Here is a 115,343-nt window from a genome sequence, read left to right as displayed (position 1 = left end):
TTTTCCCTGCATCCGAACTTGGTTTACTCGCGAGTCCGTTTGTGACGTTGATGGAAATCGCAGGTGTTCCGTACGCGGCGGGCATTATGAACTTTGTTATCTTGACGGCAATCTTGTCAGTCGGAAACTCGTGTCTATATGCGTCAACGCGTCTTCTATGGGCAATGTCAAACGAAGGGATGGCACCTAAGGTGTTCGGGCGTCTGTCGAAAAGGAAAGTACCGCTCAATGCACTTATCTTCACAATGACGTTCTCTCTATTGTCATTATTAACAAGTGTAATGGAAGCAGAAGCAGTGTTCGTATTACTTATGTCGATTGCAGGAATATCCGTTACCATTTCATGGATGGGAATTGCGACATCCCAATTGATGTTCCGTCGTCACTACTTGAAAGCGGGCGGGAAATTGGAAGATCTGAAGTATAAAGTTCCTTTCTATCCATATGTTCCGTTGTTTTGTATCGCCTTTTGTCTTCTCATTCTCGTCTTTTTGGCATTCGATCCAACACAGCGAATTGGTCTATACTACGGTGTAGGATTCTTGGTTGCTTGTATGCTATTTTATAAATTTAGGTTGGAGAAAAAGAACAAGATCATTGTTGAAACTAAAGTCGAACCTGTAAATTAAAGGAGAATTATTATGAGCCAATTACTATGGGGCACACCCTCTACACTTCGGTCACTGTTATGTGAACTTGTTAGCTGGGATAGCCGTACGTTAACAGATGGCGAGCGTGCATTTGCTCCTAAGTTAGAGACGAAGTTGAAAGAACTAGCTTACTTTAAAGACAATCCGGACCGGTTGGAACTGCACGATGCTGGACTTGGTCGTCACGCGGTCACCGCTTTATACAAGCATCCGGAGGCGATGGAAACAATCGTGCTTATGAGTCATTTTGATACGGTTTGGACAGAAGAATATGGTGTATTAGAACCTCTTGCTTTTCATCCAGAAGAGCTGACGAGAATATTGTCTGAGCCCAAGCACAATGCTGATCTGCCTGAAGCTGCACGTATTGACCTTGAGACAGGAAATTACTTGTTTGGTCGCGGTACGATGGATATGAAAATGGGGCTTGCGCTTCATATGCAGCTCATCGAAAAAGCGAGCATCGAAAAATGGCCGATTAATCTTATCTTGACGACGGTTCCTGACGAAGAGGTGAACTCGGCAGGTATGCGTGCAGCGGTGACTGAGCTTGTCCGTATTCGTGAGGAGCAAGGGTTAACGTATAAACTATTTTTAAATAGCGAGCCATCGTTTTCTCAAAACCCAACGGATATTGCTGAGTATGTTTACTCGGGTACTATCGGGAAAATCATGCCTGCTGCATTGTTCTATGGCAAAGAAACACATGTCGGCGAGCCGATGAAAGGTATGACTGCAAACTATATTGCTTCATATCTGACGCAACGTATGGAGTGGAACGAATTGTTCCGCGAGACAGATCTCGGAGAAACTACGCCGTTACCGGTTTCATTGCAACAAAAAGATTTGAAACTTCAATACTCGACGCAAACGCCGTACCGTGCAGTTGCATTATATAACGTTTTCCTAATGAAGCGTACTGCATCCGAAGTGATGGATTTGTTTGAGCAAGTGGCAATTGACGCGATGTCAGCGTGTAACGATAGCTACAAGGTCATTTGTGAGCGAGAGCAAGTAACAGGCGTAGGGGAAGTAAGAGTGTTGCGCTATGAGCAGCTCCTTGAACATGCCTTGCTAAAATTAGGGGCGAAGGAAGTTGAAAGCTTGAAACAAGAGGCGCTTACTAATGAGGAATGGGATGATCGTGAAAAGTCGCTTCGCATCGTCGACAATTTGATGATTCAGTGCCAGGAACTTGCGCCTGCAACTGTACTTCTATACGCACCGCCGTACTATCCGGCCATTAACTCGTCGGATAACCCACTTGTAATCGAGTCGATTGAGTTGATGAAGAAAGCCGCGAAAAAATTCAATAATACAGTCGAGCAGATCCATTACTTCAATGGTATCTGCGACCTAAGTTATGTTAACTATGAAGATGACGCAAATGGCTGGGCTGCATTCGAAAGCAACACGCCGGTCTGGGGCGATACATATAGCATCCCCTTTGCTGAGATGGCGCAGTTGAAAGCACCGGTGCTTAATGTAGGTCCATTTGGGAAGGATGCTCATCAACGAACGGAGCGTTTGCACGTCGACAGCGCTTTTGTTGAAATGCCTGTCATGCTGGAAACGCTCGTGAAGAGCATGTATATCACGAATGAAAGTCTGGAAACATGCACAGTCTAATGTAACTGAAAAGTGGGGACCTTCACAAATAGTGAAGGTCTCTATTTTTTGTCTGAATCTGTTAAAATGAAAGGAAAAGTGGCAGGTGACTCGAATGAAAGAGCAAATCTTAATTATCGAAGACGAAGAAAATATCGCACGTGTTCTTCAGCTTGAACTTGAGTTTGAGGGATATGGAACGGGTATTGCCCACACAGGGCCTGATGGGCTTATTAAATATCGTGAACAACAATGGGATCTTGTTCTGTTAGATCTTATGTTACCTGGTTTGAATGGGTTAGACGTATTACGACGGATTCGAGCAACAGAAGCAGACACGCCTGTCATTTTATTGACAGCGAAAAGCGATGTTGAAGATAAGGTAGCGGGGCTTGACCTCGGGGCGAACGATTATGTGACGAAACCTTTTGAAATCGATGAATTACTCGCAAGGATTCGTTCGGCGCTCAGATTCTCGAAGCCTGCGGAGCCTGTAGAAACTAAGGATGAATACCTTCTCGAGTTCGCTGGATTGTCACTTCACGAACAAACACGTGAAGTGACGAGAAATGGTCGTTCCATTGAATTAACACCGCGGGAGCACGATCTTTTACTTCATCTGCTGAAACACCCAAACCAAGTGTTGTCACGTGAACAGTTGCTAGACGCCGTTTGGGGATTCGATTATTACGGAGATACAAACGTCGTGGATGTGTATATCCGATATGTCCGGAAGAAAATCGAACAAGGGGAAAAAAGTACGCTTATTCAGACGGTAAGAGGTGTTGGTTATGTTTTAAAGGAGCAGACTAATGAAGCTTAAAACGAAAATTCACTTGTTTTCTACGCTTTTGATGCTCGTTATCTTAACGTTGACGAATACTGGAATCTATTTTGTGTACAAAAAATTGGCGTTTGACACAGAGTACCACCAACTGAATACGCAATCGCAAGATCTTATTGCTTCGCTCAGCCGAATGACCGGACAAACCGATCCAGCGACAGTGCTCCGCGCCTACATTCCGCCGCAAGGTGTAGTCCGTATTGTCGATCCAACTGGCAAGGTGAAAGTTGCAGTCCAATCGGCGGAAGGAATCGAGAACTACAGTCCTGAAATACTGCCAGGCGATCAATACTTTATTGGCCACTATTTAGGGACACCGGTGCTAATAATGCAGGTGCCAGTCATATGGACAGACGGAAAAGTGGTAGAGCTACAAATGATTCAACTACTGAGCGATGTAAAACATACCTTAGGCTTGCTTATGCTCATCCTATTAGGGGTGACTCTAATTGCCATGATTCCAATAGCGGCTTCTAGTATTGCGCTTGGTCGAATTGTAATTCAACCAATCGACAATCTCATTAAAACGATGTCCCAAAGTCGACAAACAGGCAAGTATGAAAAAATCGATGTCTTGGCTGAAGGGAAAGACGAAATGACACAGATGGGGCGCGAGTTCAATGATATGATGGGGCAACTTGAAAGTAACTATAACAAACAAGAACAGTTCGTTTCCAACGCCTCGCATGAATTAAAAACACCGCTCACTGTCGTAGAAAGCTACGCCCGCCTTCTAACACGCCGCGGGTTTGATGATCGTTCGGTAGCGGAAGAGGCAGTTGGGGCGATTCTGGGTGAATCCATTCGGATGAAGGATATGATCGAGCAAATGCTCCATCTAGCAAGAAACCAGGAACAGGCCGCATTTAACTTTGTGGAAACCGATATCAATGCCTTAGTCGAAAAGACCTTGCAGCCAATGCGCCAAGCATATACAAGAAATTTCATTCATGAAGGGAATGGTTCTGCGGTCGCAATGACAGATACGGACAAGCTTAGGCAACTTCTATTTATTCTTCTCGATAATGCACGAAAATACAGCGAGCGGGAAATTAGAACAACAATATCCAAAACTGAAACCGCAATTTCCATCGCCGTCACCGATTACGGAAATGGTATCCCAGAAGAAGCCCTCCCACATCTTTTCGATCGTTTCTACCGAGTCCATGAAGACCGAAACCGTAAAACAGGCGGAACAGGACTCGGACTTGCAATTGCAAAGGAACTTGCAGACGGTCTTGGGGCTGAATTGAAAATAGAAAGTATCGTTGGAATGGGGACAACCTTCCGGATTATCATTCCGAAAAGCCAGCTTCTCATCGATTTTTAATGTTTCCATCGTATGATGAACGAAAGGAGGCAACTACAATGCATTTTTTAAAAAAGTCATGGTTCATCCAGACCCTTTTTACTTTAATCATTCTAACGGTGGGTGGATTTTTTATAGGAAGTTTAATCAACAAGAAAGAGCCAATTGAGGCTGATGATATCCGGTCTCGGCTTGAAAGCATGTACGGCGGGACCGTTGACCGAATTTCACTAGCGGGGGGCGTATATAAAGCTGAAATGACGCGAGGTGGAGCGGATTATTCTGCTGAAATCGACGCGACGACGGGGAGCGTACTATCACTGTTTCAAACTGGTGAAGTTAAGAAAGAGATCCCAAATATACTTTCTGAAGCAAAGGTAAAGGAAATTATTGCAGGGAAATATAGTGGCATAGCTGAACGTATTTCATTGAATACAAGTGGGAAGACCCCTGTTTACGAAGTGAAAATGAAGAAAGACCCGAAATTCACAAATCTAACCATTGATGCAATCGGCGGAATAATAATTTCTGAAACTGTGAAGGAAACAACGGGTGAAAATGCACTTATTACGCAAGAACAGGCAATTAAAATTGCGCTTGGGCAAATTAAAAGTGAAATAGTAGATGAAGTAGACGACTTCTCTTACGTAAAGACGGATGATGGAGGCTATTACCTAATCGAAATAGATACAAAAGATAATCGCGAGGCAACCTTTCAAATCCATGCCATTTCAGGGAAAATAATGACTGTCTCCTGGGCCGAAGATTAATCTCTCATCAAATTCTAATAATCTTCACAATGTCCTCTCATGTTCGCCGAGTAATATGAAGGTAACAACAAAAGGAGGAGATACAAGATGAAGAAATGGATGATGATTCCAGCATTAGCTGGCGTACTTATAATAGGTGGAGTTGCAGTGGCTGGGAACGCAGGACATAGTTTCGCGGCGACGTCAAAAGGTTTAGTGACGATGGAAGAAGCAAAAGCAATTGCTGTAAAATCAGTAGGTGGAACAGTGACTGGCATTGAATTGGATCGTGAAGCGTCAGGTGACATTTATGAGGTTGAAGTTAAATCAAAGGGATTTGAATATGATCTCGATATTGATGGGAAAACAGGTAAAATATTGCGCACGGATAAAGACGATAATGACGATGACGACTTTGATAACGATGATTCAGACGATAAAGTGATTGTTGCTGATGGTAAATTTATCACAGAAAAAGCTGCTGTCAAAATTGCACTAAAACAAGTAAAAGGTACAGTGACGGAAGTGAAATTGGATGAAGATGATGGACGTATAGTCTATGAAATCGAAATTCAAGACGGCAAATATGAATACGATTTCGACATCGACGCGATTTCAGGTAAAGTGCTGAAGTTTGAAAAAGAACTCGATGATAACGATAACGATTAAAGTACCAAGAAAATGGACTGTTCCGAAGAAGTATCGGACAGTCCATTTTCTTATGAAAGAACGAGTGTGGAGGCTAGAAACAGGTTCTACCTATTAAAAAGTTTCATATACTTTTCCTACTTTGGCGATTTCTACGGGGCCGTTATAGTTCTGCACAGCCGCTTCAAGAATTTCTTCAATATTTCCGTGCAACGGCAAGTGGGTCAACACAAGCTGTCTCGCTCCCGCTAGTTGGGCCAGTCTTCCAGCTTCACTGCCGCCCATATGTCCTGGCGCTTTGCCAACATGTTCTTCATATAAATTCGCCTCGCTAATTAAAAGATCCGCCCCGCTTGCGAAATCAATCAGTTCATCCCGCCATTCTGTATCTGCGGTGAGTACGATGGAATGGCCACCAACACTAAATTTCATTGCCAGGCAATAGACGGGATGTACCGTCCTGCAAAAAGTCACATTAAATGGACCGATTTGAACGACATCATCTTCTGAAATTGCAATGCCCACTGTTTGATCTTTATACGAGAGTTTCTCAAAATTCTCTTGATCCTTCGTATGTCCGTAAATTGGTAATGGACGAGCTTGATTGCCTAAATAAAAATTAATAATCCTGCTAAATTGTAGACTTCCGACATCAGCAATATGGTCCGCATGATAATGGCTAATAACAACGGCATCTAGTTTTTCTAAAGGTAAATAGTTTTGCAATGAGGAGAGCACGCCACTGCCACAATCAATGAGGCAATGAAAGCCATCATGTTCGATTAAAAAGGATGATGTGGCACTATTTGCTTTTGGGTATCCACCCCAAATACCGATTGGTGTTATTTTCATTTAGATTTCCTCCATTACTACTCGGCACCGATTTCGTTCTGAGAAATGGGCACCGTTACTTTATTTACTTTTTCAAGAAAAGCAAATTCAATATTTTCACGGATCATTTCTATCTTATATTGTTCATAGCCAAGGGACTTATACAGACGAATATTACCTGTGCTTAATGCGCCAGTATACAGGTCAAAGCGGTCACAGGTGGGGAAGTATTCTTCGAGTTCCAGCATTAAGCTTTTGCCGATACCCTTTTTTTGATGATCGGGGTGAACCATTAATCTTTGGACATAACAGGTACCCTTTTCTTCATATCCCCTGACAGAACCAACTATTTTACCGTTTAAGACAGCTTTTAAAACGGTCTTTTCCCCAAAATCTTTTCTTGTCTCATCAAGTGTTTCCAAGAGCGGGGCGATTTGATAGTTATTATACGCTTCAGCTTCGCTCAAATAAGCTACTTTTTGAATGTCTAAAATCGATTGTGCATCTTCTAGAATTGCTTTTAATACTTTCATGAAAATTCATATCCCCCTATAGATAACTATTTTATGTTGTTAACTATCTTTACGCCAAAACATACTATTAAGATTAACATATTTTAAGGAATTGGCTCCTATAAAGGGACGTGATTTTTCGGAACACACTACCGATTCTGGAAAAACCATTAATTTGCACGCGAAGTGTCGGTAGATGTGACTCGAAAGTAAGGTCCTAATGAAATCATAAACAAAAAATGCACCTCTTTACCAACAAGAGGTGCGTTTCCATATTTATTTTTTTCAATTAACCCTGATTCGATAAGGAAGTCTTCCGCTACTTTTTCAACCATCATACCGTCATTGTCGACTTTCGCGTTCATCTTCTGCATCGCTTCTTCATTAATCATTCCTTCTAACATAATGAGTACCTCTTCAATTTCAGGGTACTCCACTAGTGTTTCTTTCCGGACAATCGGAAGTGCGTGGTACGGTGGGAAATAGGACTTATCATCCTCTAGCACACGCAAATCGTAATCTTGCAACTGACCGTCTGTCGTATATGAGTTGATAACATCCACTTCTTTGGCACCAATGGAACGGTACATGATACCGTGGTCCATCCCTTTAACGTCTTTGAATTTCAGTCCGTATTCTTTCTGGAAGCCTGGCAATCCATCCGGACGGTCGATGAATTCGAAGACGGCACCTAGTATGAAGTCCTCCGAAACTTTGGCGAAGTCACTGAATGTCACAACACCGAGTTCTTCGGCTCTTGATTCATCCAGAGCAAGTGTATACGTATTGTTGAAACCAAACGTATTGAACGCAATCATGCCGTCAGCATCAACGAGTCGTTTCGTAGCTTCCAATGTTTCTTCGGCTGTGCCGGGATCTTCATGGTAATAGTTGACGACGATTGTTCCAGTATAGTCGGGTATAACGTCAATCAGGCCATTTAACATTGCGTTCCAAACGACGTTTGAGCCACCAAGATTTTCTTTGTAAATGACTTCAATACCCGTTTTATCTTCTATCAATTGCCCCATGACGTGCGACAATATTATACTTTCCGTATTGTTCCGTGAGCCAAGTATTAGTGAATCTTTTTCGATGAAAATACAGCCCGATAACATACTCGCGACAAGTACTGTCGAGATAAGAACGAGTAATTTCTTTTTCATGCTTACTTCAATCCTTTCGGCGTTGTCCAGCGTTCAATCCCACTGAAGAGTGTTTCTAGGATAATCGCAAGGATTGCTGCCGGAATTGCCCCAAGTAAAATCAAACCATCAATTCCACGAGTAATTCCTAGGAAGATGAAATCGCCGAGCCCACCTGCCCCGATAAAGGCCGCAAGTGTTGCTGTACCGACGTTAATAACTGCCGCTGTACGGATACCGGCCATAATGACGGGAATCGCAAGCGGTAGCTCTACTTTAAACAGGACCTGCATGCTCGTCATACCCATACCTTTTGCTGCCTCGGTCGTTGCTTTGTCTACGTCTTTAATACCTGTGTACGTGTTTCGAATAATTGGTAGCAAAGAATAGAGGAATAGCGCAGCAATTGCTGTTTTTACACCGATTCCGAAAATCGGGATCATGAAACCGAGCAATGCAAGACTTGGAATTGTCTGCATGACGCCCGCGCCGCCAAGCACGATTGTCGTGAGCTTCGGAACGCGTGTAATAAGAATACCAAGACCAATGCCAAGAACAATCGCGATAAGCATTGAGAAAAAGACAAGTTGAATATGGACGGATGTCGCTTCAAGAACTTCTTTCCATCGCATTTGAAATTGTTGAGCAAGTTGTTGCCAAATCGTTAAGTTATTCATTAGATTTCCTCCGTTTCTGTCCACTGGCTGGACATGGCGGATAACAGTGAACCTCGTGTAACTACGCCTAATAATTTCTGAGTTTTATCAACAATTGGGATAATGCCGTAAGGTGCTTCATCCATCATGACAATAGCGTCTTTAGCTGTTGCAGTATCGTAAAGGAATGGCTCTCGGGACATCATAATTTCTTCAATTGTTTTAATAGTATCCAGTTTCTTAATCAAATCATATGCAGAAACGATTCCAATCAATTTTTTGTCGTCGTCGACAACAATCAAGTTCGTAATTTTTCGTTGGCGGATAAGCGTGAGCGCTTTCTCCGGAGACCATTTAGGGGTAGTGGTAATAACCGATTCTGACATAATATCGATAACGGGCATAAGTTCAGGGTTTTGGATAATCCGATGTTTCCCTATGAACTCCTCTACAAAGCCGTGGGCTGGTTCGTGAAGTAATTTTTCTGGGGTGTCCAACTGTAGTAGTTTGCCGTCTTTCATGATGGCGATGCGATCGCCCATTTTTAGCGCTTCATCCATATCATGTGTAACGAAAACAATCGTCTTTTCTAACTTTTTGTGTAATGAAAGCAGTTCGTTTTGCAGTTGTTCTCGTGTAAGTGGATCGAGTGCGCTGAAAGGTTCATCCATCAAAATAACATCTGGATCTGCTGCGAGTGCTCTTGCGATACCGACACGCTGTTGTTGGCCACCCGAAAGTTCCTTTGGATAACGAGTTGCATAAACTTCAGGATCAAGACCGACCAATTCGAGAAGTTCATTGACGCGAGCCTTAATTTCTTTGTCATTCCAACCCTTAAGTTGGGGTACAATCGCAATGTTTTTTTCGATTGTATAGTGGGGGAAAAGTCCAATTTGTTGAATGACATACCCGATATTCCGGCGTAATTCAGAGGCGTTGTAAGAGTTGGTGTCCTTACCATTAATTGTTATTTTCCCGCTTGTGTGGGGTTCCATCCTGTTAATCATTTTCATTGTTGTCGATTTACCTGAACCACTTGGTCCGATGAGCACAAGAAACTCACCTTTTGGAATATCGAAACTGACAGATTTCACTGCTTGGAATCCGCCATCAAACACTTTGCTAACATTTTCAAATTTAAGCATGTGTACCTCCTATGTTTTTTTTACAACGAATTTCCTTTTAAATAATAGATAAAAAAATGAATAATGGTTAAAAAAAAGAAGACCCATCGTGCTCCTAACGACGTCTGGAGCAATGTCTTGCTCACTTAGTATAGCACATTCAGAGTTGATTTGTAGAAAGCTAGGTGTATGAAGTTATGAGTTATATGAATTACCTGTCCGTTTTTGCGAATTCAATCAGACTCTATATGTCTATTTATTTAGGTATCAAATTGATAACTATCTGCAGGTATTGCACTTTATTACCAATTATTCTATAATAGATAAGATTTCAGAAAACTGAATAGTATATATTTTGGTTCTTTGCTTGAAGGCAAAGATTAATAAGGAATCAGGTGAGAATCCTGAACGGTCCGGCCACTGTAATTGGGAAGTGACTTCTATATAGCCACTGGTGTAAAAACTGGGAAGGTGGAAGAAACGATTCAACCCCATAAGTCAGGAGACTTGCCAAAGTATACATGCGTTACACCTTCCGGGAAAAAGGTAGCATTGTGTATCGTTGGATTTATACATTTATTTTTAATAGATACATAGGCTCTCACCTCTTTTTCTGGAGGTGGGGGCTTTTTTGTTTGGTGGAATAAAGGAGGACTTTGTGAAGGGATTCAAGTGTACAAACCAGCCGATTTATAAATGCGGTTGTTAATGAGCAATGGTGGCTACTAATAGTTTAACAAGGGGGAAAATCAGTTGAGTGAAGTACGAAATAAGATGAAAAAAGGCTTTGCAACCATTATGAGTTTGTTACTGGTGTTGTCAATGTTCACGCCGATTGTAGGGGCGGTTGGTGTTGACGGTGACAAGGAACAATTTGAAAATCAACCGTTATTTATCGCAAATGAGACTAGTGGGACGGAAAATGAAAACACGTCCATAGACCAAGAAGGAAATTTATTGGAGGAACAAGATAAAAATCAAGCACCACCCGCTGAAGTAACAGAGGATGTTACAAGTCAAATTGAAATATCAGCGGATACTGCTACAAACACTGTAACAAAGATGGTGCAGAAGACTTCGGATTACTATAAGTCTAGTGTAACTAAAATTGGTTGGACATCAATCGTAGCCCTTTGGGGGGCTGGTGAAAATGTCGAAAAAGGAACATGGAATTACTTTGATTGGAGTGCCGTAGATCCTGGATTGAATCCTAAAGAAACGGGAACTGAACATATTCGCCATATATTTAGTTCTTTGGCTATGGGTCAGGATCCTTCGAACCTTTGGGAAACAAAACGGAATCTTTTCGGGGAACTAGCTGCACAACAAGGTGAAAATGGTGCAATTGGTGCAGTAAATAAACATATGTGGGCAATCCTAGCTCTAGATACAGGTGAAAAACTGGATCTAGATGTAGGTCAATGGAACAAAGAAGCAAAGGAAAAGGCTTTACGTTATTTGCTTAGTCAACAGAAGACGGATGGTGGATTTGCGTTCGGTGGAAGTACTATGGACCCCGACATGACAGGAATGGCATTGCTTGCATTATCAAATTACCAAGACGAAAGTGCTGTAGCTACAGCAATTGAGCGTGCAAAAGCGGTATTGAAAGAAAAGCAGCTCGACCAAGGTGGATGGGCTTCATATGGGTCGGAAAACTCAAACAGCATTGCGACGGTCATTTCTGGACTTGTTGCAATCGGCGAAGATCCGCTTTCTGGGGAATGGACGAAAAATGGTCAAACTCCGTTAGACGCATTGCAACGTTTTCAACTTGAGAACGGTTCGTTTACCTATCTAGGTAAGAACCCGGCGCCAAATCTTATGGCAACGGAGCAATCGCTCATCGCATTAACAGATATCCAAACAGGGAAATCGGTTTGGCAACGGATTGCAAAAATAGAAATATCTGACCAGGACCAAACTGGGGAATCGGATATCACAGTACAAGTACATGTAATTGGAAAAAATAGTGAAATTCATTCGAACAATAAAGTCAAAGCAATAGAGAAACAAACCGCTCTAGATGCTTTGAAGCAAGCGCTGGATACAGCAACTATTGATTACGAACTAGAAATTAGTCAATGGGGCATGTACGTTAAAAGTATCAATGGTGAATCGGCCGGAAGCCTTGGCGGATGGGATGGATGGATGTATTCCGTTAATGATGAAATCCTTGAGATAGGGGCGGATGCTTACGAACTTAGAGAAGGCGATAATCTTAAGTTCTACTACAGCCGTTGGGCAAGTATTGCCTCTGATTCAAAAATTGAAGGCGGTGCAGTAAACCCGACCGCTACCGTGAGGCTTGTTGGCGACACATTTGGTGCAGATGTTACGAACAAGGCAAATTGGGCTTTCAAAGGAAACGACACGGGTCTGGAAATCGTTTCGATTAAGAAAGAAACTGACCAAGAAGTGACAATCACTTTCAAGGGGACTGCAAAAACGGGCGTGATTTCCGTTGTTGCGTTGGTTAAAGCGCTGGATGGCAACCAGGACAGTGACGAAATTTCAATTCAAGTCACGAAAGAAGCGGTAGTTCCCGCGACAGAAGAAACACTAAGGGAAATGATAAGTAACACAGTCCAGTTTTATAAAACAAGGGATACAGAACTTTCTTCATGGTGGGGAATCATGGCCCTATGGGGAGCTGGCGAAAATCTGACGGATGGTACGTGGAAACTACCGTCTTGGAAATCGATAGATCCAAAGTTAAATGAAAATACTTACGATACAGAACATATCCGGTACATTTTCGGATTGTTGGCAATGGGGGAAGACCCTTCCGATGCGTGGGAAACGAACAGAAATTTATATGCTGAATTAGCTAAACAGCAAGCAGCAAACGGTGCAATCGGAGGTATTAACAAGCATGTATGGGCGATGCTTGCCTTGGATGCTGGTGAAAAACAGGGGCATGACGTCGGATTGTGGAAAGAAGAGAAAAAACAACAGGCGTTAAAGTATGTATTGGATTCACAAAAAATCGATGGTGGATTTGCACTTTTTGGTAATGAATCTGATACAGACGTAACTGGAATGGTTTTGCTTGCCCTAGCAAACTATCAAGGAGATAGCGCCGTTGATGCAGCAATTGAACGTGCAAAAAAAGTATTAAAAGAAAGACAACTGGATACAGCCGGGTTTAACTCATCGGGTACATGGGGAACAGGGGACAATTCTAATAGTCTTTCTACCTCGGTTTCAGGACTTACGGCAATTGGCGAAAATCTACTTTCAAAAGAATGGATCGTAGGCGAGAAAACAGTTGTTGATTCATATAAGCGTTTTGAGCATGTAGACGGGTCCTTTAAATTTAAATTAACAGATAAAGCTGGAAATATGATGGCAACGGAGCAAGCGCTCATTGCCCTACTAGATATCCAAACAGGTAAATCGGTGTGGCAACGGATTGCTGAACCAAAGCAGTCTGAGCCAGATACCGGAGTTATACAAATAACGTCAAGTGATTCATTCGTTTTAGATAAAAAGTGGAAGGAAAACACTTCTGAACCTGTTGTATTGGACTTTGGAAAACTGGACGCTCAAGAGTTGCCAGAAATTACTGCTGAACGAGGTCATACAGTATTAGAAATTCCGAAAAGTACGGGTGTCCTAACGAATACATGGGACAAAAAAATTCAAATGCCAACTGTTCAAATTACGAGCGATGATGATAAAGCAAAAATTGAGTCGAAACTGAAAGATAAAAAAGTATCAAATGTTGGTGTCCACATCAAAGTGGGCGGAGATGAAAGAATTGAGTTCAATCAATATGTAACTATGACACTTAAAAATCAAGGGGAAAACGAAGCCGGTTTCATTGATTCTGACGGGGTCTTTGAATTAATCAAAAAGTATTCGGCTGCCGAGGTAGAAAATGCTACAGATGAGGTGTATTCATACAAAGTTGGCAATGACCTCGTCATTAAAACGAAGCATTTTACACAGTTCCTAACATTCCAAGCAGAAGACAGTAAGACTGAAAACCCGGGTACTGGCGGTGGTGGTGTTCCACCATCAGAAATAGCAGTTACTCTATCCGTTGAAAAGCGCTCTATGGGTCAGGGCGATATCATCACATCAATGAAAGAAACGCTCCAGAGCGGGGATACAGCGTTTACTTTATTGAAGAGAGTGGCGGATCAAAAAGGAGTTAGCATTAAATCTATTGGTTCAGGGGCGGAACTTTATGTACAAGCGATAGACGGTTTGGCAGAGTTTGATGGTGGTCCTTTAAGTGGATGGATGTATTCGGTTAACGGTGTCTTCCCGAATCATAGTGCTGGAACCTATTTCTTGAAAGATGGTGATACTCTCCGTTGGCAGTATACAAAAAATCTTGGTGAAGATATCGGAGACAGTTATGTTCCTGGTGGAGGACAAGGTTCGGATGGAAATCAAGATACAGGCCAGGTCATAACGAAAAAATCAATTAGTGATGCAGCAAATTGGATCAACAAAAACCGGAATTTTTCAAACTATGATCATTTTATTGATTGGGATGTACTCGGATTAGCAAGGTCAAACCAAGAAGTTCCGAGCACTTACTACAAAGCATTCGAGAACTATGTGAAAGAAGAGAAAGGAAACTTTAGGAAAGTCACAGACTATGAACGTATGGCGTTAGCAGTAACGGCAATTGGGAAAGACCCAAGAAATGTTGCAGGTTATAACTTCATAGAGAAAATCTATAACAATGAACGCATGACAACCCAAGGTACAAACGGTGTGATTTTCGCCTTGTTAGCTATGGACGCGAATAATTATGAAGTTCCTAACAATGCACTCTGGACAAGAGAAAAGCTATTGACATGGCTTCTTGAACAGCAAAAAAGTGATGGTGGCTTCCCGTTGGCTGAAGGGGCCGCTAGTGATATTGATATGACTGCTATGGCACTTCAAGCGTTAGCAAATCCAAATTATCAAAAGATAAAAGAAGCCAAAACGGCAACGGATAAGGCTGTAACATGGCTATCCGAACAACAGCAGACAAATGGCGGGTTCCAATCGGCAGGCTCGGAGAACAGTGAAAGTATTTCACAAGTGATCATCGCTCTGTCAAGTCTTGGAATCGATTCGAATGACAAACGGTTTAAAAAGGAAAAAGGCGATTTACTTACAGCCCTTCTATCATTTATCAATACAGATGGCGGTATCTCGCATACAAAAGGTGGTAAAAGCGACTACATGGCGACTCAACAGGGATTAATGGCTTTTAGTGCCTACAATCGCTTCGAAAACCGTATAAACAGCCTTTACGATATGACAGATGCTATCGACAAAAAACCAGCAATTTCTTTTTCAGATGTAACGAAACACTCATTTGGGCAAGAAGAAATTTACAAACTGGTTGAAGCAGGGGTAATAAATGGCTATCCGGATGGCACATTCAAGCCTAACCAAAAATTAATTCGTGGACAAGCGGCCATCCTATTTACTAGAGCACTTAAGTTAGATATTCCAAAATCTCCTGTTGGTTTTAAAGACGTATCTAAATCTAGTTCTTACTTTGAAGCTGCGCATGCTACAAAAGCAGCAGGTATCTTCAAAGGTAATGGAACGACTTTTGGTGCTGCAGACGAATTGACACGTGAACAAATGGCATCCGTTCTTGTTCGTGCCTTTGATTTAAAAGGGACAAACGCGGAAGTGAAATTAACAGATCTAGGCCGTGTATCAAACGCTCATCGAAAAGATGTAGAAATTTTATATCAAAATGGAATTACCTTGGGTAATGGGAATGGACAGTTTGATCCAAAAGGGTCCGTTTCACGTGCGCATTTTGCCGTATTTTTATCCCGAGCAATGAACACTGTAGCTAAATAATAATAACAAGTATGGGTTAGTGAAATAGGAAATAGAATAGCTATATTAACGGAGCGAAGGTGCCTTAAAAGGGGTAGCCGAAGCCCTAAGACTGGTGGCGAAGCTACCTGGCATAGGGCGGGAGGCACCCCTTAGCGCCGTAGCGAATTCAATGGGGTTCTTGATATCAACATATATAGCTAGTCCATTTCAACCTTATAAAGCAATTCCGTATCAAATATTAAAGTGAAAGGGGGACTATATTTGAAATCTACTATCAAGTCGTTTGTTTCCCTATTAGTAGCTTTCGTTATGATGTTCGTTTTAAGTGCGTGCGGAACGTCATTGCAGAAGCCAACGGGGTTGGAGAAAAAGGTAATTGAGCAGGAAGAGGTAACAGATGAAGGACAGTTAGACGACAAGGAAGAACCATCCGAATTGGCAGTAGTAGATTCGACTGAAGACGAACTAGACAACAAACTGGAAGACATACAAGTTGAACCCATAAAACCGGTTGCAACAGTCGAGAAAGAGACGCAGCCTACTACGAATAAAAATGAGCAGAAACAAGATAAAATAACGCCAAATGACAACGCAAAAAATAAACCGACGGAATCCGGCGGCGATGCGGGAGAAAAGCAACTCTCTAAACCAGTTGTGGACAATAAGAAGGAACCGGTCGTAACTAAACCGGTACCTTCTCAACCGACGCCTTCCAAGCCTGTTGAAACGCCAACAAAAAAACCTGCTGAAAAAGAAGAACAACCGGAAACACAGGCGAGCACGATTACCTACTCAATTGTAATCTCGTCCAGCGAAGCTCCGTTACCAGCAACAGAGATGAAAATCATTGATGGTGACACGGTTCTTAAGGCTTTAATAGCCATTACAAAAGAAAAGAAGATTCAAATGGATTACAGGGGTGGCCAAGGTGCCACTGCCTACGTAGAAGGCATGGGCAATGTATACGAATTTGACCGTGGTCAAGGGAGCGGCTGGATGTACCGCGTCAACGGAATCTTTCCTGACCGAGGTGCTGGGGCTGTATCGCTACTAGCTGGTGATCGGGTTGAATGGCTTTATACAACGAATCTTGGTGTAGACTTAAATGCTGATTTGAAGCCGTTCCGTCGATAACTTTGCTTAAGGAAAGCCGACCCAATGTGTTCATCAAACACATTGGGTCGGCTTTACGCTTAATATATTACAATCGTTTAACTACATGAAAGACGGTGTACATGCATGGAAAATGGCTTTCGTGGCTACCACCCATTCGTACTATTTTTCTACTACGTTTGTGTCGGGGTTTTAGCGATGTATTTCAATCATCCACTGTTTTTACTTGTCGCCTGTTTAGTGTTAATAGGCGTTAACAGTACGCATGACAAGGGAAAGGCGCTTAAAAAATGGATTCCAATGCTCATTGGGATGAGCACCATCATTATTTTAGTAAATCCATTTTTGAATTCAAGAGGAACTACTATTTTTTTCTATTTTCGTGGAAAGCAAGTAACGCTTGAGGCGACGATGTACGGTATCGTTATGGCGTTGTCATTAGTTATTATATTGCTGATGTTCATATCATTTAACCTTATTTTAAATGGCAATAAATTTTTATTTGTGTTTTCTAAATTTTTGCCGAAGACCGCTTTTTTAACAATGTTGGTCATTCGTTTTGTACCGCTATTAAAAAGAAGATTCGATGAAATAAACGATGTGCAGCGAATCAGAGGGATGACGATTGCATCTGGGACAATCCGGGAAAGAGCAAAAAGTGCAATGGTGATGTTGCAAATTCTGTTGACCTGGTCGTTGGAAGAAGCAATTGAAACAGCGGATTCAATGAAAGCAAGGGGATATGGAATCGGGAAAAGAAGCCCCTATGTACCGTATAAAATGGATAAGCGCGATAAGGGATGGCTACTAACGTTAATGTTACTTTTTAGTGTTTGTATCGCGGGTGGAATATTCGGGTACGGAAAAATCATTATTTATCCTGAACTTGGTACGCTTCAATTCTATTTATTCGACTGGGTTATGCTTGTCTGCATGACTTTATTAATGTCATTTCCATTGCTCGTTGAAGGGAGAGAACAAGTGAAGTGGAAGTTTTCAATGTGAAGAATATGTCTTTTGGATTCCCGGATACGACTTGGAAAGTGCTGAAAAATATAAACCTTACTGTGACAGAAGGTGAATTTATCGTATTATGTGGACCAACCGGTTGTGGAAAAACAACTTTATTGCGCTTGTTAAAGAAAGAGCTTGCTCCTGTTGGGAATAGGACTGGAGATATATTTTATGTGGGTAAACGCTTAGAAGAATGCGATGAACGGACGTTAATTGAACAAATTGGCCTCGTTTTTCAAGATCCCGATAACCAAATTATTATGGATGAAGTAATGCAGGAAATTGTTTTTGGGTTGGAAAATCTGGGTTATTCGAACTTTGAAATGCGGAAACGAGTTGCTGAGATGGTCCACTTTTTCGGGATGGAAGGATTATTACGATTAAAACCGTCTGAACTATCCGGTGGACAAAAACAAATGTTGAATCTACTATCCGTCCTATTGATGAAACCCAAAGTGCTTCTACTAGATGAACCGACTTCTCAACTCGATCCAATTGCCGCGAAAGATTTGATTAGTATGCTCGAAAGGTTAAACAAAGAAATGGGTATTACGATTATTCTTGTCGAGCACCGTCTGGAAGAACTGTTTGGAGTTGCAGACAGAATAATTATGATGGACAGTGGTGAAATTAATTATACGGGAAGTAGTAAAGAGGTCATTAATGACCTTTATCTGCAGAAAGATGAGCGATTTATTCCTTTTATACCGTCACTATCAAGGCTTTACATGGAACTTGAAACTTCCCTTGAATGCAAGGACATTCCTTTGTCCGTGAAGGAGAGTAAAGGTTGGATTGCGAAGATGCCGAAATTAGTTAGCGAAGACCCTGTTGTAAGACCGGCGGTGGAGTCCTTACCAAACGCTCAGTTAGTAGCCGTAAAGGATGTCTATTTTCAGTATGAAAAAAAGGGGCCGATGATTTTAAAAAGCCTATCCTTACATATTAGCAAGGGAGAATTTTTTGCGTTAGTTGGTGGAAATGGCTCGGGAAAAACGACTGCACTAAAAGCTTGTATCGGGAGCATTAAACCTCAGAGGGGAACAGCCCGCTACGAAGGAAAAGACACCAGCAAGTTGAAAGGAAAAGAACTCTATGAAAAAATAGCTTATTTGCCGCAAAATCCCCGAACCTACTTTTTGCATGACACGATAGAAAAAGAAATGCAAGAAGCTGTGACTCGTCATAGGATTGACAGTGGGAAAGCTATAATTACGGAACTATTACATGTATTTGATATCGCTCATTTGCGCGACCGCCATCCGTATGATTGCTCGGGTGGGGAAGTACAAAAAGCAGCACTTGCGTGTATGTTAATTGGAAAACCTGACATGTTGTTCATCGACGAACCAACGAAAGGGCTAGATCCCATCTCAAAAGAACGATTTTCAGAAGTATTGTCGAGGCTTCACAAAGAAGGTTTGACAATTATGATGGTTACGCATGATATTGAATTCGCCGCTCAAAATGCGCAAAGATGCGCGATGATGTTCGACGGGGAAATAACAGTCGATGGGACGCCGGAACAATTATTTAAAGGAAACTACTTTTATACGACAGCAATTAATCGTGCGACACGATTGAGTAATGTACGTGAAGTACTTACGTTAGAGGAGGCGCTGGCGACATGGCCCGTTCCCGTAGTTACTTAACAGTCGTTTCAATTATCATCCTTGTCTTGTTAGTCGTATCCATCGCATTTTTTAAATATAATGCCTATCTACTAGTAAGCTTTGTCATCATTGGGTGCATTATGCTTCCGTTCTTTGCCCGTTTTGAAATCAGGGAAATAGCGGTGCGAGAAATCGTACTATTAGCGATGTTGGCGGCGATTGCTGCTGTAAGTCGTGTTCCTTTTGCAGGCTTACCAAGTGTTCAGCCAACGTCGTTCGTCATTATTATGGTAGGTCTTGTTTTTGGAGCAGAATCGGGCTTCATCGTTGGGGCGGTCGCTGCAGTCGTCTCCAATATTTTTCTCGGACAAGGTCCATGGACGCCATGGCAAATGTATGCGTGGGGCATGATGGGTATGAGTGCAGGCTTGCTGCGCAATACATGGTGGATGGGGAAAATATGGGGTAAGTGTTTGTTCGGTTTCCTATGGGGCTATTTATTTGGCTGGTTCATGAATATATGGATGATCGTGAGTAACCTCGAGAATTTCACATGGGACTTATTTGTTGGGATTTATGTTGCTAGCATTTATTTCGACCTCGCACATGGATTATCGAACGTATTCTTCCTTGTTGTATTTGGCGCAAGTTGGATAAAAATATTACAACGCTTCAAAAAAAAATACGGATTGTTGGATGCTGTCATATAACGTTGATTGGGAATTGGCACCGTACAATGTTGCGGCTCTTTAAACTTTCATATAAAAAAACAAACGTGAATAAGTAGATTCATGTTTGTTTTTTGTTGGTTAGTATTTCGTCACTAGACAAGACTAATGAGATGATAAAAAGTAAAGAGTGTATATCGTTTTCTCGAGGAATTGAAAAGGGACGTTTCATTTCAAATAAAATAATGGATTGGAGAGAGATAGATGGCAGCACGAAGACAACTAAAGCTAGGAACGATGATCCATGGTGTTGGAGAAAAGATTTCGGACTGGAGGCATCCTGATATTCCATCTAATGCCAGTGTGAGTTTTGATTTTTATAAACAGCAGGCACAAGTATCTGAACAAGGGAAATTTGATTTTGTGTTCATCGCTGATGCTTTATTCATTACTGAAAAATCCAATCCACATTATTTGAACCGATTTGAGCCGCTGACGGTTCTTTCTGCACTTGCCGCGATTACATCGAAAATAGGATTGGTTAGCACATTGTCGACGACTTATAGCGAACCGTTTTCAGCAGCGCGTCAAATTGCTTCACTCGACCTGATCAGTGGGGGACGGGCAGGGTGGAATGCTGTGACGACTGGGCTTGAAAAAACGGCTTTAAATTTCAGCAAAAGCATTGAAGAACATCCGGAGCATCTAAATCGGTATCGGATGGCGTCGGAGTTCGTAGAAGTGATGAAAGGGCTATGGGATTCATGGGAAGATGATGCTTTTATTCGTGATAAAGAGAAGGGTTCGTTTTTTGACCCCAATAAATTACATCGTCTGAACCATCAAGGTGAATTTTTTTCTGTGCAAGGACCATTGAACATTAGTCGGTCAAAACAAGGTCAACCCGTTATTTTTCAGGCAGGTTCTTCAGAGGATGGGAAAGCATTTTCAGCGAAGGAGGCGGATGCTGTTTTTGCGATTATGACGTCGCTGGAAGAGGCGCAGGATTACTACCGTGATGTGAAAAGTAGGGCAGCTAGGCTTGGTCGAAATCCAGATGATCTTATCGTTTTGCAAGGAATCAGTCCGATTATTGGCGATACAAGCGAAGAGGCTGAAAGCAAATACGAAGAGCTGGCTAATTTAGTGACGATTGACCAAGCACTTGCTTTTTTAGGCAGGCTTTTTGAACATCATGATTTCTCGCACTATCCACTCGATCAGCCGTTTCCAAATCTAGACGGTTTAGGGGAAAATAGTTTTCAAAGTGATACAGATCGTATTAAAAGAGAGGCGTGCGAACAAAACTTGACGCTTCGCCAAGTTGCACTTCGGGAAGCTACACCGCGTACGCCGTTCATCGGGACGCCGGAGAACGTGGCAAACCTTATTCAAGAATGGTACGACAAGCGGGGAGTAGATGGTTTCATGCTCATTGCCAATTTGCCTAGCGGATTGACCGATTTTGTAGAGAAAGTCGTACCGATTCTTCAAGAAAGAGGGATTTTCCGTTTGGAATATGAAGCTGATACGTTACGGGGCCACTTAGGGCTACCATTTATGAAGAACCGCTATGCCCTAGAACAATCATCAGTCGAGAACTGAAAACAGGGCAACATCAAAGCGCGAACCTATACATGAACATGTTGCTATTCGACAAAATTTGTAAGACATTGTTTTTCATTGCCCCGCATAAAAAAGGCCCTCGTCTTAAATGAATAAGATGAGGGCTTCATTTTTGTGGCATTGTTTCTTCAGTGCTTCGGAAATTAATTGTTGTAAGTTTTTTTATGCGCTGAAAATAACACCAATTACATCTCCTCAGGTGCCTTCATACCTAATAATCTCAGAGCCTCTTTCAAGACAATCGCGGTACTTGTGATCAGCGCAATTCTGTACGACAGGTGATCTGCATCTGAAAGCACTTTGACATTACCATAAAATGAGCTGAATGTTTGAGCAAGGTCGATTGCGTACTTTGCTATAACGGAAGGGTCTAAGTCATCCGCAGCGCGCTTGACTGTCTGTGGGAACTCTTCCAATGCTCGGATGATTTCCCATTCGAAATCATTTACTTCATCCACGCTATACGGCTGTATGTCGCCAGCTTTCCTTAACACTGATTTGGCCCGTGCGTGAGCATATTGGACGTAAGGACCGGTTTACCCTTCAGTCTGGAGCATTGTTTCTAAGTTGAATTCGATGTCGTGTTTGCGGTGCTGCTTCAGATCACCGAAAATGATGGCTCCAACACCGATTGCTTCAGCAACCTCTGCTTTATTAGTCAAGTTTGGATTCTTCGTTTCGATTGTTGTCTGTGCAAGCGAAATCGCCTCATTCAGAACTTGTTCCAATAAGACGATTTTTCCTTTGCGGGTCGACATCTTTTTTCCAGCTTTCAATATAAGACCGAAAGGAATGTGTTGGATATCGTCTGCCCATTCGTAGCCCATTTTACTGAGTACTCGCTTGAATTGCGTGAAGTGGAGACTTTGTTCATTCCCAACGACGTAGAGGGATTTCACGAAATCATAGGTTTCTTTTCTATTGATTGCAGCGGTTAAATCGCGTGTGGCATATAATGTTGCTCCATCTGACTTCATAATCAAACAAGGCGGCATATCTTCATCGAGTTCAACGACAAGTGCGCCATTCGATTCTTTTAAAAGTCCTTTATCCGCCAACTCTTTAACGATTGGTTCCATCTTGTCATTGTAGTAGGCCTCGCCGTTATAGGAATCAAAGGTAATACCCAGCAAATCATAAATGCGTTGAAATTCCTTGAGGGATTCGGTTTTGAACCACTTCCATAATGCTAGCGCTTCAGTATCACCGTCTTCCAGGGCTTTGAATGCCGCTCTGCCTTCGTCGTTCAGGAAGTCGTTATGCTCCGCTTCTTCGTGGAAACGGATGTACAGCTTTAACAGCGTCTGGATTGGTGCTTGCTGCACTTCTTGTTCGTCGCCCCATTTCTGGTAGGCTGTCAGCAACTTGCCGAACTGCGTACCCCAATCGCCGATGTAATTGATTTTCACTGTCTTGAAACCATTCTTTTCAAGTAATAGTGCAATTGAATTCCCGATGACAGTGGAGCGTAGATGCCCCATGGAAAACGGTTTTGCAATATTGGGGGAAGACAAATCGATGGTGACAATCCCGTTATTACCTTCATTTGATGAACCATAGGATGCGGATTGATCTAGAATTTTTTGCAGTAGGGCACTGGTAATCGTAGAACGGTTCAGAAAGATATTCACATACCCGTTGACGGCTTCTGCTTTATGGATCAGCGGGTGATTGATTGCCAGGGCAATTTCATCGGCAATAACAACAGGTGATTTTCTAAGTTCTTTTGCGAACGGGAAGCATGGTAGAGCCAAATCGCCTAAATGAGCATGGACAGGCCTTTCAAGCATGTTTTCATTCAATGGAATCGAACTAAATTGTTGCAGTACTTGCAAGATATCCATTTTCATTGTCAACTCTCCTTTTGGTTGATGGCATAAAAAAACGTAAAAAAAGCCCTCATCTCAAATTAATGAGACGAAAGCTTACTTCCGCGGTACCACTCAAATTGCCCGTATAGGGGCCACTTCCTCATAACGGCGAGACACCGGCTTTTCCTAAAACTTTCAGAAAAGCATCTCCGAAGTGCGGTTCACAAGCATTCTTCACTGGGCTCCCACCGCCCCCAGTTCGCTGAAATAGAATCGATTGCTACTCTCTTCATCACAGATATTGTAATTGAATGTAACAAATGAAGGGTTAAGTGTCAACTAAAAGACAGATATTACTAATGGTTTAGAATAGTTTGGAAGTGTGTTCCTGTTTCTGTGTAGAACATATTATATAGTATTAAACGACATGGGAGATCTGCTTGATCTATCAGAGAGGCATTATGCAAAAAAAAAATAGATTTTAAAAAACTGTTCATAACTTTCACGTCATCTGCAACAATGACGATGATGGCGGTCAAAGCGACTAGGGAGAATGACTGTGGATATGTGGATAAGCTGTTGATTGTCGAACAAGCGGATTTTCTACCTATTTACGTCTAGAACACAACATGTTAGGGTATACAGAGAGAAACAGACACAACATATAGTATTGAACGATAGAATGGTACCGATATTGGTTTAAAAGGGAATCCGGAAAAACCGGAGCTGCCCCCGCAACTGTAAGCGCCGACGACCGCCGTATGAGCCACTGTGGAAAACTCCATGGGAAGGCTAGGTGGGTAGATTGAAGCGCTAGCCAGGAGACCTGCCTTTCATCGTCAAGCAACACTTTCTTCGGGGGTTGAGAGTGGAAGCGAACGGGATACCGTCTACCTTCTTTACTCGAAGATTACCCGCGGCCCCATTTTGTTTCCGACAACTAACCCATGAGTGATGGCTCTACCGAAACAGGTGAAGCTATCACTCATTTATATTGAAAAACGTAAAATAGCGAGCGTCTGCACATGATTCATCTACATATGGGAGGAGACAATAATTATGACAACTACAACTATAAAGACTGGCATTGATCAGTTACTAGATAAACTACAAAGTGAATTTGGAGCAAAGGAAATAATGCCCCTTATTACTGCAAGTGATCGCTGGCAACAGAAACACGCTGAGGGGACTGAGTCGGAGTGGGCGAAGGCGATGACATTAGAATCGCTTAGCAATCTAGATGAGGCGACAACGTATTGGACGTTTGTTGCTGCACGTATCCACCTCTGGGACGTTTACAATCGTCAAGAAAAGCTTCGTGGCGCAAAGGTTTATACAGACTTCGCGGAAAACGTTGCGCTTCTTGTTAATGAAGGTTTATATACACCTGTCCTAACGGAGAAATATTCAAAGGAAGATCTTGTCACTCTTGGCAATCTAATAGAACCAGAACGGGACAAGCTATTCACATATATTGGACTAAAAACACTTATGGACCGTTATGTCGCTGTTGACTTTAGCAAACAATCGGTTGAACTTCCGCAAGAGCGCTGGCTTGTCATCGCGATGACATTGATGCAAGACGAGACAACTAACCGGCTTGAAAAAGTGGCGGAATCATACTGGGCGATGAGCAGCCTCTATATGACGGTTGCAACACCGACGTTGTCGAATGCTGGAAAACCACATGGCCAGTTGTCAAGTTGCTTTATCGACACGGTCGACGATTCTTTGCAAGGCATTTATGACAGCAATACGGATATCGCTAACTTGTCGAAGTACGGTGGCGGCATTGGTGTTTACATGGGGAAAGTCCGCAGTCGTGGCTCGTCCATTCGTGGATTTAAAGGCGCTTCAAGTGGCGTACTTCCATGGATTAAACAGTTGAACAACACGGCAGTAAGCGTTGACCAACTTGGTCAGCGACAAGGTGCAATCGCCGTTTATCTCGATGTTTGGCACAAAGATATTTTCACGTTCCTTGACCTAAAATTGAACAACGGAGACGACCGCTTGCGCGCACATGATATTTTCACGGGCGTCTGTCTTCCTGATATTTATATGGAACAAGTGGATGCACGTGGAGATTGGCATTTGTTCGATCCGCATGAAGTTCGGACAATCATGGGCTATTCACTAGAGGACTTTTACGATGAGACAAAAGGTGCGGGTTCGTTCCGTGAGAAATACGAAGAGTGTGTCAATAATCCGGAGCTTAGCCGTGAAATTGTTCCTGCAATCGATCTTATGAAACGGATTATGCGCAGTCAATTGGAAACGGGAACACCGTACATGTTTTATCGTGATGAAGTAAACCGTGCGAATGCCAATAAACATGAAGGCATGATTTATTCGTCGAATCTTTGTACAGAAATCACTCAAAATATGAGCGCGACTGAATTCGAGTCTGTTACGCTCGAAGACGATATCGTTGTCACGCGTTCAAAACCAGGCGATTTCGTTGTCTGTAACTTATCATCTATCAACCTTGGACGGGCAGTTCCAGCAAGCGTTTTAGAAAGACTCATTACAATTCAAGTGCGCATGCTTGATAACGTTATCGATCTTAATAAAATACCGGTTGTTCAAGCGCAGCGTACTAACGCCCGTTACCGCGGAATCGGTCTAGGGACATTTGGCTGGCACCATTTGCTTGCCCTGCAAAACATTCAATGGGAATCAAATGAAGCAGTGGATTATGCTGATAAATTATATGAGAAGATCGCTTATTTGACGATTAAAGCTTCAATGGAACTAGCTGCTGAAAAAGGATCGTACCCATTATATGAAGGATCCGAATGGCAGTCTGGCGTTTATTTCGAAAACAAGAACTATGATTCGAAGGAATGGCGCGAACTCCGCATTGATGTTGCAACAAACGGTATGCGTAATGGCTATTTGATGGCAATTGCACCAAATAGCTCGACGTCTATTATCGCAGGATCAACTGCATCAATCGATCCGGTTTTCAAACCGTTTTATCATGAAGAAAAGAAAGATTATAAGCTTCCGGTAGTTGCACCTGATCTTAATCACAACACGTACGACGTTTACCGTCGTTCCGCTTATATCGTCGATCAACGTTGGTCAATCAAACAAAACGCAGCAAGACAGCGCCATATTGACCAAGCAATTTCATTCAACATCTATGTTCCGAATTCAATTCGCGCATCGGTTCTGCTTGAACTTCATTTGCAAGCGTGGAAGTCTGGCATGAAAACAACGTACTATACACGTTCAACTGCGACGGATATTGAAGAGTGTGAATGGTGTCATTCTTAATCGTCTACGCATCGTGGAGCGGAAACACGCAGGAAGTTGCGGAAATGATTGAAGAAACGTTAGTTGTAGAAAATATAGCTGTTACAACGTATCGAATCGGTGGGGGTGTCATTCCGAACCCCCGCGATTTTGATGCGATGATCTTCGGGTCATTCACGTGGGAGCAAGGCTCAACGCCTGACGAAGTAAAAGACTTTGTAGCGGATGTGGGGTATAAACCGGATAATGTATACGTCTTCGGAACGGGTGATACCCAATTTGGCGGCGATGCATTATTCTGCCACGCAGCGGTGAAGTTAGCGCGGTTTTACGCATCCCCTTATGAGCCGCTTAAAATCGAACAAAGCCCACGTGGCATACAGCAAGAAAAAGTAATTGAATGGTCGAAGGGAGTCATCAGACATTGGAAAAACTTAAACGAGTGAAGGTCTTAGAACCTGCACATCCAAACAAATCAACGGCTATTTTCGGTGGGGAAGCGAGTGGTATCCTCAACTGGAACGACATCGCACATCCGCATTTCTATACACTACGTCAACAAATTCGTTCACTATTCTGGACGGCGAATGAAGTCGATATGACACAAGACGTCAAGCAATTCTCGTCGCTGACAAAGCCAGAACAAGACGCATTTCTTAAAATCATTGGCTTGCTCGCGACACTTGACGGACCACAGACGACAATCGCTTTGAAAATGGCAGATTACACAACCGATCCTTCTGTTAAATCAATTATGGCTACAATCGCCGATCAGGAAAGTGAACATAATCACAGTTACGCTTATGTACTTTCATCGGTTACCACACTTAATAAGCAAATGGCTTCCTTTGAAATGGGCCGCTCAGACGAAGTGCTGTTAAAACGGAATGAGCGCATTGTAGAAGTCTACAACGACTTCGCCGAGCGTCCGACAATTGAATCAGCATTGAAAGCGATGGTCTATACGACGCTGCTTGAAGGGCTATTTTTCTATAGTGGGTTTGCATTCTTCTACAATCTCGCGCGCAATCAGAAAATGGTCGGTACTTCGACAATGATTTCGTATATTAATCGTGATGAATTGCAACATGGTAAAGCAATTAGTGACATATTCCGTGCAGCACTTGCAGAAAATCCTAATTATAATACAGATGAATTCACGGAATGGATTTACGATCAGTTCAAACATTCGGTTGAACAGGAAGTCATCTGGAGCCGTTATGTACTTGCAGATATTGAAGGTATCGACCTTGCCGAAATGGAAGGGTATGTGAAATATCGCGCGAACAAAATGCTTCGCATGCTCGGACTTAGTGAAATTTATCCCGAGTACACTGACAATCCAATGAAGTGGATCCGCGCATATGTCGACAGTTTCGACGATACAAAAACCGACTTCTTCGAACAATCTTCACGGCAGTATGTTAAAACAAGCGATCTTAATGGCTTTGATGATTTGTGAATGAAAAAAGCACACAACATGAGTTGTGTGCTTTTTTACGATTAAATAGTTTGAAATGAAGATTCCCTTCAAATCCTTGGTAGTATGGCGGAAAATACATTGTACCAGTTACTGAAACAATTTGTGCCCTTCGAATTGTGGCAGCAGCTGGTACCACATACCGATATAAAAAGGACATACTAAACACTCTCCAGGGGAGTATAGGTACTAAAAAAATAATCCCATCACAAGCGTGTTGTAATAAACACCATCAATTAATGTATCTTTTAAAACGAGGCCTTCTTTTTCAAATCCAAGTTTTTCATACAATTCAATAGCTAGATTATTATCTTCTCTAGTGACGAGACTAATTTTGTTAGTGACTCCGTTTGAGGCTGCCCACTGGATTAGTTGTTCCATCATTTTCCGGCCTAATCCTTGCCCGGTAAACTGTTCGCTAATAACAATACCTAACGTTCCGACATGCTTAATTCTATTCTTCTGGCTAGAGTTAATAGATGCAATGCTTATAATTTTATCATTTACGGTTGCTAGTAAAATAATGGAGTTTTGTTCCAGTCGTGTAGATTCTAGAAACTCTTTATATGTTTCTGCTTTTTGATTAAATTCATTTTTTCCGAATGAAAGAAAGTCTGTTTCTCCGCCTACGACATTATAGAAATCAACCATATGTTGGGCATGTTCTGTAGTCGCCTCTGTTATCATTACTTCATCGCCGTCTTTTAAATGGAATTTCATCATTACCCTCAGCTACTTTCTAGTTTGAATGGCTACCAAAGTTTGATAGTACCTCAAGTGGAACAATGGAGTCTACTTATTGAAAAAATCCATCTCTATATATTCGGCACTACTTATTTGGAGTTAACTGGGTCGCACGTATAGCGAACAAATCTAGCGAAGGAGCGACACTAATGAAAGGCAGCCCAATGTCGCCGCGTCCTGAGGCAAAGGCTGCACACCCGCATCCTGCAGGCGCCGAGGCAATTAGACTGACAGTGTTCTTCTGGCGGGCTTATTGCGTAAGGCCATCACCAAGCGACTAAGCGGCATTGGAAGAACATTCTAGTCGTTAAGTGCCGACTATATAGTTTATCCAAAGACAGCTTTTCCCCCGAAATAGGGCAAACCCTACTACATTCATTAATTCCTGTCTTGTATACTTTTACTGGGAATAGTTCCCGGTAAAATGGAGATTAGGAGGAAACTATAATGAGTCAATTAACACTTGATACACAAGTTTGCGATATCGTCACGGTGCTCCCTAAAAGTGCAGATTTATTTAGATGTCTGCGCATCGACTTTTGCTGTGGAGGGAAAATAGCTTTAAAAGATGCTGCAGAAGAACGAAAACTTAACCCAGAAGATGTTTTAAATAGCATCAAGGAAATGGAAAAGACATGGGGGAAACAGGGTGGAATGGACCCGATATCATTCAATTCAAAAACACTTGTTGCCTATATTCAAAGAAGGTATCACGATGGACTGCGGGATGAGTTTTTACTCCTTGCACCGTACATTACGAAAGTTTCCCGTGTTCACGGGGAAAATCAACCGCATCTCCTTCGTGTTCAAGAAATCTTCAAAGAATTACGTAGCGAACTCCTTGACCATACGGCAGATGAAGATGAGAATGTCTTCCCACTCATTCTAAAGTTTTTAGAAAAGCCTACACCTGAACTAAAAGAGAAAGTTAAACCATATATATTGGAACTCGAGAGAGAGCATGAGAATGCAGGGGAATTATTAGCTGAATTACGCGATCTTACAAATAACTTCATGCCTCCAGATGGTGCGTGCGGAACATATAGACTCGTATACGCACGTCTTGCACAACTCGAAAAAGACACGTTTGATCATGTTCATCTCGAAAATAACAATTTATTTGACCGTGTGCGGGCCGCACTTTGATTTACTAAAGAAAACGCTTTAAAAAACCACCTCATGGGGTGGTTTTTTAGCGTGGAACCATTCCACTATGTCCGTTATGATAGAAGAAAAGGGGTTTGGGATAAAATGAGACGACTCTTATTAGTTATTTCCATCCTGCTTATCCTTGCGTCATGCACAAAATCAGAGGCTGACGAAAAAACAGAAATCCTTGTGGCGGCAGCTTCAAGTATGACGCCGGCGCTAACTGAAATTGCAACCGAATTTGAAAAAGTCAACAAAGGTATTCAGGTCACGTTCACTTTCGGTTCGTCTGGTAAGCTTGCACAACAAATCAAAAATGGTGCACCCGTCGATGTTTTCATTTCCGCAAGTAGTTCGGATATGGACAAACTTGAAAAGAACAGTAAAATTGAATCGGATACGCGAATAGACATCACAAGCAATACGTTAGTTGTTATTCGCCAAAAAGATGGAGATAATTCGCTGTTGAATGAAGAGAATCCGTTTACGTCCCAAATCGACCACTTTGCCATCGGTAACCCGGACACTGTACCTGCGGGTGTTTACGCAAAAGAAGCGCTCACAAAACTTGGCGAATGGGAGGTACTCGAACCTAAATTCGTCTTCGGCAAGGATGTCCGCCAAGTATTAACCTTTGTGGAGACAGGTAATGCCGAGATGGGCATTGTTTTCACAAGTGATGCCCACTCGTCTAATAAAGTAGAAGTCATTTCGGAAATTGATCCAACATTGCATTCATCAGCTGTCTATCCCGGTGCACTAATCTCTGCGACAAAACAGCCGAAAGCAGCTAGCACATTTCTTGATTATATGAAGACACCAGAAGTACAAAAAATACTAGTAGATTTCGGATTTACAAACTAAAAGGAGGAACACTGCCAATGGGAGAAATCAGTTACGGGCCGCTCATGCTCTCTATCAAAGTCGCGGCCATTGCGACAATTATCGTTTTTCTCACTGGCACGTTCCTCGCACGCATATTTGCACGGAAAAACTTCTTAGGGAAGACAATCATTGAAGCGTTTTTCCTGTTACCACTTGTATTACCGCCGACGGTCGTTGGATTCGGACTGCTTATCCTATTTGGAAAAGATCAGTTTCTTGGAAAATGGCTGTATGATTACGCACATCTTCAAATCGTTTTCTCCTGGATTGGAGCCGTTATCGCTTCGACAGTAGTCGCTTTTCCACTCATGTATCAAAGTGCGTCAGCTGCATTCAAACAAGTCGACGGAAAATTGGAGGCCGCGGCTCATACACTAGGTGCTTCAAAATGGCGCGTCTTCCGCACAATCACATTACCGCTAGCCTGGCCGGGTTTACTTGCGGGCTTCGTCCTTACATTCGCCCGCGCACTCGGCGAGTTTGGTTCGACACTGATGATTGCAGGCTATATCCCTGGTCGAACGGACACCATTCCCATGGCCATCTACTTTGCGGTTGAAGCCGGTGATATGCAAACAGCAACATTTTGGGTGATTATTATCGTCGCACTTGGATTTTCCACAATTCTCTGGCTAAGTTGGTGGTCGAATCAGAATTTGCGGCGTTTCACTGTGAAAAGGAAAGGGGGAGCCCCTCGTAATGTTTGACGCACATCTCATTAAAGATTTGCCGGATTTTAAAATCGATGTGGCGATTAAAGCGGCTAAAGGAGAAGTGAGCGTCTTATTTGGACCATCCGGTTCTGGAAAGACGACATGTCTAGATATGATTGCTGGTCTTACTCTACCAAACTTAGGCCATATCCATATGGGGGAAAACACTTACTTTTCATCCAACCAAAAACCATGTCCAACTGAAAAACGAAGTGTTGGATATGTCATGCAGGACTATGCGTTATTCCCTCATATGACTACAGAAAAAAATGTTCAGTATGGTATGAAGTCTGCACAGAAATCCGAAAAAGCACTTGCGCTGCTCGATCAATTCGGAATAAGTCATCTGCGAAATGCCTATCCCCATGAAATGTCTGGTGGGGAAAAACAGCGAACTGCAATTGCACGTGCGCTTGCGACGGAACCTGATATTCTTCTTCTTGATGAACCCCTATCGGCATTGGACGATAAAGCACGGCATGACGCGCTTACAGTCATTACGGATATTCAGCGTAATTTGAATATCCCCATTATCATGGTGACTCACAATTGGACAGAAGCGGAAAAAGTTGCAACACGTATATATAAAATTGAACAAGGCCGCTTTATCTAGTCCGCTTTGGATAGATAAAGCAGCTATTTATATTGCTCGGTCGTGCATTGTTTATGAGTGGTTGCGTGTTCCCCTGTTTACTAGGAACATCCCTACTAGGAAGACTCCTTAACTGAACGTACAATTAGAAGTATGTGAATGAACAAATTTTTGATTCCCGTCAATCCAAAGAGTAAGGGGGCTGTGCCGTTGAATTATGTTTGAGGAAGCCGTATTCTTTATGAATGCTCCCCCATCTAAAATGCTAACGCATTTTTGAGGAAGGGGTTTCTGTCGTGTCGATGTATTCTCCTAAAATCTAAGCGAACCTGAACGATTAACGAGCAGTGGGGCTGTCACTTTGGCGGTCTACTAACGCCCAGACCCTCTATCCCATTGGTCTTGCCGTTGGGACTTCTTTTATATAACAATTGATTTTGGGTTCCAAACATTCACTGTTTCAATATTGAAATCAGTTTCTTTTGTTAACCTATACAATGCTTTCTTCAAAATATTTGCAGCACCATTCACATCAGCGTTGATTAACCAATTTCGACCCGAGCAATACAGACCTCTTTTAATACGCTTACCAGAGAACGGTTTCTTCGTATCACTTTCGGCATAAGTGGGAATATCGTCACCATCAAGAAAACTAGCTTTGGAGGTGTAGGATTCCTCGGTTAAAACAACATTAATTCCATATTGGGCAGCTTTATAGTCAATCATGTTGATAAGCAAGTTATGTGGAATACTAACAAATGATTGATTATTTTGTTTCCCTATATTGATTTGTTGTTTCCAATCTTTGTTTTTACCGATTATGATCGTGTTTGTTTTCTCTTCCAGTGCGATTTTAACGATAGTGGTGCTTGCTTTGTGAAAAATATCTTTGATTTTCAACTGTCTTTTTTGATGTAACCTTTCCAATTGTTTAGAAGTGTAAAAGCCTTGTTTTGGTTGTTTTCCTTGTCTTAAAACGCCAAGGAAATGTGCTTTTTGTTTATTGAAATATTGATTGACAGATTTGACGTTTTTGCCCTTGACTAATACAGGTCTACGACCTGTGTTAGTCACAATGGTTGCAAGATTATCAATGCCTAAATCAATACTCGTGAATCTACCGTTATCTTCTAATTGAAGCGCTTCGGAAGGAACTTCCATTACTAATTCAACAACATATTGGTTGTATTTTGGAATCACACGGACTTGTTTCAATCTACCATCAGCACAACCCAATTTTCCAATGTTCAATTGTTCCTTTGTCTTTGGGAACTTTAAAAACCGATTGTTTTTTATGGCACAATTTTGGTTTGTGAAAGTGATTTCTTTCTTGGACGCACGACTGTAAGTAGGTATTTTAGGAACTGCTTTGTATTTGGATGGATTTAGTTTGTAATCTTTTAAACTAGCGTAAAATGATTTCCAATTTTGGAACACAGTCTTCATAACAGATTGGCTCGACTGTGCAGGTAGTGAACGATAATCCTTTTGACCAATTAATTTAAATAAAGCATCCAAAAAGTTGTAATTAACATAGGGTTGCTCTTGTGAAGGCTTTTCAAATAAATTACACTTCACTTCTTTTCGTTTTTCTTCAGGTTTTGATTGTTCCTTTTCATTTTTCTTGTAAAAAGTAGCCGTCTGAACTTCATTTATTTTAAACAAATTATCTTCAATCGTGCTCAAAACTTCAATTTGTAAAGGTTGGAGTGGTTTATCTTGGGTTAATCCAGTGTAAACCTGCCTTATATAAAAGTTCGTTGTGTTGTGCATGTTTTTAGCGTTTTGAGTCATTTCTTGAAAGTAAGGAAACAACCGATGTCCTTTTTTAATCCAAATTTGACGAGTCTTATAATTTTTAGGAGAATCTTTTTCCAAAGTCATAATAGTTCAGCTCCTTATATCTAGTATATCGAACATATGTTCAAAGAGCTATTTTTACGATTCACAATGCAAACAAAAAGCATCAATTCACCCCCTCCTTAATTTCTATCGAAATTTGAAGAAGGGGTACTCTTGACAAAACTGATAGAAAGAACAGTTTGAATTAAATAGTAGGAAAGGGGCAACCGCCTTTTTTCTATATAAGGAGTAAAAAGGGATGAATGGACAGAACGATTTTAATTACCAACAGGAAATGGGACGTCTGCGGGACCATTTCGCCTTTGACTTTGTCGGGTTGGCACTTGTCCAATCGGTAGAGTTCCGGTTCGAGCTGAAATGGGTATTTACTATAGGAAATCGAAGTAACCGTTATCGAAGAATCGTTTTACAAACTGGTAAAGGTATTGTAGGTCATGTTTTTAAGACAGGCAAACCGCTCCTTGTAGAAGATGCGGAAAAAATGATTGGAAGAAAAGACCTGTATAATTATCCGATTATCGTAGCAGAAGGGTTGAAAAGTTTTGGTGCAATCGCGCTTTATGAATATAATCGAGTAAAAGGTGTGTTACTTGTAGGTTACCGTACCGAAGAGAAATTGACGCTAGAATGTTTTACGGAATTTAAACAGGTGGTTGGTCCGACGTTTGGCCAATTTTTTAATAAGGAGATGGTTGGAAATTGAAGAGTATGAGTGAATTTCAATTGACGGATCTGTTGATGAAGATGTATGGCAATTCTGCAGAGGCCATCTTCTTTTTTGACCGTACTGGAAAGGTACTCACAATGAATAGCGCTGCCGAACTCATTTTGAATGCGGAAGTACTCGATAGCATGGCGGCAGGCGATGCAGAGGCGATATGCATGTCCTGTAAAGGTTATACGAATGAACAAGAGCTTCAGACATGCATATCGTGTTATTTGAAGAGCCCAGATGAAGATTTCAGTTCGTTCCAAGTGTACTTGGACACCAAGGGCAAAGGGGTTATTCCTTACACGGCTAGTTATCAAACGATTGACGTGGAAAACGGGATCCGTGTATTCATGCTCCGTGATTTGACGAAACAATATAAAACACAGGAAATGCTTAATCAGAAAATGATTACGAAAAATATCATCAAAGCCCAGGAAGACGAGCGAAAACGGATTTCGAGGGAGTTGCATGATGGGGTGGCGCAGGAAGTGCTTAGTTCACTAGTTGAACTTCGTGTATTGAAATATATGAATGTCGATGCAGAAGTGTTAAAAAAAGTGCAGCAGACAGAAGGCTCACTCATGCGGTTATTGGACGATATCCGTCATCTATCCGTCGAACTAAGACCAGCGACACTTGATGATTTAGGGATGGAAGCTGCATTTAGAACACATTTTAAATGGATGGAAAAAAACTACGGACTTGTCGTCCATTTTACAGCGGAGCTGGACTCGAAAAGATACGAAGGTGAAATTGAAACAGTCGTTTACCGGGTTTGCCAGGAAGCGGTGTTTAATGCACTAAAATACGCAGGCACTGAGGATCTTACTGTTAGGCTATTTGAAGATGATGGGTATTTGAAGTTACATGTTATCGACGAAGGAATCGGATTTAATTTGAACGCGATTCATCCAAAAGGTACAGGTCTTGGTCTATATGGGATGAGGGAACGGGCAGAGTTGGTTGAAGGGCGAACGACTGTCCTTACTGAACCTGGAAAAGGGACGAGTGTACGACTGGAAATACCATTGTATGAAGGGGGGAAATACGCTTGAAAATTATAATTGCGGATGATCACGCGGTCGTTCGTAGCGGGTTCATGCATATTTTGAACTTCCAACACGATATGGAGGTGATTGGGACCGCTGCTGATGGACTTGAGGCGTATGATCTGGTTGCGAAACTCCGTCCAGATCTTTTGCTTATGGATTTGAGCATGCCACCGGGAGAAAGCGGACTAATTGCGACAGGGAAAGTATCAGAAGACTTTCCCGAAACGAAAATCCTTATTCTGACGATGCATGATGACGAGGAGTATTTATTCCACGTTTTAAAGAATGGAGCATCTGGCTATGTGTTGAAAAATTCACCGGATGAGGAATTGCTCGCCGCGATTCGTATTGTTTACGAGGGAGGGACATATATTCATCCTTCAATGACGACTTCGCTCGTTCGAGAATTCATCAAAAAAGACACGGATAGTATTGAAACGGATCCATTTAAGATTTTATCGAAACGTGAAATTGAAGTTCTCCCACTTGTCGCAAAGGGATATGGCAATAAAGAAATTGCAGAGAAATTATATATCTCTGTCAAAACGGTGGAGGCACATAAATCGAAAATCATGGAAAAGCTCCAATTGAAGGGCAGACCTGAACTTGTCGAGTATGCGCTGAGGAAAAAGTTTTTGAATTTTTAACATTGGGATCTCTGTACGATGACAGGGGGGCGGAAATATGGAACACCGTTATTCAAGGCAAATAGTGTTCAAACCTGTAGGCGAAATGGGACAAGGTAAGTTAAGTTCATCTCATGTGGTAATTGTTGGTTGTGGAGCATTAGGTTCAGCTGTTTCAGAGATGCTTGTCCGTGCGGGAGTAAGAAAGCTGACGATTGCGGATCGGGATTATGTTGAGCCTTCGAATCTGCAAAGACAACAGCTTTTTACTGAACAAGATGCGCGGGATGGTGTACCGAAAGTGGTTGCTGCTGAAGCGCGATTAAGGATGATCCGCGAAGATATTGACATTGTAACTGTGCTAGATCATGTAGATGGTCCGCTTATGGAGCAGATTACTGAAGACGTTGATTTAATCATGGATGCGACGGATAATTTTGAAACGCGTCTGTTGATAAATGATTGCGCATGGAAAAAGAATACTCCATGGATCTATGGCGCATGTGTGGGCAGTTCGGGTACAGTTTTTCCATTTGTGCCAGGCGAGTCAGCCTGTTTCCGCTGCTTGCTGCCGGTTTTACCATCGGTTAATGAAACCTGCGATACGTCAGGAATTATTGCGCCTGCAGTTCAAATTACGGCGGCGCATCAAAGTGCTGAAGCGCTGAAGTGGTTAACGGGGAATAAGGATGCTATGCGCAAGAAGCTATTCCATTTTGACGTTTGGAACAATACGCATGTAGAAGCAGGTATTTCACGTCTGCGGAACGAAGTATGTGAGACATGCGGAAATGCGCCGACATATCCTGCACTGCACCGTGTAGAGGGGGCTGGATATGCGGTGCTATGCGGTCGGGATACCGTACAAATTATCCCGGGTGTAAGTCGTTTATTGACGATTGCGGATGGAGAAGCAGTCGCCAAAAGGTTGGGGGAGCCCTATAAGGTGACGCCGTTTTTCATGGAATTTCATGCGGAAGGGTATCGCTGTATTTTATTCGGCAATGGTCGTTTATTGATTCATGGATTAAAGGATCTAAAAATAGGCCGTAAATTGTACCATCAGTTTTTTGGGTGAATTGGAGGAATAGGCTTGTCGCACATGAATGAAACGGATAAAGGGGAAAAACTCATTTTTTGCGTGTTGACGACGAGTGATACGCGTACTGTATCGAATGACAAAAGTGGCTCGATAATCCGGCAAAAACTCGAATCGATGGGGCACGATGTTTTTGAATCACGGATATGTCGAGATGACAAGATGGAAATTGAGTCGATCATCGAAGAATGGTTACGGAATAAGGCCGTTAATGCCATCATTTCAACGGGTGGGACTGGCATCGGCTTCCGTGACGTCACGATTGAAACTGTAGTGCCTTTTTTCACAAAAAGGATAGATGGATTTGGTGAATTGTTTCGTTATTTGAGCTACACAGAAGATGTTGGATCGAAGGCATTATTAAGCAGAGCGGCAGCGGGTGTAATTGAAGAGAAGGCGTTTTTCGCACTCCCGGGATCTGTGAAAGCCGTTGAACTAGCGATGGACAAGCTGATTTTACCTGAAATCCATCATATTGTTCATGAGCTGACAAAGCACTTGAAGGGATGAAAAACGCAAAGATGCGTTAAGCGTCTCTGCGTTGAAAATCACCGTTTTTCCCACCGGTTTTCCGAAGGAGCATTGTCGGACCGATAACAATTTCTTTACCGGCTGATTTGCACATATCGTAAATGGTGAGTGCAGCAACGGAAGCGGCAGTAAGTGCCTCCATTTCAACGCCAGTCACGCCTTTCGTCTTCACTTCAGCTTCGATTACTACTTCATAATGGGCAGCGGATTCATCGATGTTCCATTCAAACCGAATATTGACACCTGTTAGTGGAATTTGGTGGCACATGGGAATGATGGACGATGTGCTTTTTGCTGCCATAATAGCCGCGACTTGGGCAACTGCGAATACATCGCCTTTTTTATTGGACCCTTCTGTTACTTGTGAATGAATTAGTTCATTGACGATGATGGATGACGTTGCGATTGCTGTCCGAACTGTTTCTGCTTTATGGGAAACGTCGACCATTTTCGCACGGCCCTGTTCGTTGAAATGTGTGAGCTCTGACAATGGAGTCATTCCTTTCATACCGTACATAATAATTTCAGTATAGCAGAATGGGGGGATTAACATGGTAGAAATGAGAACGCCTATCTTGGTATCTGAGGCCGTCGGACTGGTTATGGAGCATGTCCATGTAACCGGAATGGAAACGATTCCGCTCGAACATACATATGGCAGAATTCTTGCCGAACCGATTAACGCAAAACATGATGTACCGTCTTTTGACAGATCACCCTACGATGGGTTCGCAGTTCGTGCAGAAGACACAGTGGGGGCATCAGGAGATAATCGCATTTCGTTCACTGTAATTGGTGAAATTGGCGCGGGGCATGTAGCAGACCGCGGCGTCGGACGAGGGGAAGCGTACCGGATTATGACGGGTGCACCGATTCCGAGAAACGCTGACGCAGTTGTTATGCTGGAGCAGACGACAGAAGGAAAAGGCAGTTTCACAGTACGAAAAACATTTAGCCAAGGTGAGAATATTTCTTTCAAAGGAGAAGACGCAAAAGAGGGTGAACGTCTGACTGAGGCAGGAGCATTTATCCATCCAGGCACAATTGCGCTCCTTGCAACGTTTGGTTATGCGGAAGTTAACGTCGCGAAACGACCTGTTGTAGGCATTCTATCAACGGGTACGGAATTGCTAGAGGTAGCAGACGAACTTGTTCCAGGAAAGATTCGGAACTCAAACGGGCCGATGATTGCTGCGCAATTAACCCGAATGGGAATCGACTATAAATCATACGGGGTGCAGGTAGATGATCTCGATGCATGTACGGAAATCGTTGAAAAAGCACTTGCTGAAACGGACTTGCTTATTACAACAGGCGGTGTTTCTGTCGGTGATTATGATTATTTACCCGCAATCTATGAGCAACTGGGTGCCAAGGTTTTATTCAACAAAGTTGCGATGCGTCCGGGAAGTGTGACGACGGTCGCGGTGCTTGGAGAAAAGCTTTTGTTTGGATTATCGGGCAATCCGTCTGCCTGTTTTACCGGTTTCGAATTGTTCACAAGACCTGCAATTCTTGGCATGCAGGGTGCAATTACGCCGTATATACCGCGCATGCAAGCGGAGCTCGGGGAAGATTTTACGAAGCCAAACCCTTTCACCCGCTTCATCCGAGCCTTCTGGGAAATGACGTCTGACGGGATTATTGCGGTGCCAGCAGGTTTTAATAAATCCAATGCGGTTTCTTCGATTGCACGGGGGAACTGCCTGATTGTCTTGCCAAGCGGAACGCGCGGTTACGCGGCTGGTATGAATGTCGATATGCTGTTACTTGGAGCTGAGCAAGGCGTAGGTGAATGGGTATTATGAAGACGCTCCATGTCGTAGGCTATAAAAATAGCGGCAAGACGACACTTATTACGAGATGGGTACGTTTATTGAAAAATAGAGGTTTTTCGGTTGCTGTACTAAAGCATCATGGGCATGGGGGACAGCCAGCCATGCCGGATTCAAAGACAGATACGATGCAGTTTTTGGGTAGTGGTGCTGACGTTTCGATTGTTGCGGGCGGCGGCGCGGTTCAATTACTGTTGAATGAAGAGCCGGAATTCACAGGGCTCAAGCTACTAGCGACAATAGGTAAGCCGGATTTTTTACTTATTGAAGGGTATAAGAATGAACAAGGTGAGAAAATTGTCCTCCTTAGGGATGCTGAAGATTGGGAGTCGCTGAGTAAATTGGATAGCATTATGCTCATCGTCGGGGTTACAGAAACTCCAACTGGTATGTCACATATAAAATCTAGATTGGATGTTGAACAGCTAGATTCGTGGCTGCTTGACTGGGTTGAAAAGGAGGATGGCGATGAAACCATTTGAAATTGTTGAAACACCGATTGAACCAGGAAAATACACGGAGTACGTTCTCCATGCTGGTGCCGGCGCTGTCACTGTATTCACAGGGCATGTCCGAGAGTGGACGCATGGAATTCGCACACTATATCTGGCTTATGAAGCCTACGTCCCGATGGCGGAAAAGAAACTAGCACAAATTGGCGCGGAAATGGAAGGACAATGGCCAGGCGTCAAAGTGGCAATCGCTCATCGAATCGGAGAAATGCATATTTCAGATATCGCCGTAATCATTGCGGTTTCATCACCCCATCGTAAAGCTGCATATGAGGCGAATGAATATGCCATTGAGCGCATTAAGGAAATCGTGCCGATATGGAAAAAAGAAGTCTGGGAAGATGGCGAAGAATGGCTCGGCGGTCAGAAAAAGTATCCTGAAAAGGGGATTGAGCAGAAGTGATCAAAGTAAGCTATTTTGCAAGGTTGCGTGAACTGACAGGTAAGTCGGACGAGACGATTGAACAACAATCGATGACTGTACGCGAATTGCTAGAGTGGGCAGAAACGACGTATCCGGGTTTTGGAAAAGATACCGTACACGTCGCGGTAAATGAAGAATACGCCTTAAAGGAAGATGTTATCCAATCGGGTGATAGCTGTGCTTTTATCCCACCAGTGAGTGGCGGATGACAAGGACGGTTGGCATCATTTTAGCGGGTGGATTATCGCGACGCTTCGGTTCCCCGAAAGCGTTTACGAAACTAGGCGCGCAGTACTTTTATGAACGGGCAATGGATGCTTTGGTTCCATGCTGTGCCGAAGTTTTTGTGGTAACACGGCTGGAACATATGCAGTGCTTTCCCGGTAGCGTGAACGTGATGACCGATTCAATTAGATATGCGGGGCTCGGTCCGCTTGCAGGGATCCTGTCTGTGATGGAATTCGTGGAAGCGGACCGCTATGCCGTATTGCCGTGCGATATGCCGTTTGTAGATAGTAGGGCCATGTCGAAATTGTTGGAACGCCACGACAAAGGTCTTACTGCAGTTGTTTCGGATGGGCGGTATCATCCGCTCGTTTCCATTTGGGACAGAAAATTGATGAGTGCAGTGAAAGAAGCGCTAGAAAAAGACCAACTACGTGTAATGAAAATACTCGACCAAAGTGATACCGTTTGGGTGGATGGTAGTACTTTGACTGGCGATGAAAAACGGATGTTCATGAACGTGAATACACCGGGAGCCCTAGAAAGGGGATGACGTTTTGGACGCAATCATAGATATGCTTGGACGACCGATTCGGGATCTCCGGATATCGGTGACGGATCGCTGTAATTTTAGATGTGCCTACTGCATGCCGAAAGAAGTTTTTGGTGATAATTATGTGTTTCTGCCAAAAAACGAATTGCTGTCGTTTGAAGAGATTGAACGGTTTGCCAAGTTGTTTGCATTACTCGGCGTGAAAAAGCTCCGTTTGACGGGTGGAGAACCGCTTATGCGCCGTGAGCTTCCGAAACTGGTTGAAAAGTTGATGACGATTGAGGGAATTGAAGATATTGGTTTGACGACGAATGGTGTGTTGCTTAAACAATACGCACAGCCGCTTTATGATGCAGGTCTCCGTCGGTTGAACATGAGCCTTGATGCGCTTGATCCGTCTATTTTCGGAAAACTGAATGGGCGAGGAATAAAACCGCAATTGATTCTATCCAATATCGACTACGCTCAAAAAATCGGCTTTACGATCAAAGTAAATATGGTTGTTCAAAAAGGCGTCAACGAGGGAGAAATCCTTCCAATGGCCGCTTATTTTAAGGAACGCGGTATTACGCTACGGTTCATCGAATTTATGGATGTCGGTAATGATAATGGATGGAGCTTTGAAAAGGTTGTTACGAAAAAAGAGATTTACGACATGATTTCTGCTGTCCACGAGATTGAACCGGCGGAAGAGGATTATTATGGTGAAGTTGCGAAGAGATACCGTTACGTGGGTAATGGGGCGCAAGTTGGGTTCATCACTTCCGTTTCGGAGTCGTTTTGCTCGACGTGTACACGGTCCAGGTTGTCGTCGGATGGCAAACTGTTTACATGTTTGTTTGCGTCAGAAGGGTTTGACCTACGCGAATTGATCCGCAGTGGAATGACAGATGCGGCACTACTTGAAGCGATTACAGGTGTATGGCAGCGTCGCGGCGACCGCTATTCGGATGAGCGAACTGAACAGACGGCGAAAAATCGCAAGAAGATTGGTATGAGCTACATAGGTGGCTGAGGATGGCGCTTATTTTTATGGGGAATGACGTATGGGATGCGAGTGCTTTGTTTATCCCTCTTATAAATTAAAAATTGGATTGCCTTTATTAAGGCAATCCAATTTTCAATCAACCTTCTTCTTCCACAATAACTGCGCGTCCTTTGAGTTTCAATAGCATTGGGATAAGAAGCCATGCCGCAGCAGCGATGATGAAAACGAGCGATAGCGGCTTTGTGAAGAATATGCTGAATTCACCATTTGAAATAGTCAGTGCTCGTCGCATATTATTTTCAATCATCGGACCTAATACAAGTGCCAACACTAATGGAGCAACCGGGAAATCGTTTTTTGATAATAAATAGCCGGCCACACCGCATCCAAGCAACAGATATAAATCAAAAGTTGTATATTGCACTGCGTATACTCCGAAAAATGAAATGGCCACAATGATTGGTAACAAATACTTCTTAGGCGTTTGAATGATTTTGGCAAACACTCGAACGAGTGGCATGTTCAACACTAATAGCATCAAGTTGCCAATAAACATACTCGCAATAAGTCCCCATGCGACTTCCGGATGTTCGTCAAAGAGAAGGGGACCTGGCTGGATGTTGTACATGATAAGTGCGCCCATCAGAATCGCAGTCGTACCGGAGCCGGGGATACCCAATGTTAGTAAGGGAATCATCGCACCACCGGAAGCAGCGTTATTCGCCGATTCTGGGCCCGCCACTCCAGCGATGTTACCTTTCCCAAAGCTTTCAGGATTTTTGCTGAATTTTTTCTCCGTCATGTAGGAGAAGAAGGAAGCTAGTGTCGCACCAGCACCTGGAAGGACTCCGATGAAAAAACCAAGCAAGGAACCACGTACAATAGGGACGGCGCTATCTTTCATATCCTGTTTTGTAGGGAGAATACGGTTGATTTTTGCTATCGCTCCGTCTTCATGATCACGTTCTAAAACCGTCTTGAATACCTCACCGAGTGCGAACAATCCGACTGCAATTGTAAGGAACTCTAATCCGGAAAATAGAATGGGTTGATTGTATGTAAAACGGGCGATTCCCGAAACGGCATCAATACCGATTGTTCCTAACATGAGTCCAAAGACAGTCATCATTAAAGCTTTCGTCATCGATTTACCAGCTAGCCCGCTTACGGCAGCTAGACCTAACAGCATTAAAGAGAAATACTCCGCTGGTCCGAATTTGATGGCGATATTGGAAAGTGGTTCCGCTAACAGCACAAGACCGATTAGCGAAATGATGCCGGCAACAAATGAGCCAATAGCTGAGATGGCCAAAGCTGCTCCGGCTCGGCCTTGTCTAGCCATCTGATAACCGTCAAGTGTGGTGACAACAGAGGAAGATTCACCAGGAGTGTTCAATAAAATAGACGTTGTGGAACCCCCATACATTGCCCCGTAATAGACACCCGCGAGTAAAATGATTGAACTGGCAGCCGCTGCATCTGTTGGCATTCCTGAAGTAATCGTTGCTGTAACGGGGATGAGAAGGGCGACCCCGCTCATCGGCCCAATTCCAGGCAATACGCCGACTGCTGTCCCAATTATGACCCCAACAAATGCAAATAATAAATTATGCCATTGAAAGGCGATACCGAATCCATCGGCTAAAAACTGTAAAGTGCTCATGAATTGACTCCTTTCGTGCTAGAATACAGGGAATCCGGGCAATGATCCGCCAAGAAATTCTGCAAATAGATAATAGATACTTAGTGAAAATACGGCTGCAATAATGACAGAAGGCAATAATCGTCCACGTTCCATCGTCTGAAAAGCGATAAGTAAAAAAAGGAACGTTGAGATGACGTAGCCGACTTTTTCCAATAGAAATGCATATAAAACTGCGCTAGTAAGGATAATAATGAATTTCTTATATTGCAGCTTTGATTCAGATGCTGTTTTAGTTTTGTATTTAAATGTTTCGTATAATAGACGCAAGCTTAATAGAATTAAAATAACACCAAGCCACATTGGGAAAATTTTCGGTCCAACTGTCGATCCGTAGGCACTGTCTGAAATTTTTTGACTTTCGATTACAAACAATAGACCAACTAGTAAAAAGACGATGCTGCTGTATCGGTCGAACGTTTTACTCATAGTCTTCGATACCTCCCAAAAGAAAAGGCGGCTGCTGAAGCCGCCAGAATAATGTTACTTTTGCATACCAAGTGCTGTTAGTAATTCTACAATTACTTTGTCCTGATCTTCCAAATAGATAGTGAAATCTTCGGCATTACGGTATTCGCTTTCCCAACCATTTTTCTCTAATTCAGCTTTCCACTCATCTGTTTCTACCATCTTCTCTAGCTTTTCAGACCAGTAGTCATAAGCTGTATCAGACATTTCTTTAGGACCAAAGAGACCGCGCCAAATTGTGAATTCTGCGTCAATCCCTTCTTCTTGGAATGTAGGAACTTCCGCCAATTCACCCCCAAGACGATCCGATGAACTAACTGCAAGGACACGGACATCGCCGGATTTCACGTACGCGCCAATAGCAGAGGCATCTGTTGCGATAACATCGGCATTCCCTCCAAGCAATGCCGCGACAGCTTCTCCGCCGCCGTCATACGATACATATTTTACTGTTTTCGGGTCAATACCGTATTTGAATGCAGGTAAGACGCCGACAAGATGGTCCATCGATCCTGGAGCAGAACCGCCGGCAAGTGTCACCGATTTAGGATCTTTCTTGATTGTTTCCAGCACATCTTTCAATGTTTTGAACTCTGAATCCGCTTTGACAACAATTGCTCCGTAGTCACGCGTTAGTTGTGCTAAAGGTTTAGTATCTTTAAAGCCGTAAGGACTGTTTCCTTCCGCCTTATTGTTGTTGATTAAGATTGGTGGAGATTTAACAAGAAGGGCGTAATCATTTTTTACTTCTTTTGTTGCAAACTCTGCCATGTAAACAGCACCGCCACCACCAGGCTTGTTTTCAACTACAATCGATTTATCAATTAGCTTCGTATCGCTCATCGTTTTTACAATTGCTCTAGCGGTCAGATCCCATCCGCCACCTGCCCCGGAAGGAGCAACGATTGTAATGTTTTTCTCGGGATATTTCGATGATGCGCTTTCAGCGTCGTCCGCAGAACATGCTGCAAGGCTTAGCGCTAACATACTTGCTAGGGTAACCGTCGTAAGTTTCTTCCACATTTTCTTATAATCCCCCTTATAATAAAAAGATGACAGCGTTTTCATCCGCTGTCATCAATCTATCAGAATTTTGGTAAAATTGAGAGTTATCGTTTATAAGTTCGATAATGAAGTTAAACGTCATTTTGTTCATATTGTTCACCGTTCTTTGATGAAATACCTTCTTTCCGGACGTCCGACAGAACCATATAGAAGTTCTGTAAATGCACGTTTTTCTGACACAAGGTATTCTAGATAACGTCTTGCGGTCGAACGACTTACGCCAATTTCCAATCCAAGTGTTTCGGCAGTAATGCCGCCTTCTATACATTTAATATGGCTGACTACCTTCTCCTTGGTCATTGGGTCAATCCCTTTTGGCGGGATTGAATCAGGGGCTGATGTAGTTGATGGTGTTTTATTCCAAAGGGATTTGATGGTGTCTTCTTGCATAGGCCCTTCCCCGGATAGCGTTTCTCTTTTATCCTTATAAGAGAGGAGGCTATCCCTAAATCGATCGAATGTGAGCGGTTTTAAGACGTAGTCGATAACTCCGTGGCGGAATGCTCTTTTTACAATATCAATTTCTGACGCGGCGGTTATGAAAATAATATCTGTTTCCGGACTATTTTCATGAATGAACCCCATTAGCTCCGTGCCGAGCGCGTCAGGTAAATAGACATCGAGCAATACGAGGTCTGGCAACAATGCTGAAATCCAATCTTTCGCTTCATCACTGGTATGCGCGAAACCCACGACAGTGAAGCCATCAATTTTCTCGATGAACCGTTTATGGATGTCAGCAATTCGCAAATCATCTTCAATAATTAAGACTTCAATCAGATCTGTCATATGAAAAACCTCCTTTCGGGATAGAAATGATGAACAGTGCACCGCCTAAATCTCCTTTTTCCAGCGTAATGGAACCTCCGAGATCATTCACGTTTTCCGCAACTTTCATGAGTCCATATCCATGGTCCCCTTGTTCTTTTGTTGATACCTTTTCTTGAAATAGAACATCCAGTACTTCATCAGCTATCCCATGTCCCGAATCTTCTATTTCGATTAAAATTTCTTGTCCGTTATCCAAAATGAAGATACGAACCATTCGCTGTTCTTCGGGATAGGACTCAACAGCTTCAAAAGCATTTGTTACTAGATTTCCTATAATAGAAACGAAGTGGTTTTTTTCCAAGTGTTTCGGAAGTGTCTGCAAGAAACTATCTTCATCAAGAAGGAACCGGACTTTCAATTCTTTCGCACGGTTGAAGAAACCGATGACAATCCCTCCGAGAAACGGGTCTTGCAATCGCTTTGTTACGAACTGGATGAGTGATTGATGTTCAGCTGTCTCGTCATGAATAAGGCTTAGTGCTTCGTCGTATGAATTAAGCTGAATAAGACCTGAAATGGTGTACAAGAAATTAGTGTATTCATGGGTCTGTGCTCGAAGTGCTTCGGTATACCGTTTGACTTGCGATAATTCCATTGCCAGTTGGTCAATATCTGATTGTAGTCGGAAAGTTGAAACTGCACCGACGATCTGCTCGCCGACACGAATCGGAATACGGTTTACAATTACCTTTTTCCCGTGAATCTCCATCGGTCGATCGAGATGCCTTTCTCCAGTTTCAAGTACCTTTGGAAGGAGGGTGTTCGGAAGGACTTCCTGAATTGTCCGTCCGATTAGTTCAGTCTGCCCTGGCAGGGAAAGTGTTTCATATGCGGCCATATTCACCGTCGTAATGATACCTTTGGCGTCGACCATAATGATTCCTTCGCGTACAGACTCGATAAGTGCATTTCGTTCGGTGAATAAATTCGCTATTTCTGCAGGCTCTAAGTTGAACAGTTCCTTTTTAATGTTGTGGGCTAGAACGCTTGAACCAATAACACCCAGGATAATTGCGATAAGCACGATGTAGGAAATGTTATCGACATACTGAAAAAAGATAGAGGAAATATCCTCTTTTAAAAAACCGACGGAAACGATACCGATTATTTCACCGTACTCGTTAAATACGGGTGTTTTTCCGCGTAAAGCGGCCCCAAGTGTCCCGGTTGCCTCGGAAATATAGGATTCCCCTAGTAGGAGCGCACGTTCATTATCATCGCCAACCATTTTTTGGCCAATCCGTTCAGCAACAGGATGCGCATACCGGATACCTTCACTGTTTCCGATAACGACATATTCAGCTCCTGTTTTAAGTCGCACTGCTTCGGCAATCGGCTGCAATGCTTCCGATGGATTAACCTGTCCAAATCCTGCACGGACATCGGGACGATCCGCCGTCGTCCTGGCTATACTTAGTGCGCGGTCTCCGATCTGCTGCTCAATGCCTTGTGACATCGTGAAGTAGAAGGAAATGCCGATAATAATTGCCACTAGGGAAACAAAGAGGGCGCCATATGAGAATATGCGTGACTGTAAGGAAACGGGTTTCATCGAGATCATCTCTCTATCTTTAAGGAATCTAGATGCAGCAAAACCACTAGTGACCTGCTTGAAGTTTGCCACAGGTCAAATGCTACTCTCTATATGTTACACTATTGTCAATTGTGGGAATAGGGGGATTCGAATGAAACCAAGAATTTTCATTACAAGAAAGCTAGAGGAGGAAGCGGTAGCGCCGCTCCGAGAGAAATTTGATGTAAGGATGTGGGAGGAGGAAGGTGTAGCGGTTCCGCGCGCTATTTTATTAACAGAAGTGGCAGAAGCAGATGCACTATGGTCGGTTTTGGCGGATAGCATCGATCGTGAGGTATTTGAAGCAGGTAAGAAACTTAAAGTCGTTGCAAATATGGCGGTTGGTTATAATAATATCGACCTAGAAGCGGCAAGGGTACATGACGTATTCGTGACGAATACGCCAGGTGTTTTGACGGAAACGACGGCGGATCTTGCTTTTGCGCTTCTTCTTGCAACAGCACGCAAACTAATCTCAGCAGAAAATGAAATTAGAAAAGGCAATTGGAATTCGTGGGCTCCGATGAAATTTACGGGAATGGATGTTGGCGGTGCAACACTAGGAATCATTGGTATGGGAAGGATTGGCGAAGCGGTTGCGCGTCGGGCAAAAGGCTTTGATATGACAGTTCTTTATCATAATCGCAGTCGTAAACTGGATGCGGAAGACGAGAACGGTTTTGAATTCAGAGAGTTGGATGCACTGCTAAAAGAGGCGGATTTCGTTATTATATTAGCACCGTTTACACCTGAGACCGCGGGAATGATTGGTGCGCGGGAACTCGGCCTTATGAAAAATACGGGCGTTCTCATAAACGTTGCTCGTGGTGGAATTGTTGATGAGGCGGCCCTTTACGAAGCATTGAAAAACGATACGATTTGGGGGGCGGGGCTTGACGTGTTTGAAACAGAACCCGTTTCACTCGATCATCCGCTTCTTACACTCCCGAATTTGACGGTACTGCCACATATCGGCAGTGCCAGCATTAAAACGCGACTTGCGATGATGAATTTGAACGCGCAGGCAATTACGGATGTCCTTGAAGGGCGCGACCCAGAAAATCAAGTCATTTAAAAGGATTCGAATGAAATATTGTCGAATTAACCATACATCTAGTTCAATTTAAGGAGGAATCAACGTCATGAAAGGTGCAATCACCCCATACTTAACGTTTTACGGAGAAGGAAATGAAGCGGCTGAATTCTATACAAACTTATTAGGACTTGAGAGAATCAGAATGCAGAAATATGCAGACGCTAATTTGCCACATCCAACCGAAGCAGCTGATTATCTTCTTCATTGCCACTTAAAAAAAGGTGATTTTCAGATTATGCTTGCCGATTCTGTGGACAAGCCAGCTGAAAATCACAAACTAGGTGTTACCCTCCTTATCGACTGTGAAAGTGAGGAAGAGGCGAAGCGATTATACGACGGCCTACGCGAAGAAGGCAAGGTACTAATGGAATTGCAAGATATGTTCTGGGGTGCTAAGTATGGGAAAGTAAAGGATAAGTATGGTTTTACATGGGATTTGAACTTTGAGGAAAAGAGCTAAGTATAGGATGAAAAAAACGAGAAATCTATCCCGTCTAAGGTGATGGATTTCTCGTTTTTCTATAAATAAATGCCTAATTTTGTCGACATACAGCCTCTTACGGTTTCTGAATTTGCCATGATTGTTTAGCGGATCGCAAAACATTTACTTAGAGTGGTTTGTAAACAAATTAAATACACCCAGTGCATCAAGGAAGACAATAATAATTGCAATAGGGGCTAGATATTTTAACAAATAGAACCAAACAGTAAAGAAAAGGTTGCCGATTTTCGAACCTTGCCTCATCTCATCAAATAAATCTGTTTTAGATATCTTCAATGGGATGAAAATAGAAATTAATAATGCGCCGAGTGGCAGCAATACATTACTTACTGCAAAATCGACTAAATCAAATACCGTTTTATCGAAAAACTTTACATCAGCCATTACTCCATATGATAAACAAGATGGAATTCCAACGATGAAAATCGCAATTCCGATTATCCAAGTGAATTTTTTCCGTTTTGAAGGATCATTTTTCGTCATAGTTGCAACGATTATTTCAATCATTGAGAATGCGGAGGTTAAAGCCGCGAATAAGAATAAAAGCAAAAATGCAATGAAGAAGTACATACCAAAGGGCATTTGATTGAATACAGCTGGTAATACTGAAAAGATTAATGTCGGTCCTGCGTCTGGTTCAAGCCCAAATGAAAACACGCCTGGGAAAATCGCTAGCCCAGCTAACAGAACGATGACAATATTCATAGCAATGATTGACATCGCTGAGCCCGGTAGATTTTGCGTTTTAGGAAGATAAGAAGCGTACGTAACCATGACGGAAGCTCCTAATGTCAATGTGAAAAATGCTTGTCCCAGGGCGAATAAAATTGTTTCAGATGTCAGTTTAGTAAAGTCGGGTACGAGTAGAAACTTCACACCCTCCATTGCCCCATCTAAGCTAAGAGACCGGATGACGATGATGACAAACAAAATAAAGAGGGCGGGCATCATAATCTTACTTGCCTTCTCAATTCCCTTTTGAACGCCTTGGGCTACAACAACAATTGTCAGCACCAAAAAGAGTAATTGACCGGTTAGGGTAGAGTACGGGTTCGAAATAATTTCTCCAAATAGTGGCCCGAACTGATCTTGCGAAAGTCCTGCAAGGCCCCCGGTCATAGCTTTAACTAAGTAGAGGATAATCCATCCTCCAACAACACTGTAAAATGACAAAACGAGAAAACTCGTAACAACACCAATAACCCCTGTTATATGCCACCCTGAATTGGGTGCAAACTTTTTGTAGGTAGTAATAGCGTCACTTTGGCTTTTTCGCCCAAGAATGAATTCTCCGATTAGCAGAGGGAATCCAAGTAATAGTGTGAATAACAAGAAGATAAGTAAAAAGGCACCACCACCACCAGTTCCGGCTACATATGGGAATTTCCAAATGGCCCCTAACCCAATTGCTGACCCGGCAGCTGCTAACACAAACCCAATTTTTGATTTCCAATGTTCTTGTTGAGGCATATGGTCAATCCTTTCGATGAAACGAATATGTACTTATTAATAAAATAAGAGGTAGATGTATAATGGTAGCTTATTTTTGGGGGACTGTCACTAAATTCACAAATTTTGGAGCGTTGCAAGTATACGCCCTAAAGAACAAAAAAAGCTTCCCACATGGAAAGCGTAATGTGGGAAGCTTTTCAACATCAATTGAATAGATTTATGGTTGTAATAATAATTGGCATTGCAAACACGTCAATAAGGAACGCACCGACAATCGGTACGACTAGGTATGCTTTTGTCGAAGGACCGTACCTTGCTGTGACAGCTGCCATATTTGCCATTGCATTAGGTGTAGCACCGAGACCATGCCCTGTAAAACCGGCTACCATTATAGCCGCGTCATAATCTTTCCCGAGTAGACGGAACAAGACGAAAATCCCGAAAAGGACGATGAAGACAACTTGGACAAAGACGATAACAAGTAGTGGAAGAGCCAAATTGGCCACTTCCCACAGTTTGATGCTCATTAGTGCCATTGAAAGGAAGATTCCTAATGTAACGTCGCTGATTAAGCCAATGCTCTTCATGTCGATTGCTTTTGGATTAATTTTGTCGACGATATTCCGAACAAAAACAGCAACAAACATGGCTCCTACATAGCCTGGTAGAACAAATCCAGTTGCAGTTGAAAACAATTCACCCAAATACGTACCAAGCGCCATACAAAGTGTAATGAGGAAAATTTGTGTGAAAAATGAATCTGTTTGAATCGGCTTTTCTATCTCTGCAATAGGGCTACCAATCCCATTCTCCGTTTCAGAAGGCTTGAGATTGTGTTTTGTAATGAGATATTTAACGGTAGGACCACCAATAAGACCGCCGGCAACAAGTCCAAATGTAGCCGCTGCAACTCCGATTGAAAGAGCTGAATTAATACCCATATCTTCAAGCGTTTGGCCGAATGCAGTAGCGGCTCCGTGTCCGCCTTCCATTGAAACTGCCCCAGCCATCATCCCGATGAGTGGGTGCAAGTCGAACAAATAAGCCATCGAGACTCCGATTGTGTTTTGTGCAAGCGCTAAAAATCCACATGCCAGCCAGTAGATGACAAGAACCTTCCCGCCAAGTTTAATAAGTTTAAAGCTTGCTCCTAAACCGATTGTCGTAAAGAATGTAAGCATGAATAAACTTTGTAGGGATGTATCAAGTGTGATTTCTAGCCATCCAAGAGATTTGAGAATGGTCGCTAAAGTGGCGAATAATAATCCACCAACAACGGGAGCAGGTATACAGAACTTTCGTAAAAAACCAACCTTTTTAATTAAAACCATTCCGAAGGTTAGTAATGCGATGGCAAGGAAAATCGTGGAGACTTGATTAAGAACTAGCGTCATGAATTTTCCCTCCTAAAAAAGTTGTAATAGCTTCATTTATTAAGTATGCTCCAAGTTTTACTGTCCGATTATTTTCATCCAAAAGAGGATTTACTTCCGAAATGTCAAATGACAGTGTTTTTTCGTGTGAGGCGACTGTTCGAATAATTGAACGCACAACGGAAGGATCTAGTCCAAATGGCGAAGGGGCACTGACGCCTGGCGCGAAGGCGGCATTCAGTACATCTGTGCATAAGGTAAGAAAAACAAAGTCATGTTGGTTGATAAATTGTTCAAGAGCTACTGTTAATTTGTTTATATTTCCGATATGCATATTCTCTTCGTATTCATATTTGACGCCGAGCCTATCGGCTGTATCAAACAGTTCTTGCGTGTTGCCGTATCGCTGAATTCCGACGACGAAGTAGCTGCTCTTTTTATCATGCTCAAGTATTTGTTTGAACATCGTGCCTGATGACGGTTGTTCGTCGTATGAGCGTAAGTCGAAGTGGGCATCTATGTTAATAATCCCGAGAGAAGCGTGTTCTCCGATTGATTTTCGGATTCCAAGATAATGACCGTAAGCGGTTTCATGACCGCCACCAAGAATGATTGGTGTCATTTTTTTCTCTAGTGCTTTTGCAATTGTGTCGCCTAGTTGTTGTTGGGCTTTTTCTAGGTCAGTACCCATGTATTGAATATTTCCAACATCGACAAGTCGTTTACTTTCCGGGAACTTCCATGGCAGTTTGGCTAGTTCACTACGCAATGCATCTGGCGCTTGTGCTGCGCCAAGTTGTCCTTTGTTGCGACGGACGCCTTCCTCGCTTTCAAAACCGATAATTGCACATGTATCGGGTGATGATGGAAAATCTTCCACCCCGATAACTTCAACGACTTGGTGATAGCGAAAACTCGTTCTATTTTCAATGTGATCTGTACGTCCTGACCATATATGATTATCTACTTTAGTAAGCAATTGTTTCACCCTTTCCGAACTTTCAGATACAGCGTTATTCATTTATTATAAAGTATTTAATTTATAACTTCTAATATGTAATTACTATATATTTATATTCAAAAACTATAACTCGGGGGGAGTGACAATCAGTATGGACTTAAAACAGTTAAACTATTTCGTTTCAGTCGTCGATCATATGAGTTTTTCCAAAGCGGCAGAGAAGTTACATATCTCTCAACCGTCATTAAGCAACGCCATAAAAAACTTGGAACGGGATTTGGGGTTTCAAATTATTGAACGTAACACAAGGAATAGTAGACTAACGGAAGCGGGAGAGGTTTTATACGACAGAGCGATTCATCTTTTATCAGAAATGTCGATTGTAAAGAAGGAAATGGAAGAGGTAAGGCTCATTGGAAAAGGGGAACTCCAAATCGGCATGATTGAATCGGTGAAGTATTGGATTCCAAAAGTGATCTCTCGATACAATGAGCATTTTTCCGGGATGCACATTCGATTAATGGAAGTATTAGGTGGTGACGATGTAAAGAATTCGTTGAGGAAATATGAAACACATGCCATCATCACGAACCAGCAAATTAAAGAGGAGGATATTGAAGCAGTCCCATTGTACAAGGAAAAACTTGTATTGGTCCTTCATGAAAGTCATCTAATGGCGGGAAGGGAATCAATAACGTTAAAAGAGTTGAAGCATGAGCAATTCATCATTAGTACCGAAGGGTTTCAGACAAGGGAAGACATATTACGTGCTTTTGCATTGGACAATACGGCGCCTACAATTAAATACGAAATTGAGCGTTTCGAAACGGCATTAAGTTTAGTCAGTGAAAATTTAGGCATTGCACTTATTCCCGAAAATTACTTACAAGGACCACATGACTTTTCAATCGTCAGTAAAGTCATCGATTCTTCTGCGCTGGAGAGAACCGTGTATTTGACGTACATGAAAGATCGGTATTTATCACCGGCGATAAAAGCATTTATAACGGAAGTTGAAAACTTCTTTTTATACAAGGACGCGTCTGTTGATTAACCCTTCATTTGTATGAAATACTCGTGAGAAGGGCTTGGAAAACGCCATTTTCACTGGATCATTTTCGGTCCGCTTTCGGCTAAGTATTCATGACAGATTTACTGAGGGGCTTAAGTGTGGCTAGAAGTGACTCCGTCACTTCTAGCCACATTTTTTTCAATAACCCTGTTGCGAATAGTTGCCTGTCGCGTACCTACACTATTCAAGTGAAAAATGCAGTTGTTTTTGAAGAAAAGAGTAGATAACTTTCTATAGAGAGTGTAAGTGCCCGAAGATGCAATTTCGGGTACTCTTGAACGTTGTATAATGTGCTTCTTGCTTAATTTTAACAAAGAGTATGAACTAATCATGTGATACCTACTAGAAAGTGACACTTCTTTAATGAAAAAAGAGAAAACCCTATAGAAAGTTTCAGCCGCCAAAATTGCATCTTTGGCGGCTTTTCTCCAGGTTGTTGCCCTCTATTCTTTCGTCCCAAAAGGCTCAAGCACTACATGTATTTATGAATTTGGAGCGCGACGGATGAAGGATCACCATGCGATTACCGAAAAAAATGTGTGGGGGTGCGACAAAGTCGCACCCCCACACATCCAGCCATCTCGGTAATCGTATAGAAGTCATTCAATCCAAAGCAAAACAAAGTCATCTATACACGTAGTGCCCAGTGTTCGGTAGTGAAATTAACTAGTTATTTCCCGCCAAGCAAATTGAACAAGCCGCCTGCAATACTTCCTTCATCACGTGAACCTCCACCAGGTGTTTGCGGTGCAGCTGCAAAGACACGGCTAGCGAGTCTAGAGAATGGAAGTGATTGAATCCAAACAGTTCCAGGTCCCTTTAGTGTCGCAAAAAAGAGTCCTTCACCGCCGAATAATGCCGTTTTTACACCTTTCACCATTTCGATGTTGTAATTCACGTTATGCGTCATCGCCACGAGACATCCCGTGTCAACACGTAATATTTCGCCCGGTCGCAGCCTTTTTTCGATAATCGTACCTCCAGCGTGGATGAACGTCATACCATCGCCTTCGAGTTTTTGCATGATGAACCCTTCACCACCGAAAAAGCCGGTACCCAGTTTACGTTGAAATTCAATTCCAACGGACACGCCTTTTGCCGCAGCAAGAAAGGCATCTTTTTGGCAGATGATTTTGCCGTTATGCTCACTTAAATCCATCGGAATGATTTTCCCAGGGTAAGGAGATGCGAAAGAGACATGCTTTTTGCCTGCCCCCGTATTTGTGAATGTTGTCATGAATAAACTTTCTCCAGTCAACATTCGTTTTCCGGCGCCCATCAGTTTCCCCATAATTCCCCCGCCTGAAGTGCCGGATCCGTCACCGAAGATTGTTTCCATTTCGATACCGTCCTCCATCATCATAAGAGCCCCTGCTTCTGCCACTACCGTCTCTTTAGGATCAAGCTCAACTTCTACAAACTGCATATCATCGCCATGTATTTTGTAATCAATTTCATGATTGTTCATCTTATCTCGTTCCTCCCTAAGAAAAAATATTCTACTACTCAATCATACGAAATAGAGTGGAGAAAGTTTCAAAAAAGTGAAGAGGAAATCTAACTATTCGAGTGTGTCCACATAACGCCAAACTTTGTAAGCGAGCTCGTGAGCTTCGGGTTCGTGAGAGAATCCTTTGAAAGCCTCCCGGAACGAGCGGACGATGGACTCGAGTACGAATATTCGTGGACACTCAGAGCGAAGTTCTTCCAATAGAAATTGAACATATTGTTTGCCAGCGGGAAGAGCATCGTCTCCGAGTAGTTCCGAAAACCCTGTAAGGCTTTCGAGCAATTGTTCCTTTGTCTCTGCTTGTTCTCCTACATCACTATTCAACTTGAAAAATACATCTTCAGTGAAAAAAGCATCTTTTGTGCTAATCATACCCGGCATGATGGAATCGATTCTACGTAGTAAGAAAGTGACGAGTTTCAAGGAGTCCATTTCCTCTTTGGAAACGGCTGACCAAGCATGAAGTATTTGCTGCATCATTCCGAATAGCATAACGGCGCAATCAGCAGCGTAGGGCACTGCATCTTTGCCATAGACGTCCACCAGTCTTCTTGTTAACCAAGAAAACTCAGCTAAAAGCATGTTCTTGATGAAACCTCGCAAGTCGCTATCCCCTGAATGAAAGACTGCCTCAAAAATGGGTAGCAAATTTTGTTCACGATTCAAGTGCATACGAATCAAAATTTGTTCAACCAAAATGTGCTTATCGGACAAGTCTTGTCCAATAAGCAATTCATGCCTTCTTACAGTCGTCTCATCGTGTGCATGTTCGAGTATCGCTTTAAGACATTCATTCTTGGAAGAGAAGTAATTATAGAATGTTCCTTTTGAAATACAGGACTCGTCTAATATGTCTTGAACAGACGTAGTGGAAAACCCTTTATCTATAAAAAGTCGTTGTGCTGTCAATAAAACCTGGCGTTTACGATCGTTCATATAATCACCTTTATTCTGTATTTTGTTGAGATTTTCAAGAAGAGATAAATTAAATTTGTACTAGTGGTACATTTATATGGTATCTCTAAAGTGTTGTTATATCAATGATATAAATTTTTTTATATGAAAGCGTTTACGGAGGTTGCATGTTTTGGACTATCGGTATAATATATTGAACATGATGTACTCGGGGTACAAAATCTATACGTTACGTATTAATAGGGGGAAGTAATATGGATATTAAAAAAATGCAAGAAAAACCGCCTTATGGCATGATAGCCATCCTGTTCATAGGCGCATTTGTCGCTTTATTAAATAATACATTGTTGAACGTTGCATTGCCGACAATTATGGTTGAGTTCGATGTAAAACCATCAGTTGTCCAATGGCTAACGACTGGATATATGCTTATTAACGGTATTTTAATCCCGGCAAGTGCATTCTTTATACAAAAGTTCACAAATAGGAGATTGTTCTTAACAGCTATGGTGCTGTTTACTTTAGGGACGATTCTTGCAATGCTTGCACCATCATTTGGTGTACTTGTTGCTGCTCGGATGATTCAAGCGTGTGGATCCGCCATGATGATGCCGCTCCTTATGAACGTTATGCTGACGGCATTTCCAATTGAGCGTAGGGGAACTGCGATGGGGATTTTTGGTCTTGTAATGATTACAGCGCCGGCGATTGGTCCAACTCTATCGGGTTGGGTAATTGAACATTACACATGGCGAACACTTTTCGGTATCGTTTTACCGTTTTCCATTTTGACACTCATTTATGCGTTCTTTAAATTGCGTAACATTACACCGAACCGTGACATGAAATTAGATGTATTTTCGCTAGTTTTGTCTAGTGTTGGTTTCGGCGGGCTCCTTTACGGATTCAGTTCAGCGGGAGATAAGGGGTGGGATTCGCTACTTGTCTATGGAACGATCATTGTCGGTACGATCGCACTTGTAGCGTTTATCGTGCGTCAACTTCGTATGGATGACCCAATGTTGGATTTCAAGATTTACAAACATCCAATGTTCGCCTTATCGTCTGCTATCTCAATCGTACTATCGATTGCAATGTTTTCCGGCATGATTCTTACGCCCCTCTATGTCCAGACAATACGGGGAATTTCACCGTTCCATTCAGGATTACTTATGCTTCCAGGTGCGATTGTAATGGGGCTTATGTCTCCGATTACAGGTCGCTTATTCGATAAGTACGGTGCAAGGATTTTGGCGATCATCGGCCTTACGATCACAGTCATTTCAACATTCTATTTAAGTAGACTTGGCATGGAGTCTGGATATTATTATATTATGATGATTTATACGATTCGTATGTTAGGGATTTCAATGGTAATGATGCCTGTTATGACGAACGGGTTGAATCAATTACCGATGATCTCTAATCCACACGGAACGGCGATGAATAACACGTTGCAGCAAGTGTCCGGTGCAATTGGATCCGCGATTCTGTTAACAATTATGACGAAGCGGATGGAATCAACCGGTGCGGAGTTATTTGCAAAAGTCCAGGCATCAGGGAATGCTCCGTCAACAACTGAGGGGCTTGCAAAACTAAAGGAGCAATTGGAAGCACAAGCGATGCTTGACGGAATTAGTTTCTCGTTTTTCATCTCGACAATTGTCGCGATTGTTGCCTTGGCTCTGTCGTTTTTCATGAAACGTGTAGCGCTACCAACTAACGACAAATCACTTACTAAGTCCGAGGAAAGTAAAAAATAAGCAAAAGATTAAAGAGTGCTCTGCATGGGTATATATATATACCACTGCGGAGTTTTTTTGTTTCTGTTACTATTGAGTGAGAGGTAAATATTATAACGTATAATTGTAAGGACGTGGGAAAATGGTAGGAAGAAACGATCCGTGTCCATGTGGGAGCGGTAAGAAATATAAAAAGTGTTGTGCTGAGAAAAATGAATCACCTTTAGAGACACTTATTGATGAGGAACTTGAGCGTATCGTCTTTGGTGCATATGAACAAGCTACAGCCCCAGCGGATATATCAGAGTACGAAAGCCATAGAAGACACTGGAAAAGTAAACTTGATAAACTGATGGGACCGGATGACGTAGAAGAGGCTGTTAGTGAATATTTCTTATTCGTTGCGCGGCGTGATTTGTGGAAGCGTCATCTCCTCAGAGTTTTGAATAGCCCGTTAAGGGGTGCAGTTCGATCCGTTCTGGAATTATGGAAAGAGCCTATTGTTTTGTTTGCTAAGGTCAAAGAGGAGAAGGAAGGATATGTTGTTGTCCAAGAAATACTTGGCGAGGGCATGTTCAAACTGGAAAAGAAAGAAGGGATGCTACTAGAAGAGCATTCATTCGTATTCGGTATTGTTTTGCCGGATAATCGGGACCAGAATAATGATATCTACGTAATCTCTTCACTCATGTTCATTAATGATTGGAATGGCTCCCTCGAAAAACAGATAGTTGAACTTGCGGAGTCAAGCGGATTTGATAAGAGTCTCGCGTTCTATAATGAGCATATGACAGACGTCTACGAAATTTTGCTTGCCAGGGATTCACGAACAGTGAATGAACTCATAGAGCATGATTTTACTCCGGTTCAGCAAGAAGTAATCGAGAGCCTTGATGAAGTGCTTGAATTAAGAAATACGCCTAAAGAAGCGCGTGAATTACTGAGGAATATTGTCGTAACGTATTTCTTGAAAGAGCGCCCCAACTTCCGAAAACCTGGTGTTATCGCCGCTGCAGTATTTTTTGTAGCAATTGATTTAGGAATCATGGAAGATGAAGAATTGACGAATGCTGAAATTGCGAAATTGTTCGTTGTATCGACAAGTTCGATGATGAAACATGCAGATAATATCCGTGAATTTGTTATTGAAATGTACGAACGGAGTCGTCAGCAAGTGGAGGAATAACTCTTTACATGGAATGATTAGCGATATAAATGAATAGGATAGAAGTGGATTAACCCTGGACGGGCATTAAATCGTCCGGGGTTTTTCATTTTCGGTAAAATTAAAGGGATATGGTAGGAAATGTCGAATTGATAGGTGATGTAAGCGTTTTCAAAATGATGTATTAAAGAAAGGGGCATGTTGCAATGCGACTGAACAATTATATCGGAGGTTCATGGCAGGAAGCTGGTGGGGCAGATTATACGGCAGTCTTGAATCCGGCAAATGGTATGGAGCTGGCGCAAGTAAGATTATCGACTAAAGAAGATGTGAGTCTTGCGGTAAAGTCGGCGAAAGAGGCTCAGAGAAAATGGGCACTCGTTCCCGCACCGAAACGAGCAGACTTTTTATATGAAATTGGACGGCTTATGAAAGAGAAGAAAGAGCATTTATCGCAGGTATTGACGAAAGAAATGGGGAAAGTCATCGAAGAGGCACGCGGTGAAGTGCAGGAAGGCATTGATATGGCGCTCTACATGGCAGGAGAAGGACGCCGGATGTTCGGGGAAACAGTACCTTCAGAGCTTCAAGACAAGTTCGCAATGAGTGTCCGTGCGCCAATCGGAGTTGTCGGGCTTATAACGCCATGGAATTTCCCAGTGGCGATTGCGACATGGAAATCGTTCCCGGCAATTGTCGCGGGCAATACATTCATCTGGAAACCAGCAACGGAAACACCTATGATGGCGTACGAAATGGCACTTATATTTGAAGAAGCAGGGCTCCCTGCAGGTGTTGCGAATATTGTTTTCGGGTCGGGAGCGGAAGTTGGAACAGCAATGATTGAACACCCCGATGTTCGCGTTATTTCATTCACAGGGTCGACTGAAACGGGTCGTCATGTTGCGGAAACTGGTGGACGCCATTTGAAAAAAGTGTCGCTTGAAATGGGTGGTAAAAATGCGGTCATCGTTATGGATGACGCGGATATCGAACTGGCAGTGGAAGGGATCCTTTGGAGTGCATTCGGTACAGCGGGTCAGCGTTGTACAGCATGTAGCCGCGTCATCGTGCATACAGATGTAAAGGAAGAACTCGAGCAAAAACTTGTGGAAGCGATGAAAGTGTTATCGATTGGCGATGGACTGGATGAATCAGTAAAAATCGGCCCAGTGATCAATAAAAAAGCGCTCGATAAAATTCATGGTTATGTCGGAATTGGCAAGGATGAAGGTGCGAAACTTCTTGCGGGTGGAAATATATTGACGGCTGGAAAACTTGCGGATGGCCATTATTACGAACCAACTTTATTCACAGATGTGAAATGGGATAGCCGCCTTGCGCAAGAAGAAATTTTCGGGCCTGTCGTTTCGCTTATTGAAGTTTCAAGTCTAGATGAAGCGATTGAGGTCAATAACAGTGTGAAGTTTGGACTTTCAAGTTCAATTTTCTCGCGCGATGTCAATAAAGTGTTCCGGGCACAACGTGATCTTGATACAGGTATTGTCTACGTGAATGCTGGAACGACAGGTGCCGAAATCCATCTGCCATTTGGCGGAACAAAAGGGACGGGCAACGGGCACCGCGATTCTGGTGTTGCCGCACTCGACGTATTCACTGAATGGAAAAGTATTTATATAGACTTTAGCGGGAAATTGCAACGCGCGCAGATTGACACAGACTAATACCTAACGTTAGGGGATGGGGAAATGAAGGTTGTCATACTTGGAGCAGGTTTAATGGGGAAAGAGGCAGCACGCGATCTAGTGAAAAGTGATGACGTAGAAAGAGTATATTTGACTGATCTGAACGTCAAGCAGGCGGAAGACTTTGCAGAGGAGCTCATGTCCGAAAAGTTAGACGTTTTACCACTGGATGCGAAAAATGATCAGCAATTAAGCGAAGTTATGGCACTAGGGGACGTGGTTATCAATGCGCTATTCTATACGTTTAATGAAAAGGTTGCTCGAACCGCAGTAGATATCGGTGTTCATTCCATTGATCTTGGCGGTCATATCGGCGGTGCAACGGATGCAGTGCTCGGTCTAGCAGACGAGGCGATTGCGAAAGGCGTGACAATCATACCAGATCTAGGGGTAGCTCCTGGAATGATTAATATTCTTGCTGGTTACGGGGCGGGGAAGCTTGATAAGGTTAACGCTATTAAACTATATGTTGGGGGGATTCCGGTGAAACCGGAGCCGCCACTTAATTATAATGTCGTCTTTTCATTGGAAGGCGTGTTTGATCATTACACTGATCCTTCTCACGTTATTCGAAATGGACAACTGTTGGAAGTTCCATCATTGTCCGAAATCGAAACGATCCATTTTGATAAATACGGCGAGCTTGAAGCGTTTCATACATCAGGCGGCACGTCGACACTGACGAAATCGTTCCCGAACGTGGAGACACTCGAATACAAGACGATTCGATACAAAGGGCATGCGGAGAAATTCCAGCTATTTGTCGATTTAGGCTTGCTGTCACGGGACAATGAAGTGACTGTTGACGGTCATAAAGTGAAAGTCCGCGATGTCATGAGGGAGCATCTGTCACCGCAACTTCGCCTTGGTGAGAAATCGGATGCGGTGTTGCTGCGCGTCATTGTAAGCGGTGAAAAAACGGGTATGCCGGTAACATACGAGTACGATCTTATTACGGAGAAGGATACGGCGGTAAATGAGACTGCAATGGCGCGTGCGACGGCAAATACGATTTCCATTGTGGCGCAAATGATTGGCAATGGCACCATTACGAAACGTGGAGTCCATCCGCCAGAGAATATCGTACCCGGCGAATTGTATATTGAAGAGATGAAAAAGCGCGGTGTCGTTATCGAAGAAAGTATCGAGTCGAACGAGGCACATGTCTGACTAGAAAAGCGGAAGGCGCCTAAAAGGAACGCAGCTTAAGTGCGCCACTTCCTGTGGCAACAGCTGCATGACCTACTTCCTGTAGGCCCGCGACAGGCATAAGGCGGACCAACGGCGCGGTGAACTTCCGCATAGTTGGTCTGACTATCAAGGAACACAGCCTAAGTGCGCCACGTCCTGCGGCAACGGCTGCGTAATTCACATCCTGTGAGCCTCCGAGCGGCTGGTGCCTGGAGCTAGACACTAAGAAAGTAAGGGGATGAAAAAGTGGACTTCGGATTTACGGAAGAACAGAAGATGCTGAGGAAAACGGCGCGCCAGTTCGTCGACGCAGAAATTATGCCGCATATCCAGAAATGGGATGCACAAGGTGGATTCGATCAGGCGATTTGGAAGAAGCTTGCGGATCTTGGCTTCATGGGCGTCTGTATACCCGAGCAATATGGTGGCAGCGGTATGGATTATAATTCGCTTGCGATATTGTGTGAAGAATTGGAGCGTGGGGATACGGCGTTCCGGACGGCGGTATCGGTCCATATCGGCTTGAACTCGATGAGTCTAATGCAGTGGGGCAATGAAGAGCAGAAACAAAAATACCTACTACCACAAGCGAAGGGTGAAAAAATAGGCGCATTCGGATTGACAGAACCGGGTGCAGGTTCCGATGTCGCGGCGATGGCGACAACCGCGGTGCGTGACGGAGATGACTACGTATTAAACGGTCAAAAAACATGGATTTCCCTTTGTGATGTCGCGGACCATTTCCTTGTTTTCGCGTATACGGATAAAGCGAAGAAACATCATGGTATTAGCGCGTTCATCGTTGAACGGACGACACCAGGTTTTTCATCGAAAGCGATCAAAGGGAAATATGGCATTCGTGCAGGCAATACTGGCGAACTGTTTTTCGAAGATATGCGTGTCCCAGCTGCGAATTTATTAGGCGAAGAAGGCGACGGATTCAAAATCGCTATGGCATCACTTGATAATGGACGTTTCACTGTCGCTGCGGGGGCGGTTGGCTTAATCATGGGTTGCCTCGAAGAAAGTGTGAAGTATTGTCATGCGCGCGAAACGTTCGGTAAGGAAATCGGCAGGCACCAACTTGTCCAGCAAATGGTTGCTAACATGGAAGCGGGCTATCAAATGAGCCGTCTTCTTGTCTATCGAGCCGGTGAAATGAAAAATAAAGGCTTGCGCAATACGCGCGAGACGTCACTTGCGAAATGGCAGGCATGCGATTTTGCCAATAAAGCAGCGGACGATGCGGTTCAAATTCACGGCGCTTACGGCTATTCAGATGAATACCCCGTCGCCAGATTCCTACGTAACTCAAAAGCACCTGTTATCTATGAAGGAACGCGTGAGATCCATACGGTTATGCAGGCGGAATATGTGCTCGGCTATCGGGAAGACAAGAAATTGAGTAATAGGCTACCTGAGTGGCCGTTTGAGTAAACTCGAAAAACCTGATGTGGAACTAGCATTAGGTTTTTTCGTCTTTCTCAACATCTTTCTCAATAGTGCCAAAATTCGTGGTAAAATAATCCTTGAAACTACTTTTCCATAAATAAGGGGTGCTGTAATATGAAAGTCGATTCATCATTTAAAATAGAGCCATCTTTAAAGATGGCCATTTTTACCCCTGCTATTTTCGGGGATTTAAAAGCAGCTGCTGAAGCCAAAAGGACGACCGGAGCCGAAATTTTTGATTTGAGTCTGGGCAGTCCCGATCTCTCGCCGGACGAAAAGGTTAGACAAGCTTTATCGAAACAAAGTGCATTGGCAAATACATACGGCTATACACTTGGCGGTACAAAACGCTTTAACGAAGCCGTCGCGAATTATTACGAAAGACGTTCCGGTGTTACGCTTAATCCAGAAACAGAAATCATTCAAACAATGGGATCCCAAGAAGGATTGGTCCATCTACCACTTGCGTTTTGCAATGAAGGGGACTTTGTGTTGACGACAAATCCCGCATACGTTGCATATGAAGCGGGCATTAAGCTTGCGGGTGCAGTTCCTTATGAAATGCCGTTGCTAGCGGAAAATGGATTTTTACCAGACTTGGATGTGATTCCTGAAGAGGTTTCACAAAACGCTAAATTACTTATTTTGAATTTACCGGGTAATCCAGTACCAGCGATGCCGAGCACAGCATTTTTTGAGAAAGTAGTAGCCTTCGCCAAGAAATATAATGTTATCGTGCTGCATGACGCTGCCTATTCCGAATACTATTTCACAGGTGATTCTCCGATCAGTTTCTTATCGACACCGGGTGCAATGGAAGTCGGAATGGAGATTAATTCATTATCTAAAAGCTTTAGCCTTGCCGGTGCCCGTATTGCGTATATTGCCGGTAATGCCGAGATGGTTCACATTTTGAGACAACTGAAATCGAATTTGGATTATGGCACATTTGGTCCGATACAGGAAGCAGCTGTAGTTGCACTTGATAATGCGGAAGAGATTACGTATCGTCTGCGGACAGAGTTTTCTGCGCGCCATAGGGTGTTAATGAAAGGCATGGAGGAAATTGGTTGGTCTGCTACTCCTTCAAACGGTGGCATGTTCGTTTGGGCAAAATACCCGTTTGACATGGATGATAAGGAATTTGTGTTTAAAGTAATTGAACAATGTGGTGTTGTCATGGTTCCGGGCAGTATCTTCGGTTCTGAAGGCGCCGGATTCGTTCGGTTAGCGCTTGTTCAGAAAGTGGATGTACTGCAGAAAGCCGTCGACCGATTGCGGGATTTAGTAATTACTCGATGAAGTAAATAAGGGTTATGAAAATGGAGTTAGGAAGTAAAAAAGAGCGTTCTTAAAAGAAATACGCTCTTTTTTTGAGTGATAAAACTTATTTTCTTTAAAGGGGAATAAAACTCATTATTGATGTGGTTATTTCGATTATTAATATTATCTAATTAATTTATTGATAATGTTAATTCGTTGTTTAATATTACTAAGTTTCTGTATTAATATTATTGATTCGATACGATATGATGAATACAAATGAAAGGAGGGAACTAAAGTTTATCCTTTTTCAAAAGAAGACTCCCACTTCAATCGTGTCACGGGCATAGCCCAACGATAAGTGGAAGATGAATTTCGGTTAGGCATAAGCCTAAAATAATTGCCTCCCGGGAATGTATGTTCTATAATCAGGGTAGAAACTATGCTGAAGCGAGGTGTACGTCAATGCTCGTCAACAAAGCGTACAAGTTCCGAATCTATCCCACGAAAGCACAAAAAATACTCATTGCCAAAACAATTGGCTGTTCACGTTTTGTGTTCAATCACTTTTTAGCCAAATGGAATGAAACCTACAAAGAAACTGGTAAAGGTCTTACTTACAACATCTGTTCTTCCCAATTACCCCAGCTTAAAAGCGAGCTCGATTGGCTAAAAGAAGTCGACAGCATTGCCCTTCAATCCTCATTAAAAAATCTTGCTGATTCTTATTCACGATTCTTTAAGAAACAAAATCAAGCACCCCGATTTAAAAGTAAGAAAAACAATGTCCAATCCTATACGACGAAACATACCAACGGAAATATTGCGATCGCCGGTAATCATCTTAAGCTCCCAAAACTTGGCCTCGTTAAAATCTCAAAGAGTCGTGAAGTAGTAGGGAGAATTATGAATGCAACCATCAGACGCAACTCAAGTGGAAAGTACTTCGCATCCATCCTGGTCGAAACCGAGGTGGAGGAAAAACTAAAAACTGGGTCTGTTGTCGGGATAGATGTCGGATTAAAAGACTTCGCAATTCTTTCAGATGGAGCAGTATACGAAAATCCGAAATTCTTTCGTTCACTTGAAAAGAAGCTGGCAAAAGAACAACGGATTCTTTCAAGACGTAAAGAACAAGCACTGAAACAACATAAACCGCTATACGAAGCAAAAAACTACCAAAAACAACGAATTAAAGTAGCTCGTATTCAGGAAAGAATTGCCAATAAAAGAGCTGATTTCTTGCATAAACTCTCTACTGAAATCGTCAAAAACCACGACGTCATCGGTATCGAGGATCTGCAAGTCGCTAATATGCTCAAAAACCATACTTTAGCAAAGGCAATCAGTGAAGTCAGTTGGTCACAATTTCGGACACTGCTTGAATACAAGGCGAAATGGTACGGAAAACAGGTTGTCGTTGTCGCAAAAAACTTTCCCTCCAGCCAGCTCTGTTCAAGTTGTGGTTACCGAAACAAAGACGTTAAGCATCTCGCATTGCGTGAATGGGAATGTCCAACATGCAATACGCACCACAACCGAGATAGGAACGCAAGTATAAATTTGAAAAAAGAAGCGCTAAGACTTCTAACCGCAGGAACTGCGGGGCTAGCCTAACTTATAACTGACGGTTACGTCGGTGATCTTAGGAATCTCCTACTTCTAAACGAAGTGAAAGTGGGGGTAGTTCAATATGGCCTATCAAGTTATTAGTCACTGTCCTGTTTGTAGCGAAACACTAAAAATCACTAAGTTGCATTGCTCCCACTGTCACACAACCATCGAAAATGAATTCGAATTATCCAAATTGGTATCACTATCGAATGATCAACTTCGCTTCGTTGAAGTTTTTCTAACGTGTAGGGGAAACATTAAAGAAGTTGAAAAAGAACTGGGAATTTCCTATCCTACGGTTCGTGGCAAATTAAATGAAGTTGTTAGCTCCCTTGGATTTGAAACGAAGAAGAAAAACGAGGTAGATGAGAAAAAGGTAGTTGCAATGTTGGAAAGCGGAGAAATATCTGCGGAAGAAGCCATTAGGCTATTAAAAGATGAATAGGGGGATTTAGCTTTGAGTGCAGAAATTGAAAAGATAATCACGATGGTTCAAGAAGGTAAAGTTGATGCAGCAAAAGCGTCAGAACTTATCCGAGTATTGAAAGATCGGGAATCGGGGAGTGATCTTTCTTCCAAGTCACCCGTATATGCTGATAAAATGCTGAAAGTCCGTATTGTATCTGCGGAAAACGACAATGTTTCAGTTAATGTTCCGATTAAACTTGTGAAAGTCGTTTTGTTAGCCGGACATAACATCGCTGCTAGTATTCCACAATCGGAAAAGTATGTAAAAGATATCGATATCGCCTTACTTTTGGATGCGATTGAGAATGAATTGGACGGTCAAATTGTTGATGTTAAATCTGCAAATGGAGATACAATTTCAGTTGCGATTGAATAGGGTGACAGTATGCTAAACGTCAAGGTGAAAGCGGGAGCAGTACGGCTTTTCATTCCAGTCCCTTATGTGATTCTTAGCATAGGTATTTCTATAATTTCCTCGGGACTCGTTAATCGACTTATTAATAAGTGGGTGAAGGAATCCATAAAGGAAAAAGAACAAACATTCACGATGCCGCCATTAAACAAACAAGAACTCAAAAGTATTGTGAGCGAATTGAAAAAACATAAAGGACTTGGGTTAGTTAATGTCAAAGCAAAGGATGGTACAGAAGTTGTTATTAAGTTATAAGTGGCTTGATAACCTAAATGTACTGTCCTATAAGTAAGATTGAGGCGCCTCTATTGTCCACAAATACCAATTAATCAAGAAATCAATATACCTTTAGGCCACTGTCTAATTCCTGAAGTTCTATCTAACTCGAGAACTTGAATGGTCTTCTCAGCGGTCTTTTTGTCGTGAAAATAAGCCGTAAGATTTATATATTTCGGGCGATAAAACGGTGTTTGTTGATATTGGGTTTACATACATCTACTATGATAAACTTATCAAATAAAGATTCAACAGAATGGAGTTAAAAACTATGGATAAGAAAAAAGTCGGCTTAAAGCCGTTTTTCTCTCTAATATTATCAACAGGGATCCCGAAGTTAGCTTTAGCTGTCGGCTTGACGGCTGGCGTGTTGACAACACTTGCCGGTTTGGTTGTCCCTTTGCTAACGAAAAATTTAGTGGATGGCTTTTCAGTTGCCTCGCTAAGCGTTCCGCTAATGATTGCTATTGGGGTAGCATTTATTGTTCAAGCGGTAATTGATGGGGTATCCATTTATTTACTGAGTTATGTAGGACAAAAAGTAGTTGCGAGATTACGTGAACGCATGTGGACAAAGCTGATTCGTTTGCCTGTCAGTCACTTTGACAAGGAATCTAGCGGTGAAACGGTGAGCCGTGTCATCAATGATACGGGAATCGTGAAAGAATTGATTACACAACATTTCCCGCAATTCATTACGGGTATTATTTCGATTATAGGTGCGGTGACGATTCTACTCATTATGGATTGGAAAATGACACTTATCATGTTGATTGCTGTTCCAATTACAGTGGGAATCATGATTCCACTTGGCACCAAAATGGCGAAGATTTCACGTGGACTACAAGATGAAACAGCAATATTCACAGGTAATATTCAACAAACACTAGGCGAGATTCGTTTAATGAAAGCTTCTAATGCCGAACAGAATGAAGAGGCAAGTGGGAGAGCTGGAATCGGAAAATTACTCGGTTTTGGCTTGAAAGAAGCTCGTATTACTGCTCTTATTGCTCCCTTGATGTATCTAGTAGTTATGGTGGTCATCGTTATGATCATTGGATATGGCGGTATGCGTGTTGCGAACGGCACAATGTCGACGGGTTCACTTGTTGCATTCCTCCTGTATCTATTCCAAATTATTTTTCCAATTACATCATTTGCGATGTTTTTCACACAACTGCAGAAAGCGAAAGGTGCAACAGAGCGCATTATCGACATTTTGGAATTGCCATTGGAAGAAGGACAAGATGGCTTGGTGATGGATATTGCGAACAAACCAATTCAAGTTGTGGACGTATCGTTTGCTTATGAAGACGATGAGCCGGTGATTGGCAACGTGAGCTTTGAGGCCCAGCCTGGTGAAATGATAGCATTCGCCGGACCAAGTGGTGGTGGGAAAACGACTATGTTCGGATTACTTGAACGTTTTTACGAACCAACAGCGGGTGAAATTCAGATCGGCGGCACACCAATAAAAGAGTTGTCGATGGCGTCGTGGCGCAGTCAAATCGGTTACGTTTCACAAGAGAGTGCCATGATGGCAGGGACAATACGTGAAAACTTATGTTACGGATTAGAAAATGGGGAAAGTATTCCAGATCAAAGGCTTTGGGAAGTTGCTGAAATGGCGTATGCCGACGAATTTGTTAAAACATTTTCGAAAGGCTTGGACACCGAAGTCGGAGAACGAGGTGTAAAACTTTCTGGAGGGCAAAGGCAGCGTATCGCCATCGCACGTGCTTTTTTACGGGATCCGAAAATATTGATGATGGACGAAGCAACCGCGAGCCTAGATAGTCAATCGGAAGGCGTCGTTCAAGATGCGCTGACACGATTGATGGAAGGGCGCACTACGTTCGTCATCGCCCACAGGTTATCAACAATAGTCGATGCGGATAAAATCATTTTCATTGAAAATGGGCAAGTGACAGGCAGTGGAACCCATAAAGAATTGATACAATCACATGCGTTGTATCGTGAATTTGCCGAACAGCAATTGGCGTAGGGAAAAGACAATTCTTATGCCGGCGATTAACAAGGTGTTGCCCCACAATTTGTAATTTCTACTACTTATGGGGCACCGCCTTTTTATGTTTTGCTTTGAATGGGTTTCCTTATTTCATTTTAATTGTGTAGGTGACTGTGTTTTGTGTTATACTATTCTTACTATTAGTGAACGGAGGTGAGGAATGATGTTAGACACTGTGTATGCACGTGAAAGTCTATTGGAATATTTAGCCACTTCATGTGCGATTACTCATGAAATTAAAGTCAACGGGATGAGTCTGTCCTTTTCTAGACAATTTCAGTAGTCACACAGCTGTTTAGCATGCATTCCTTACGATATTTTTTCAAGAGGGAAGGCCGCTTACACGCGGTCTTTTTGCGTTGTCTAGACTCCGGCGCATTTCGGGTCTACCAAGACGCTTGCTCTTTAAGTAAGATGCTTCCAGTTGTGAAAACAGAACGAAGGGAAGCGGAAAATAATGATCTGTACAATTCAACAAATAAGCAAAATGCTCGGTGGGAATATGATTTTTGAGAACCTTTCTTTAGAGATTAAAACAGGCGATAGATTAGGGGTTGTCGGGCGAAATGGTAGCGGAAAAACAACGTTGTTTAAGTTGATTTCCGGAGCGGAGCAACCGGACAGTGGGGCAATTCACTTTAAAAAGGGAACGAAAATAGGTTATTTAGCACAAATCCCTTTATTCGAAAAAGAAACGACCGGCTATGATGTGCTTAACAGTGCATTTGTAGAACTAAAAGAAATGCAGGCGAAAATGTCGGTGTTAGAGGCAGAGCTAGCCAATGCGGGAAACGCTGACATGGATAAGTTGCTTCGGGTATACGGAGATTTGCAGGAGGAATTTGCCAACCGTGATGGCTATGCCGTAGACTCCGAAATTGAGAAAGTCATTAATGGATTGCAATTGAAACCATTTGTCGGACGTTCCTTTGCGCAATTGAGCGGTGGCGAACAGACGAAGATAATGCTAGGGAAGCTATTATTGACGAAACCTGAATTGCTGTTATTGGATGAACCGACGAATCATTTGGACTTATTTGCAGTCGAATGGTTGGAAGCGTATTTAACGGATTACTTGGGAACAGTTGTCATCATTTCGCATGACCGTTATTTTTTGGATTGTGTCGTGACGAAGGTCGCGGATCTTGAAGAAGGGGAGATTCATCTTTATTACGGGAATTATTCTGCCTTTATTCTCGAAAAAGAAGCGCGTCTTATGAGGGAGTTTCAGGATTACGAAGAGCAACAAAAGAAGATTAAAAAAATGAAAGAGGCCATTAAACGGCTCCACCAATGGGCAAATGAAGCCAATCCTCCAAATCCAGGATTGCACCGACAAGCGCGCAATATGGAACGAGCGCTTGAACGGATGGAAAAAGTAAAGAAGCCACTTATCGATCCGAAGAAAATGACTTTGTCGTTTGAAGCTGCACAGCGCAGTGGTAAGGAAGTGGTTGTAATGGAAGGAATCACGAAATCATTTGGTCAACAGGAGCTATTGAAGGGGGCCGACTTCCATGTCTATTGGAAGGATCGGACAGCGATTGTTGGGCGGAATGGATGCGGGAAATCAACCATACTAAAAATTCTTTTAGGCGAGCTTCCGATTGACGCTGGATTGAGTAAAGTAGGAAGTAACGTCAAGATTGGGTTCTTGTCACAGCACTTTGAAATCAAGGATCCGAAAGCGCGTCTGATAGATGTCTTTCGTGATGAAGTAAATGTTGCTGAAGGGGAAGCCCGGCATATATTGGCGAAGTTTATGTTTTACGGTCCAGATGTATTTATGAGAGTTGGAGACCTAAGTGGTGGAGAGCGGATGCGACTCCGTTTGGCGCAACTGATGTATCAGGATGTTAATTTCCTTGTGCTAGACGAGCCGACAAATCATTTAGATATTGAGTCACGTGAAGTGCTTGAAGAGGCACTGGAAGACTTTACGGGCACAATCGTTGCCGTTTCACATGATCGTTATTTCTTGAATAAATTATTCTCCCGCACAGCATGGTTGGAAGGCGGGCTTATAACGACATTTGAAGGACCGTATAATTGGGCGCGTAAGAAGTGGCAGGAGCTTCAAAGTCGCTTGGTAGTTGAGGTACCTGAACCAATCGCAGTAAAAAAGCTGAAGATAGAAAAAACGGAAAAAAGGATAACTATAAACGCGGAACAAGAAATAAAGAGGCTTGAACAATCAATCGATGCATTGGAAAAAGAAGCGGAAGATGAATCAGATTGGATGAAATGTGAATCAATGATGGCGGAAGTTGCCGTGATGAAACAAGAGTTAGACTCTTTCTATGAAATGTGGATGAGTGAAGTGGAATAGGGAACTGAGTACACAGTCTGAGAGGGAGTAGCTAACAGTAATCCTTTCTCAGACTTTTTTATCCGGAAGAAAAACCTTGCATAATACGAGTAGCCGGAGTAATATAATGACTAGATGACCGAAGCGGTTTTACGGTCAATAAAATAATCCATTCAAAGTGAGGTGGAAAAATGGACCGCAGGCAAGAAATTCTCGAGGGAGCCGCGAAATCATTTTCGTTGTTCGGCTATAAAGCAACAACCATGGACCAGGTAGCGAAAATTGCGAACGTCGGCAAAGGAACAATCTATACGTTTTTCGCCAATAAAGAAGAACTGTTCAATGCGATTGTGTTAAAAATGATTAACGAAATGCGGGCGGAAGCGGATGCTGTTTCTGTTGAAGGTGCGCCATTCGAACAAAATGCGCATGCCAGGCTGATGCAAATGCTCAAATTCCGCGGAACACATCAATTGTATGCGAAGTTAATAGATGAAGAAAAAGAACTGCGCACACCTGCTGTTGGTGAAGTGCTACAGGCAATTGAAAAAGAAATCATTTTTTATGTAAAAGAGAAGATTGAAAAGGGAATTGCCAAAGGTGAAGTATTGCCTTGTGATACAGAACTTGTCGCATATATATTATTTAAGGCGTATCTCGCGCTTGTCTCAGACTGGGGTAAAACCCACGATGAAGAGCTATCGGAAGAGCGTATCGTTGCGTTGTTAAATGGGACCATTTTTAAAAGTCTCTTAGTTTGAGGCTTCATTTTTTATTCTGAATTGACCGACTGAGTGAATTGGTCAACCAGTATTGGAGGAAATAGATAAATGAAGAATACAATGACATGGGCAGAGTGGAAACTGCTCTTACGTTCAAAAAAAATAATTGTTCCACTGATTGCTATATTGTTTATTCCTGTCCTTTATGCAGGTATGTTTTTATGGGCGTTTTGGAATCCATATGCCAATATGAGTGATTTGCCTGTTGCAATCGTCGACCTTGATAATGGAGCGGAAATGGACGGCAAGCAGTTGGCACTCGGAAAGGAACTGACCGATAAATTAATTGACAGTAAGCAGTTTGATTTTAAGAAAGTATCAAAATCAGATGCAGATAAAGGGCTTGAAAATGAAGATTATTACGTCGTAATTGAAATACCGGAAAACTTCTCCGAACACGCAACCACACTATTGGATGATGAACCGGAAAAATTAACAATTGTTTATAAGCCGAATGAAGGATTCAACTTCCTTTCTGCTCAAATCGGAGAAACAGCGATGGACAGAATTCGTGCAGAAGTGAATGAGCAAGTTGCTTCAACGTACGCGGAAAAGCTCTTTGATTCCATTACGGAAATGGGCGATGGATTCGGTGAAGCGGCGGACGGGGCCGGTGAATTACATGACGGTGCCGCAAAACTATCATCTGGAGCAGATGAATTGAAAGGGTATCTTGAAACGTTGGCAAGTAGCACGATTACACTTGCGGATGGTTCACAAAAACTTGCGCAAGGAGCGAACGATGCAGCTAAAGGTGCCAATGAGCTGAATAAAGGACTCGGTACTTTATCGCAAGGTTCAAAAGATCTTCTTGCAGGCGCACAAAAGGCTTCAGCAGGCGCTGGAGGACTTAAGGATGGAATCGCGGGCTATACAGAAGGCGTCGGTCAATTGGCCGCAAGTTACGGTCAAATAGGTCAGAAAGAAAAAGAATTTAACTCAGCCGTTAGTACTTTGAAAGAGAAATCAGGGCAATTGAACGGCGCGGCAGGTCAGCTTACTGGAGCGGCCGCAAATCTAACTACCGGAATTGAGGGATTGTCTACGCAGCTTGGTCCTGTACTTGCTGACCTCTCAGAGGAACAGCAAACGGCAATCAAAGAAACACTCGGCCAACTGAAACAAGGAAGCGCTGAACTTTCCGGCGGAATGAAAGAATTGTCTGCCGGCACAGCTTCACTGACAGCGGGTACCACGGAGTTAAATGGTGCTGCTAGTCAACTTTCTGGCGCTCATAGTCAGGGACTTGCTGGATTGGAGAAGTTGAACGGGTCTTCCGCACAACTCCTTGAAGGGGCGAACGCTCTTGCGTCAGGCAACGATACACTCGTAGCTGGATTGAAACAATTTTCAGAAGGCGTAGTGGTTGCGCGGAAAGGGTCATCTGATCTTGCATCAGGTCTAACTTCATTAACTGAAGGAACAGGTACACTGAAAACGGGAACAGAAACACTCGCATCTAAATCGCAAGAACTTGCCAAAGGATCAGCGACACTGGCTGATGGTATGGTTGAACTTGATGAAGGAACGCTGACACTGCAAGAAAAACTTGCAGAAGCAAATAAAACGGCAAGTGAAGTGAATCCAACAGACAAAACATATGGAATGGTCGGAGCACCTGTCGATGTAGAGAAGGAAGGCATTAACCATGTACCAAACTATGGTACCGGTTTTGCTCCATACTTCTTATCACTCGGACTGTTTGTCGGTGCACTTCTTCTTTCTATCGTCTTCCCCCTAGTTGAACCGGCTATTAAGCCAACAGGGGCATTCGGATGGTTCGCAAGTAAGGTTTCTGTGCTGGCCATCGTTGGTCTATTGCAGGCACTTATCGCAGCAGGGGTTGTCAAGTTTGCACTCGGAATGGAAACGGCTAATACACCGTTGTTCATTTTGACGGCGATCATTACGAGCTACACATTCATTGCGCTTGTACAAATGTGTGTGTCCATTCTTTCTGATGCGGGACGCTTTGTAGCAATCCTTGTCCTGATTTTACAGTTGACGACAAGTGCAGGGACATTCCCGCTCGAATTAATACCGGCACCTCTGCAAATTTTCAACACATTATTGCCGATGACGTATTCCGTCCAAGCATTCAAAGCCGCCATCTCAACAGGCAATATGTCGTTCCTTTGGATGAACAACGGCATCCTTATCGGATTCATGGTCGCGTTCCTTGCGATTACATTTGGATACTTTGCACTTGTTTACAAAAAGAGGTATTCGAAAGAAACAGTAGAAGCATAAATAAAGTAGCCCCTCTAGACGGAAGATATTCCGTGGTAGAGGGGCTTTTTCGTTGTTGAAGTAGGACGGAGAGTCGTGAAGTTGTGGCAATTGATGAATTAGTCATGGCGTGCAGAAACAATCCATTTAAGATCCGACAAAATCGCCGCCATCAACATGTATCGTCTGGCCGGTCATATAACTAGAATCACTCGAAGCTAGAAAGACATAGGCCGGCGCGTTTTCAGCAGGTTGACCGCGTCGTTTAACAGGCGTATTAGCCCCATGTTCTTTGACTTTCTTCGCATCAAACGTCGCTGGGATAAGCGGTGTCCAAATCGGACCAGGGGCAACGGCGTTGACCCGTATCCCTTTTTCGGCCAAGTTTAGTGCGAGAGAACGTGTAAAGGAAGTAATCGCTCCTTTTGTCGCAGAGTAATCGAGCAAATCTTTCGATCCGTTATAAGCAGTAATAGACGAAGTGTTGATAATGGCATCGCCACGAGCCATATGATTCAATGCAGCTTTCGTCATATAAAATAAACCGAAGAAATTTGTGTCGAATGTCTCGCGGAGCTGATCAGCTGAAATCAAGGAGATATCTTTTTGTGGGAACTGTTTACCTGCATTGTTGACGAGAATATTCAAACCACCGAATTCATTAATAACCTTATCCACTAGTTGCTCGCAATGTTCCTCCTCACTGATATCAATTCGAATTTTTAGCGCTTTTCCACCGTATCCTTCAATGAGTTTCATCGTTTTATCCGCGTCGATATCCTCCTGTTCACTCAAATATGCAATCGCTACATTCGCACCTTCCTTTGCAAATGCAACCGCTACTGCCCGACCGATTCCGCTATCTCCACCAGTAATTAAAGCATTTTTTCCTTTCAATTTGCCTGAACCGACATAATTCTCATCGTTATAAATTGGTGCAGGATCCATTTCAGCCTCTACACCAGGTTGCTGATCTTGAGTCTGCCCCGAAACCTGTTTATCAACTTTTTCGTATTTATCTTTCGACAAAATAACTCCTCCTAAGCAACTGTCTTGGAAGGAGTAGTCATTCCCACTCGTCTAACGAAATAAACGAAAATAGAAAAACCGACTGGAATATGGATCTAATTCGCGATTAATTCGATACTTCGGAGAGCTATTCCATTTTTGAATTGTGGCATTGAAGGGTTTGTGGAGTTATATGATTGGTTAGCCAAGTTATATGATCGCTCCTCGGACAATCAACCCATAGATTCAAAAAAGGGATTATCCCGTAAGTCGAAAATTACCGACTAACGAAACAATCCCTTTAAATTAAGTTAGAAGAAAAATAATCCGATACTAATAATGATACCGCTTAGGAACAGAACAAATAAACAATAACCCATAATATCTTTTGCACGAAGTCCAGCGATTGCGAGTGCCGGTAGTGCCCAAAACGGTTGGATCATATTTGTCCATGCGTCACCCCATGCGATGGCCATTGCTGTTTTCGAATAGCTGACGCCAAGAGTTTGTGCTGCTTCCAACATAATAGGAGCTTGCACAGCCCATTGTCCTCCGCCCGAAGGTACGAAGAAGTTTACAATTCCCGCTGCGTAAAACGTGAAGAGTGGGAATGTATGCTCATTCGAAATACTGACAAACGATTCGGAAATGACGCCTGCAAGTCCAGAGGCAACCATCATTCCCATAATTCCTGCATAGAATGGGAATTGGATAATGATACCGCCCGCCGTCTTCACAGCATTCGTAACCGCTGCAAGGAAGCGTTTCGGCGTCCCGTGGAAAATGATTCCGAGTGTGAAGAATATCAAGTTGACGATATTCAAATTTAAATCGAAGCCTTTTAAAACAAAATGCTGAATCAGGTAGACAAGACCGAGCGCACCAATCAGCATGGAAAGCGTAACACTGTTTTCGAGCTTGCTTGCTGGTGTGCGATCTGTATCTTCTTCAATTTGAATTGGTTCTTCCAACAGCTTTGGATCTACAGTAACCGTATCTTCCGGTTTCGGCATCATGAAGCGGTTCAAAATTGGAACGGAAATAATAAGTGCGACGACAATAATTATGTTATAGCTTGAAAAAATCGTTTCTGACGTCGGAACAACGCCCATGATGCCTGCGAATGGGTGATCTGCTGTGGCAATTGAAAGTGGAATCGATCCACCAAGTCCACCGTGCCAAATGATAAAGCCTGAGTAAGCGCTTGCAATTAAGAGCCGGTAGTCGACCGTTGTTACTTTGCGTGCAATCTCTTTTGCGAAAAGTGCACCGATAACGAGACCGAAGCCCCAGTTAATCCAACAAGCAATCAGCGATACAACCGAAACTAGAAGAATTGCAGATCCTGGTGATTTCGCGAATCCTGCCAGTGTACTTAATAGTTTCTTGAATACCGGACTGCTCGCTAACACATGTCCCGCAACAAGAACAATAACCATTTGCATCGTAAATGCGAGAAGCCCCCAAAAACCATCTCCCCAATACGTAACCATATCGAGTGGCCCGGAATCAGTTAATCCGAGACCTAGCAAGAACACGACCAACGTCAGAATTGCGACGAAAATATATGGATCCGGTAAATACCGCTCCATTAGTGTGTTCGACCACCTTGTTAATACTTTCACAAAACATCCCCCTTTTCTCTTGTCCTTCCTAAGCTTATCGTATGCAGTCCGTTCTTTCGATATGTTTTTAGCATAATGTTACAAGATACGTCAATTAATGAGATGTGACAAGACCGCAAGATTCCAATCTAAACTAAAAAACAACTAAAATAAATTTTCAGTTTAGTGAAACGGAATTGTCCTATCAGAGTCTAATGGTGTAGCAAACCAAAAGGAAAGGGTTGGTCAAATTGAGAAAAAAGGTTAGTTGGATTTTTGTTACAGCATTCATTGCAGTGGCAGCAATTACCTACACATTTTATATCGACAAGTTGACTGTGACGGCCTCTGATAGTGCACTTTCCAATCAAGGATGGAACGTAAACTTCTCCAAACCTTTGAAAGAGGAAGCACTAGGATCGAATGATTTATATGTAACTGATCGAAATGGGAAGAAGTTGACAGCAGACATTTCACTTGGAAATGCGGGTAAGACCCTATATGTAAAGGGCCTCGTACCGGGTTCCTACGAGCTTCACGTTAAGAAAAGTGCGGTAAATGGTAAATCTATAAAATTGCTTCCAATCGATGAAATCAAGTTCACTATCCATGAAACAATCGAATCCGTTGCATCAGCAAAGGAATTGAAAGCCTATTTCGAACGGGTGAAGTCCATACAGCGGACAGAAGTAATGGTAACCCAAGGCTCAGAACTGTCCAATGAAGATTCCTCGGCATCTGCTAAAAGCGGTGGAGATCATTCGACAACGAATAATCAGGTCGAAGGAGTCGATGAAGCCGATAGCGTAAAGACAGACGGTAACTATATATATACCGTAATGGGCAATAACAAAGTCACAATTACCGATATCCGCGACCCGAAGAAAATCCGAAAAGCCTCGGAAATTAAAATGGAAGAGGAATTTTATCCTTCTCAGTTGTTTTTGCATGGCCACACGCTAATTGTTCTTGGCGAGAAATATGAGACTTACAACAACGAAATGAGTACTGATGAGGCAAGGATCAGCAGACTGGTGAACGGAATGACCACGGTTCGTATGTATAATGTGAAGAACCCGAAAACGCCTAAAATCATTCGAGAAATCGGTGCGGAAGGCTATCTAAACGGTGCGCGGAAAACAGGAAATATGCTGTACTTTGTTACGAATGTACAGCCGAACTTCTGGATCATGAATGAAATCGACGGCGACACGCTTCGTCCCCATGTATATGATTCCAAAGAAGAAGTTGATTCCGAACTGATTGACTACAAGGATATCGCAATTCTACCAGGCGCGATGGAACCTACGTACTCCATCATTACAGCCATTGATCTTTCAGCGCCGGCAGAAGGTGAGGTTGTGACAAAAGGCTATCTAGGTGCTAGTGAGCAACTCTATATGTCAGAAGATAATCTGTACCTGACAGCGACAATTTACGAAGCAAACGCTTCTACTTCGAAGAAAATGATTTGGAATCCCGGCACTGCAAACAGTGAATTATTCAAGTTCACATTGAATAAGACAAACGTCACATTCCAAAATTCAGCCACACTGAAAGGGCATTTACTCAACCAGTTTTCGATGGATGAGCACAATGGTTATTTCCGCGTCGTCACGACAGAGGGGAATATGTGGGATGATAAAAATCCGTCTAAAAACCATCTCTTTATTTTGGATGAAAACCTTAATACCACGGGATCGATTGAAGGTCTTGCGAAAGGGGAACGGATTTATTCTGCACGTTTCATGGGCGATAAAGCGTATATGGTAACGTTCCGGGAAACGGATCCGCTATTTGTCATAGATGTGGCCAACCCGACTGCCCCAAAAGTGCTTGGAGAGCTGAAGATTCCAGGCTTTAGCAACTACTTGCATCCACTTGACGACAATCATCTCATTGGCTTCGGTTATGAAACCGTTGCTGAGAAAAATCCGCAAGGGGGAGAGCCGCTCATTTTGACAATGGGTATGAAGATTTCCTTGTTCGATGTAACTGATTTCAATAATCCAAAAGAGACGGATACGGAAATCATTGGTGGGCGTGGAACATACTCGCCGGTTCAATATGATCACAAGGCATTGTTCCAGCATAAAGAACGAAACTTATACGGTTTCCCAGTATCGATTTACGATGAAATAGGGAAAGACCATAACATCGATTTCCAAAGCTCTGGTGCGCTCGTCTACGAAATTACACCGGAACATGGTATCGTCCTAAAAGGGGATTTACTGAAAGCGAAAAGTAGCGGAGAGCAATACGGGGATTGGGAGAGAGAAATTCAGCGTATGCTTTATAGCAAAGACATCTTGTATACTGTTTCAATGAAGGAAATCAAAAATTACTCGCTTGATACGTATGCACCAATCGGTAACTTACAAATTGACTGAATAGGATTCGACGATGAAAGATTCGGCCTCGCGCTGGGTCTTTTTCTTGTGCAGATAGTTAATCCACTCACTTTGTTCATTGTTATTTGCCTTCAGCTTCGATAAGATTATTTAATGGAGAGGAATTGGGTTGTATTTCTCATATATGTTGAAGTACTAATACTGTATATTTACTAGCGTAGGCGCCTTACAGGGGTAGCCGAAGCGTTATTCAATGGAATTTATTTCACTTGAGTTAGGAGGACGAAATATGCCAATAGTGGACAAAGAGACAGCAATAGATTGTTGTCTGCTCGCGGGACGTCTTATGATGGAAGCTGGGGCCGAGACGTACCGGGTAGAAGATACAATGGCGCGAATGGCTGAAACGCAGCAACTGTCAGCTACTCATAGTTTCGTTACGCCGACGGGTATTATTTTTTCACCAGGCAGTCCACATCATACGAAGCTGATTCGTATCAAGGATCGGACGACGGACCTTGAAAAAGTTGCACTCGTTAATGACGTTTCACGTAAGCTATCTGCAAATGAATATACGCTTGAAGAAGCGTACGCTAAGCTCCAAGAAATCCAAAAAGCGAATGTCATGTTTCCACTTTGGCTACAGATTATCGCAGCAGCTGTTGCAAGTGGGTGCTTTCTAATTTTGTACAACGGTCTTTGGACGGATGTCCCTGCTGCTATCTTCGCAGGGGGTGTCGGGTACGTCATTGTGACAAAGATTCATGAGCTGACAAGGGTGAAGTTTTTTGCGGAATTCGTTGGCTCATTGTTTATAGGGCTTATCGGGTTTACAGCAGTGCAGACCGGATTAGGAGTCGAACTTGATAAAATTATCATTGGATCAGTTATGCCGCTAGTTCCAGGCCTGCTCATTACGAATGCAGTGCGCGATCTGATGGCCGGACATTTTATGTCGGGATTGTCAAAAGGCGCGGAAGCATTTTTAACGGCATTTGCAATCGGTGCTGGCGTAGCACTAGTTTTATCTTTCTGAATGGAAAAGGGGTTTGAGTCTTGACGTGGATTGTACAAGCAATTCTTAGTTTCCTTGCCGCGACAGGCTTTGGGATTATATTTAATGCCCCACGTAGAATGTTGTTTTATTGCGGTTTTGTAGGGATGACAGGTTGGCTTGTTTATAGCCTGTTTAATGGAATATCGGGAGACCCTGTGCAAGCGTCATTCCTAGGTGCATTCATGGTTGCGCTCGTTGCACATATTTTTGCCAAACGTTTTCGTACACCAATGATTATATTCAGTGTCGCTGGAATCATTCCGCTCGTGCCAGGAGGGATGTCTTATAATGCGATGAGGCATATTGTTGAAAAAGATTATTTAACGGCAATCTCATTTGCATCGGGTGCTTTCATGGTATCGGGTGCGATTGCGATGGGACTTGTTTTTGCGGAAGTAATGATTCAGCTCATCTTTAGGTCCGGTATCGGAAGAAAGAGGGGGAAAAAAGTTTAAGAAAAGCGCAGGTGGCCTAGACAGATAAAAAACGGAGTGTCCTCGCTTTGAGAGATACTCCGTTTCGTTATTTCACATCATTAAATTTAATGTTATCAGATGTTACCGGCATGCCGATATAATAACCCTGTACGGCATCTGCACCCATTTTCTCGAGAAGCTTGTACTGCTCCTGTGTTTCAACGCCTTCTGCTACGGTATATAATCCCATCGATTTGCTGAAACGTATCATCCCTTCGACGAGTTGCTGCGTTTTTGGCTGTGTCGTCAAGGAATCGATAAATACCTTATCGATTTTCACTTTTGTGATCGGTAGATACTGCATATACCGGAATGAAGCATATCCGGTACCAAAATCATCTAGTGCAAACTCAATCCCTGCGTCTTGAAGTTCTTTCATTTGAAGGACGATTGAATTTTCCTCTTCAGCTTGAAAAGCGAATTTCTCGGTTATTTCAAACTGGATACAATTTGCAGGGCATTTTGTCTTATTAAGGATGTCCATAACTTTGTTTTTCATCTGCATATTACTGAACTCGCGAACGGAAGTATTTACTGAAATACCTACATGACGGCCTTGTTTATTCCACAGTGCGGCAAGCGTGGAGGCTTCTTCAAGTACAAAAGCGCCAATATTATGAATAAGACCGTTCTCTTCTGCAATTGGGATAAGCTCGTCAGGCGTGATAGTACCAAGATCCTCATCTTCCCAACGAACGAGCGCTTCGTATAGCGTCACTTCACCAGACTTGATATCAAATAGTGGTTGGTAGACGACTTGAAAATTATTGTGGTTAAGGGCAGATAACATTTTTTGGTCAATAATTGCTCGCCTATTAAGCACTTTATGCGATGCGGCTGAGAGTGAAGAAATCTTACCTCCACCATTATTGATAACATCTTTTGTAGCGGCCAATGCGGCTTTCATAAGATGGTTATAGGTTTTCTGGTCTTCGGGATAACGAACGACGCCACCGCTAATAGATAACGAAATGGCAACATTATTGATATAAATCGGTTGCTGTTCAAGGAATAGTAGAAAGCCTTGCACATACCAATCTCCGAAAGCGGTTAGGACGATAAACTCATTAGCACCAACCCTGGCTAGTAGATTATCCTGGAAATACCGCTTGAGCCTATTTGAAAATGATTTAATAAGTTCGATCTTTGATTCGGAAGATTGAAGGTCTTTCAATGTATAATAGTGATCAATGGTTATGAAGACAAATGAGAAATTTTTTGCCTCTTCAATAATTTCCGCTACGGTCGTTTCAAGTTTGTAACGACTCATTAACCCGGTCTCGTAGTCAATGAATGCAATTTGTTGAAGCTGGTTCCGTAATTGTACGTCTTCAGTGATATCCAATTCAAGGTAAGTAACAGAGAATGGATTTTCATGTGAGGGCATACTGGGAATGGCAATCATATTTACAAAATACGGTTCACCCAAACGTGTTACTTTTTCAACCGTACCGGACCATGTTTTTCCTGCCTTTATGCTTTTCCAGATGGCATGTGCTTGACTTTGACCTTCAACAGTTTCCGGGAACATTTGCCACAATGTATTTCCAAGCACTCGTCTAGGTGTCCATTTACTTGTTTCCAAAAAGTTTTTGTTTGTATAAATAATCGAACCTTCACTATCTGTTCGGGTTACCATATAAAATTGCTCGAGACTATTCATTATGTCCGGCAGTTCCGGCGCGAGTTGTCCATAATCTGGCTTCATATAAATGTCTCCTTCCCGATATAGATACTACTACTATTATAGTGAAGTTCTTGTGTCTGTACATCATGAAAGTGATAAATCATTAATTAAATATCCGTAATTGTAGATAAATAGTAAAATTAGGGGGTGGAAAGGCATGGGAAGATTAAAAGGTATTGCTCTAATTGTTTCGGGTGCAGTACTTTGGGGCGCCACGGGTCCAATGATGGAATGGATGTTGTTGCATAGTGAGATGTCGGTTTCTTTCATGCTGACAGTTCGTCTCCTACTCGCAGGCTCGTTTTTGCTAGCTATGCTGAAGTTACAGGGAAAGCGCATCACTCTTCCGTGGCAACATAAAGTGTGGGCCCGCCAGCTTCTTCTTTTTGGAGTATTTGGCATGCTCGGGGTCCAATTCACGTTTGCCGCGTCCATTAATACGAGTAATGCAATCATTGCGACATTGTTTCAGTTCCTTGCACCGATTTTTATCATCATATTTGTAACGGCGTCGCAAAAGACTTGGCCGCCAATCGTGCAGGTACTTGGAATGTTCGTGACACTAGTAGGGTTACTCCTCCTTTTGACAAACGGCTCGTTTTCAGGCTTTGCACTGAGCAAAGTTGCGGTTTTATGGGGACTTGCACTTGGTTTTGCCTTCTCGTTTTACACGTTATATCCCGTTCGGCTAATGCAAGAATGGGGAGTTCTGCTATCAATTGGCTGGGGGATGATTATCGGGGGAATAACGCTTTTAGTTACGAATCCATTGACAGTTTTTACCCACTTGGACTATTTAGCAGATTGGACCATAGCGGGCATGCTCCTACTCGTCATTGTAATAGGGACCGTTGCATTCATCTTGTTCATGAGTAGCATGAAATACATATCACCGGTGGAAATAAGCATATTATCGAGCTTTGAACCGCTGACAGCAATGGTTATTTCCGTCATCTGGTTCGGTCAGGTACTTGGTATGTGGCAATTGACAGGGGCGATAATCATGCTTATCGGGGTGACTTGGCTGTCGATTGCAGGTAGTAAGGTGAAAACATAGAATAGTGGAAGGACCGGTTCCCATTTGGGATTTCCGGTCCTTTTGTTATTCGTTGATGTAGAGACGTTCGTCTGCGGTGATGATCAAATCTTTTGGGACTAGCAGATGTACGGCAATCTGGCGCTCCGAAGTGTGGTGAGAATTATTCCTTTGTCGGGATGTATGTGTGAACTGACTTAACAGATAGGCTTCCTGATAAGTGGTATAGGTTATTTCGGTAAGGGGTGGTTCTAGGAACGTGACCGAGTCTGTTGTCCATTCTGGTATTTTGTAGTTAAGTTGGTTTGAGAAATCATAATCGCCCAACAGAAGAAGGGGCTTAATGAGTGTTTCTTCAATCAATCCATCATTTTCACTTTTACGTTCTACAATAATTGTTGAATGGATGTCATTGCCTTGCGCATTCATTTGGAGTGTTTTTCCTATCGTCTGCGTTCTTTTATTGAGAATCTTGGAAGAATCGATGGATCCGATATCTCCGTTTTGTATGGCATTCGTTATCAGATTAAGGTTTTCATTTGATTCCGCTTCTGGTTGACCGTTTAAAGAAGTGGTATCAACTAGTTCTACTGCAATCGTTGCAATGATTAAAATGGCTGCATATGTTGCCAAAAACACATACGTCCATTTTTTAGTCATCTGCCGTGTCGACTTTTTTCTTCCTTGCAGGAAGTACCAGATAATTAAAGCGATAAAGATAAGAGATAAAAGACCAGACATTATTTCCTCACCTCCGTTTTAGTTGTAACCCTGATGGAAATGGCGAAAAATATGCTAACTGTTACAACTATTTTCATAAGGAAAAGGAGTAACGATGTTTCAGAACCAAAGAAAGCAACAATTTTCGCAATAAAATCTAGGCCGCCCATATTTAACTGGAGAAGTGGAAACACAAAGATTGCCGCAATGAGAAGTGGCAGAACGAACTTGCTGCGCTGGACGAATGAACCCACAACATAACCTAAGCTTGCAAACAGGACGGTGTAAAGGATTGAAGTCATGACCCCGATGGAAAAGTCAGTCGGAGAACTAACCAGTCCTGATGCTTCCGTGAAAAAGGGATTACTTTGAAATAAAGAGATAAATTTAATGATTGAACCTGCAAGGGGTGCTAGGGTACCGGCGATGGCGGACGCGAATAGCAAAAATAGAATGCTGGATATGTTGTGGCTAAGCCGGTTTGATATGAACGAAAAAGCATCGTTACGATAAGCTAGTGTTGTAACAAGGATGCCCATTGAAAATGCCCAAAGAAGTGTAAGGATAACCGGACCATCCCCAGTTGACAACCTATAGTCTATCGTCAGCGTACCTCCATTACTTGATCCGCCACTACCGGCTCCATAACCAAAGAAAATCCCAATTAGTTGCATAACAATTAGTGAGTTAAAGACACCTGTATAGGCATTCAATTTATGAAGAAATTGTTTTTTGACGATATTAGTCAGCCGTGGTTCCGTTAAATACATGATCGATTCCTCCTTTTTTCCCGGTTGTCAGTGCAACATATGCATCGTCCGCCGAGACAGGGACTAGTTGGATGCCTTGTGTGTGTAAATGTGACTTTTCATCAGAAGTGAATGTGTTTTTGACGAGTATTTCACTGTAAGAACCATTTATCTGGCTGCTGATAATTTCTCTATCTGCAATGAAGGTACTAATCTTTTCCTCTTTGCCAATTAAGTTAACGAACATTTCTTGTAAATCTGTTGCAGGACCGTGAAAAAGGGCCGTTTTATTGTGAATTAAAAGAATATCCTCAAGCAAGTCTTCTACTTCTTCAAGGTGATGGCTAGATACTAAAATGGTCCGTGGATGGGCAATATAATCTTTTAGCAGCGCACGGTAAAAGTCTTTTCGCGCGACGGTATCCATACCAGTGGTCGGTTCGTCGAAAATCGTTACTGGACAATGAGAGGCGAGGCCAATAATGGCATTGAATGTACTTTTCTTCCCTTTAGAAAGATCTACCTGGCGGGCATTCGAATGAAAGCCAAAATAATCGAACAACCGTTGTGCAAGCGGCCCATCCCAGTTCGGATAGAAACGTCCCGCTTCCTGCAGGATATCCTTCAACGTCAGTTTGTCAGAAAAACTCATTGCATCGTCAACGAGGATAGAATTCGCAGACACTTTCAAACTGTTGAAAGGATTGACTGAAAAAACGCGGACATCTCCGGACGTGGCTTGAATATGTCCCACGGCGATTTTCATTAGCGTAGATTTACCGACACCATTACGTCCGATGATTCCTGTAAGAACGCCCTGTCGAATGCTGAAATTCATCTTATCCAACACGGTACGTCTGCCATATGTTTTCGTCACATCGTTAAATTCAATTACTGTCATGTTTATTCCCCCTTTATCCTCGCTCGTTCTGCTTCAATCATTGACAGCAGATGTGAATCGTCGACACCAAGAAGTGCGGCTTCATTGAGCAGTTCCCTAATAAGTCGCCGCAGCGTTTCTTCTTTTCGTTTGGCAAATAGTTTGTCGCGGGCATCCGACGCAACAAACATTCCTAAACCACGTCGCTTGTAGACAACTTCCGCTTCGAGCAATAGCGTAAGTCCTTTGCCGGCCGTTGCTGGATTAATCGTGAAGAGTTCCGCAAGTTGATATTGGGAATAGACTTTATCATCGGGTGAAAGTGTGCCGTCGATTATTTCTGTTTCAATCCATTCCGCAATTTGGACGTAAATGGGTTTCGAGCCGTCCATGTTAAGCACCGGTGTCACCTCCAATTAGTTAGTGCATTACTGTTGTAATGTACTATATGCTATTTGAGAATGAAAAACAACAGATAACTGGAAAATTTGGGATCTTGATTAGGAGAAGGGGTTTGTTGCTTGGATTTACGCAAAAATCGCGTAAATCACGCAGAACCCGGACTCTTCGTTGTCCGGGTTTGCAATTAGATAGTCGGAGTTGCAATTAGGTTTCGAAAGTTGCAATTAGAGTATCCAAGTTGCAATTAGAATTCGAAAGTTGTAATTAAAGTAATTGAAAAAGAATTTGTTGCTTAGATTTACGCAAGAATCTACGAAAAAACTGTTGCTCATGGTTACAGAAGAATGACTCTGAGATATCCTACAATTCAGTCGATTTGACTATACACAACTTGGTCGCTGTGGCATAATAAGTTCTATCGAGAAGTAATTCGTGAAACGAAAGAGTTTTTGGGGGTCAAAAAGATGAAAACAGTTTTTTCATATGCGTTGCCATATAAATGGCCTATCGTCATAGCATTATTTCTTATGTTACTGGAATTATCTGTCGAGCTAATTCAGCCGCTACTCATCAAAAAAATTATAGATGATGGCATCATGGTGGGGAATGAGGCTGTTATCTGGACGTGGGGAAGCGTTATGATGGCACTGGCGTTTGTCGCTTTCTTTTCGGGGGCCATCAATTCATTCTTCGCTGCACATGCGGCACAAAGTTTTGGATTTGATTTGCGACAGGCATTGTTTCGCCAAGTACAAGCGTTTTCCATGGCGACTTTTCTTCGGTTCCCGACATCGGGACTCATCACACGCTTGACAAGTGATGTCACGATGGTTCAAAACGTCCTGTTTATGGGACTTCGGATCATGATGCGTGCACCATTGCTCGTAATTGGAAGTCTGATTATGGCCTTTTTCGTCAATGTGAAATTAGCATTATTCCTTGTAGTTGGGGCACCATTATTGCTGATTTTTCTTTATTTTATGGCAAAAAAAGGGGTCAGTTATTTTTCGCTTGTACAGCGCAGACTTGACCGAGTAAACCGTGTCATTCAAGAAAACTTACAGGCTGTACGGGTTATTAAAGCGTTTTTACGCGGGGCTTATGAAGCAAGCCGCTTCTCAAAAGTATCTGATCTGTTAAGAACAGATACCGTCAAAGCGATGCGGATGATGGAGCTTATCTTGCCAATCCTGTTGTTTGTTATGAACGTCAGTTTGATGGCTGTACTCTGGTTCGGTGCAATTGAAGTTCGTGAAGGCGGCGCACAAATAGGAGAACTAGTAGCGATTGTAAACTACGCAATGCGCATGACAGGTGCGTTCTCGATGTTCTCATTCATCATTGTGGCATTCTCGCGTGCAAAAGCATCTTCCGAACGGATGGAAGAAGTGCTGATTGCGAATGAAGGCTTGGAGATCAATAGTTCGGAAAGTACAGGACTATTGCGTAATGAAGGCGATTTGGAATTCGAAAACGTATCGTTCATGTATCCGGGCAAGGTGGAACCGATATTAGCTAACGTGTCGTTCCACGTTTCACCGGGAGAAAAACTAGCTATTATGGGAGCAACTGGGTCCGGAAAATCTACATTGCTTAATCTTATTCCCCGTATATTTGAAAAAACACAAGGGAAGATCTATGTCAGTGGAACTGAAGTAGAGGACTGGCCGCTGAAAGATTTGAGGGATACAATCGGGCTCGTGCCGCAGCAATCGATTTTATTCACAGGATCGATTCTGGATAACTTATCATGGGGCGATATGGAGGCGGATGTCGACGAACTGGAAGAGGCGGCAAAAAAAGCACAAATCCATGAATCGATTGATCTGTTCCCGCTAAAATATGGAACAAGAGTCGGGCAGAAAGGTGTCAACTTATCGGGTGGTCAGAAACAGCGGCTATCCATTGCAAGGGCACTTGTTCGGAAACCATCCATCTTGATCCTCGATGACAGTACAAGTGCGCTTGACGTGAAAACGGAAACAGCACTATGGGATGCACTTGAAGGGGAAGAAGCGACGATGCTTGTTGTCACACAGAAAATCCGAACTGCACAAGGGGCCGACAAAATCCTTCTTTTAGATGAAGGGCAGGTTGTCGGCTATGGTACACATGACGATTTGATGGAACAGTCCGTACTGTATCGGAAAATTGCGGAATCCCAATCCGATGAGGAGGTGTCGGCTGATGTTACGCGCAATTCGTAAACCGTTCGGCTACGAGCCAATCCTATCAAAGGAAGATATTAATGGTACCGGGAAGAAGAAAAAAGAACGTGCTAGTAACTGGAAATCAGTTCTTTACCGGATATGGCAACTTGTCGATGAACAGCGGGGCCTGCTAATTGCTGTGCTCGCACTTGTTTTCGTCAGTTCAATCCTGGCGCTTCTTGGGCCATTGATGATTGGTAAAATTATTGATAACTATATTATTCCAATGAAGTTCGCGGGTTTAGGCGGAAGTATCGGGTGGCTTATCGCTATCTATATAGGCTTATCACTTGCGATGTATTTCCAAAACTATTGGATGGTTGGCATCGCACAACAAACCGTTTTCCGCTTAAGGACGAGCTTGTTTGCCCATCTTCAGAAGTTGCCAGTCACATTTTTTGATAAACGGCAGCACGGTGAACTGATGAGCCGAATTACCAACGATATTGAAAACGTTAGCCAAACGCTGAACTCATCTTTCATCCAAGTATTTTCAAGCATCTTGACGCTGACCGGAACGTTCGGGGTCATGCTTTACTTAAGCCCGTTATTGACACTGCTGACGATGATCATTGTTCCAGTGATGTTCGTAGCGATTCGGTGGATTACGCGCCGTACGGGACCTTTATTTAAAGAACAGCAGCAAGCAGTGGGCGAGTTAAACGGAATGATTGAAGAAACGATTTCCGGGCAGCGCATTGTCAAAGCATTTTCACAGGAAGAACGTGTAATGGAAGAGTTTGCGCAGAAGAGTGAGCGACTTCGACGAACCGGTTTCTGGGCGTTGACTTACTCTGGCTTTATCCCCAAAGTGATGAATATGTTAAACAACGCGAGTTTTGCGGTCGTTGCAGGGGTGGGTGGATTGCTTGCGTTAAGAGGGGACGGCGTTGTAACGGTCGGGACAATCGTCATATTCTCGGAATTTGCACGCCAGTTCACACGTCCGCTTAATGATCTTGCCAACCAATTTAACACAGTGCTGTCGGCAATCGCGGGAGCGGAGCGCGTCTTTAAGATTATGGATGAACCAGTCGAGAAGGATGAGGCGACGGAAAATGTGAATATGATCCTCAGGGGAGAAGTCGAATTCCGCAACGTATCCTTCGGTTATGCAGTCGAAACGGACGGCTATACAATTAACGATTTATCATTTCGTGTGAAGGCGGGGGAAACAGCGGCGTTTGTTGGGGCCACGGGGGCGGGGAAGACAACGATTATGCAGTTGCTTGCCAGGTTCTATGAAGTCGATAAAGGAGAAATCTTTATCGATGGCATTCCGATTAGCAAGTTGCCGCGGAAAACACTTCGTAGCCAGACGGCATTTGTCTTGCAAGACCCATTTCTATTCGAAGCAACAGTCCTTGAAAATATTCGTTATGGAAAACTTGACGCCACAGATGAAGAAGTCATCAAGGCGGCAAAACAGGCCAATGCGCATAGTTTCATTAGTCGGCTGGAAGAGGGCTATGACACTGTATTGACGGCAGATGGCGGCGAGATTTCACAGGGGCAGAAGCAGTTGCTGTCAATTGCGAGAGCGCTCGTTGCAGATCCAGTACTTCTCCTTCTCGATGAAGCCACGAGCAGTATCGATACGGTGACAGAGCTGGAAATCCAGGAAGCACTCGATCGCCTTATGGAAGGCAGGACCAGTTTTGTTATTGCACATAGATTGAACACCGTTCGGAAAGCCGATACCGTTTATGTTATGGAGCAAGGGAAACTAATAGAGTTTGGAAACCAAGAAGAATTGATTGAACGACAAGGTGTTTTTTACAATATGTTGCTGGAATCGAAAGTCTAGAAAAGCGTAAGCGCCTGGGTAGCTCGTGAAGGAAAAAGGGAAAGATCCGGAAGCCGCACTTTGGCTTTTGGTTCTTTCATCTTTTCCACAGCGAGCTAGGCGCTGAAGTCTAGACAGTATAGAAAAGCGAAGGCGGCCGTTTCAAAGGAACGCAGCCTAAGTACGCCACTTCCTGTGGCAAAGGCTGCATGACCTACATCCTGTAGGCCTGCGGGAGGCATAAGGCGTGCCGGCGGAGTGGCGTACTTTGCCACAAAGCTGGTATGACTTATGACCCGAGCGTTTGGCCGCTGGAGCCTAGACAGTCTAGAAAAGCGGAAGCGCCTGTGTAGCTCGTGAAGGAAAAAGGGAAAGATCCGGAAGCCGCCCTTTGGCTTTTGGTTCTTTCATCTTTTCCACAGCGAGCTAGGCGCTGGAGTCTAGACAGTCTAGAAAAGCGGAAGCGCCTGTGTAGCTCGTGAAGGAAAAAGGGAAAGACCCGGAAGCCGCCCTTTGGCTTTTGGTTCTTTCATCTTTTCCACAGCGAGCTAGGCGCTGGAGTCTAGACAGTATAGAAAAGCGAAGGCGCCTGTGTAGCTCGTGAAGGAAAAAGGGAAAGACCCGGAAGCCGCCCTTTGGCTTATGGGTCATTCATCTTTTCCACAGCGAGCTAGGCGCTGGAGTCTAGACAGTCTAGAAAAGCGGAAGCGCCTGTGTAGCTCGTGAAGGAAAAAGGGAAAGACCCGGAAGCCGCCCTTTGGCTTTTGGTTCTTTCATCTTTTCCACAGCGAGCTAGGCGCTGGAGTCTAGACAGAATAGAAGAGCGAAAACAGCACAAAATAAGGCTACAAGGGATGTTGTGTCCTTGTAGCCTTTTCTGTAGTCTCATAATTCATCTTCAAACTCTAGCTTTGTACCATTGTCGTATTCGATTTTAAGTTTGAATTTCGAGAAGTTATCGACATCGACCGCCTTCAATACTTTATCAATTACATCTTGTTGCGATTGATCTTTTGTAAGTTCTATTTCTGTGAAAATTTTATTGAGCTCATCCATCGCGGGATCACCTTTAAGTTTAATTTTGTGAGCTTTATTTATATATTCCGCTTCAATCTTATTTGTTTTCATTTTGTACTCAGCTTTAACATCCTCTTCGCCACTCACATCGATTTTAAGTTCGAATTTAGTGAAACCGTATGCAGTGTCCGTGTTATGTACCTTTTTTCCACATCCGCCTATAATCAAAGCCGTGGCTAAGATCACGAGTCCAAACAGTTTTAGTTTAATCAAATCTACACATCCCTTTGTTTTTGTTTTCCACTATAATATTTTGACCCTAATCTTGTAAGATTAAACAATAAGGATTTTATGAAATGAAAAAAACCAGCAGCTTAGCTGGTTTTAAAATGAAATATGATATATATTCTAGCTCTTTCAACCATCACTTAACATCTTCGATATTGAGTAACGTACCATCGTCAAAATCGACTTCAAGGTCGAATTTTGAGTAAGTTTCCAACCCAAACCATTGGAGAACCTTATCAATCACTTCTTGTTGAGGTGTATCTTTTGTAATACGAATTTCTATGAACATTTTGTTGAGCTCATCCATCGCTTTATTATCTTTTAGCTTGATATTCTGCAGTTTATTTTCATAATCTGCATTTGCTTTTTTTGTCACATCGTAATTAGCGTCAATTGCATCTTTGCCATCGATATCGATTTCAAGATCGAATGACGTAAAACCGTATCCATCACCAGTTTCGATGGATCCGCCGACTTTCTCATCTTCATTAATAATTACTGCTTCTTCGCGGTTTGGCTTATCTGCATTTTTCCCGAAGTTGCCGCAGCCGCCCATTAGCAATGCACCTGTAATAACGATTGTACCTACTGCATTCAATTTCCTCAAAAAACTCACTGCCTTTCGGATCTGTTGTCTTATCTATTATTTTGCCTAAAAACCTACTTTCTAAACAAAATACGTACACAAATAAAAAAACCGGCATTTTAGCCGGCTAGTAAAAGGAATGTATAATGTGCAAATTCAATCGAGTTACTTACCATTTCGCGATATGTTCTTCCGTGGTGCCAAGCATGTTGCGAATTTGTAGGATGGAGCCGTCATGTAAGCGTACTGTCCCGTTGAAGTAACCGACTACTTGATGGACTTCTGTGCGTACGAGTCGGACATTCGTCATAGAAACACGTTCAAAAAAAGGCGTAAATGTTATATTGACGGTGTCTGAGAACTTCGTTCGAATTTTCCAAGGCATCATGAAGTTTTTATTATTGTATGTAAACAGAACATCCTCATGAATTTTGGTCATCAAACCATCAACGAATACCGCATTTTCAGTCATGCCTGTCCCATCCGTCCATTTACCACCGAAATTAAGTCCAATGCGACGACCACCAAGTCGTTGCGATGCCATTGCCCAGTTCCATTCTGCTTTTCGCGGCCAAATACCTCTACCATAATCGAGAACAGCAAAACTATAATCTGGATTGAAATCATACCGTTTGTCGCCGATTTTAACGAACCCGGATGTTGGTAATGAATGGTGCTTAGCTGTGAACTGGAAAATGTCCCTGCTCCTAGGTATAACAACATTCAATGATTCATCGTCAACTGGATGTCCAATGTGGAAATCTGCATGCAGTACTTCATTATCAAAGTCTGGGATGGTCACGGACAGATGTGTTTCGCCTTGAATATGTATGATTTGCACAGTCAGGTTGTCATTCACAAATTTAACGCCATCCAGTACGTTTTCAGGCATTTTCACATTGCGCCCAATTGGAATCGTTACCTGCTTTTCATAAAATCGCTGCGTTTCATAATTTAAAATATAGACAAAGCAGACAGCTGCATAATCGAGATGGCTAATCGTTGCGGAAAATAACAAATCTTCCCCGTAAACACACCAATAATTCCACTTCTTCTTGCGCATGAAGTGGTTCTTGAGATTGCTCTGGATGAAAGGCTGACGTGCGAAGCCGATTGCTTCTGGATTCAATAACCCTTTGTCGTCACATAACGCAACGGGTTCGGTAATTTCTCTTTCTGCATGCTGCATATAGACTTCCCCCTGCCTATTGTCTTTTTCGAATCATCTTGCTATACTTCTTATTGTATCAAAGATACGGGGCATTAGCTCAGCTGGGAGAGTGCTTCGCTGGCAGTGAAGAGGTCAGGGGTTCGAGCCCCCTATGCTCCATATATTTTTAAAATACGTAGAACCCTTGATGTATAAGGGTTCTTTTTTTTTAGGAATCGTTAGTTCATAGCAATTTTACTTGCAACCAAATTAAAAACTTACTATTTCTTTACCTCTATGCTTTAATAGTACTTTATATTGGGAGTATATTGAAATATGAACATTTAGGTAGAAATGCACTACTGTTTTTTGAGAAAGGAAATTCTGAATGGTCCGGGAAATTATGTTGCCTTTTGATACCGCTTTGTTAGAAGTGCTCGTAGATATGGTGTTTATCGTGAAAGTTGAAGAAGATTTTACCTTTACCTATGCCTTTTTTAATCACGTGGCTATTGAGAAAACCAACTTGGACCAAAATGCTATCGGCAAAACATTTAGTGAAGTGCATGATGAAGAACTAAGTATTTTATTGAACGACGAATATGGAAAAGTATTGAACACTAACAAAACGACGACTTATGAAGACTCCTATAAATCGCCTTCAGGAATTAGACGTTATTCTGAGGCTAGATTGACACCCTTATTCGACAAGACGGGCGCATATACGCATATTGTTGGCGTTGTGAAAGACGTTACAAATGAAAAAGTTGCGAAATTGGAAAGTGAAGATTCGTGGAATAAGCTTGTTGAAAGTAAATCACGTTATCGCTCGTTGTTCGAGAATAATACTGATGCCGTTTTTACGACCGATTTAAGTGGAGTTATTCTGAGCGGCAATACGGCTGTTGAAAAAATCAGTGGCTATTCGCTAGATGAATTAAAAGGTAGGGCACTTATCGAATTCCTTGATACAAGTGATCCTGTTTTTTCCATTAAATCATTTCAACAGGTATTGGAGTATGGGCTTAATGATCAGCGTATAACCTTTCTTGAGAAATTAGGCGCAAGTGTCAGCTGTCTCGTCAACTTCACACCGATTGAAGTGCGGGATAAAGTCGTAGGCATTTATGCAATTGTGAAGGATTTAAGAGAACTGGATGACATGAGCAATAAATTCGTTGAAAGCGAAAAACATTTTCGGATCATTGCAAAGAATGCCCAGGACGTCATCGTGTTGATAAATGACAAGCAGGAGTACCTCTACGTTTCTCCTTCTAGTAACCAAATTTACGGGTACGATTCCACGGAATACACTGCGAAATCATTGTCTTGGCATGTGCATCTGGAAGATGTTTCTCGCATGGAACAGAATTTTGTACAAGCACTTCGGGAAGCAACAACATGCAGTATACGTTTGAGGATAAAGCATAAGTTGAATGGATGGCTTTGGTCGGAATTAAAGGCCACTCCAGTTTATGATGCACGGAATAAGTTTAAACATATGGTGATAATTATCCGCGATATTACGTTGCAAAAAAAGCATGAAGAGCAACTTGAGTATTTTGCATACCGTGATTTTTTAACGAATTTACCCAATCGTCGATTTTTCACAGATCAGCTACTAATGGAATTGGATCATTTTCAGAATGGGGGTAATGGTTTTACGGTATTTCTTTTGGATATCGACCATTTCAAAGGTATCAATGATCAATATGGCCATGAAATAGGTGACTGTGTAATCATAGAATTCGGTAGGAGATTATGTGGAAGTATACCCAAAGACGCTATTGCTGCCCGTCTTGGCGGTGATGAATTCATTCTCTTGTTACCTAAGGTGGAAACAGCAGAACTTGCAAAGGAAACTGCAATTAATATCCAACGTGCGATGGAAGCACAATGGTCAATCAAGCATACTACGCTGAACGTTACCGCAAGCATGGGAATTTCACTTGTATTATCCACTGAGGCAACTGTATCCACCATATTGAAAAATGCTGATAATGCGATGTATGATGCCAAAAAGTCAGGTGGAAATTCCTTTGAAATCCTTTACAATAGGTGAAGATAGAGCGGCAAATAGTTATGCCCCAAAGTATTTCGAAAGCGTTCGGTTGATGGAGAGAAAAACGCTATTGACAGTGTAAATATCATACTAATCGGCATATGTTTCAACAGCAAATTAACAATATAAATGGCAAATTAAAACGCTCAATCCGAGCGTTTTTGAAAGTATATTTACTATCCAAATTTTACTAAAGCACCCCTTACTTGAAGACAATCGGTTTTACCCTACATAAAAGGCACTAATTGTTTCGTACACCTTTCATATCTCCATAATAAGATACAAATTCCTTTAATTCTTCTAGTGTTGAAGGGATAAAGCTTTGGTCGCTATCCATTTCAAATTGTAATTCATTATCTTTACCCGATTGTTCTTTAAAATACCCTTGTATTATGATTTGTCCTAGATTGTTAAATTTAATATCTATCTTTAGATTCGCCTCGGAACTCCAAAAGGTGGCTTCTCCTTTTAGTTCGCTATTACACCTTTTTAATTGGTCATAAAACTCAAATACTTCTCCTGTGGTAAACCACAGGTCGCCTTGTACATAATATTTTCCACTCTTAATTTCTACTATTGCTTTAGCATCATAACCGCCATTATGACTTGTGTCTTTAGGAAATCCAAAAACTTCTATCAACTCAAAACGTATAAAACCTTGGTTGCCTCTAACGACAAACTCATTCATATTACTCACCTCTCTAGACAGGAACCTGATAGTTAAATTATATCAGGCTAAAACGAAATTCAGCATAAGTTTCTTGAACTAACCTGCTTCATTAGTTGAACAAGGAATAGGATTAGCTACATAAGATCCATTCGGTAATCGTGAGTGTATGCGCCATACACAACAGGTTAACATAACGCCAATTCACGGAAGTATTTAACTCCATTACTCAATAAGAAAAACTGCCCTGTAAAGGCAGCCGAATCTTTACTAAAGCACTAGTTAGTTGAACAAGATTATCGATTTATTTTGAAGAGGCATACTTTCAAAGTTTCTTCTTTTGCGTCTTCTTCCATTTGCTCATCATCATCTCTAACCTCTTCAAATGGAAAGCCATCGTGATATGGAAATCTTAGAAACTCCTCAATGATAGGCTCAAGTTTATGTGTAATTTCGATTTCACATCCGAATGGTAGGGCAGTGTCATAATCTGATATTAAATTAAACTTTAGTTGAGCAGATTGCCATTCGAACCAAATATAGATGAGCATTCCATCTCGATTATTTGAACCATTTATTTGCTCGCGTCTGTTGGTCATCACTCTTTGGAAAAAACCTATGAAATCTTCCACTACTATCTCAGTCGCTAATTCCTTGCTGATAGACATTGACCAAGTGTTGTTTGCTGTTTCTTCGTTTAAATCTTGCATACTATTGCCAATAAACAATGGGGCAACAACTATTTCTCCAAGGGATTGAAAAAACTCATTTTTATTCATGATTACTGCTACTAAAAACATAGAAAAACGTGTAAGTTTCTCTACGCTAGACTTTTCCTGCTTCTTCGTACCCCGCCTCGCCACTTGCCCGCTACTACGGTTGGTTTAGCACTCCACAGGCGTAAATTCGGATGTAGCCCACCCTATTGATACGCGGTTTTCATTCTGTCACAACCGTGTATTCCTTCGTATATTTCAGATTTAAACTCGCATTGAAATCCCGATCCATTTCCATCCCGCAATTTTCACAAGTGAAAATACGATCGGCGAGGGATAAAGAAACGTTTTTCTCACCACAGTCCGAACAGCGTTTCGAAGAGGGGAACCAGCGATCAACGAGCCGAATCTCAATTCCGATTTCTAAACACTTCGCGATGAGCCATTCCCTAAACTGCCTGAAGTTTTGTTGGCCAATTGAGCGGGATAAATGGCGGTTTTTCATCATGCCTTTGATGTTCAAATCTTCGATGGCGATAAATACTGGTTTGGTTTTCACCAGTACGCTCACGACAAATCGAATATACTCCTTTCTAACATTTGCGAGTCTAGCGTGCAATTTTTGAACAACCAACAGTTGTTTTTGCCTGTTTTCAGCGCAGAATTCACCTCGCTTCCGATTTTTATTTTGTTCATAACATCTACTTAGTTTCCGTTGTTGCCTTTTCAAGCGCTTTTCCATCTTGATGATTCGTTCTCGCTTATTAATAGTGTCAAAAACAAGGTGGTTACTGCAAACCGCGAACTCTTTAAGACCTAGGTCTACGCCGATTCCATCCGTTTCACTCTTGTATGCTGCTTTACTTTTTTCAACGTCGCACAAAACAGCGATAAAATAGCGACCTGCTTTTTGTGACAGTGTACAATTTATGACTGTTGCATCTGTTGGAATATAACCGAATTCCTTTAATCGCACCCATCCAAACGTTGGGATTTTAATTCGATGACGTTCGACGATTAAGTCTGTTGCATTGTTTTTCGGAAAATAAGCTTTCACATCTTGATTTTTCTTCTTTTTAAAGCGTGGAAATTTGGCCAATCCTTTAAAAAAACTCTTAAATGCCCTATCTCCGTTCATAATGGCTTTTTTAACGGCTTTACTCGAAACCTCTTTAATCCATTGGTCGGTTTGTTTCGTATGCACATTGTTCAGCCATTTTGAAAAGTCAAAGCCGGACAAATACTTTTTTGTTTCTTTATAGTGGTTTTGTGCGGTCTCAAGATAAAGATTGTAGACATACCGGCAAACACCGATTGTTTGAATGGCTTTTTGTTGTTGGGAAGTGGTGAAATGAACTTCAGTTTTATATGCCTTTTTCAAAACAAGCATCCCCTTTTATGTTCTTCCAATGACCGTTCCAACTCCATCAACAATCTTTACCCTACTTAACGCAAAGACAACCATTGAAAAGCTTTTAAACTACTAGATCTTTTACTATGTTTTTATACAATCTTCACTATTTTTGATAACAGTAGTCTGCTCCTTCTACAAATAGCATTTTATAAAATTCATTTTACACTAACTTGCCCCGTTAGTTTAAGAAAAACCATTCACAATAATTGAATATACTTCAACAAAAAATCCCGAAATTATTTCAAAAAGTAGTTCGCTTAATATTAATCGAACTACATCAGTTTTTGTACTGGTTTTAGCAACACCGCATAAATTTATGTGGTGTATTCAATTTACATGCCTATTGATGTGTTAATAAGTAAGTCCAATTTAATAGAGCATTGATTAGACAACGAAAAAGGAGACACCAATTCATATGCGAATAATGTCCCCTATTGAGTTGATACTAAATGTTTTCTCCCCAACAACCGAACAAGTTAGGTTTAAACGAAAGCTATTTTTTATTAAAAGATCAAATATACATAAAGATGAGTATAAATTAACAGAGTAGCACTATATGTCTTATTACCTTTACAGATAAAGCCTAAAGTCTTGCATACTTTAGCAACTGCATGATTTATGGCATATAAATGGTTGGAATAATTCAATTATTCTTGTAGACAGATTAATAGTATTACTCTATACTTTACATAATTCATCGGAATGGGTGAATGCTATTTATATAACACTTAAGGGGGATGGAGAATAATGAAAAAGTGGTTAACAGCAACACTCATGATTGCAGTTCTACTAATCGCGGGGTGTAGTAAAGATGGTGGGGGCGTCACTACAGAGAACTCGACTCTGCAAAACGTGGCGAAAAACAAGAAGCTAGTAATTGGGATTTCGCCAGGGTACTTCCCGTTTGATATGAAAGATCCAAATGGCGATTTTGTAGGCTATGATGTTGATACTGCAAATGCTATTGGAGAATGGTTAAAAGTAGATGTGGAGTATAAACAATTCACATTTGACGGGCTTGTTCCGGCACTTCAAACGGGAGAAGTCGACATGATTCTTGCGGGTATGACAATCCGAGGAGACCGAGCACTTGCTGTCAGTTTTTCCAATCCATATTATAAAACTGGCCAAGCACTTATGCTGCCAGCTACTGATAACTCCACTAAATCGTGGGAAGATTTAGATGTGAAAGGAAAGAAAATTGCGGTTGGTATTGGAACGACTGGAGCCCTATTAGCGAAAGATCTTTTTAAAAATGCCGAAGTGATGGATTTTGAGGAGTTCCCGTCTGCTGCAACAGCAATGGCGCAAGGACAAGCAGATGCTGTTCTTTACGATGAACCTGCAATTGCTGTCTGGAAACTACGTAATGGTGATCAGGTCAAAGCACTAGAAGGATTAATTTCCTCTGAAAATTTAGGAATTGCAGTAAAGAAAAATGATATTGAAACAATTTTATGGCTCAACTCATTTTTAGCGAACTATATTGAAAGCCCATCAGAGTTAGCTTCACGTCATAAATGGTTTGAAACAAGTGAATGGTTAAATGAAGTTGTAGACGAATAACAGCTTCTACAATTTCTAAGGGGGAACAAACATGGGCTACCAATATGACTGGAGTGTCATATCGCGCAACATGGACGTATTTATCGAAGGAGCGCTTAAGACGCTGGAAATTTCAGCGTTAGCTCTTTTAATCGGTATACCGATTGGTATTATTATTGGAATGGGACGTGTTTCTAGAAATAAAGTTATTCGTCTCCTTTCTTCAATATACGTCGAAGTTATGCGCGGTGTACCGCTACTTGTGTTACTTATATGGATATTTTTTGTTCTAGGTCAATTTTTAAAATTGGGCGCATACTGGGGAGCTATTCTTGGACTTGCCATTTTCACAGGGGCATTTATTGCCGAAATCGTTCGTTCTGGAATTCAAGGGGTTCCGAAAGGTCAAATGGAAGCCGCGCGTTCATCGGGAATGTCCTACACGCAAGCTATGCGATACATAATATTACCGCAAGCATTTCGTCGTGTACTACCCCCGTTAGCGTCACAGTTTATTATACTAATAAAAGATTCATCTTTAGTATCAGTAATTTCTGCGACAGATTTAACGTTAAACGCAAAAAACCTCGTTGCCACATCGTTTCGTTCACTGGAAGTGTGGACGTTTGTTGCCTTAGTCTATTTCATTATGACATTCAGCTTATCGCTGATAATCCGGTATTTCGAGAAAAGATTGTTATCTCGCGAGGTGTGAGTATAAGCTAGTAGTGAGGGAGTGTCATTTATGATTACCATTAAAAACGTTAATAAATCCTTTGGTGCTCATCAAGTGCTGACGGATGTATCACTAGAAGTACCGAAATCTAACGTAATTGCACTTATTGGACCCAGTGGTGCCGGAAAATCAACGCTCATTCGGACATTAAATGCGCTAGAACCAATTGATAATGGAGAAATAATTGTGGATGGTGTTTCCATTCACGGCAAAAAGACCGACATTAACAAAGCTCGTATCAATATCGGATTTGTCTTTCAAAACTTTAACTTGTACCCATTTCTCACTGCGCTTCAAAACGTGACGATGGCACCGTTAAAGGTGAAAGGGATGAGCAAAGAGGCAGCGGAAAAGAGAGGGAAAGAATTACTGATCTCTCTTGGGCTTGGCGATAAATTCGATGCTTATCCTGGCCGGCTTTCGGGCGGACAACAGCAACGTGTTGCTATTGCACGGTCGCTCGCTATGGATCCACAAGTGATGCTGTTCGACGAACCGACATCCGCACTCGATCCAGAAATGGTGACGGAAGTGCTTGATGCAATTCGTAAATTGGCACACGATGGGATGACGATGGTCGTCGTTACGCATGAAATGGGCTTCGCCAAAGAAATTTGTGACGAAATTGTCTTTATGGCGGATGGGAAAATTGTAGAAAAGGCTCCACCATCAAAGTTCTTTACAAACCCAGATTCCGAACGAGCGAAGAATTTCTTATCTAAAGTGCTGAACCACTGAATTTTCAAGTGGTTCGGCTTTTTTTATTGTCTAAACAATTTTGTGCTCGCCTCACAGTTACCTTAGGTTCAACGCATTCCATCCACTTCGTTTTCATACGTTAAACGAAAGGAGGCGTTTGATGATGTACAACAGGGAAGCGGCTGTTCGCTATGCGGATACGTGGTGGGATAGTCGTAATCCAGCATTTCCAGCGTTCGATGTTGATTGTACTAATTTCATTTCGCAATGTTTGCTCGCTGGTGGGGCACCGATGCATGGCTATCCAAATCGCGGAAATGGGTGGTGGCTCCAAGGGGGAACGTGGAGTTTCAGTTGGTCGGTGGCACATTCGCTGCGCTGGTATTTAGCGACTTCAAAAAAAGGATTGACGGCAACACAAGTTTCAACAGCTCAGGAGTTAGGGCTCGGGGATGTCATCGCCTATGATTTTGAAGGGGATGGCAGGTTTGATCATTCGACTATCGTCACCGCGAAAGATGGTTCAGAGCCGCTCGTTAATGCTCATACATTCAACGCACAACATCGTCACTGGGCATACAAAGATTCGTATATGTTTTCACCAAATGCAAAGTATGTCTTTTTTAAAATTAATGACCAGTTTTCATAATGACTATAATTGTCACGTCTGTTGATATAAAAAAAGTAAACTTGATCATACACTGGGCGCTACGTGTATAGTTGATTTTGGGTTACTTTGGATTGAATGACTTCTATACGATTACCGGGATGTCTGGATGTCTGGATGTGTAGGGATGCGATTTTGTCGCATCCCTACACAGTTTTCCTGGTAACCGTATGGTAGCCCTTCATCCGTCGTGCTTCAAATGCATACGTTCACGTAGTGCTGAAAATTTTGGGGACGAGAGAATAGCCTTGCTTTTCACCTGGAGAAAAGCCGCCAAAGATGCAATTTTGGCGGCTGATACTTTTTTATGGTTTTTCCTTTTTTTATTAGGCTATGTTAAATAACTCTGTTGATATTCGATTAAAAAAACAAATGTTTTCTGATTAATGAAACCTATCGGTCATTAAGAACGTATCAATATTAGTACTTTGAGTTATTCTACAAACGGGCCAGATTGTTATTATCAAATTAACAACCAGAAGCAATTTGGAATTTAAGGGAGGTATGAAGAGAAAGTGGACAAACTTTCCAAAAAGGTTTTGTTTGGTGTTGCTGCGATATCCATTGCTTTAAATTTGGCATTTGCAATAAATTACTTTTTAACCCAGAAGGAAAAAAAGTACGATTTAATACAAGCGGTTGATCGTATCTTGTCTTCTATTGACTATGCATCCAGTCTTTTAAATGATGGGGATGAAAAAGATCCTGATTATGAAAAAAATATTAAATTAGCGGCAATGAATATTGCTGCAAGCAGGGGTTGGATTGAATCGCAAGAAAAAGATATGCCTCGTAATTTAGTTTCCTGGATTGGGGGCGTGGAGCTGGGACTGCGTAACGGTGTGCATGGAATTGATGAGGAAGGATTTCAGAGTACAGTTCAAGACTTGAAAAATTTCATGGATGGATATAAAAGGGGATCTGGAAACTTGCAATCCAGTGATTATAAGGAAATGTTAGAAAAAATCGAAGATGTCTTAGGTAGTCAAGAATATATGGGCGACCATTACATACGTTAATTGTATTTAATTAACGGGTACAAAGTTGAAAAGGGTTTATGTCTATTCAGTAATCGGGTGCGATTGTTGCACAAATTTTATGCCATTAACGGGCCATTTTGTATTATTGTTCAGTGATACATTCGCCGTATTTCAAATTGAGGGAGTAATAAAATATGTCTAAAAATATAATGTTGTTAATTGCAGGAATCTTATTTGCTTGGTTAGTAATTAGTATCATTACAAAAAAATTCGACGGGGATTTCTTACTTATACTACTGTTGGGCGTTTTCATCGGATATGGTGTCGGAAAAAAAGAGCAAAAAGGATTGTATAATAAGCGTCGCCGTTATTCTTAAACTAACAGGCCATTTTGAGGAACAAAGCCAGGAAGGAAATTAGTTTTATGAGATTTATTATCATCATGTTTATTGCTATGATTGTGGGAGGAACAATAGGGTCATATGTGGATGATAAATTACTTCGCTCAATTCTAAACGGATTAGTAGTCTTCCTTGCCCTTTCTATATATTTCAACAAACGAAAATAAAAAAACCTTCTCAATCGGGTGCAATTCTTGAACTAGGATTTGCACCCGATTTCCATAGCGAACCAGTTAGGAGACAGAATTATGTCTAAAAAGAAAGATGCGATAGCTTTAGTTTTATTCGCGTTGGCTATGTTCATTTCATTCAGTGAATTTTTGAGAAGAGATGATTTGGTTTCCAAGTTGATTGCACTACTGCTCTTTATTGCTACACTGTACTTGGTTGTTATATCAATAAGAGACCTATTCAACAAGAGAGTGCGATTGTTGAACAATCTTCATCAACTAAGGAGGATACTAGATGAAGCAGATTAGCGAAAAAAGGACCTGTTTTTGGGTCCTTTTTTCTTTATTAATCCTTTATCAACAATATTGTTTAACAGAGCCTTTTATTAAAGAAGTGTCACTTTCTATAAGGTATCACATGATTACATGTATACTCTTTGTTAAAAGTAAGCAAGGAACGCATTGTAGAACGTGCAAGAGTGCCCGAAATTGCATCTTCGGGCACTTACAATCTCTATAGAAAGTCATCTATTCGTTTCTTTCAAACAAAACTGCATTTTTCACTTGAATATTGTAGGATCGCGACAGGCAACTATTCACAACAGAATTACTGAAAAAGTGTGGCTAGGAGTGACGGAGTCACTTCTAGCCACGCTAGGGCCTCTCAGTAAATCTATTATGAATAGTTAGCCGATAGCGGGCCGAAAATAGCCCAGTGAAATTGAAGGTTATCAAGCCCTTCTCACCGGTATTTTATGCAAATAAATGGTTTATAAACAGACGTGTATAGTTGTGTATGTAATGGTAAAAAAGCAGACCGTCAATAAAAGACGGACTGCTTTTCTAACGTTAGTCGAACCATAAAACTGCAAGCGTGCCTTCTCCAGCGTGAACTGCTAGGACAGAACTAATATCCCCGATTTCCACTTCTAGATCGGGCACTTGTTCAGTGATTAGTTTTTTCAAATGCTCGGCCTGGACTAAAACGTTGCCCTGCATCAAATAGATTTTTCGCCTACCTGCATTGTGGCCCGCGACTACTTTATCGACCAAGTATTGAAGTGCTTTTTTCTCGGAACGTACTTTGTCTACGGGTTGTAACTCACCCTCTGGTGTAATATGGACAATTGGTTTTACTTTCAACAAGCTTCCAATGAAAAATTGTGCAGCGCTCATTCTGCCGCCTTTGTACAATTGTTCAAGCTGTCCCATTAGAATATAGTTATGCATCGTGCCCGCCATTTTCTTAAGCTGGGCTTCAATCTCTGGAACAGTTGCACCTTCGTCTTGCATTTCCATGCCTCGTTCGATTAATCCTGTGACTCCATAGGATAAGGAAAGTGAATCGATGAATGTAACAGGGAACCCTGAAATTTCTGATCCTGCTATAGAGGAGGCAAGTGTTCCACTCATTTTACCGGACACGTGAACGGCGATTGCTTGCTCGTACTGTTCCGCAATGACCTTGTAACGTTCGGCAAATTCACCCGCCGATGGTTGTGATGATTTTGGGAATTCTTTAGCGGTCTTTATTTTTTCGTAAAGTTGCTGAGGATTCAAGTCGACACCGTCAACAAATTGCTTTTCACCGAAGTGTATATTTAAAGGTACTGAAAAGAAGTCTGGGTGTTGACGAAGTTCCTCTGAAATGTACGCTGTGCTGTCTACAATCCACGCAATGGGCTTTTTTATCATGAATAAAATCATCCTTTTTCATTATAATTTACGCTACTATTACTATACCACGGAAAGTAATAAGAACGTATTTAGAAAACACTAAATATGTCGAAGTTTTGACAGCTTCGCTAAAATTCAACGGGTAAGGTATACTAGATGTAGTATGTGTAAAGGGGAAATGAGTAATGAATGAGCAAGCTTTATCTGTCAGAGATGCGATTATTACGCGTCGTTCAATAAAGAACTTTAACGGTCAGCCGGTTGATCCGGAAAATATTGCTGAAATGCTTGAAGATGCAGCATGGGCACCAAATCATGGCAATCGAAATCCGTGGCGCTTTGTTGTAGCTGCTGATAAGGGATATGTGAAATTCCTCGATATTTTGCGTGAATATGGTGTTCCGAAATGGAAAGAACTTTCGGAAGAAGACCTTGAGAAACAAATGAAGAAATTCACAGGACCAGGTGCAGTTGCATTTGTTATTGTTCCAGAGGACGTGCGTCAGAAAGAACGTCTAGAGGATTACGCAGCAGCGAGTATGTTCATTCAGAATACGCAGCTTCTTGCGTGGGATAAAGGAATCGGTACATGCTGGAAAACACCTGGCTTCCTCGATAATCCGAAATTCAGAGAAGAACTTGGCGTTAAACAAGGCGAACGTATAATCAGTATGCTTCAATTCGGTTATTACGACGAAAGACCAAAGGCCCGTCCACGTAAACCACTTGAAGAATTTGTCACGTATTACGGACAGGAAATCGAAGAAGAAGCATAATGGTAGTGGAGTAGTTTTTGCTCGGATTGCATTCGATAATGCAGTCCGGGCTTTTTTGCGGTTATATTTAGGGGGTATGTTGTTTAGTTTTACAAAATAACATCATAAAAACCGGACCCTCACAAGAAGAATCCGGCACACGTATCACTTTTTTAAATCATCTTTTTCAAAGCGTGCAATTTCGTAATAATAATCGCCGATGACACGTAGTCCTTGGTCGAAGTTTTCCAAATGGAAGTGTTCGTTTGGTGCGTGGAAGTTTTCCGACGCAAGTCCGAAGCCCATCAAGACGACTGGGAGCTCTAGTATTTCATCAAATGCTGCAACAATTGGAATTGATCCGCCACCGCGCGTATAGGCAGTAGGCACATTGTACACTTTTTCGTATGAACGTCCTGCAGCCTGGATTGCAGGGTGATCGAACGGCGTGATGAACGGTTTACCTTTATCGAATTCCGTGACTGTTACAGTTACACCTGTTGGCTTATGTTTTTCGATATGCGCTTTCAGTTTTTCAATGATTTCATCTGGATCCTGGTCAGGAACTAAACGGCATGTAATTTTTGCGCCTGCTTCAGCTGGCAACACTGTTTTAATGCCTTCGCCTGAAAACCCACCAAATATGCCGTTCACTTCAAGCGTCGGGCGTGTCCATGTACGTTCAAGATACGTATAACCTTTTTCCCCGAACAGTTCTGACACGCCGATTTCTTCTTTCAACTCATCTTCGTTGAAGCCGAGTGCTTGGTAGGCTTCGCGCTCTTCATCTAATAGAGGACGGACATTGTCGTAAAATCCTTCAATTGCAATCGTTCCTTCTTGGTCACGGAACGAGGCAAGTACTTCTGCAAGTGCATGAATCGGGTTTTGGACGCCTCCGCCATATAAGCCGGAGTGAAGGTCGCTTTTCGCACTTTGCACGTCAATTTGCACGCCGCACAGACCACGAAGCCCGTAGCAAACTGCGGGGTGTCCTGGTCCTTGCATGCCTGTATCAGAAATGACGATGACGTCGGCTGCGAGCTTGTCTTTGTTGGCCTCGATATATTTTTCGAGATTTGGACTGCCAATCTCTTCTTCACCTTCAATGATGAACTTCACATTGACCGGTAAACTGCCTGTTTTCCGGATGAGTGCTTCAACGGCTTTCACATGCATGAACACTTGCCCTTTATCATCACTGGCGCCGCGCGCATATAATTTGTTATTGCGGACTTCGGGTTCGAATGGTCCCGTTTCCCATAAATTCAGTGGGTCAACCGGCTGTACATCGTAATGGCCATAGACTAGAATTGTTGGTTTACCTTCTGCGTGAAGCCAATCACCGTAAACAACTGGCTGTCCGTCGGTCTCGTCTATTGAAAGGTTTTCAAGTCCTGCTTCTTTGAATGAATTCAACAGCCACTCTGCAGCCTGTTGCATATCGTTTTTATGTTCGGATAAAGCACTGATACTTGGAATACGAAGAAAGTCTTTTAATTGTCCGAGATGTTCGTCCCGTTGTTCTTTAAAATACTCGTCAAGTGTCTCTAAATGATTCAACACAATCCCTCATTTCTAATAATTTCGAGAATAGAAATAGTATAGCAGAAGTTGCGGATAGTAAGTTAGAAAGACAAACCTAAATACGAATAATATGGTATGCTGTTTGAAAGTTAGTAATAGGACGAATATATAAATATGATATCATTTCCGGGAGGAATTGCTTTTGTTCATCGCACTTGGATTATTTTTATTCCTGTCTTTTTACCTGTCAGGGAGCGAAACAGCACTTACAGCAGTAAACAGGAGAAAGGTCCAGTTTCGAGCAAATCAGGGAGACGTGCATGCAATTAAGCTGCAGAAACTGATTTCGAAACCGGACCGCATGATTACAGCAATACTTATCGGCAATAATATCGCGAATATTATGATGCCGACTTTAGTTACGATGATAGCAATCGATAAGGGTCTGAGCGTAGGTATCTGGACGGGAGTTCTGACCGCTATTATCATTGTCTTTGGCGAAGTATTGCCAAAAACGATTGCAGCAACATTTTCTGAGCGCGTCTCCTACATGGTTTCACCGTCAATCATGCTGCTTGTAAAAGTATTAACGCCGCTGACGGCTTTGCTTGGTCTTTTCACAAACATATTTATCCGTATCATCTCAAAAGGGACGGTAACGAATGCTACGCTCACAAAAGACGATCTCCGTTCGATGGTCGACATTGCTTCTATAGAAGGAACGTTTGAGGTGGACGAATCGAATCGTTTGAAGGAAGTACTCGACTTTGCAGAAAAAGACGTTTCTGATGTCCTTGAAACACACCGGATGGATATTATAGGATTACCAATTGAAGCGACGTATGAAGAAGTCCGCGACACGATTTTGGAGCATTCTTATACGCGTTATCCTGTCTACGAAGATAGTATGGATACGATTTTAGGTGTATTTTATTCAAAAATGTTAATCAAATGGTCGATTGATCCTACGCAGACTCTTGGTGAATTAATTGACCGCAATACGTTTTACGTAGTGCAGTCTGCTAGCGTTGAAAAAGTATTCAAAATGATGCTATCGAAAAAGAAACATATGGCGATTGTACTGGATGAATATGGTGGAACGTTGGGCATGATAACGCATGAAGATATTATTGAAGAAATGATTGGCCAGGACATTGAGGATGAGACGGATGATGATGAGGAAGTATTTGTCTATGAAAAGACGGACACGAGCTTAATCTGTCATGGCAGGCTTGAAATCGTGGATGCAATGGAGTTGCTTGGTATTGAATTGCCAATGGATCATGAGACGCTTGGAGGATTTGTTCTGCAAGAGCTTGGTCACGTTCCAGAAGAAGGCGAACGCTTTACATACAATCAACTGCGTTTTGAAATCGATGAGATGGAACGCAACCGAATTATCCGTATGACCATCACAGTGGGTGAAAGTGAAAGCTGATTAACATGCATGTCCCCGTAACCGAGTAAAATGGTTACGGGGATATTTTTTCCTGTCTAGCTCCATGCGCCAACTCCTAGGAGGCCCACAGGATGTGGGTCACGCAATCGTTGCCGCAGGAAGCAGCGATCTTAGATTGCGAGCCTTGATAGTCAGTCAGGCTATTCGGCAAAGAGCGCCACTTCGTACCTGCAAGGATGCAGGTATGCAGTCGTTGCGACAGGACGTCGCGATCTTAGACTGCCTTCCCTTGGATCGTCTTATGCCTGTCGGGGGCCTACAGGATGTAGGTCGTGCAGCCATTACCACAGGAAGTGGTGCACTTAGGCTGCGTTCCTTCAAACGGCGCCTTGCGCTTTTCCTCCTGTCTAGCTCCAGGCGCCAACTCCTCGGGCCATAAGTCAGTCAGGCTATTCGGCAAAGAGCGCCGCTTAGCCAGCCCGTCTTATGCCTGTCGGAGCTAAACGGCGCCTTGCGCTTTTCAAGCTTACACGTTTGTAAGTATACTGAAAGAGAATACGATGGTTTGAAAGGTCCCAATTGCCGATAATAAGAACAACAGGTAGAAGACGGGGGCGTTATTTTATGAATGCAAATCTAAATGGGTTGTACGAAGAATACGGCCGATACATATATCATTTATGTCTTAAATTAACACGTAATAAAGAAGAAGCAGAAGATCTTATGCAAGATGTATGGGTGAAAGTCGTCCGTTACAATGATCGGATGGATAGCGTTGACCATATGAAAGCATGGCTTACAACAATCTGTATGAACACATTCCGGGATCGATACCGCAAAGATGTCAGAAGAAGCAAGCATGTGATGAACCAACCGGAAACACTCGATGTGCCGATTCTTGATCTTGTTCCGAGTGATAGTTTGACACCGGCGGAATTGTTAGAGCAAAATGATATTCAATCAATCGTCCAACAAAAGATTGGCGAACTTGATGTTATTTACAGACGAACAATTGAGTATTTCTATGTCCACCAATTTTCTTTGATTGAGATTGCGGAAGTGATGAAGGTATCGATTGGTACGGTGAAATCACGGCTATTCCGCGCGAAAAAGTATTTGAAAGAACTGATGATTGCAGATACAGCAGTGCACGAATACGTCACTGCATAAGGGCGCAGCCAACTGAGGCTGTGCTTTTTGTTTGCAAAAAAGTGATATAGGGAACCTAGACAACTAGATAGATACTTTTGAATGGGGATGGTTGTGTGTTGAAAAAGAACAAAAAGAAAGGCTGGACCAAGCGCAAGCGAATTATTGTGATAGTGCTGTCAGTATATGCTCTTTTTTATATAGGTCTTATTTTATTAAACACATATAAAAAACTTCCCGAAGGTGTTTCATACGAAGGTGATTTGCACTGGACGGACGATGTGGACATGTTCACGGATTTGACCTATGCACAAAACAAAGACGGGGACAGCATGGAGCATGAGCTGACGATTTTTGATGAAGTCTACGCGATGATCGACCGTGCCGAGCAATTTATCGTGCTCGATTATTTCCTGTTTGATCATTATTACGATGAAGACATAGAATTCCCTAAAATCGTGCAAACAATGACAAAGAAACTAGTGAAGAAAAAACAGCAATATCCTGATATGCCAATTATTTTTATTACAGATCCGCTGAATACGGGTTACGGTTCTTACGAAACAGAATGGTTCACAAAGATGGAAGATGCCGGAATCGAAGTCATCTATACTGACTTGGAACCGCTCCGTGATTCAATCCCAATTTATTCCGGATTGTACAGGTCTATTTTCCGATGGATGGATTTTGAGAAGACAGGCTGGATTGCAAACGCAATGTCAAGCAAGGCCCCTAAAATGACATTGGCTTCTTACATTACGTTACTGAATGTCAAGGCGAACCACCGCAAGACCGTTGTAACGGATAAAGTAGCACTGGTATCATCAGGAAATCCGCATAACGCAAGCGGTTTTCACGGCAATGTGGCATTGAAGGTGAAAGGCAGTGTGCTGAATGATATTTTAGAGGCGGAAGAAGCGGTCGTCAACTATACAAATGGCGGTAAATTGCCACGCGTAGAAGTGCCGGAGCAGAACGGGGGGGACTATGCCGTCCAATACTTGACGGAAAAGAAAATCCTGGCTGGACTTCTTGGCGATATTGCGAAAGCGCAAGAAGGGGATACCATTCGAATTGGGATGTTCTTCATTGCGAAACGTGATCTTGTCAATGCACTTATAGATGCTGCGAACCGCGGTGTGGATGTGAAAATGATTTTGGACCCAAATGAAAACGCCTTCGGAAAAGAAAAGTCGGGATTGCCGAACAGGCCGGTTGTACAGGAGATGCTAGAAGAAACGGATGGGGAAATTGGCGTCCGCTGGTACAATACGGTTATTGGTCAATACCATACAAAACTCGTGGTTGTTCAGACAGTTGAGGAAACGTACATTGCTAACGGCTCTGCCAATTTGACTGAACGAACGCTCGATAATTATAATCTGGAAGCCAATCTGCGGGTCATTGCACCGAATGACAGTGAATTAGCTAAAGAGATAGACACTTACTTTGGCAGACTATGGAACAATGAGGACGCGCTGTACACACTTAACGTGGAAGAGTTTCAAGATCGTTTCACTTTCTTCCAACGAGGTATCTATGGTTTGCAGAAACTGTTGAAAATGACAACTTATTGAGGTGGAGAATACTATTATGGCTGGTTTTGAGTTAATATGGTCTAACAGAAGTTGTAGTCGAATGAAAAAATGCATATAAAAAAGGCTATCCTTTGTCCTGGATAGCCCTTTTGTTCACTCAAATTCTGCGAGTTGCTTATTTAGTTCTGCTAGATCGCCTTCCAACTTTGCAAGACGCAGTTCCGCTTTCTTGACGAAGCTGTCATTTCCGGTCGATTCGAGCTTCTCGATATCGCCTTGCAAACTGATATAGTCCATTTTGAGTTCCATGATTGCTGTTTCAACTTGACGTTTGTTCATCCGAAAAACACCTCAGCTTTTACCTCAGTGTAGCATATTGGACGTTTTTTTTCCTGCGCCGCCGCTAGTGTTGCGCTTCGGATACTCGAGGTAATAGCGTATTGCTTCGCATACAGCTTCTTTTCCATCTCCAAGCCCGAGTGCGGTTTGTCGTGCGATAGATTTTTTACGCAGCGGTTCGTGCAAGAGGGGTTCCATGATGGCGTTTAACAAACTCGATTGTTTCACTTTTCGGCCCAGACCAAGATGGATGAAACCATGCTGTTCTTTCGGAAAAGAAAGTCCCACTTCGAAATCATTCTGTGCGAGTACTACACATGGGATACCCATTACTGCGACTTCATAGGGCATATAACCAGAAGCGCATAGTATGATATCTGCCGCTGCGTAGATTTCGGCGTAGTTGTATGGAGGCACCAATACAGTTGTATTGCGTCTTTCGAGTGCCATCATGCGTATCGTGCTCGTATCATGGGTATACTCTTCACCGATAAGAATGGTCACTTTGAGTGGAATCTGAAGTTGCATGATATGACGTAAGGCCCGGTACGTCAAGTTTCCTTCATCCTCTTCGCCGAATGAAATCACCAAATGAGGAAGAGGTCCTAGCTGCGTTTTGCGAAGTCCGATGTGTTTAAATGAGTCCATTTGTTCGTCGGCAATGAAACTCTCACGCCCAAGTACGTAGTGATCTGGTACACTGTCATTCGATTCGACATACAATGTCTGAAATACGAGGTCAGCACATTTACCGCCGTCGCCGAAATCATCAAAATGGATTATGGAGGGAACGAGTTCAGTTACCTTCTCAACTTCCTCGTGAATAGTAGAGCCGCTGTCGCGGAGGAGGAGGTCGGGTTTGATTGACGCAAGTGCCTTTAAAAACTGCGAATTGTTTTCGGTTTGCACTGTTTTAAATCCCTCGGGTGCTGGAGGGGAATCCACCCCGCATAAGTACACGATATCTATTTCTTCACCTAAGGTATTGGCAATCATGGCTGCTCTACGCGCGGGGTATGTCCCTTTTCCGTCCGACCTGGAAATATGGATGGCGACTGTTTTCTTTTGTTGTCCGTCTATTGGAATCACCCTTTCATGCTAGCTTGATAAATTCATCCCTATAACCTTATGTGTTAAACGATTAGGATATGTCTACTTTTTGTGGACTGAAACTGCTAGTATGGTAAACTAACATTATTTCCAATTAGGAACGGAGTGATTCCATTGTTTGATTCACTATTATTCGATTTGATGCTCGTTATTTTAATTGGTATTTTATCACAATGGACGGCCTGGAAATTTCGAATGCCGGCAATTGTCGTCATGTCTGTTGCGGGACTTCTAGTCGGACCCATTTTCGGTCTAATTAACCCGAAGGAGAGTATGGGAGATCTATTTGGTCCAATTATTACGTTTGCCGTGGCAATTATTTTGTTTGAGGGTAGTTTGAATCTAGATTTTAAAGAAATTAAGGGATTTAGTAAGCCGATAGCCCGAATTGTGACCATTGGTGCATTCATAGCGTGGATTGCTGGAGCGCTAGCGGCACACTATTTGGCGGGACTTTCCTGGGCGGTTGCCTTTGTGATTGGTGGTCTGTTCATTGTTACGGGACCCACTGTTATTTTGCCGCTCTTGAGGCAGGCGAAGCTGAAACCGCGTCCAGCAGCAATTCTGAAATGGGAATCGATTGTTGTTGATCCATTTGGTGCATTGCTGGCGGTATTCGCTTTTGAGTTCATCAAATTTTTGAATA

The 115,343-nt window shown here is 42.5% G+C and carries 101 protein-coding genes, 1 tRNA gene, 1 pseudogene, 2 riboswitches and 1 other annotated feature (2 of these 106 running past the window's edge); of the genes and pseudogenes, 67 read left to right on the top strand and 36 right to left on the bottom strand.

Annotated elements, in window-relative coordinates; translation table 11 throughout:
• From H2672_RS01450 to H2672_RS01425, 6 genes are all read left to right on the top strand, one after another.
• Nucleotides 1-629: the end of an amino acid permease gene (locus H2672_RS01450; RefSeq protein ID WP_370569574.1), read on the top strand. It extends 790 nt beyond the left edge of the window; the window shows 629 of its 1,419 coding nt (coding positions 791-1,419); the start codon falls outside the window, past its left edge; its stop codon occupies nucleotides 627-629.
• Between the two features lie 12 nt (nucleotides 630-641).
• Nucleotides 642-2,279 (top strand): M20/M25/M40 family metallo-hydrolase, encoded by a 1,638-nt coding sequence (locus H2672_RS01445; protein ID WP_186668174.1) that lies wholly within the window; start codon nucleotides 642-644, stop codon nucleotides 2,277-2,279.
• 94 nt (nucleotides 2,280-2,373) lie between these two features.
• Nucleotides 2,374-3,081, top strand: a complete 708-nt coding sequence (locus tag H2672_RS01440) for a response regulator transcription factor (RefSeq protein ID WP_186668172.1) — start codon at nucleotides 2,374-2,376, stop codon at nucleotides 3,079-3,081.
• Nucleotides 3,071-4,432 carry a sensor histidine kinase gene (locus H2672_RS01435; RefSeq protein WP_186668170.1) on the top strand — a complete coding sequence of 454 codons (1,362 nt, stop codon included), beginning with the start codon at nucleotides 3,071-3,073 and terminating at the stop codon, nucleotides 4,430-4,432. The genes H2672_RS01440 and H2672_RS01435 overlap by 11 nt, the downstream gene beginning before the upstream one ends.
• Before the next feature lie 38 nt (nucleotides 4,433-4,470).
• Complete coding sequence (locus tag H2672_RS01430; RefSeq protein ID WP_186668168.1) at nucleotides 4,471-5,181, top strand: PepSY domain-containing protein; 711 nt, start codon at nucleotides 4,471-4,473, stop codon at nucleotides 5,179-5,181.
• Between the two features lie 87 nt (nucleotides 5,182-5,268).
• A complete protein-coding gene (locus H2672_RS01425; RefSeq protein ID WP_186668166.1) occupies nucleotides 5,269-5,829 on the top strand; it encodes a PepSY domain-containing protein in 561 nt (186 codons plus the stop codon).
• Between the two features lie 93 nt (nucleotides 5,830-5,922).
• Here the strand turns inward: H2672_RS01425 and H2672_RS01420 are convergent, their stop codons facing one another.
• The 5 genes from H2672_RS01420 to H2672_RS01400 all read right to left on the bottom strand — a co-directional run bounded on the left by H2672_RS01420 (nucleotide 5,923) and on the right by H2672_RS01400 (nucleotide 10,100).
• Nucleotides 5,923-6,660: an MBL fold metallo-hydrolase gene (locus tag H2672_RS01420; protein WP_186668164.1), complete on the bottom strand. Its 738-nt coding sequence runs from the start codon at nucleotides 6,658-6,660 to the stop codon at nucleotides 5,923-5,925.
• Between the two features lie 17 nt (nucleotides 6,661-6,677).
• Complete coding sequence (locus H2672_RS01415) at nucleotides 6,678-7,172, bottom strand: GNAT family N-acetyltransferase (RefSeq protein ID WP_186668162.1); 495 nt, start codon at nucleotides 7,170-7,172, stop codon at nucleotides 6,678-6,680.
• A gap of 149 nt (nucleotides 7,173-7,321) precedes the next feature.
• The gene (locus tag H2672_RS01410; RefSeq protein ID WP_186668161.1) at nucleotides 7,322-8,317 is read right to left on the bottom strand and encodes a glycine betaine ABC transporter substrate-binding protein; all 996 of its coding nucleotides are present in this window, start codon (nucleotides 8,315-8,317) and stop codon (nucleotides 7,322-7,324) included.
• A gap of 2 nt (nucleotides 8,318-8,319) precedes the next feature.
• Nucleotides 8,320-8,973: an ABC transporter permease gene (locus H2672_RS01405; RefSeq protein ID WP_186668159.1), complete on the bottom strand. Its 654-nt coding sequence runs from the start codon at nucleotides 8,971-8,973 to the stop codon at nucleotides 8,320-8,322.
• Nucleotides 8,973-10,100, bottom strand: coding sequence for a betaine/proline/choline family ABC transporter ATP-binding protein (locus H2672_RS01400; protein WP_186668157.1), 1,128 nt, complete (start codon nucleotides 10,098-10,100; stop codon nucleotides 8,973-8,975). Before H2672_RS01400 ends, H2672_RS01405 begins: the two co-directional genes overlap by 1 nt.
• A 318-nt stretch (nucleotides 10,101-10,418) precedes the next feature.
• Nucleotides 10,419-10,608, top strand: a riboswitch (cobalamin riboswitch).
• Between the two features lie 224 nt (nucleotides 10,609-10,832).
• On the opposite strand from H2672_RS01400, the gene H2672_RS01395 reads away from it, so the two are divergent.
• The 6 genes from H2672_RS01395 (at nucleotide 10,833) to H2672_RS01370 (ending at nucleotide 21,906) form a co-directional block, all read left to right on the top strand.
• A complete protein-coding gene (locus tag H2672_RS01395; RefSeq protein WP_186668155.1) occupies nucleotides 10,833-15,911 on the top strand; it encodes an S-layer homology domain-containing protein in 5,079 nt (1,692 codons plus the stop codon).
• 243 nt (nucleotides 15,912-16,154) lie between these two features.
• The gene (locus H2672_RS01390) at nucleotides 16,155-17,027 is read left to right on the top strand and encodes a DUF4430 domain-containing protein (protein WP_186668153.1); all 873 of its coding nucleotides are present in this window, start codon (nucleotides 16,155-16,157) and stop codon (nucleotides 17,025-17,027) included.
• Nucleotides 17,028-17,132: 105 nt separating this feature from the next.
• Nucleotides 17,133-18,011: an energy-coupling factor transporter transmembrane component T gene (locus H2672_RS01385; protein WP_186668151.1), complete on the top strand. Its 879-nt coding sequence runs from the start codon at nucleotides 17,133-17,135 to the stop codon at nucleotides 18,009-18,011.
• Complete coding sequence (locus H2672_RS01380; RefSeq protein ID WP_186668148.1) at nucleotides 17,993-19,672, top strand: ABC transporter ATP-binding protein; 1,680 nt, start codon at nucleotides 17,993-17,995, stop codon at nucleotides 19,670-19,672. Before H2672_RS01385 ends, H2672_RS01380 begins: the two co-directional genes overlap by 19 nt.
• Complete coding sequence (locus H2672_RS01375; protein ID WP_186668145.1) at nucleotides 19,648-20,343, top strand: ECF transporter S component; 696 nt, start codon at nucleotides 19,648-19,650, stop codon at nucleotides 20,341-20,343. The genes H2672_RS01380 and H2672_RS01375 overlap by 25 nt, the downstream gene beginning before the upstream one ends.
• Before the next feature lie 222 nt (nucleotides 20,344-20,565).
• Nucleotides 20,566-21,906 (top strand): LLM class flavin-dependent oxidoreductase, encoded by a 1,341-nt coding sequence (locus H2672_RS01370; protein ID WP_186668143.1) that lies wholly within the window; start codon nucleotides 20,566-20,568, stop codon nucleotides 21,904-21,906.
• 206 nt (nucleotides 21,907-22,112) lie between these two features.
• On the opposite strand, the pseudogene argS reads toward H2672_RS01370, so the two are convergent.
• Nucleotides 22,113-23,777, bottom strand: a pseudogene (argS, locus tag H2672_RS01365) (arginine--tRNA ligase).
• 60 nt (nucleotides 23,778-23,837) lie between these two features.
• Nucleotides 23,838-24,043: a binding site (T-box leader), on the bottom strand.
• Between the two features lie 360 nt (nucleotides 24,044-24,403).
• Nucleotides 24,404-24,586, top strand: a riboswitch (cobalamin riboswitch).
• Between the two features lie 211 nt (nucleotides 24,587-24,797).
• Between argS and H2672_RS01360 the strand changes: the two are divergent.
• Genes H2672_RS01360 through H2672_RS01350 form a run of 3 tightly spaced genes read left to right on the top strand, consistent with a single transcriptional unit; the run spans nucleotide 24,798 to nucleotide 28,461 of the window.
• The gene (locus H2672_RS01360) at nucleotides 24,798-27,020 is read left to right on the top strand and encodes a ribonucleoside-diphosphate reductase subunit alpha (protein ID WP_186668141.1); all 2,223 of its coding nucleotides are present in this window, start codon (nucleotides 24,798-24,800) and stop codon (nucleotides 27,018-27,020) included.
• Nucleotides 27,005-27,445 (top strand): flavodoxin, encoded by a 441-nt coding sequence (locus tag H2672_RS01355; RefSeq protein ID WP_186668139.1) that lies wholly within the window; start codon nucleotides 27,005-27,007, stop codon nucleotides 27,443-27,445. Before H2672_RS01360 ends, H2672_RS01355 begins: the two co-directional genes overlap by 16 nt.
• Nucleotides 27,424-28,461, top strand: a complete 1,038-nt coding sequence (locus H2672_RS01350; protein WP_255485234.1) for a ribonucleotide-diphosphate reductase subunit beta — start codon at nucleotides 27,424-27,426, stop codon at nucleotides 28,459-28,461. Before H2672_RS01355 ends, H2672_RS01350 begins: the two co-directional genes overlap by 22 nt.
• Nucleotides 28,462-28,668: 207 nt before the next feature.
• On the opposite strand, the gene H2672_RS01345 is transcribed toward H2672_RS01350, so the two are convergent.
• Complete coding sequence (locus H2672_RS01345) at nucleotides 28,669-29,202, bottom strand: GNAT family N-acetyltransferase (RefSeq protein WP_186668135.1); 534 nt, start codon at nucleotides 29,200-29,202, stop codon at nucleotides 28,669-28,671.
• Between the two features lie 468 nt (nucleotides 29,203-29,670).
• Here H2672_RS01345 and ric point away from each other — a divergent pair, with 468 nt between their 5' ends.
• From ric to H2672_RS01325, 4 genes are read left to right on the top strand one after another with little or no spacing between them, the layout of a single operon-like run.
• A complete protein-coding gene (gene ric, locus H2672_RS01340; RefSeq protein ID WP_186668134.1) occupies nucleotides 29,671-30,369 on the top strand; it encodes an iron-sulfur cluster repair di-iron protein in 699 nt (232 codons plus the stop codon).
• 51 nt (nucleotides 30,370-30,420) lie between these two features.
• Nucleotides 30,421-31,236 carry a molybdate ABC transporter substrate-binding protein gene (gene modA / locus H2672_RS01335; RefSeq protein WP_186668132.1) on the top strand — a complete coding sequence of 272 codons (816 nt, stop codon included), beginning with the start codon at nucleotides 30,421-30,423 and terminating at the stop codon, nucleotides 31,234-31,236.
• Between the two features lie 17 nt (nucleotides 31,237-31,253).
• A complete protein-coding gene (gene modB, locus H2672_RS01330; protein WP_186668130.1) occupies nucleotides 31,254-31,964 on the top strand; it encodes a molybdate ABC transporter permease subunit in 711 nt (236 codons plus the stop codon).
• Nucleotides 31,957-32,583 (top strand): ATP-binding cassette domain-containing protein, encoded by a 627-nt coding sequence (locus H2672_RS01325; protein ID WP_186668129.1) that lies wholly within the window; start codon nucleotides 31,957-31,959, stop codon nucleotides 32,581-32,583. The genes modB and H2672_RS01325 overlap by 8 nt, the downstream gene beginning before the upstream one ends.
• A 399-nt stretch (nucleotides 32,584-32,982) precedes the next feature.
• Here H2672_RS01325 and H2672_RS01320 read toward each other — a convergent pair whose 3' ends face one another.
• The gene (locus tag H2672_RS01320) at nucleotides 32,983-34,440 is read right to left on the bottom strand and encodes an RNA-guided endonuclease InsQ/TnpB family protein (RefSeq protein WP_255485245.1); all 1,458 of its coding nucleotides are present in this window, start codon (nucleotides 34,438-34,440) and stop codon (nucleotides 32,983-32,985) included.
• A 223-nt stretch (nucleotides 34,441-34,663) separates the two neighbouring features.
• On the opposite strand from H2672_RS01320, the gene H2672_RS01315 reads away from it, so the two are divergent.
• Genes H2672_RS01315 through H2672_RS01295 form a run of 5 tightly spaced genes read left to right on the top strand, consistent with a single transcriptional unit; the run spans nucleotide 34,664 to nucleotide 38,424 of the window.
• Complete coding sequence (locus tag H2672_RS01315; RefSeq protein WP_186668124.1) at nucleotides 34,664-35,128, top strand: GAF domain-containing protein; 465 nt, start codon at nucleotides 34,664-34,666, stop codon at nucleotides 35,126-35,128.
• Entirely contained in the window at nucleotides 35,125-36,192 is a 1,068-nt protein-coding gene (locus H2672_RS01310) for a sensor histidine kinase (RefSeq protein ID WP_370569573.1), read from the top strand. Before H2672_RS01315 ends, H2672_RS01310 begins: the two co-directional genes overlap by 4 nt.
• Nucleotides 36,189-36,836, top strand: a complete 648-nt coding sequence (locus tag H2672_RS01305; RefSeq protein ID WP_186668122.1) for a response regulator — start codon at nucleotides 36,189-36,191, stop codon at nucleotides 36,834-36,836. Before H2672_RS01310 ends, H2672_RS01305 begins: the two co-directional genes overlap by 4 nt.
• Before the next feature lie 37 nt (nucleotides 36,837-36,873).
• Nucleotides 36,874-37,893 carry a ThiF family adenylyltransferase gene (locus H2672_RS01300; RefSeq protein WP_186668121.1) on the top strand — a complete coding sequence of 340 codons (1,020 nt, stop codon included), beginning with the start codon at nucleotides 36,874-36,876 and terminating at the stop codon, nucleotides 37,891-37,893.
• A 24-nt stretch (nucleotides 37,894-37,917) separates the two neighbouring features.
• The gene (locus tag H2672_RS01295) at nucleotides 37,918-38,424 is read left to right on the top strand and encodes a MogA/MoaB family molybdenum cofactor biosynthesis protein (RefSeq protein ID WP_186668363.1); all 507 of its coding nucleotides are present in this window, start codon (nucleotides 37,918-37,920) and stop codon (nucleotides 38,422-38,424) included.
• A 16-nt stretch (nucleotides 38,425-38,440) separates the two neighbouring features.
• Here the strand turns inward: H2672_RS01295 and moaC are convergent, their stop codons facing one another.
• Nucleotides 38,441-38,935: a cyclic pyranopterin monophosphate synthase MoaC gene (moaC, locus tag H2672_RS01290; protein ID WP_186668119.1), complete on the bottom strand. Its 495-nt coding sequence runs from the start codon at nucleotides 38,933-38,935 to the stop codon at nucleotides 38,441-38,443.
• A 61-nt stretch (nucleotides 38,936-38,996) separates the two neighbouring features.
• Here moaC and H2672_RS01285 point away from each other — a divergent pair, with 61 nt between their 5' ends.
• From H2672_RS01285 to moaA, 6 genes are read left to right on the top strand one after another with little or no spacing between them, the layout of a single operon-like run.
• On the top strand, nucleotides 38,997-40,253 hold the full coding sequence (locus H2672_RS01285) for a molybdopterin molybdotransferase MoeA (RefSeq protein ID WP_186668117.1): 1,257 nt from the start codon (nucleotides 38,997-38,999) through the stop codon (nucleotides 40,251-40,253).
• Nucleotides 40,241-40,762 (top strand): molybdopterin-guanine dinucleotide biosynthesis protein B, encoded by a 522-nt coding sequence (gene mobB, locus H2672_RS01280; protein WP_186668115.1) that lies wholly within the window; start codon nucleotides 40,241-40,243, stop codon nucleotides 40,760-40,762. Before H2672_RS01285 ends, mobB begins: the two co-directional genes overlap by 13 nt.
• Nucleotides 40,749-41,195, top strand: a complete 447-nt coding sequence (locus tag H2672_RS01275) for a molybdenum cofactor biosynthesis protein MoaE (protein ID WP_186668113.1) — start codon at nucleotides 40,749-40,751, stop codon at nucleotides 41,193-41,195. The genes mobB and H2672_RS01275 overlap by 14 nt, the downstream gene beginning before the upstream one ends.
• Nucleotides 41,192-41,425, top strand: a complete 234-nt coding sequence (gene moaD, locus H2672_RS01270; protein ID WP_186668111.1) for a molybdopterin converting factor subunit 1 — start codon at nucleotides 41,192-41,194, stop codon at nucleotides 41,423-41,425. The genes H2672_RS01275 and moaD overlap by 4 nt, the downstream gene beginning before the upstream one ends.
• Nucleotides 41,422-41,994 carry a molybdenum cofactor guanylyltransferase gene (gene mobA, locus H2672_RS01265; protein WP_186668109.1) on the top strand — a complete coding sequence of 191 codons (573 nt, stop codon included), beginning with the start codon at nucleotides 41,422-41,424 and terminating at the stop codon, nucleotides 41,992-41,994. Before moaD ends, mobA begins: the two co-directional genes overlap by 4 nt.
• Before the next feature lie 22 nt (nucleotides 41,995-42,016).
• The gene (gene moaA, locus H2672_RS01260; protein WP_186668361.1) at nucleotides 42,017-43,009 is read left to right on the top strand and encodes a GTP 3',8-cyclase MoaA; all 993 of its coding nucleotides are present in this window, start codon (nucleotides 42,017-42,019) and stop codon (nucleotides 43,007-43,009) included.
• Nucleotides 43,010-43,118: 109 nt separating this feature from the next.
• Here the strand turns inward: moaA and H2672_RS01255 are convergent, their stop codons facing one another.
• From H2672_RS01255 to H2672_RS01235, 5 genes are all read right to left on the bottom strand, one after another.
• The gene (locus tag H2672_RS01255) at nucleotides 43,119-44,645 is read right to left on the bottom strand and encodes a tripartite tricarboxylate transporter permease (RefSeq protein WP_186668106.1); all 1,527 of its coding nucleotides are present in this window, start codon (nucleotides 44,643-44,645) and stop codon (nucleotides 43,119-43,121) included.
• A gap of 18 nt (nucleotides 44,646-44,663) precedes the next feature.
• Nucleotides 44,664-45,113, bottom strand: coding sequence for a tripartite tricarboxylate transporter TctB family protein (locus H2672_RS01250; RefSeq protein ID WP_186668104.1), 450 nt, complete (start codon nucleotides 45,111-45,113; stop codon nucleotides 44,664-44,666).
• Nucleotides 45,114-45,167: 54 nt separating this feature from the next.
• Nucleotides 45,168-46,175 carry a Bug family tripartite tricarboxylate transporter substrate binding protein gene (locus H2672_RS01245; RefSeq protein ID WP_186668102.1) on the bottom strand — a complete coding sequence of 336 codons (1,008 nt, stop codon included), beginning with the start codon at nucleotides 46,173-46,175 and terminating at the stop codon, nucleotides 45,168-45,170.
• A 138-nt stretch (nucleotides 46,176-46,313) separates the two neighbouring features.
• Entirely contained in the window at nucleotides 46,314-47,006 is a 693-nt protein-coding gene (locus H2672_RS01240) for a response regulator (RefSeq protein ID WP_186668100.1), read from the bottom strand.
• Nucleotides 46,990-48,609 carry an ATP-binding protein gene (locus H2672_RS01235; protein ID WP_370569578.1) on the bottom strand — a complete coding sequence of 540 codons (1,620 nt, stop codon included), beginning with the start codon at nucleotides 48,607-48,609 and terminating at the stop codon, nucleotides 46,990-46,992. Before H2672_RS01235 ends, H2672_RS01240 begins: the two co-directional genes overlap by 17 nt.
• 124 nt (nucleotides 48,610-48,733) lie before the next feature.
• On the opposite strand from H2672_RS01235, the gene H2672_RS01230 reads away from it, so the two are divergent.
• Both H2672_RS01230 and H2672_RS01225 read left to right on the top strand, forming a co-directional pair.
• Entirely contained in the window at nucleotides 48,734-49,696 is a 963-nt protein-coding gene (locus tag H2672_RS01230; protein WP_186668099.1) for a 2-hydroxyacid dehydrogenase, read from the top strand.
• 67 nt (nucleotides 49,697-49,763) lie between these two features.
• Nucleotides 49,764-50,177 (top strand): VOC family protein, encoded by a 414-nt coding sequence (locus H2672_RS01225; protein WP_186668098.1) that lies wholly within the window; start codon nucleotides 49,764-49,766, stop codon nucleotides 50,175-50,177.
• Nucleotides 50,178-50,321: 144 nt separating this feature from the next.
• Here H2672_RS01225 and H2672_RS01220 read toward each other — a convergent pair whose 3' ends face one another.
• The 3 genes from H2672_RS01220 to hutG form a co-directional block, all read right to left on the bottom strand.
• Nucleotides 50,322-51,689 (bottom strand): sodium-dependent transporter, encoded by a 1,368-nt coding sequence (locus tag H2672_RS01220; RefSeq protein WP_186668097.1) that lies wholly within the window; start codon nucleotides 51,687-51,689, stop codon nucleotides 50,322-50,324.
• A gap of 185 nt (nucleotides 51,690-51,874) precedes the next feature.
• Nucleotides 51,875-53,065 (bottom strand): sodium/glutamate symporter, encoded by a 1,191-nt coding sequence (gene gltS / locus H2672_RS01215; protein WP_186668096.1) that lies wholly within the window; start codon nucleotides 53,063-53,065, stop codon nucleotides 51,875-51,877.
• Complete coding sequence (hutG, locus tag H2672_RS01210) at nucleotides 53,049-54,023, bottom strand: formimidoylglutamase (RefSeq protein WP_255485233.1); 975 nt, start codon at nucleotides 54,021-54,023, stop codon at nucleotides 53,049-53,051. The genes gltS and hutG overlap by 17 nt, the downstream gene beginning before the upstream one ends.
• 133 nt (nucleotides 54,024-54,156) lie before the next feature.
• On the opposite strand from hutG, the gene H2672_RS01205 reads away from it, so the two are divergent.
• Nucleotides 54,157-55,059, top strand: coding sequence for a LysR family transcriptional regulator (locus H2672_RS01205; RefSeq protein WP_186668094.1), 903 nt, complete (start codon nucleotides 54,157-54,159; stop codon nucleotides 55,057-55,059).
• Between the two features lie 688 nt (nucleotides 55,060-55,747).
• Here H2672_RS01205 and H2672_RS01200 read toward each other — a convergent pair.
• Nucleotides 55,748-56,545: a TIGR00266 family protein gene (locus H2672_RS01200; RefSeq protein WP_186668092.1), complete on the bottom strand. Its 798-nt coding sequence runs from the start codon at nucleotides 56,543-56,545 to the stop codon at nucleotides 55,748-55,750.
• A gap of 93 nt (nucleotides 56,546-56,638) precedes the next feature.
• Nucleotides 56,639-57,523 carry a TetR/AcrR family transcriptional regulator gene (locus H2672_RS01195; RefSeq protein ID WP_186668090.1) on the bottom strand — a complete coding sequence of 295 codons (885 nt, stop codon included), beginning with the start codon at nucleotides 57,521-57,523 and terminating at the stop codon, nucleotides 56,639-56,641.
• Between the two features lie 233 nt (nucleotides 57,524-57,756).
• On the opposite strand from H2672_RS01195, the gene H2672_RS01190 reads away from it, so the two are divergent.
• The 15 genes from H2672_RS01190 (at nucleotide 57,757) to H2672_RS01125 (ending at nucleotide 76,160) form a co-directional block, all read left to right on the top strand.
• Complete coding sequence (locus H2672_RS01190; protein ID WP_186668088.1) at nucleotides 57,757-59,265, top strand: DHA2 family efflux MFS transporter permease subunit; 1,509 nt, start codon at nucleotides 57,757-57,759, stop codon at nucleotides 59,263-59,265.
• A 121-nt stretch (nucleotides 59,266-59,386) separates the two neighbouring features.
• Nucleotides 59,387-60,430: an SEC-C metal-binding domain-containing protein gene (locus H2672_RS01185; RefSeq protein WP_186668086.1), complete on the top strand. Its 1,044-nt coding sequence runs from the start codon at nucleotides 59,387-59,389 to the stop codon at nucleotides 60,428-60,430.
• A gap of 185 nt (nucleotides 60,431-60,615) precedes the next feature.
• Nucleotides 60,616-62,094, top strand: a complete 1,479-nt coding sequence (locus H2672_RS01180) for an aldehyde dehydrogenase family protein (RefSeq protein ID WP_186668084.1) — start codon at nucleotides 60,616-60,618, stop codon at nucleotides 62,092-62,094.
• Between the two features lie 24 nt (nucleotides 62,095-62,118).
• Nucleotides 62,119-63,285, top strand: coding sequence for a saccharopine dehydrogenase family protein (locus tag H2672_RS01175; protein WP_186668082.1), 1,167 nt, complete (start codon nucleotides 62,119-62,121; stop codon nucleotides 63,283-63,285).
• Nucleotides 63,286-63,552: 267 nt separating this feature from the next.
• Entirely contained in the window at nucleotides 63,553-64,743 is a 1,191-nt protein-coding gene (locus H2672_RS01170; protein ID WP_186668080.1) for an acyl-CoA dehydrogenase family protein, read from the top strand.
• Nucleotides 64,744-64,872: 129 nt separating this feature from the next.
• Nucleotides 64,873-66,060 carry an aminotransferase class I/II-fold pyridoxal phosphate-dependent enzyme gene (locus tag H2672_RS01165; RefSeq protein WP_255485231.1) on the top strand — a complete coding sequence of 396 codons (1,188 nt, stop codon included), beginning with the start codon at nucleotides 64,873-64,875 and terminating at the stop codon, nucleotides 66,058-66,060.
• Nucleotides 66,061-66,486: 426 nt separating this feature from the next.
• The gene (gene tnpB, locus H2672_RS01160) at nucleotides 66,487-67,638 is read left to right on the top strand and encodes an IS200/IS605 family element RNA-guided endonuclease TnpB (RefSeq protein ID WP_186668079.1); all 1,152 of its coding nucleotides are present in this window, start codon (nucleotides 66,487-66,489) and stop codon (nucleotides 67,636-67,638) included.
• 76 nt (nucleotides 67,639-67,714) lie between these two features.
• Complete coding sequence (locus H2672_RS01155) at nucleotides 67,715-68,080, top strand: DUF2089 domain-containing protein (RefSeq protein ID WP_186668078.1); 366 nt, start codon at nucleotides 67,715-67,717, stop codon at nucleotides 68,078-68,080.
• 12 nt (nucleotides 68,081-68,092) lie between these two features.
• Nucleotides 68,093-68,479 carry a hypothetical protein gene (locus H2672_RS01150; protein ID WP_186668077.1) on the top strand — a complete coding sequence of 129 codons (387 nt, stop codon included), beginning with the start codon at nucleotides 68,093-68,095 and terminating at the stop codon, nucleotides 68,477-68,479.
• Nucleotides 68,480-68,488: 9 nt separating this feature from the next.
• Nucleotides 68,489-68,770: a hypothetical protein gene (locus H2672_RS01145; protein ID WP_186668076.1), complete on the top strand. Its 282-nt coding sequence runs from the start codon at nucleotides 68,489-68,491 to the stop codon at nucleotides 68,768-68,770.
• 292 nt (nucleotides 68,771-69,062) lie between these two features.
• Nucleotides 69,063-70,796 (top strand): ABC transporter ATP-binding protein, encoded by a 1,734-nt coding sequence (locus H2672_RS01140; protein ID WP_186668075.1) that lies wholly within the window; start codon nucleotides 69,063-69,065, stop codon nucleotides 70,794-70,796.
• Between the two features lie 184 nt (nucleotides 70,797-70,980).
• Nucleotides 70,981-71,103, top strand: a complete 123-nt coding sequence (locus tag H2672_RS19810; RefSeq protein ID WP_370569572.1) for an RAxF-45 family protein — start codon at nucleotides 70,981-70,983, stop codon at nucleotides 71,101-71,103.
• Between the two features lie 174 nt (nucleotides 71,104-71,277).
• Nucleotides 71,278-73,149 (top strand): ribosomal protection-like ABC-F family protein, encoded by a 1,872-nt coding sequence (abc-f, locus tag H2672_RS01135; protein ID WP_186668074.1) that lies wholly within the window; start codon nucleotides 71,278-71,280, stop codon nucleotides 73,147-73,149.
• Nucleotides 73,150-73,319: 170 nt separating this feature from the next.
• On the top strand, nucleotides 73,320-73,889 hold the full coding sequence (locus H2672_RS01130; protein ID WP_186668072.1) for a TetR/AcrR family transcriptional regulator: 570 nt from the start codon (nucleotides 73,320-73,322) through the stop codon (nucleotides 73,887-73,889).
• Between the two features lie 69 nt (nucleotides 73,890-73,958).
• The gene (locus H2672_RS01125; RefSeq protein ID WP_255485230.1) at nucleotides 73,959-76,160 is read left to right on the top strand and encodes a YhgE/Pip domain-containing protein; all 2,202 of its coding nucleotides are present in this window, start codon (nucleotides 73,959-73,961) and stop codon (nucleotides 76,158-76,160) included.
• A gap of 126 nt (nucleotides 76,161-76,286) precedes the next feature.
• Here the strand turns inward: H2672_RS01125 and H2672_RS01120 are convergent, their stop codons facing one another.
• Entirely contained in the window at nucleotides 76,287-77,168 is an 882-nt protein-coding gene (locus H2672_RS01120) for an SDR family oxidoreductase (protein WP_186668070.1), read from the bottom strand.
• 290 nt (nucleotides 77,169-77,458) lie between these two features.
• Nucleotides 77,459-78,772, bottom strand: a complete 1,314-nt coding sequence (locus tag H2672_RS01115; protein WP_186668069.1) for a short-chain fatty acid transporter — start codon at nucleotides 78,770-78,772, stop codon at nucleotides 77,459-77,461.
• 230 nt (nucleotides 78,773-79,002) lie between these two features.
• On the opposite strand from H2672_RS01115, the gene H2672_RS01110 reads away from it, so the two are divergent.
• The 3 genes from H2672_RS01110 to H2672_RS01100 all read left to right on the top strand — a co-directional run bounded on the left by H2672_RS01110 (nucleotide 79,003) and on the right by H2672_RS01100 (nucleotide 82,614).
• Nucleotides 79,003-81,141 carry a beta-propeller domain-containing protein gene (locus tag H2672_RS01110; RefSeq protein ID WP_186668067.1) on the top strand — a complete coding sequence of 713 codons (2,139 nt, stop codon included), beginning with the start codon at nucleotides 79,003-79,005 and terminating at the stop codon, nucleotides 81,139-81,141.
• A gap of 250 nt (nucleotides 81,142-81,391) precedes the next feature.
• A complete protein-coding gene (locus tag H2672_RS01105; protein ID WP_186668065.1) occupies nucleotides 81,392-82,138 on the top strand; it encodes a threonine/serine exporter family protein in 747 nt (248 codons plus the stop codon).
• A gap of 20 nt (nucleotides 82,139-82,158) precedes the next feature.
• The gene (locus tag H2672_RS01100) at nucleotides 82,159-82,614 is read left to right on the top strand and encodes a threonine/serine exporter family protein (RefSeq protein WP_186668063.1); all 456 of its coding nucleotides are present in this window, start codon (nucleotides 82,159-82,161) and stop codon (nucleotides 82,612-82,614) included.
• Nucleotides 82,615-82,681: 67 nt separating this feature from the next.
• On the opposite strand, the gene H2672_RS01095 is transcribed toward H2672_RS01100, so the two are convergent.
• The gene (locus tag H2672_RS01095) at nucleotides 82,682-84,343 is read right to left on the bottom strand and encodes a sensor domain-containing protein (protein ID WP_186668061.1); all 1,662 of its coding nucleotides are present in this window, start codon (nucleotides 84,341-84,343) and stop codon (nucleotides 82,682-82,684) included.
• A 136-nt stretch (nucleotides 84,344-84,479) separates the two neighbouring features.
• Between H2672_RS01095 and H2672_RS01090 the strand changes: the two genes are divergently transcribed.
• On the top strand, nucleotides 84,480-85,379 hold the full coding sequence (locus tag H2672_RS01090) for a DMT family transporter (RefSeq protein ID WP_186668059.1): 900 nt from the start codon (nucleotides 84,480-84,482) through the stop codon (nucleotides 85,377-85,379).
• Between the two features lie 45 nt (nucleotides 85,380-85,424).
• Here the strand turns inward: H2672_RS01090 and H2672_RS01085 are convergent, their stop codons facing one another.
• Genes H2672_RS01085 through H2672_RS01070 form a run of 4 tightly spaced genes read right to left on the bottom strand, consistent with a single transcriptional unit; the run spans nucleotide 85,425 to nucleotide 88,099 of the window.
• Nucleotides 85,425-86,099, bottom strand: a complete 675-nt coding sequence (locus tag H2672_RS01085; RefSeq protein ID WP_186668057.1) for a hypothetical protein — start codon at nucleotides 86,097-86,099, stop codon at nucleotides 85,425-85,427.
• Nucleotides 86,099-86,848, bottom strand: a complete 750-nt coding sequence (locus H2672_RS01080; protein ID WP_186668056.1) for a hypothetical protein — start codon at nucleotides 86,846-86,848, stop codon at nucleotides 86,099-86,101. The genes H2672_RS01085 and H2672_RS01080 overlap by 1 nt, the downstream gene beginning before the upstream one ends.
• Entirely contained in the window at nucleotides 86,820-87,728 is a 909-nt protein-coding gene (locus tag H2672_RS01075) for an ATP-binding cassette domain-containing protein (RefSeq protein ID WP_186668055.1), read from the bottom strand. The genes H2672_RS01080 and H2672_RS01075 overlap by 29 nt, the downstream gene beginning before the upstream one ends.
• A gap of 2 nt (nucleotides 87,729-87,730) precedes the next feature.
• Nucleotides 87,731-88,099: a GntR family transcriptional regulator gene (locus H2672_RS01070; protein ID WP_186668352.1), complete on the bottom strand. Its 369-nt coding sequence runs from the start codon at nucleotides 88,097-88,099 to the stop codon at nucleotides 87,731-87,733.
• Between the two features lie 474 nt (nucleotides 88,100-88,573).
• Here H2672_RS01070 and H2672_RS01065 point away from each other — a divergent pair, with 474 nt between their 5' ends.
• Nucleotides 88,574-90,316: an ABC transporter ATP-binding protein gene (locus tag H2672_RS01065; protein ID WP_186668054.1), complete on the top strand. Its 1,743-nt coding sequence runs from the start codon at nucleotides 88,574-88,576 to the stop codon at nucleotides 90,314-90,316.
• Nucleotides 90,297-92,126 carry an ABC transporter ATP-binding protein gene (locus tag H2672_RS01060; RefSeq protein WP_186668053.1) on the top strand — a complete coding sequence of 610 codons (1,830 nt, stop codon included), beginning with the start codon at nucleotides 90,297-90,299 and terminating at the stop codon, nucleotides 92,124-92,126. Before H2672_RS01065 ends, H2672_RS01060 begins: the two co-directional genes overlap by 20 nt.
• An 864-nt stretch (nucleotides 92,127-92,990) precedes the next feature.
• Here the strand turns inward: H2672_RS01060 and H2672_RS01055 are convergent.
• The 3 genes from H2672_RS01055 to H2672_RS01045 form a co-directional block, all read right to left on the bottom strand.
• Complete coding sequence (locus H2672_RS01055; protein ID WP_186668052.1) at nucleotides 92,991-93,395, bottom strand: YusW family protein; 405 nt, start codon at nucleotides 93,393-93,395, stop codon at nucleotides 92,991-92,993.
• Nucleotides 93,396-93,546: 151 nt separating this feature from the next.
• A complete protein-coding gene (locus H2672_RS01050; protein ID WP_186668051.1) occupies nucleotides 93,547-94,017 on the bottom strand; it encodes a YusW family protein in 471 nt (156 codons plus the stop codon).
• A gap of 148 nt (nucleotides 94,018-94,165) precedes the next feature.
• Nucleotides 94,166-95,185, bottom strand: coding sequence for a DUF2804 domain-containing protein (locus H2672_RS01045; RefSeq protein ID WP_186668049.1), 1,020 nt, complete (start codon nucleotides 95,183-95,185; stop codon nucleotides 94,166-94,168).
• Between the two features lie 68 nt (nucleotides 95,186-95,253).
• Between H2672_RS01045 and H2672_RS01040 the strand changes: the two genes are divergently transcribed.
• Nucleotides 95,254-95,326 (top strand) — tRNA-Ala (locus H2672_RS01040).
• Between the two features lie 208 nt (nucleotides 95,327-95,534).
• On the top strand, nucleotides 95,535-97,208 hold the full coding sequence (locus tag H2672_RS01035) for a sensor domain-containing diguanylate cyclase (protein WP_186668047.1): 1,674 nt from the start codon (nucleotides 95,535-95,537) through the stop codon (nucleotides 97,206-97,208).
• Nucleotides 97,209-97,449: 241 nt separating this feature from the next.
• Here the strand turns inward: H2672_RS01035 and H2672_RS01030 are convergent, their stop codons facing one another.
• The 3 genes from H2672_RS01030 to H2672_RS01020 form a co-directional block, all read right to left on the bottom strand.
• Entirely contained in the window at nucleotides 97,450-97,896 is a 447-nt protein-coding gene (locus tag H2672_RS01030; RefSeq protein WP_186668045.1) for a WapI family immunity protein, read from the bottom strand.
• A 275-nt stretch (nucleotides 97,897-98,171) separates the two neighbouring features.
• On the bottom strand, nucleotides 98,172-98,654 hold the full coding sequence (locus tag H2672_RS01025) for a hypothetical protein (RefSeq protein WP_186668043.1): 483 nt from the start codon (nucleotides 98,652-98,654) through the stop codon (nucleotides 98,172-98,174).
• A gap of 160 nt (nucleotides 98,655-98,814) precedes the next feature.
• Nucleotides 98,815-99,972 (bottom strand): RNA-guided endonuclease InsQ/TnpB family protein, encoded by a 1,158-nt coding sequence (locus H2672_RS01020; protein WP_186668042.1) that lies wholly within the window; start codon nucleotides 99,970-99,972, stop codon nucleotides 98,815-98,817.
• Between the two features lie 780 nt (nucleotides 99,973-100,752).
• On the opposite strand from H2672_RS01020, the gene H2672_RS01015 reads away from it, so the two are divergent.
• The 6 genes from H2672_RS01015 (at nucleotide 100,753) to H2672_RS00990 (ending at nucleotide 105,009) form a co-directional block, all read left to right on the top strand.
• Entirely contained in the window at nucleotides 100,753-101,571 is an 819-nt protein-coding gene (locus H2672_RS01015) for a transporter substrate-binding domain-containing protein (protein WP_186668041.1), read from the top strand.
• A 31-nt stretch (nucleotides 101,572-101,602) separates the two neighbouring features.
• Entirely contained in the window at nucleotides 101,603-102,265 is a 663-nt protein-coding gene (locus tag H2672_RS01010) for an amino acid ABC transporter permease (RefSeq protein ID WP_186668040.1), read from the top strand.
• A 30-nt stretch (nucleotides 102,266-102,295) separates the two neighbouring features.
• On the top strand, nucleotides 102,296-103,024 hold the full coding sequence (locus tag H2672_RS01005; protein ID WP_186668039.1) for an amino acid ABC transporter ATP-binding protein: 729 nt from the start codon (nucleotides 102,296-102,298) through the stop codon (nucleotides 103,022-103,024).
• A 121-nt stretch (nucleotides 103,025-103,145) separates the two neighbouring features.
• Nucleotides 103,146-103,634, top strand: a complete 489-nt coding sequence (locus H2672_RS01000; RefSeq protein WP_370569571.1) for an amidase domain-containing protein — start codon at nucleotides 103,146-103,148, stop codon at nucleotides 103,632-103,634.
• A 533-nt stretch (nucleotides 103,635-104,167) separates the two neighbouring features.
• Complete coding sequence (locus tag H2672_RS00995; protein ID WP_186668038.1) at nucleotides 104,168-104,671, top strand: hypothetical protein; 504 nt, start codon at nucleotides 104,168-104,170, stop codon at nucleotides 104,669-104,671.
• Nucleotides 104,672-104,826: 155 nt separating this feature from the next.
• Nucleotides 104,827-105,009 carry a hypothetical protein gene (locus tag H2672_RS00990; RefSeq protein WP_186668036.1) on the top strand — a complete coding sequence of 61 codons (183 nt, stop codon included), beginning with the start codon at nucleotides 104,827-104,829 and terminating at the stop codon, nucleotides 105,007-105,009.
• 1,043 nt (nucleotides 105,010-106,052) lie between these two features.
• On the opposite strand, the gene H2672_RS00985 is transcribed toward H2672_RS00990, so the two are convergent.
• Nucleotides 106,053-106,898, bottom strand: a complete 846-nt coding sequence (locus tag H2672_RS00985) for a DegV family protein (RefSeq protein WP_186668034.1) — start codon at nucleotides 106,896-106,898, stop codon at nucleotides 106,053-106,055.
• Nucleotides 106,899-107,065: 167 nt separating this feature from the next.
• On the opposite strand from H2672_RS00985, the gene H2672_RS00980 reads away from it, so the two are divergent.
• Entirely contained in the window at nucleotides 107,066-107,656 is a 591-nt protein-coding gene (locus H2672_RS00980) for a nitroreductase family protein (protein WP_186668031.1), read from the top strand.
• Nucleotides 107,657-107,800: 144 nt separating this feature from the next.
• Here the strand turns inward: H2672_RS00980 and H2672_RS00975 are convergent, their stop codons facing one another.
• A complete protein-coding gene (locus tag H2672_RS00975; RefSeq protein ID WP_186668029.1) occupies nucleotides 107,801-109,198 on the bottom strand; it encodes a dipeptidase in 1,398 nt (465 codons plus the stop codon).
• A 166-nt stretch (nucleotides 109,199-109,364) separates the two neighbouring features.
• Between H2672_RS00975 and H2672_RS00970 the strand changes: the two genes are divergently transcribed.
• From H2672_RS00970 to H2672_RS00960, 3 genes are all read left to right on the top strand, one after another.
• The gene (locus tag H2672_RS00970) at nucleotides 109,365-110,600 is read left to right on the top strand and encodes a hemolysin family protein (RefSeq protein ID WP_186668027.1); all 1,236 of its coding nucleotides are present in this window, start codon (nucleotides 109,365-109,367) and stop codon (nucleotides 110,598-110,600) included.
• A 585-nt stretch (nucleotides 110,601-111,185) separates the two neighbouring features.
• Nucleotides 111,186-111,731: an RNA polymerase sigma factor gene (locus H2672_RS00965; protein WP_186668025.1), complete on the top strand. Its 546-nt coding sequence runs from the start codon at nucleotides 111,186-111,188 to the stop codon at nucleotides 111,729-111,731.
• A gap of 98 nt (nucleotides 111,732-111,829) precedes the next feature.
• Nucleotides 111,830-113,287 carry a phospholipase D family protein gene (locus H2672_RS00960; RefSeq protein ID WP_186668023.1) on the top strand — a complete coding sequence of 486 codons (1,458 nt, stop codon included), beginning with the start codon at nucleotides 111,830-111,832 and terminating at the stop codon, nucleotides 113,285-113,287.
• Between the two features lie 114 nt (nucleotides 113,288-113,401).
• Here H2672_RS00960 and H2672_RS00955 read toward each other — a convergent pair whose 3' ends face one another.
• Together H2672_RS00955 and H2672_RS00950 are read right to left on the bottom strand one after the other, a co-directional pair.
• Nucleotides 113,402-113,587 (bottom strand): SE1832 family protein, encoded by a 186-nt coding sequence (locus H2672_RS00955; protein WP_186668021.1) that lies wholly within the window; start codon nucleotides 113,585-113,587, stop codon nucleotides 113,402-113,404.
• 24 nt (nucleotides 113,588-113,611) lie between these two features.
• Nucleotides 113,612-114,676, bottom strand: coding sequence for a PseG/SpsG family protein (locus tag H2672_RS00950; protein WP_186668020.1), 1,065 nt, complete (start codon nucleotides 114,674-114,676; stop codon nucleotides 113,612-113,614).
• Between the two features lie 135 nt (nucleotides 114,677-114,811).
• Here H2672_RS00950 and H2672_RS00945 point away from each other — a divergent pair, with 135 nt between their 5' ends.
• Nucleotides 114,812-115,343, top strand: partial view of a cation:proton antiporter gene (locus tag H2672_RS00945; protein WP_255485228.1) — the start only. Its footprint extends 1,394 nt past the window's final position; only the first 532 of its 1,926 coding nucleotides appear in the window; its start codon is at nucleotides 114,812-114,814; the stop codon falls past the right edge of the window.

The sequence above is a fragment of the Sporosarcina sp. BP05 genome, from assembly GCF_014282005.1.
GTDB lineage: Bacteria > Bacillota > Bacilli > Bacillales_A > Planococcaceae > Sporosarcina.
The sequence above is the reverse complement of the archived record's forward strand: the minus strand, read 5'-3'. Positions and strand labels throughout refer to the sequence as shown.

Excerpts from the sequence above, each read along its gene's own strand:
- H2672_RS01220 (WP_186668097.1), bottom strand. The coding sequence starts at position 51,689 with ATGCCTCAACAAGAACATTGGAAATCAAAAATTGGGTTTGTGTTAGCA.
- mobA (WP_186668109.1), top strand. The coding sequence starts at position 41,422 with ATGACAAGGACGGTTGGCATCATTTTAGCGGGTGGATTATCGCGACGC.
- H2672_RS01240 (WP_186668100.1), bottom strand. The coding sequence starts at position 47,006 with ATGACAGATCTGATTGAAGTCTTAATTATTGAAGATGATTTGCGAATT.
- H2672_RS01130 (WP_186668072.1), top strand. The coding sequence starts at position 73,320 with ATGGACCGCAGGCAAGAAATTCTCGAGGGAGCCGCGAAATCATTTTCG.
- H2672_RS00955 (WP_186668021.1), bottom strand. The coding sequence starts at position 113,587 with ATGAACAAACGTCAAGTTGAAACAGCAATCATGGAACTCAAAATGGAC.
- H2672_RS00990 (WP_186668036.1), top strand. The coding sequence starts at position 104,827 with ATGTCTAAAAATATAATGTTGTTAATTGCAGGAATCTTATTTGCTTGG.
- H2672_RS01155 (WP_186668078.1), top strand. The coding sequence starts at position 67,715 with ATGGCCTATCAAGTTATTAGTCACTGTCCTGTTTGTAGCGAAACACTA.
- H2672_RS01410 (WP_186668161.1), bottom strand. The coding sequence starts at position 8,317 with ATGAAAAAGAAATTACTCGTTCTTATCTCGACAGTACTTGTCGCGAGT.
- H2672_RS01075 (WP_186668055.1), bottom strand. The coding sequence starts at position 87,728 with ATGACAGTAATTGAATTTAACGATGTGACGAAAACATATGGCAGACGT.
- H2672_RS01375 (WP_186668145.1), top strand. The coding sequence starts at position 19,648 with ATGGCCCGTTCCCGTAGTTACTTAACAGTCGTTTCAATTATCATCCTT.
- H2672_RS01200 (WP_186668092.1), bottom strand. The coding sequence starts at position 56,545 with ATGAACAATCATGAAATTGATTACAAAATACATGGCGATGATATGCAG.
- H2672_RS01250 (WP_186668104.1), bottom strand. The coding sequence starts at position 45,113 with ATGAGTAAAACGTTCGACCGATACAGCAGCATCGTCTTTTTACTAGTT.
- H2672_RS01400 (WP_186668157.1), bottom strand. The coding sequence starts at position 10,100 with ATGCTTAAATTTGAAAATGTTAGCAAAGTGTTTGATGGCGGATTCCAA.
- H2672_RS01145 (WP_186668076.1), top strand. The coding sequence starts at position 68,489 with ATGCTAAACGTCAAGGTGAAAGCGGGAGCAGTACGGCTTTTCATTCCA.
- H2672_RS01035 (WP_186668047.1), top strand. The coding sequence starts at position 95,535 with ATGGTCCGGGAAATTATGTTGCCTTTTGATACCGCTTTGTTAGAAGTG.
- modB (WP_186668130.1), top strand. The coding sequence starts at position 31,254 with ATGGGAGAAATCAGTTACGGGCCGCTCATGCTCTCTATCAAAGTCGCG.
- H2672_RS01355 (WP_186668139.1), top strand. The coding sequence starts at position 27,005 with ATGGTGTCATTCTTAATCGTCTACGCATCGTGGAGCGGAAACACGCAG.
- H2672_RS01295 (WP_186668363.1), top strand. The coding sequence starts at position 37,918 with ATGAATGAAACGGATAAAGGGGAAAAACTCATTTTTTGCGTGTTGACG.
- H2672_RS01070 (WP_186668352.1), bottom strand. The coding sequence starts at position 88,099 with ATGGACGGCTCGAAACCCATTTACGTCCAAATTGCGGAATGGATTGAA.
- H2672_RS01315 (WP_186668124.1), top strand. The coding sequence starts at position 34,664 with ATGAATGGACAGAACGATTTTAATTACCAACAGGAAATGGGACGTCTG.
- moaA (WP_186668361.1), top strand. The coding sequence starts at position 42,017 with ATGCTTGGACGACCGATTCGGGATCTCCGGATATCGGTGACGGATCGC.
- H2672_RS01165 (WP_255485231.1), top strand. The coding sequence starts at position 64,873 with ATGAAAGTCGATTCATCATTTAAAATAGAGCCATCTTTAAAGATGGCC.
- H2672_RS00985 (WP_186668034.1), bottom strand. The coding sequence starts at position 106,898 with ATGATAAAAAAGCCCATTGCGTGGATTGTAGACAGCACAGCGTACATT.
- H2672_RS01010 (WP_186668040.1), top strand. The coding sequence starts at position 101,603 with ATGGGCTACCAATATGACTGGAGTGTCATATCGCGCAACATGGACGTA.
- H2672_RS01205 (WP_186668094.1), top strand. The coding sequence starts at position 54,157 with ATGGACTTAAAACAGTTAAACTATTTCGTTTCAGTCGTCGATCATATG.
- H2672_RS01415 (WP_186668162.1), bottom strand. The coding sequence starts at position 7,172 with ATGAAAGTATTAAAAGCAATTCTAGAAGATGCACAATCGATTTTAGAC.
- H2672_RS01080 (WP_186668056.1), bottom strand. The coding sequence starts at position 86,848 with ATGTATTTAACGGAACCACGGCTGACTAATATCGTCAAAAAACAATTT.
- H2672_RS01000 (WP_370569571.1), top strand. The coding sequence starts at position 103,146 with ATGATGTACAACAGGGAAGCGGCTGTTCGCTATGCGGATACGTGGTGG.
- H2672_RS01370 (WP_186668143.1), top strand. The coding sequence starts at position 20,566 with ATGGCAGCACGAAGACAACTAAAGCTAGGAACGATGATCCATGGTGTT.
- H2672_RS01190 (WP_186668088.1), top strand. The coding sequence starts at position 57,757 with ATGGATATTAAAAAAATGCAAGAAAAACCGCCTTATGGCATGATAGCC.
- H2672_RS01425 (WP_186668166.1), top strand. The coding sequence starts at position 5,269 with ATGAAGAAATGGATGATGATTCCAGCATTAGCTGGCGTACTTATAATA.
- H2672_RS01300 (WP_186668121.1), top strand. The coding sequence starts at position 36,874 with ATGGAACACCGTTATTCAAGGCAAATAGTGTTCAAACCTGTAGGCGAA.
- H2672_RS01195 (WP_186668090.1), bottom strand. The coding sequence starts at position 57,523 with ATGAACGATCGTAAACGCCAGGTTTTATTGACAGCACAACGACTTTTT.
- H2672_RS01015 (WP_186668041.1), top strand. The coding sequence starts at position 100,753 with ATGAAAAAGTGGTTAACAGCAACACTCATGATTGCAGTTCTACTAATC.
- H2672_RS01045 (WP_186668049.1), bottom strand. The coding sequence starts at position 95,185 with ATGCAGCATGCAGAAAGAGAAATTACCGAACCCGTTGCGTTATGTGAC.
- H2672_RS19810 (WP_370569572.1), top strand. The coding sequence starts at position 70,981 with ATGATGTTAGACACTGTGTATGCACGTGAAAGTCTATTGGAATATTTA.
- H2672_RS01225 (WP_186668098.1), top strand. The coding sequence starts at position 49,764 with ATGAAAGGTGCAATCACCCCATACTTAACGTTTTACGGAGAAGGAAAT.
- H2672_RS01230 (WP_186668099.1), top strand. The coding sequence starts at position 48,734 with ATGAAACCAAGAATTTTCATTACAAGAAAGCTAGAGGAGGAAGCGGTA.
- H2672_RS00980 (WP_186668031.1), top strand. The coding sequence starts at position 107,066 with ATGAATGAGCAAGCTTTATCTGTCAGAGATGCGATTATTACGCGTCGT.
- H2672_RS01325 (WP_186668129.1), top strand. The coding sequence starts at position 31,957 with ATGTTTGACGCACATCTCATTAAAGATTTGCCGGATTTTAAAATCGAT.
- H2672_RS01345 (WP_186668135.1), bottom strand. The coding sequence starts at position 29,202 with ATGATGAAATTCCATTTAAAAGACGGCGATGAAGTAATGATAACAGAG.
- H2672_RS01430 (WP_186668168.1), top strand. The coding sequence starts at position 4,471 with ATGCATTTTTTAAAAAAGTCATGGTTCATCCAGACCCTTTTTACTTTA.
- H2672_RS01435 (WP_186668170.1), top strand. The coding sequence starts at position 3,071 with ATGAAGCTTAAAACGAAAATTCACTTGTTTTCTACGCTTTTGATGCTC.
- H2672_RS01285 (WP_186668117.1), top strand. The coding sequence starts at position 38,997 with ATGGTAGAAATGAGAACGCCTATCTTGGTATCTGAGGCCGTCGGACTG.
- H2672_RS01440 (WP_186668172.1), top strand. The coding sequence starts at position 2,374 with ATGAAAGAGCAAATCTTAATTATCGAAGACGAAGAAAATATCGCACGT.
- H2672_RS01030 (WP_186668045.1), bottom strand. The coding sequence starts at position 97,896 with ATGAATGAGTTTGTCGTTAGAGGCAACCAAGGTTTTATACGTTTTGAG.
- H2672_RS01025 (WP_186668043.1), bottom strand. The coding sequence starts at position 98,654 with ATGAATAAAAATGAGTTTTTTCAATCCCTTGGAGAAATAGTTGTTGCC.
- H2672_RS01065 (WP_186668054.1), top strand. The coding sequence starts at position 88,574 with ATGAAAACAGTTTTTTCATATGCGTTGCCATATAAATGGCCTATCGTC.
- H2672_RS01275 (WP_186668113.1), top strand. The coding sequence starts at position 40,749 with ATGAAACCATTTGAAATTGTTGAAACACCGATTGAACCAGGAAAATAC.
- H2672_RS01405 (WP_186668159.1), bottom strand. The coding sequence starts at position 8,973 with ATGAATAACTTAACGATTTGGCAACAACTTGCTCAACAATTTCAAATG.
- H2672_RS01185 (WP_186668086.1), top strand. The coding sequence starts at position 59,387 with ATGGTAGGAAGAAACGATCCGTGTCCATGTGGGAGCGGTAAGAAATAT.
- H2672_RS01445 (WP_186668174.1), top strand. The coding sequence starts at position 642 with ATGAGCCAATTACTATGGGGCACACCCTCTACACTTCGGTCACTGTTA.
- mobB (WP_186668115.1), top strand. The coding sequence starts at position 40,241 with ATGGGTATTATGAAGACGCTCCATGTCGTAGGCTATAAAAATAGCGGC.
- H2672_RS01245 (WP_186668102.1), bottom strand. The coding sequence starts at position 46,175 with ATGTGGAAGAAACTTACGACGGTTACCCTAGCAAGTATGTTAGCGCTA.
- H2672_RS01420 (WP_186668164.1), bottom strand. The coding sequence starts at position 6,660 with ATGAAAATAACACCAATCGGTATTTGGGGTGGATACCCAAAAGCAAAT.
- ric (WP_186668134.1), top strand. The coding sequence starts at position 29,671 with ATGAGTCAATTAACACTTGATACACAAGTTTGCGATATCGTCACGGTG.
- tnpB (WP_186668079.1), top strand. The coding sequence starts at position 66,487 with ATGCTCGTCAACAAAGCGTACAAGTTCCGAATCTATCCCACGAAAGCA.
- H2672_RS01385 (WP_186668151.1), top strand. The coding sequence starts at position 17,133 with ATGGAAAATGGCTTTCGTGGCTACCACCCATTCGTACTATTTTTCTAC.
- H2672_RS00965 (WP_186668025.1), top strand. The coding sequence starts at position 111,186 with ATGAATGCAAATCTAAATGGGTTGTACGAAGAATACGGCCGATACATA.
- H2672_RS01360 (WP_186668141.1), top strand. The coding sequence starts at position 24,798 with ATGACAACTACAACTATAAAGACTGGCATTGATCAGTTACTAGATAAA.
- H2672_RS01090 (WP_186668059.1), top strand. The coding sequence starts at position 84,480 with ATGGGAAGATTAAAAGGTATTGCTCTAATTGTTTCGGGTGCAGTACTT.
- H2672_RS01005 (WP_186668039.1), top strand. The coding sequence starts at position 102,296 with ATGATTACCATTAAAAACGTTAATAAATCCTTTGGTGCTCATCAAGTG.
- H2672_RS01095 (WP_186668061.1), bottom strand. The coding sequence starts at position 84,343 with ATGAAGCCAGATTATGGACAACTCGCGCCGGAACTGCCGGACATAATG.
- H2672_RS01255 (WP_186668106.1), bottom strand. The coding sequence starts at position 44,645 with ATGAGCACTTTACAGTTTTTAGCCGATGGATTCGGTATCGCCTTTCAA.
- abc-f (WP_186668074.1), top strand. The coding sequence starts at position 71,278 with ATGATCTGTACAATTCAACAAATAAGCAAAATGCTCGGTGGGAATATG.
- H2672_RS01140 (WP_186668075.1), top strand. The coding sequence starts at position 69,063 with ATGGATAAGAAAAAAGTCGGCTTAAAGCCGTTTTTCTCTCTAATATTA.
- H2672_RS01060 (WP_186668053.1), top strand. The coding sequence starts at position 90,297 with ATGTTACGCGCAATTCGTAAACCGTTCGGCTACGAGCCAATCCTATCA.
- H2672_RS01235 (WP_370569578.1), bottom strand. The coding sequence starts at position 48,609 with ATGATCTCGATGAAACCCGTTTCCTTACAGTCACGCATATTCTCATAT.
- H2672_RS01175 (WP_186668082.1), top strand. The coding sequence starts at position 62,119 with ATGAAGGTTGTCATACTTGGAGCAGGTTTAATGGGGAAAGAGGCAGCA.
- H2672_RS01125 (WP_255485230.1), top strand. The coding sequence starts at position 73,959 with ATGAAGAATACAATGACATGGGCAGAGTGGAAACTGCTCTTACGTTCA.
- H2672_RS01085 (WP_186668057.1), bottom strand. The coding sequence starts at position 86,099 with ATGTCTGGTCTTTTATCTCTTATCTTTATCGCTTTAATTATCTGGTAC.
- gltS (WP_186668096.1), bottom strand. The coding sequence starts at position 53,065 with ATGACGCTAGTTCTTAATCAAGTCTCCACGATTTTCCTTGCCATCGCA.
- H2672_RS01105 (WP_186668065.1), top strand. The coding sequence starts at position 81,392 with ATGCCAATAGTGGACAAAGAGACAGCAATAGATTGTTGTCTGCTCGCG.
- H2672_RS01180 (WP_186668084.1), top strand. The coding sequence starts at position 60,616 with ATGCGACTGAACAATTATATCGGAGGTTCATGGCAGGAAGCTGGTGGG.